The organism is Thalassospira sp. SM2505 (assembly GCF_054901115.1).
The window spans coordinates 288,181-403,523 of the sequence record NZ_CM142731.1 but is presented as its reverse complement, the minus strand read 5'-3'; the positions used below and the strand labels follow the sequence as shown (position 1 = coordinate 403,523).

General features: G+C 53.9%; 109 protein-coding genes and 1 pseudogene (2 of these 110 only partly in view). 59 read left to right on the top strand and 51 right to left on the bottom strand.

The genetic code is table 11. The features are described 5' to 3' along the window. Both ACTU44_RS01825 and ACTU44_RS01820 read left to right on the top strand, forming a co-directional pair. A protein-coding gene (locus ACTU44_RS01825; RefSeq protein WP_209220771.1) for an ATP-dependent nuclease crosses the window boundary here: on the top strand, positions 1-1,229 show its 3' portion. 760 nt of this gene lie to the left of the window's left edge; only the last 1,229 of its 1,989 coding nucleotides appear in the window; the start codon falls outside the window, past its left edge; it ends in the stop codon at positions 1,227-1,229. 69 nt (positions 1,230-1,298) lie between these two features. Next, a complete protein-coding gene (locus ACTU44_RS01820; protein WP_063086220.1) occupies positions 1,299-2,846 on the top strand; it encodes a hypothetical protein in 1,548 nt (515 codons plus the stop codon). Positions 2,847-2,932: 86 nt separating this feature from the next. Here ACTU44_RS01820 and ACTU44_RS01815 read toward each other — a convergent pair whose 3' ends face one another. After that, the gene (locus ACTU44_RS01815; RefSeq protein ID WP_083952713.1) at positions 2,933-4,159 is read right to left on the bottom strand and encodes a DUF2235 domain-containing protein; all 1,227 of its coding nucleotides are present in this window, start codon (positions 4,157-4,159) and stop codon (positions 2,933-2,935) included. Between the two features lie 165 nt (positions 4,160-4,324). Between ACTU44_RS01815 and ACTU44_RS01810 the strand changes: the two genes are divergently transcribed. From ACTU44_RS01810 to ACTU44_RS01795, 4 genes are all read left to right on the top strand, one after another. Continuing rightward, positions 4,325-5,737 (top strand): hypothetical protein, encoded by a 1,413-nt coding sequence (locus ACTU44_RS01810; protein WP_063086219.1) that lies wholly within the window; start codon positions 4,325-4,327, stop codon positions 5,735-5,737. Then, complete coding sequence (locus ACTU44_RS01805; RefSeq protein ID WP_063086218.1) at positions 5,727-6,530, top strand: hypothetical protein; 804 nt, start codon at positions 5,727-5,729, stop codon at positions 6,528-6,530. The genes ACTU44_RS01810 and ACTU44_RS01805 overlap by 11 nt, the downstream gene beginning before the upstream one ends. Continuing rightward, the gene (locus ACTU44_RS01800; protein WP_209220773.1) at positions 6,530-11,251 is read left to right on the top strand and encodes a coiled-coil domain-containing protein; all 4,722 of its coding nucleotides are present in this window, start codon (positions 6,530-6,532) and stop codon (positions 11,249-11,251) included. Before ACTU44_RS01805 ends, ACTU44_RS01800 begins: the two co-directional genes overlap by 1 nt. Before the next feature lie 119 nt (positions 11,252-11,370). Then, positions 11,371-12,369 carry a Wadjet anti-phage system protein JetD domain-containing protein gene (locus ACTU44_RS01795; RefSeq protein ID WP_063086213.1) on the top strand — a complete coding sequence of 333 codons (999 nt, stop codon included), beginning with the start codon at positions 11,371-11,373 and terminating at the stop codon, positions 12,367-12,369. Between the two features lie 25 nt (positions 12,370-12,394). Here the strand turns inward: ACTU44_RS01795 and ACTU44_RS01790 are convergent, their stop codons facing one another. Then, a complete protein-coding gene (locus tag ACTU44_RS01790; RefSeq protein ID WP_143588683.1) occupies positions 12,395-13,768 on the bottom strand; it encodes a ComEC/Rec2 family competence protein in 1,374 nt (457 codons plus the stop codon). Positions 13,769-14,083: 315 nt separating this feature from the next. On the opposite strand from ACTU44_RS01790, the gene ACTU44_RS01785 reads away from it, so the two are divergent. Both ACTU44_RS01785 and ACTU44_RS01780 read left to right on the top strand, forming a co-directional pair. Then, entirely contained in the window at positions 14,084-14,995 is a 912-nt protein-coding gene (locus tag ACTU44_RS01785; protein ID WP_063086209.1) for a tyrosine-type recombinase/integrase, read from the top strand. 92 nt (positions 14,996-15,087) lie between these two features. Next, positions 15,088-17,085 carry a hypothetical protein gene (locus ACTU44_RS01780; protein ID WP_143588684.1) on the top strand — a complete coding sequence of 666 codons (1,998 nt, stop codon included), beginning with the start codon at positions 15,088-15,090 and terminating at the stop codon, positions 17,083-17,085. Here ACTU44_RS01780 and ACTU44_RS01775 read toward each other — a convergent pair. From ACTU44_RS01775 to ACTU44_RS01760, 4 genes are read right to left on the bottom strand one after another with little or no spacing between them, the layout of a single operon-like run. Further along, positions 17,082-18,041, bottom strand: a complete 960-nt coding sequence (locus ACTU44_RS01775) for a TniQ family protein (protein WP_168173391.1) — start codon at positions 18,039-18,041, stop codon at positions 17,082-17,084. The genes ACTU44_RS01780 and ACTU44_RS01775 overlap by 4 nt on opposite strands. 6 nt (positions 18,042-18,047) lie before the next feature. Further along, a complete protein-coding gene (locus ACTU44_RS01770; protein ID WP_083952717.1) occupies positions 18,048-18,941 on the bottom strand; it encodes a TniB family NTP-binding protein in 894 nt (297 codons plus the stop codon). Further along, positions 18,938-20,638 carry a Mu transposase C-terminal domain-containing protein gene (locus tag ACTU44_RS01765; protein ID WP_083952718.1) on the bottom strand — a complete coding sequence of 567 codons (1,701 nt, stop codon included), beginning with the start codon at positions 20,636-20,638 and terminating at the stop codon, positions 18,938-18,940. Before ACTU44_RS01765 ends, ACTU44_RS01770 begins: the two co-directional genes overlap by 4 nt. Before the next feature lie 39 nt (positions 20,639-20,677). Further along, on the bottom strand, positions 20,678-21,472 hold the full coding sequence (locus ACTU44_RS01760) for a TnsA endonuclease N-terminal domain-containing protein (protein ID WP_168173392.1): 795 nt from the start codon (positions 21,470-21,472) through the stop codon (positions 20,678-20,680). Between the two features lie 33 nt (positions 21,473-21,505). Between ACTU44_RS01760 and ACTU44_RS01755 the strand changes: the two are divergent. After that, a pseudogene (locus tag ACTU44_RS01755) lies at positions 21,506-22,177 on the top strand (ATP-binding protein); the annotation flags it as partial. Between the two features lie 102 nt (positions 22,178-22,279). Here ACTU44_RS01755 and ACTU44_RS01750 read toward each other — a convergent pair. Then, positions 22,280-23,194 carry a LysR family transcriptional regulator gene (locus ACTU44_RS01750; protein WP_462096513.1) on the bottom strand — a complete coding sequence of 305 codons (915 nt, stop codon included), beginning with the start codon at positions 23,192-23,194 and terminating at the stop codon, positions 22,280-22,282. 112 nt (positions 23,195-23,306) lie between these two features. Here ACTU44_RS01750 and ACTU44_RS01745 point away from each other — a divergent pair, with 112 nt between their 5' ends. Together ACTU44_RS01745 and ACTU44_RS01740 are read left to right on the top strand one after the other, a co-directional pair. Beyond that, entirely contained in the window at positions 23,307-24,083 is a 777-nt protein-coding gene (locus ACTU44_RS01745; protein WP_462096512.1) for an SDR family NAD(P)-dependent oxidoreductase, read from the top strand. A 12-nt stretch (positions 24,084-24,095) separates the two neighbouring features. Next, positions 24,096-25,082: an aldo/keto reductase gene (locus tag ACTU44_RS01740; RefSeq protein ID WP_462096511.1), complete on the top strand. Its 987-nt coding sequence runs from the start codon at positions 24,096-24,098 to the stop codon at positions 25,080-25,082. A gap of 153 nt (positions 25,083-25,235) precedes the next feature. On the opposite strand, the gene ACTU44_RS01735 is transcribed toward ACTU44_RS01740, so the two are convergent. From ACTU44_RS01735 to ACTU44_RS01705, 7 genes are all read right to left on the bottom strand, one after another. Next, the gene (locus ACTU44_RS01735) at positions 25,236-25,988 is read right to left on the bottom strand and encodes an ATP-binding cassette domain-containing protein (RefSeq protein ID WP_114096354.1); all 753 of its coding nucleotides are present in this window, start codon (positions 25,986-25,988) and stop codon (positions 25,236-25,238) included. A 10-nt stretch (positions 25,989-25,998) separates the two neighbouring features. After that, complete coding sequence (locus ACTU44_RS01730; RefSeq protein ID WP_462096510.1) at positions 25,999-27,198, bottom strand: alanine racemase; 1,200 nt, start codon at positions 27,196-27,198, stop codon at positions 25,999-26,001. A 21-nt stretch (positions 27,199-27,219) separates the two neighbouring features. Beyond that, the gene (locus tag ACTU44_RS01725; protein ID WP_258548573.1) at positions 27,220-28,203 is read right to left on the bottom strand and encodes an ABC transporter permease; all 984 of its coding nucleotides are present in this window, start codon (positions 28,201-28,203) and stop codon (positions 27,220-27,222) included. Between the two features lie 68 nt (positions 28,204-28,271). After that, positions 28,272-29,342, bottom strand: a complete 1,071-nt coding sequence (locus tag ACTU44_RS01720; RefSeq protein ID WP_462096509.1) for a substrate-binding domain-containing protein — start codon at positions 29,340-29,342, stop codon at positions 28,272-28,274. Positions 29,343-29,423: 81 nt separating this feature from the next. Then, on the bottom strand, positions 29,424-30,485 hold the full coding sequence (locus ACTU44_RS01715) for a substrate-binding domain-containing protein (protein WP_462096508.1): 1,062 nt from the start codon (positions 30,483-30,485) through the stop codon (positions 29,424-29,426). Positions 30,486-30,573: 88 nt separating this feature from the next. Then, on the bottom strand, positions 30,574-31,848 hold the full coding sequence (locus tag ACTU44_RS01710) for a M20 family metallopeptidase (protein ID WP_462096507.1): 1,275 nt from the start codon (positions 31,846-31,848) through the stop codon (positions 30,574-30,576). Further along, positions 31,845-33,059, bottom strand: coding sequence for an ROK family transcriptional regulator (locus tag ACTU44_RS01705; RefSeq protein WP_114096349.1), 1,215 nt, complete (start codon positions 33,057-33,059; stop codon positions 31,845-31,847). The genes ACTU44_RS01710 and ACTU44_RS01705 overlap by 4 nt, the downstream gene beginning before the upstream one ends. Positions 33,060-33,318: 259 nt before the next feature. Between ACTU44_RS01705 and ACTU44_RS01700 the strand changes: the two genes are divergently transcribed. Next, positions 33,319-34,050 (top strand): ShlB/FhaC/HecB family hemolysin secretion/activation protein, encoded by a 732-nt coding sequence (locus tag ACTU44_RS01700; protein ID WP_462096506.1) that lies wholly within the window; start codon positions 33,319-33,321, stop codon positions 34,048-34,050. A gap of 6 nt (positions 34,051-34,056) precedes the next feature. Here ACTU44_RS01700 and ACTU44_RS01695 read toward each other — a convergent pair whose 3' ends face one another. From ACTU44_RS01695 to ACTU44_RS01680, 4 genes are all read right to left on the bottom strand, one after another. Then, complete coding sequence (locus ACTU44_RS01695) at positions 34,057-34,356, bottom strand: phosphoribosylpyrophosphate synthetase (RefSeq protein ID WP_114096855.1); 300 nt, start codon at positions 34,354-34,356, stop codon at positions 34,057-34,059. Between the two features lie 87 nt (positions 34,357-34,443). Next, entirely contained in the window at positions 34,444-34,737 is a 294-nt protein-coding gene (locus ACTU44_RS01690) for a phosphoribosylpyrophosphate synthetase (RefSeq protein WP_462096505.1), read from the bottom strand. 87 nt (positions 34,738-34,824) lie between these two features. Next, positions 34,825-35,316: a GNAT family N-acetyltransferase gene (locus tag ACTU44_RS01685; protein ID WP_462096504.1), complete on the bottom strand. Its 492-nt coding sequence runs from the start codon at positions 35,314-35,316 to the stop codon at positions 34,825-34,827. A 247-nt stretch (positions 35,317-35,563) separates the two neighbouring features. Continuing rightward, entirely contained in the window at positions 35,564-36,304 is a 741-nt protein-coding gene (locus ACTU44_RS01680) for an SDR family oxidoreductase (RefSeq protein ID WP_462096503.1), read from the bottom strand. 127 nt (positions 36,305-36,431) lie between these two features. Between ACTU44_RS01680 and ACTU44_RS01675 the strand changes: the two genes are divergently transcribed. Continuing rightward, entirely contained in the window at positions 36,432-37,331 is a 900-nt protein-coding gene (locus ACTU44_RS01675) for a LysR family transcriptional regulator (protein WP_462096502.1), read from the top strand. A gap of 9 nt (positions 37,332-37,340) precedes the next feature. Here ACTU44_RS01675 and ACTU44_RS01670 read toward each other — a convergent pair whose 3' ends face one another. Together ACTU44_RS01670 and ACTU44_RS01665 are read right to left on the bottom strand one after the other, a co-directional pair. Further along, positions 37,341-37,850 (bottom strand): SRPBCC domain-containing protein, encoded by a 510-nt coding sequence (locus tag ACTU44_RS01670; protein ID WP_462096501.1) that lies wholly within the window; start codon positions 37,848-37,850, stop codon positions 37,341-37,343. 123 nt (positions 37,851-37,973) lie between these two features. Further along, a complete protein-coding gene (locus ACTU44_RS01665; protein WP_462096500.1) occupies positions 37,974-38,921 on the bottom strand; it encodes a 2-hydroxyacid dehydrogenase in 948 nt (315 codons plus the stop codon). Positions 38,922-39,400: 479 nt separating this feature from the next. Here ACTU44_RS01665 and ACTU44_RS01660 point away from each other — a divergent pair, with 479 nt between their 5' ends. Then, positions 39,401-40,891, top strand: coding sequence for a methyl-accepting chemotaxis protein (locus ACTU44_RS01660; protein WP_114096854.1), 1,491 nt, complete (start codon positions 39,401-39,403; stop codon positions 40,889-40,891). A gap of 157 nt (positions 40,892-41,048) precedes the next feature. On the opposite strand, the gene ACTU44_RS01655 is transcribed toward ACTU44_RS01660, so the two are convergent. Further along, entirely contained in the window at positions 41,049-41,468 is a 420-nt protein-coding gene (locus ACTU44_RS01655) for a VOC family protein (RefSeq protein WP_462096499.1), read from the bottom strand. A 122-nt stretch (positions 41,469-41,590) separates the two neighbouring features. Between ACTU44_RS01655 and ACTU44_RS01650 the strand changes: the two genes are divergently transcribed. Next, positions 41,591-42,535, top strand: coding sequence for a LysR substrate-binding domain-containing protein (locus ACTU44_RS01650; protein ID WP_462096498.1), 945 nt, complete (start codon positions 41,591-41,593; stop codon positions 42,533-42,535). Between the two features lie 22 nt (positions 42,536-42,557). Here the strand turns inward: ACTU44_RS01650 and ACTU44_RS01645 are convergent, their stop codons facing one another. The 13 genes from ACTU44_RS01645 to ade form a co-directional block, all read right to left on the bottom strand. Next, positions 42,558-43,013, bottom strand: a complete 456-nt coding sequence (locus ACTU44_RS01645; RefSeq protein ID WP_462096497.1) for a DUF6314 family protein — start codon at positions 43,011-43,013, stop codon at positions 42,558-42,560. 10 nt (positions 43,014-43,023) lie between these two features. Continuing rightward, positions 43,024-43,941, bottom strand: coding sequence for a hypothetical protein (locus ACTU44_RS01640; protein WP_462096496.1), 918 nt, complete (start codon positions 43,939-43,941; stop codon positions 43,024-43,026). A 2-nt stretch (positions 43,942-43,943) separates the two neighbouring features. Further along, positions 43,944-44,504, bottom strand: a complete 561-nt coding sequence (locus ACTU44_RS01635; protein ID WP_462096495.1) for a DUF6932 family protein — start codon at positions 44,502-44,504, stop codon at positions 43,944-43,946. Positions 44,505-44,631: 127 nt separating this feature from the next. After that, positions 44,632-45,003, bottom strand: a complete 372-nt coding sequence (locus ACTU44_RS01630; RefSeq protein WP_462096494.1) for a histidine triad nucleotide-binding protein — start codon at positions 45,001-45,003, stop codon at positions 44,632-44,634. A 219-nt stretch (positions 45,004-45,222) separates the two neighbouring features. Further along, the gene (locus tag ACTU44_RS01625) at positions 45,223-45,549 is read right to left on the bottom strand and encodes a phosphoribosyl-ATP diphosphatase (protein ID WP_462096493.1); all 327 of its coding nucleotides are present in this window, start codon (positions 45,547-45,549) and stop codon (positions 45,223-45,225) included. A gap of 3 nt (positions 45,550-45,552) precedes the next feature. Next, positions 45,553-46,314 (bottom strand): imidazole glycerol phosphate synthase subunit HisF, encoded by a 762-nt coding sequence (gene hisF, locus ACTU44_RS01620; RefSeq protein WP_114096337.1) that lies wholly within the window; start codon positions 46,312-46,314, stop codon positions 45,553-45,555. A 23-nt stretch (positions 46,315-46,337) separates the two neighbouring features. After that, the gene (gene hisA / locus ACTU44_RS01615) at positions 46,338-47,066 is read right to left on the bottom strand and encodes a 1-(5-phosphoribosyl)-5-[(5-phosphoribosylamino)methylideneamino]imidazole-4-carboxamide isomerase (RefSeq protein ID WP_462096492.1); all 729 of its coding nucleotides are present in this window, start codon (positions 47,064-47,066) and stop codon (positions 46,338-46,340) included. Continuing rightward, positions 47,063-47,617: a GNAT family N-acetyltransferase gene (locus tag ACTU44_RS01610; protein WP_258548572.1), complete on the bottom strand. Its 555-nt coding sequence runs from the start codon at positions 47,615-47,617 to the stop codon at positions 47,063-47,065. The genes hisA and ACTU44_RS01610 overlap by 4 nt, the downstream gene beginning before the upstream one ends. Continuing rightward, a complete protein-coding gene (gene hisH / locus ACTU44_RS01605; RefSeq protein ID WP_462096491.1) occupies positions 47,614-48,264 on the bottom strand; it encodes an imidazole glycerol phosphate synthase subunit HisH in 651 nt (216 codons plus the stop codon). The genes ACTU44_RS01610 and hisH overlap by 4 nt, the downstream gene beginning before the upstream one ends. Continuing rightward, entirely contained in the window at positions 48,261-48,704 is a 444-nt protein-coding gene (locus ACTU44_RS01600; protein WP_336079646.1) for a DUF2628 domain-containing protein, read from the bottom strand. Before ACTU44_RS01600 ends, hisH begins: the two co-directional genes overlap by 4 nt. Before the next feature lie 79 nt (positions 48,705-48,783). After that, a complete protein-coding gene (gene hisB, locus ACTU44_RS01595) occupies positions 48,784-49,383 on the bottom strand; it encodes an imidazoleglycerol-phosphate dehydratase HisB (protein ID WP_462096490.1) in 600 nt (199 codons plus the stop codon). Between the two features lie 156 nt (positions 49,384-49,539). Further along, entirely contained in the window at positions 49,540-51,675 is a 2,136-nt protein-coding gene (locus tag ACTU44_RS01590; protein WP_462096489.1) for a cache domain-containing protein, read from the bottom strand. Between the two features lie 144 nt (positions 51,676-51,819). Next, complete coding sequence (gene ade, locus ACTU44_RS01585) at positions 51,820-53,550, bottom strand: adenine deaminase (RefSeq protein WP_462096488.1); 1,731 nt, start codon at positions 53,548-53,550, stop codon at positions 51,820-51,822. A gap of 218 nt (positions 53,551-53,768) precedes the next feature. On the opposite strand from ade, the gene hslV reads away from it, so the two are divergent. Together hslV and hslU are read left to right on the top strand one after the other, a co-directional pair. After that, positions 53,769-54,329 (top strand): ATP-dependent protease subunit HslV, encoded by a 561-nt coding sequence (gene hslV / locus ACTU44_RS01580; protein WP_114096329.1) that lies wholly within the window; start codon positions 53,769-53,771, stop codon positions 54,327-54,329. 60 nt (positions 54,330-54,389) lie between these two features. Next, positions 54,390-55,700, top strand: a complete 1,311-nt coding sequence (gene hslU, locus ACTU44_RS01575; RefSeq protein ID WP_462096487.1) for an ATP-dependent protease ATPase subunit HslU — start codon at positions 54,390-54,392, stop codon at positions 55,698-55,700. Between the two features lie 80 nt (positions 55,701-55,780). Here the strand turns inward: hslU and ACTU44_RS01570 are convergent, their stop codons facing one another. Beyond that, positions 55,781-57,190, bottom strand: a complete 1,410-nt coding sequence (locus ACTU44_RS01570; RefSeq protein ID WP_114096327.1) for an ATP-binding protein — start codon at positions 57,188-57,190, stop codon at positions 55,781-55,783. Positions 57,191-57,438: 248 nt separating this feature from the next. Beyond that, complete coding sequence (locus tag ACTU44_RS01565) at positions 57,439-58,020, bottom strand: malonic semialdehyde reductase (protein ID WP_462096486.1); 582 nt, start codon at positions 58,018-58,020, stop codon at positions 57,439-57,441. 241 nt (positions 58,021-58,261) lie between these two features. Here ACTU44_RS01565 and ACTU44_RS01560 point away from each other — a divergent pair, with 241 nt between their 5' ends. The 8 genes from ACTU44_RS01560 (at position 58,262) to ACTU44_RS01525 (ending at position 65,596) form a co-directional block, all read left to right on the top strand. Then, positions 58,262-59,533, top strand: coding sequence for a polysaccharide deacetylase family protein (locus tag ACTU44_RS01560; RefSeq protein ID WP_462096485.1), 1,272 nt, complete (start codon positions 58,262-58,264; stop codon positions 59,531-59,533). Between the two features lie 169 nt (positions 59,534-59,702). Continuing rightward, positions 59,703-60,920 (top strand): bifunctional phosphopantothenoylcysteine decarboxylase/phosphopantothenate--cysteine ligase CoaBC, encoded by a 1,218-nt coding sequence (coaBC, locus tag ACTU44_RS01555; protein WP_462096484.1) that lies wholly within the window; start codon positions 59,703-59,705, stop codon positions 60,918-60,920. A gap of 68 nt (positions 60,921-60,988) precedes the next feature. Continuing rightward, the gene (gene dut, locus ACTU44_RS01550) at positions 60,989-61,453 is read left to right on the top strand and encodes a dUTP diphosphatase (RefSeq protein ID WP_462096483.1); all 465 of its coding nucleotides are present in this window, start codon (positions 60,989-60,991) and stop codon (positions 61,451-61,453) included. A 117-nt stretch (positions 61,454-61,570) separates the two neighbouring features. Next, a complete protein-coding gene (locus ACTU44_RS01545) occupies positions 61,571-62,026 on the top strand; it encodes an RrF2 family transcriptional regulator (RefSeq protein WP_008888834.1) in 456 nt (151 codons plus the stop codon). 202 nt (positions 62,027-62,228) lie between these two features. Beyond that, positions 62,229-63,179 (top strand): cysteine synthase A, encoded by a 951-nt coding sequence (gene cysK, locus ACTU44_RS01540; protein WP_114096850.1) that lies wholly within the window; start codon positions 62,229-62,231, stop codon positions 63,177-63,179. 145 nt (positions 63,180-63,324) lie between these two features. Then, positions 63,325-64,329: a type 2 periplasmic-binding domain-containing protein gene (locus tag ACTU44_RS01535; RefSeq protein WP_336079638.1), complete on the top strand. Its 1,005-nt coding sequence runs from the start codon at positions 63,325-63,327 to the stop codon at positions 64,327-64,329. Positions 64,330-64,371: 42 nt separating this feature from the next. Next, complete coding sequence (locus tag ACTU44_RS01530) at positions 64,372-65,175, top strand: HesA/MoeB/ThiF family protein (RefSeq protein ID WP_462096482.1); 804 nt, start codon at positions 64,372-64,374, stop codon at positions 65,173-65,175. Continuing rightward, positions 65,165-65,596 carry a DsrE/DsrF/DrsH-like family protein gene (locus tag ACTU44_RS01525; protein ID WP_114096321.1) on the top strand — a complete coding sequence of 144 codons (432 nt, stop codon included), beginning with the start codon at positions 65,165-65,167 and terminating at the stop codon, positions 65,594-65,596. Before ACTU44_RS01530 ends, ACTU44_RS01525 begins: the two co-directional genes overlap by 11 nt. Positions 65,597-65,643: 47 nt before the next feature. Here the strand turns inward: ACTU44_RS01525 and ACTU44_RS01520 are convergent, their stop codons facing one another. Beyond that, positions 65,644-66,336: a LysE family translocator gene (locus ACTU44_RS01520; protein WP_462096481.1), complete on the bottom strand. Its 693-nt coding sequence runs from the start codon at positions 66,334-66,336 to the stop codon at positions 65,644-65,646. A 101-nt stretch (positions 66,337-66,437) separates the two neighbouring features. On the opposite strand from ACTU44_RS01520, the gene ACTU44_RS01515 reads away from it, so the two are divergent. Next, the gene (locus tag ACTU44_RS01515) at positions 66,438-67,355 is read left to right on the top strand and encodes a LysR substrate-binding domain-containing protein (protein ID WP_462096480.1); all 918 of its coding nucleotides are present in this window, start codon (positions 66,438-66,440) and stop codon (positions 67,353-67,355) included. Between the two features lie 32 nt (positions 67,356-67,387). Here ACTU44_RS01515 and ACTU44_RS01510 read toward each other — a convergent pair whose 3' ends face one another. Together ACTU44_RS01510 and ACTU44_RS01505 are read right to left on the bottom strand one after the other, a co-directional pair. Next, positions 67,388-68,428: a LacI family DNA-binding transcriptional regulator gene (locus tag ACTU44_RS01510; protein WP_114096318.1), complete on the bottom strand. Its 1,041-nt coding sequence runs from the start codon at positions 68,426-68,428 to the stop codon at positions 67,388-67,390. A gap of 50 nt (positions 68,429-68,478) precedes the next feature. Further along, on the bottom strand, positions 68,479-69,810 hold the full coding sequence (locus ACTU44_RS01505; protein WP_462096479.1) for a GH1 family beta-glucosidase: 1,332 nt from the start codon (positions 69,808-69,810) through the stop codon (positions 68,479-68,481). 228 nt (positions 69,811-70,038) lie between these two features. Between ACTU44_RS01505 and ACTU44_RS01500 the strand changes: the two genes are divergently transcribed. The 4 genes from ACTU44_RS01500 (at position 70,039) to ACTU44_RS01485 (ending at position 74,266) form a co-directional block, all read left to right on the top strand. Then, positions 70,039-71,283 (top strand): ABC transporter substrate-binding protein, encoded by a 1,245-nt coding sequence (locus ACTU44_RS01500; protein WP_336079633.1) that lies wholly within the window; start codon positions 70,039-70,041, stop codon positions 71,281-71,283. 84 nt (positions 71,284-71,367) lie between these two features. Next, entirely contained in the window at positions 71,368-72,324 is a 957-nt protein-coding gene (locus tag ACTU44_RS01495; protein ID WP_258548571.1) for a carbohydrate ABC transporter permease, read from the top strand. Positions 72,325-72,326: 2 nt separating this feature from the next. Further along, positions 72,327-73,181 (top strand): carbohydrate ABC transporter permease, encoded by an 855-nt coding sequence (locus ACTU44_RS01490; RefSeq protein ID WP_462096478.1) that lies wholly within the window; start codon positions 72,327-72,329, stop codon positions 73,179-73,181. A gap of 5 nt (positions 73,182-73,186) precedes the next feature. Further along, positions 73,187-74,266, top strand: a complete 1,080-nt coding sequence (locus ACTU44_RS01485) for an ABC transporter ATP-binding protein (RefSeq protein ID WP_336079630.1) — start codon at positions 73,187-73,189, stop codon at positions 74,264-74,266. A gap of 121 nt (positions 74,267-74,387) precedes the next feature. Here the strand turns inward: ACTU44_RS01485 and ddpX are convergent, their stop codons facing one another. After that, a complete protein-coding gene (gene ddpX, locus ACTU44_RS01480; RefSeq protein ID WP_462096477.1) occupies positions 74,388-74,948 on the bottom strand; it encodes a D-alanyl-D-alanine dipeptidase in 561 nt (186 codons plus the stop codon). A gap of 139 nt (positions 74,949-75,087) precedes the next feature. Here ddpX and tsaB point away from each other — a divergent pair, with 139 nt between their 5' ends. Next, the gene (gene tsaB / locus ACTU44_RS01475) at positions 75,088-75,768 is read left to right on the top strand and encodes a tRNA (adenosine(37)-N6)-threonylcarbamoyltransferase complex dimerization subunit type 1 TsaB (protein ID WP_258548570.1); all 681 of its coding nucleotides are present in this window, start codon (positions 75,088-75,090) and stop codon (positions 75,766-75,768) included. Between the two features lie 41 nt (positions 75,769-75,809). Beyond that, on the top strand, positions 75,810-76,295 hold the full coding sequence (locus tag ACTU44_RS01470) for a GNAT family N-acetyltransferase (RefSeq protein WP_258548569.1): 486 nt from the start codon (positions 75,810-75,812) through the stop codon (positions 76,293-76,295). A gap of 148 nt (positions 76,296-76,443) precedes the next feature. On the opposite strand, the gene ACTU44_RS01465 is transcribed toward ACTU44_RS01470, so the two are convergent. Beyond that, positions 76,444-76,689, bottom strand: a complete 246-nt coding sequence (locus ACTU44_RS01465) for a sulfurtransferase TusA family protein (RefSeq protein ID WP_114096310.1) — start codon at positions 76,687-76,689, stop codon at positions 76,444-76,446. 255 nt (positions 76,690-76,944) lie between these two features. Between ACTU44_RS01465 and ACTU44_RS01460 the strand changes: the two genes are divergently transcribed. The 23 genes from ACTU44_RS01460 (at position 76,945) to ACTU44_RS01350 (ending at position 101,154) form a co-directional block, all read left to right on the top strand. Next, the gene (locus ACTU44_RS01460; protein WP_114096309.1) at positions 76,945-77,367 is read left to right on the top strand and encodes a Fur family transcriptional regulator; all 423 of its coding nucleotides are present in this window, start codon (positions 76,945-76,947) and stop codon (positions 77,365-77,367) included. Positions 77,368-77,529: 162 nt separating this feature from the next. Continuing rightward, the gene (olsB, locus tag ACTU44_RS01455; RefSeq protein ID WP_114096848.1) at positions 77,530-78,324 is read left to right on the top strand and encodes a l-ornithine N(alpha)-acyltransferase; all 795 of its coding nucleotides are present in this window, start codon (positions 77,530-77,532) and stop codon (positions 78,322-78,324) included. Next, positions 78,321-79,226 carry a lysophospholipid acyltransferase family protein gene (locus ACTU44_RS01450; protein ID WP_462096476.1) on the top strand — a complete coding sequence of 302 codons (906 nt, stop codon included), beginning with the start codon at positions 78,321-78,323 and terminating at the stop codon, positions 79,224-79,226. The genes olsB and ACTU44_RS01450 overlap by 4 nt, the downstream gene beginning before the upstream one ends. Before the next feature lie 170 nt (positions 79,227-79,396). Continuing rightward, entirely contained in the window at positions 79,397-80,788 is a 1,392-nt protein-coding gene (gene miaB, locus ACTU44_RS01445; protein WP_462096475.1) for a tRNA (N6-isopentenyl adenosine(37)-C2)-methylthiotransferase MiaB, read from the top strand. Continuing rightward, entirely contained in the window at positions 80,785-81,900 is a 1,116-nt protein-coding gene (locus tag ACTU44_RS01440; protein ID WP_336079624.1) for a PhoH family protein, read from the top strand. The genes miaB and ACTU44_RS01440 overlap by 4 nt, the downstream gene beginning before the upstream one ends. Continuing rightward, the gene (gene ybeY / locus ACTU44_RS01435; protein WP_336079623.1) at positions 81,884-82,474 is read left to right on the top strand and encodes an rRNA maturation RNase YbeY; all 591 of its coding nucleotides are present in this window, start codon (positions 81,884-81,886) and stop codon (positions 82,472-82,474) included. The genes ACTU44_RS01440 and ybeY overlap by 17 nt, the downstream gene beginning before the upstream one ends. An 80-nt stretch (positions 82,475-82,554) precedes the next feature. Then, the gene (locus ACTU44_RS01430; RefSeq protein ID WP_114096846.1) at positions 82,555-83,496 is read left to right on the top strand and encodes a hemolysin family protein; all 942 of its coding nucleotides are present in this window, start codon (positions 82,555-82,557) and stop codon (positions 83,494-83,496) included. After that, a complete protein-coding gene (gene lnt, locus ACTU44_RS01425; RefSeq protein ID WP_462096474.1) occupies positions 83,489-85,066 on the top strand; it encodes an apolipoprotein N-acyltransferase in 1,578 nt (525 codons plus the stop codon). The genes ACTU44_RS01430 and lnt overlap by 8 nt, the downstream gene beginning before the upstream one ends. A gap of 109 nt (positions 85,067-85,175) precedes the next feature. After that, complete coding sequence (locus ACTU44_RS01420) at positions 85,176-85,646, top strand: helix-turn-helix domain-containing protein (protein ID WP_114096845.1); 471 nt, start codon at positions 85,176-85,178, stop codon at positions 85,644-85,646. Positions 85,647-85,953: 307 nt separating this feature from the next. Next, on the top strand, positions 85,954-87,126 hold the full coding sequence (gene metK / locus ACTU44_RS01415) for a methionine adenosyltransferase (protein WP_114096304.1): 1,173 nt from the start codon (positions 85,954-85,956) through the stop codon (positions 87,124-87,126). Positions 87,127-87,300: 174 nt separating this feature from the next. After that, positions 87,301-88,020: a tRNA (guanine(46)-N(7))-methyltransferase TrmB gene (gene trmB, locus ACTU44_RS01410; RefSeq protein ID WP_336079620.1), complete on the top strand. Its 720-nt coding sequence runs from the start codon at positions 87,301-87,303 to the stop codon at positions 88,018-88,020. 550 nt (positions 88,021-88,570) lie between these two features. Then, on the top strand, positions 88,571-89,071 hold the full coding sequence (rimP, locus tag ACTU44_RS01405; RefSeq protein ID WP_114096844.1) for a ribosome maturation factor RimP: 501 nt from the start codon (positions 88,571-88,573) through the stop codon (positions 89,069-89,071). A 9-nt stretch (positions 89,072-89,080) separates the two neighbouring features. Next, positions 89,081-90,649 carry a transcription termination factor NusA gene (nusA, locus tag ACTU44_RS01400; RefSeq protein ID WP_114096302.1) on the top strand — a complete coding sequence of 523 codons (1,569 nt, stop codon included), beginning with the start codon at positions 89,081-89,083 and terminating at the stop codon, positions 90,647-90,649. Between the two features lie 18 nt (positions 90,650-90,667). Then, complete coding sequence (locus tag ACTU44_RS01395) at positions 90,668-91,258, top strand: RNA-binding protein (RefSeq protein ID WP_114096301.1); 591 nt, start codon at positions 90,668-90,670, stop codon at positions 91,256-91,258. Positions 91,259-91,338: 80 nt separating this feature from the next. Continuing rightward, a complete protein-coding gene (infB, locus tag ACTU44_RS01390; RefSeq protein WP_462096473.1) occupies positions 91,339-94,005 on the top strand; it encodes a translation initiation factor IF-2 in 2,667 nt (888 codons plus the stop codon). A gap of 17 nt (positions 94,006-94,022) precedes the next feature. Beyond that, complete coding sequence (gene rbfA / locus ACTU44_RS01385) at positions 94,023-94,442, top strand: 30S ribosome-binding factor RbfA (protein ID WP_114096300.1); 420 nt, start codon at positions 94,023-94,025, stop codon at positions 94,440-94,442. Then, positions 94,442-95,368, top strand: coding sequence for a tRNA pseudouridine(55) synthase TruB (truB, locus tag ACTU44_RS01380; RefSeq protein ID WP_114096299.1), 927 nt, complete (start codon positions 94,442-94,444; stop codon positions 95,366-95,368). Before rbfA ends, truB begins: the two co-directional genes overlap by 1 nt. 17 nt (positions 95,369-95,385) lie before the next feature. Next, positions 95,386-95,655 carry a 30S ribosomal protein S15 gene (gene rpsO, locus ACTU44_RS01375; protein ID WP_101246771.1) on the top strand — a complete coding sequence of 90 codons (270 nt, stop codon included), beginning with the start codon at positions 95,386-95,388 and terminating at the stop codon, positions 95,653-95,655. A 209-nt stretch (positions 95,656-95,864) separates the two neighbouring features. Continuing rightward, positions 95,865-97,988, top strand: coding sequence for a polyribonucleotide nucleotidyltransferase (gene pnp, locus ACTU44_RS01370; protein ID WP_462096472.1), 2,124 nt, complete (start codon positions 95,865-95,867; stop codon positions 97,986-97,988). A 99-nt stretch (positions 97,989-98,087) separates the two neighbouring features. Then, positions 98,088-99,482 carry an NAD(P)H-dependent flavin oxidoreductase gene (locus ACTU44_RS01365; protein WP_114096842.1) on the top strand — a complete coding sequence of 465 codons (1,395 nt, stop codon included), beginning with the start codon at positions 98,088-98,090 and terminating at the stop codon, positions 99,480-99,482. Positions 99,483-99,667: 185 nt separating this feature from the next. Then, a complete protein-coding gene (irrA, locus tag ACTU44_RS01360) occupies positions 99,668-100,108 on the top strand; it encodes an iron response transcriptional regulator IrrA (RefSeq protein WP_114096297.1) in 441 nt (146 codons plus the stop codon). Between the two features lie 228 nt (positions 100,109-100,336). Further along, entirely contained in the window at positions 100,337-100,765 is a 429-nt protein-coding gene (locus tag ACTU44_RS01355) for a rubrerythrin family protein (RefSeq protein WP_114096296.1), read from the top strand. Between the two features lie 104 nt (positions 100,766-100,869). Beyond that, on the top strand, positions 100,870-101,154 hold the full coding sequence (locus ACTU44_RS01350) for a YciI family protein (protein WP_114096841.1): 285 nt from the start codon (positions 100,870-100,872) through the stop codon (positions 101,152-101,154). Positions 101,155-101,208: 54 nt separating this feature from the next. Here ACTU44_RS01350 and eutC read toward each other — a convergent pair whose 3' ends face one another. The 5 genes from eutC to ACTU44_RS01325 all read right to left on the bottom strand — a co-directional run bounded on the left by eutC (position 101,209) and on the right by ACTU44_RS01325 (position 106,551). Then, positions 101,209-101,982 (bottom strand): ethanolamine ammonia-lyase subunit EutC, encoded by a 774-nt coding sequence (eutC, locus tag ACTU44_RS01345; RefSeq protein WP_462096471.1) that lies wholly within the window; start codon positions 101,980-101,982, stop codon positions 101,209-101,211. Continuing rightward, a complete protein-coding gene (locus ACTU44_RS01340) occupies positions 101,982-103,373 on the bottom strand; it encodes an ethanolamine ammonia-lyase subunit EutB (RefSeq protein WP_462096470.1) in 1,392 nt (463 codons plus the stop codon). The genes eutC and ACTU44_RS01340 overlap by 1 nt, the downstream gene beginning before the upstream one ends. Before the next feature lie 168 nt (positions 103,374-103,541). Further along, complete coding sequence (locus ACTU44_RS01335) at positions 103,542-104,366, bottom strand: ABC transporter ATP-binding protein (protein ID WP_462096469.1); 825 nt, start codon at positions 104,364-104,366, stop codon at positions 103,542-103,544. Further along, complete coding sequence (locus ACTU44_RS01330; RefSeq protein WP_114096293.1) at positions 104,360-105,421, bottom strand: FecCD family ABC transporter permease; 1,062 nt, start codon at positions 105,419-105,421, stop codon at positions 104,360-104,362. The genes ACTU44_RS01335 and ACTU44_RS01330 overlap by 7 nt, the downstream gene beginning before the upstream one ends. Next, the gene (locus ACTU44_RS01325; RefSeq protein WP_114096292.1) at positions 105,421-106,551 is read right to left on the bottom strand and encodes an ABC transporter substrate-binding protein; all 1,131 of its coding nucleotides are present in this window, start codon (positions 106,549-106,551) and stop codon (positions 105,421-105,423) included. The genes ACTU44_RS01330 and ACTU44_RS01325 overlap by 1 nt, the downstream gene beginning before the upstream one ends. A 178-nt stretch (positions 106,552-106,729) precedes the next feature. Here ACTU44_RS01325 and ACTU44_RS01320 point away from each other — a divergent pair, with 178 nt between their 5' ends. Beyond that, positions 106,730-107,524 carry a class I SAM-dependent methyltransferase gene (locus tag ACTU44_RS01320; protein ID WP_336079607.1) on the top strand — a complete coding sequence of 265 codons (795 nt, stop codon included), beginning with the start codon at positions 106,730-106,732 and terminating at the stop codon, positions 107,522-107,524. A 34-nt stretch (positions 107,525-107,558) separates the two neighbouring features. On the opposite strand, the gene ACTU44_RS01315 is transcribed toward ACTU44_RS01320, so the two are convergent. Then, complete coding sequence (locus ACTU44_RS01315; protein ID WP_462096468.1) at positions 107,559-108,020, bottom strand: OsmC family protein; 462 nt, start codon at positions 108,018-108,020, stop codon at positions 107,559-107,561. Between the two features lie 16 nt (positions 108,021-108,036). Continuing rightward, positions 108,037-108,657 carry a GntR family transcriptional regulator gene (locus tag ACTU44_RS01310; protein WP_462096467.1) on the bottom strand — a complete coding sequence of 207 codons (621 nt, stop codon included), beginning with the start codon at positions 108,655-108,657 and terminating at the stop codon, positions 108,037-108,039. Between the two features lie 143 nt (positions 108,658-108,800). Here ACTU44_RS01310 and ACTU44_RS01305 point away from each other — a divergent pair, with 143 nt between their 5' ends. Beyond that, a complete protein-coding gene (locus ACTU44_RS01305; RefSeq protein ID WP_147251912.1) occupies positions 108,801-109,142 on the top strand; it encodes a hypothetical protein in 342 nt (113 codons plus the stop codon). 28 nt (positions 109,143-109,170) lie between these two features. Here the strand turns inward: ACTU44_RS01305 and ACTU44_RS01300 are convergent, their stop codons facing one another. After that, entirely contained in the window at positions 109,171-111,522 is a 2,352-nt protein-coding gene (locus ACTU44_RS01300; RefSeq protein ID WP_462096466.1) for an alpha/beta fold hydrolase, read from the bottom strand. Between the two features lie 300 nt (positions 111,523-111,822). Here ACTU44_RS01300 and ACTU44_RS01295 point away from each other — a divergent pair, with 300 nt between their 5' ends. Together ACTU44_RS01295 and ACTU44_RS01290 are read left to right on the top strand one after the other, a co-directional pair. Next, positions 111,823-113,154, top strand: a complete 1,332-nt coding sequence (locus tag ACTU44_RS01295) for an MFS transporter (protein ID WP_336079599.1) — start codon at positions 111,823-111,825, stop codon at positions 113,152-113,154. A gap of 62 nt (positions 113,155-113,216) precedes the next feature. Beyond that, positions 113,217-113,786, top strand: a complete 570-nt coding sequence (locus tag ACTU44_RS01290) for a CHAP domain-containing protein (RefSeq protein ID WP_336079597.1) — start codon at positions 113,217-113,219, stop codon at positions 113,784-113,786. 134 nt (positions 113,787-113,920) lie between these two features. On the opposite strand, the gene bioB is transcribed toward ACTU44_RS01290, so the two are convergent. Beyond that, complete coding sequence (gene bioB / locus ACTU44_RS01285; RefSeq protein WP_462096465.1) at positions 113,921-114,937, bottom strand: biotin synthase BioB; 1,017 nt, start codon at positions 114,935-114,937, stop codon at positions 113,921-113,923. A gap of 3 nt (positions 114,938-114,940) precedes the next feature. After that, positions 114,941-115,343: the 3' portion of a biotin transporter BioY gene (locus tag ACTU44_RS01280; protein WP_462096464.1), read on the bottom strand. It continues 179 nt past the right edge of the window; only the last 403 of its 582 coding nucleotides appear in the window; its start codon lies off the right edge, out of view; it ends in the stop codon at positions 114,941-114,943.

Below are 115,343 nucleotides of genomic sequence, written 5' to 3'. Positions count from 1 at the left end.
TCGGGGTAAAGCTGCAAGTGGAAATGCCACCACCAGATTTGAAAATTGAGACCTTACTTAAACAGGGATCAGGAATAAGGATCGAGGAGGCAAGTGGAAAGTCTCAGCTTACCCAGCAAGGCACGGGAGCGCGCCGAGCACTTTTTTGGTCGATGCTACAGGTCCATAACGAGATGGAGCGTGACAAGGAGCGTCGTACCGCTGTTGAGAAGGCTTTGATCAGCGAAGAAAAGAAGAAAACAAGAGATGAGGCCAAAATAGAACAGTTAGCTGCGACACTTGCTGCCTTAGACGGTACCGGAGATTTTCCTGCCGACGCGGAAGACCCTGCATTGCCCGGCTATATATTGCTCATGGACGAGCCGGAAAATGCGTTGCATCCGATGGCGGCCCGTTTGGCTCAAACGCATCTCTATGCACTCGCCAATCATCCAGATTGGCAAGTGCTTATCACAACGCACTCGCCTTATTTCATCAACCCGTTGGAAGATCACACGACGATCGCAAGATTGGAGCGGTCTGTCGACGGAAAATCGATCTCGCCGCTTATCTATGTAGCAGACCAGGTGTCGTTCTCCCCTGATGAGAAAGAAAACCTGAAGGCACTGCAATTGACGGATGTCAGTTTGGCTGAAGTTTTTTTTGGCAGTTATCCTATCCTGGTGGAGGGAGATACCGAACAGGCTGCGTTCCTTGGCTCTGTTCAGAATGAAGACTCCAATTTGAAGCGGAGTGCCAGCATCATTCGAGCACGAGGCAAAGCGATACTGATACCGCTCATGAAGATCTTGCATCATTTCAAGACAGACTTTGGGATTGTTCATGATGTTGATTGGCCTTTCTCCAAGTCTGGCGAGAGCCACAACCCCATGTGGACAATTAACAACTCTATTCGCGAAGCTGTTATCGCGTGTCGTCAAGACGGTATCAATGTTCGACATCGTTGGAGTATTCCCGACTTTGAACGGTTTCTTGGTGGAGAGGAGCTTGGCAAAGACAAACCCTATGAAGCCTACAAGGCTGTGACATCTGACAAAGCAGTTGGCGAAATGGTTCTTGACCGAATGATTGAGTTATACGTTGAAGGCTCACCGGATCCAGATGGTTACGATTCGCAGAAACCACATCTTGACCAGTTGCTCGAGCAGTTGTCGGAGTGGGCAGCGCAACATGGGGAAGATGGGAATGTGAGATTAACGGGGAGTCCCCAAGCTCAATCAGCAGGGTGACACGATCAACAACTCTTCTAGTTTCTTGCAAACAAAATTGGTGACGACACAAGCCTTAGAGGCAATCTGATGACCGAAAATGATACGGAGAAAATGGGGGGCTTCATTGCCCGCGAGCATCATAAGCTCCGCTTTACCGAACTTTGTGAGACCTTCTTTGCACGGCTCGTTTTGATGAAATGCCCAGACCCTAAACTTGAGCGAACAATAACTGTTCAGCTATCTCTCTGCGATTTCTTTCGAAAGGTCAGCAAAGAAGCGTTGGTGTCTAGTCTCGCAGCTGAAACGATTAGGCATACGCATAAAATGTCAGAACTTGTCGGTGATGCTCTGTCAGCTCTGACTGGAGTTGAAATGAGCCCCACAGGAGAAGAGAAAACCCTTCTTGAGCATTACCAAGATCATATCGCAACTCGACTCAAATGGCTGGAAACAGGTAGCGAGGTTGATGAGCTTGCTCCGTGTGTAGAGCGTGTTTCATGTGCGGAAGTTGATGGACTGCAAGTCTTTGACATAGCGGTCTGCCCGAAAGTTCTATGTGAAGAGGTTTCCAAACGTATCCCTTTTGCTTTGGAGCTTTCTTCAAAACTCCTCATGCTCCTTGCGACAGCCCAGAATCGACCCGGAGATTCTGGGCCGCGTATAGATTTCAGAAAGCAGGTGGAGCTTCTCGTAAATCAATTAGACGAACGGTTTGATACGACGGGAGAAACGGAATTCACCCTGCTGTCTAATAGAATTCCCTTTAGGTGGGCGATCCAAGTTTTTGACAACATGGATTTAACAATGCTTGGAATTGGCACTTCGGGGTTAGAGGATAAAATTCTTCTACCATTGTTCCTAGAAGTGAACGGTTATCTTGATCTGATTGACCTTGATTTGGAGAGTGATCCCCGCGAGCGAAACGATGTTGTTGTTCGCTATTTTGTTCGGCGGCCAGCAAAACAAAATATCTTTGGTGCTGTGGATGCGGGACTTAGTCCCCAAACGAGATCTTTGCTGAATGAAACTGAGCTCGTTCTGTATCATCGTTTACATCAGCACGTACGTCAGGGATTAGTGTTTGGTGGGAAAGCCGAACTTGAGCAGTCGTTTGGTGCAATATGCTCAGGGCTTCTTCGAAGAGCCTCGTTTTGTATCGAAGAACCGAGTCTCATGAGAGAGCTAGCCGAAGTTTGGCTGGAGCAGCATAAAGACGAAAAAACTCTTCAGATTGAAGACAAGTTTTTTCTACCATTTATCTATGAGCGCCTGCGGAGTGAATTTGGCGCACGCGTCGTCAAAAAGCCGGAACGCTTCGGTGGAGAGGCAGACATACTGTTTGATGATTCAATCCCCATTGAACTGAAAGTACGTCGCGGACGCAAAAAACCAATAGATTTGGCCGATATTGAGAAAGCTTTCCCTCCAGGTGGGCAAGCTGCATCTTATGCCGCCATCTCGCGTTTGGGATTCGTCTTGGTTCTTGATCTCCCTGAGGAGGATGCATCGGTGGTAAGTTTGGAGAACTGCGTGACCACTCTTGAACGTCGATATCCCGAAGACGCTATGTATCCAACGTGTATCGTAGTGATTGTGTTTCGGTGTGTTGCACGAAGCCCGAGTAAATCACGTTAAAGAAGCCAACTGCTTAAATTGCGCGATCTCAAGGGATGCTGCAGAATGGCCGCGAGGACTCATGGCACCGACAGTCTTGGGATTATTCACGGGCCTTCCGCCTTTTCAATAACGTATGAAGCAGGCCAATTTCTTGGGCGTTCCTTTTCATTGTCTTTGAAGCGCTCGATGGCGGATATATGTATGAGGCTATCTGGTGGAATATGGCGGGGCTCCCCCCTAGGAAAATAAAACCGTTTCCACCAGATTTTTCGTTCATGCCATTCTTGGCGATGTGCGTTCTTGGGCAGAAATTCCAGAAGTCTCCAGCCGGTCGTGAGGGATGTGTGTAAAAGGCCATCAGCCGATGGTTTGGTGTATTGGCGCGCATTGACCCTTGGGTGGCCAAGTACGATATGGTTGACCATTTGTGTGCGAATTCTCAGGCCCCTGTTTCGTGCTTGCGCTAGCATCCATCGTAACGGGAACTTGGACAGCGCACTTTCTTCTTCGACAAAGCCGCCGCCGATATCTGAATGACAACCGTTGAACCAGACCTCGCGCAGGTCTTGCTTTGTGTGATTAGTGGCCTGTGAATATCGGTTCGGTTGGAACTTCTGACTGTTCGCCCAGTTTTTCAGGCGGAACATCCGGCGGTATTCATGAATAGCCACGGCATGGCGAACCACCTTGACTGCCGGATTTATCGAGGCGAATGGTAGTTCTTCAAGGTGGAACTTTGGAAAGATGCTGAGCCATACCGGAACGATGACTGAGGACACCGTATCCCAAACGCCAAGAAACTCGATCGGAACCTGAGCATAGGGACGCACGATCTCGCGAAACTCATGGGCGGTAGCATAATTACTATCCTCTTTGGCATTTTTGTAGGCTTTAAGCGCATAGCCTGCAAAATTAGCCTGATGTTGGCGTAACAAACCTACAAGATAGATCATGCCAGCCAATACGCGAACCGTATATGCGCCTCTGCTAAAGCCAAACAGATATATTCGGTCGCCCTCACGGTAGTTTTCTACCAGAAAGCGGTATGCTGCCAATACGTCGCGATCCAGACCTTTCCCGGTCGCCATTTCAAAAGTGGCATGGGCCTTTTGCCGCCACTTTCCCCAACTGTCTGGCATTGCAACAGTGCCAATTCCCGGTTGGTAAAAGACCAGCTGCTGTTCACTCTTTTCTGCGATCCGATAGAGCTTAAGCACATTGGAAAGCTGCTTGCCAATTTCGTTGGTGGTGCCATCGCAACAGACAACAAGATTCCTGCCTGGGCCGACGCTGGAGCGCGACATGCGCGTTTTGGATGGGGTATCTGTCATGGCCTAACCTGACGCTGTGGCGATTTTTCTGAAACGTGGGAGCTCCGATAGGATCTCGAACAGTTTCAAGTTGTTCCTATGTGTTAATTATGAAAGTATATTCTATCTTTGGTTGCAACTATTTATACTTCGGAATTCACATAAAACTTGCACTGAGCTGTGAAGATGCCGCACGACCTCTCGCAGAATTCTGACCACGAGATTCCCGAAGACCTAGAGTGGTTGTTGGGCGCATTCCGGTTGGTAGACTTGCATGACTCAGCGCATGCTGTGGGAGTACCTGCGCAAGATGTCGTACTAGCACGCCCTGGCCGTGAGTTGCGCGGACTTTGGCTTGATGTCGCATTAGAGCTCTTTAACTATTTAACCGTTTCAGATTTTGAATCGCCAGGGGCATTTATTCCGATAGATCCCTTCATTGATCAAATCCAGCAGCGCCATCCTGAACTCGGCGTGACGGATGTGCAGTATGTCGTAAGGGTCTTGGCACGACCGACAGAGGTGCATTTCCTCTCGGGGCGAGAGGAAGAAATCAATCCAAAATCATTCGTTACCAAAGATACCGCACTGTTGGAGCGTTCGAGGTCTGGCGGGCTCGTGAGGCTCAGTGCGCGAGGGCATCAAACTGTTCAGATCGCTAAGTCCGCCAAAGAATGGATTTATACTGGAGATCTTAGTGATGGTGTCGTCAAAGCGTTGAGGTTGGGCGATTTTGGTAAAATGATCGCCCTTTGCGGCCAGATGGTCCGTAGTATTAATCGTGAAGCTGAACAGCTGGTTGCAGCAACCGAGCAACCGGGTTTTGGGCAACTGCGGCGTTACTATCTTGAGAACCGAGGTGCCTATCAGGAAACCATAGAAGGAGCACTCAAGACGCTTCTTGAGGTGCGCGAACACCTTGCCACGACATCCTGCGCAGAACGATTTCAACAATATACCGAAAAATATGGCGAGGGTGCTGTGCTGTGGGACCAGATCCGTCGTGCACCGCGTGAACTGGCGCAGTCACTCGAGGGGTTCTTGAAGCGCTTTCTTGAATGTATTGACAGAATGCAAGACCGCGGCGCGGTTATTGCACGCCACGTTGACTTTTCAAGGCTGGCACTACGTTTTGCGTATGACCCTTTAAGCGAAGCAGAAATGATGGGCATGGTTGATTTGCTGATGCCGCAATTGCCGCGGACGGTTGCACCTCATCCGGTGGATTTTAGAAACTTTATCATCAGCCGGACAACCAAGACTGAATCCAACCGAGTTCTCCTACCGCCCGCAGACGAAAATCTCTCACTTAAAGAACTCAAGTGTATCGATGCTTATGCCAAGCGCTTCGAACAGCGACTTGCAGAAGGACCTCTGCCGTTATCCGAGATTATTATGAATGGTTGGGTTGAAGAGAGCTCGATACGCTTAGTTGAGGAGTTGATATCAGATTTTAGTGCTCCACCCTTCTTTCAAATTGGACAAGTTCGTGTAGCGGTAGCGCTTCATGATCAAGTGAAGTTGTCGCTCGTCGATGGTGATTTCAGAGGTAACGATATCGTTCTTGTAAAGTGCGAAGAGGTGCCGAGTGATCGATGATAACCTCGGGCATTTGCTGACATTTATGTTGCGTCACAGAGAGGCGCGTCTTGGCTCAGGAACACGGAAAAGCCACCCGGGGGAGCTGGATGTTGCAAAGGCGTTAGACGATCTGGACATTCAGCAATGGGATGTTCTTGGAAAACTCGCTGAGGCATTTGGGTTTAAACTTGAAATTGTTGAAGGTGGTCCGGGACGCCCGGAAATCGGCGAGCGTACATTCCTGTTCTTGCGCAACCCGCAATCAGGAATGCCGGAGTTTGGTGGGAGCCATAGCGCGCTGGAGGCGATGAAGCGTCAAAAGAACGAAACCCAACAGACGGCGAGGACGTGGTGGATATTCATTTGGTCGCATCACATGGCCCTACTTTATGATGGAAGATCTCTAACTGAGGTTTCCCGCTTTACCGGGGCGGATTTTAGAAGAGAGCATCTGGTTGGATTGGTTATGTCAGGCATTGACACTTTGTCGAGAATTGACGTCGCCCCGGACAAACGGGCGATCTTTGCACAAATACTCCTTGAGGTGGATCCGCATCGAGAAGTTCAGATCAGGGTCGACTCATTTTTAATGACCATGACGGAAGCGGGATTGCTAGAGCAAGTTGGTGATGATGTTTTTCGGCAAACTCTCCTTGCGGCTAAAGAAGCCGCACATTCTGTCGAAATCGGTTTGGGTGACTTGTTTGAAATCCCGCTAGAAGACCCAGTTGAAGGAACCCTGAACCTTGCGACAGTGCAGGATCCAAATGCCAATATTGTGGGCCAATCGGATTCCGAGGAGTTTGATTGATGGCTTTGATTGGTGCGTTTGAGACGTCAAATTTCCTGAATATCAAAAAGGCCGGGAAGCCATGGAGGCCAAGGTTTCGCGCAACGCGTTTTCGATTTGGAGGATTTAACACAGCCGTCCAGATGACAAACGGGAAAGGCAAGACCTCTATCGTGTCAAGTGTGCTGGGTATTCTCTCTTTGGACGCTCGTCTATGCAAACGCATGAAGGAACGGATGGCACCGGAAAGTGCGGGTGTCTGGAGCCATGTTCGTGTTGAATTCATTGAGGTGGATATTCATCAGCCGGTCTATATGCATCGCGCATTTGGAGAGGATTTACCGGGAAAAAGAGTCACATTTGGCGCGTGCGGGTATGCCAACGGAGACGTCATATACTACTACTACCCCCGTGATTTGGATGCGGTACCGATTTCTCGCCTGTTAGACGATGGGGCAGAAGAGCTATATGCAAATTCTGAAGTCGAGGCTGCGATAAAAGCTATCCCTGGCAGTAAATGGAATGTGCGCCCAAGGAAGGATCGCATTGAGTGGCGATCCCTAGTTTACGCTTATATGCCCAAAAATGTTCTCGAGCGAAACGTCAATCATATTTTGCGTGGAGCTGGCGATCATTCCGAGCCGTTATTTAAAACGGAAAGAGTTAAGGGCAGGGACTTTGGCACCAGCTTCTTCTGGCAAAATATAGCGCCCGAGCTCATGGCGGGTCCGCGCATTCGAGAAATCATCAATGGGGCAGACGGGGATTGGAGCCAAGAAAGCCCATACTTCGAAGATAACGTCAGTGCCTCGGGTAGAAAGCTCAGCCGTACAAAGCGACAGCAGCGGTTGCGCGAGACGGAACTAAAGGAGCAAGAGGCAACGCTCAAAGACTTACAGCCTCTGGCTGATATGGGGGACGCTCTACAAAAAGCGGAAAGACAGCTGAATGAACGTATGTCTGTTGTGGCGCAAACTGTAGTCTTGCTACGTGATCTCGTTGACGAAAATCCGCTGCCAGGTTTGTTGCGTTCACCAACAACGACTATTGAGAATGAACTGGTGCGAGAGGTACTCGCCAATGTCGTCTGGGTACCAGCCCTTGAGGGCTCAAATACCGAAGGTGCACCCGCCCTATGGGGAGCATATCTGTTTAAAAAGTTCGCCACCGATCCCGAATTTAATTATAGACGATTCCTAGAAAATGTGCTTGGCGTGAATTATGGGAAGAAGGCGCGGCAAGTTATTGAAAGTACACTGTACATTGGGGTCGACTCGGGAAAACCTGTCAAACATAGTGGCGGTAAAGAGCCGACATGGTTGGTTTTAGGTGATCTGCTCAAAGTGATAGAGCGACATGATAGCTGGAGCATTTCAAAAGCCGCACTGATCGAGGCGATCAATCATGCGTTTGATATTCTTTCCAGCCAGATGGACTCCAACCCTCTACGCAAACACAGATCTGAAATGGAAGCAGATGCACATCATCTGTCGGAAAAATCAATTCTGCTCGCGCAAGAGTTGGCAGACACCCAGCAGCGTCTCGATCGCCGAAAACTCGAACATAAAGAATCTGAGGATTTACGCCGGTCTTACAATGACATGGTTGAGCGAGGATTCTCTGCTGAAGAACTGTCTGCGCCGATCCGGACTGAAGAGAAAATCCTGAACGAAAATGATCGCCTGGACGCTGAAGTCGAAGATAAGGTCGGCAGAAAAGCAGAACTGTCCAAGTCTTTTGAGGCATTCCATCAGTTTGGAAGAAAACACGAAAAAGGTCTCTCTTGGTCTCCAATTGAACATGCGGATCAGATTCAAAAGAACTGTGATGCGGAGGGGAAAAGACTGGAGCAGTGCAAGCGCGATCTCAGCGAAAGCGAACAGTTGCTTAAGTCGAGCGAGGACAAATTAAATGCCTATAGGAAGCAGATCGACCAGCTTCATACTGAGTTGAAGAGGCTTGAAACTTTTGCGTCAGAAGACAGCGAATACACAGCTCTGTTTGGCGACCTTGAGCCCAATGACTCGTTTGAAGATCAACTACTTGACGCTTCGTTCAAGAGTAACAAAGCACTAGATGACGCACGGCGAAACCATCATGACCTTTCTGGTCTTAAACAATCGAGTTCGCTCTTTGAGATAGAATGCCCAGAGGCAGAGCCAGATACCTGGTTGGAATGGGCCCGTAACCAACGTGGCCAGTTGATCGTCGATATCGGTCACGAACAGGAAACTCAGACCACTTTACATCTCCAACTCAGAAGCCTCGAACACGCATGTGTGTCCCCATCTGGCGACGTTTTACGTGCGTTCTCGCTTCTAACTGAGGATCAAAGCTACAAATCGGTGAGCGATGTGATCCTTGAATGTATCTCCAGTGACACGGAACGCAAAAAGCTCGCGAGCCAATTCGGGGCGTTCCTTGCTGTTCCCGTTTTCAAGAATCCTAAAGATGCATTGGCTATGCGCCAGGCATTGGATAGAGAAGATTTGCAGGTTCCTGTTTTTCTTGAGGAAGGCCTCAAAGACTTTCTGAACAGGGAAACAAACGGGATATCCTGGGAAGGCGGTGTCTCGTCAGGTTTGATGTTGGGAGAGTATAACGATGTGATCGCAGCGCTCGTTGAACCGGAAGCACTTGAGCGTCGGAAAAAGCAATTGCGTGCAGACATTAAGTCAAGTGAAGCAAGGCTTGAGCATACTAGAGAAGAGCTTGAGCGCATAGGTGAGCAAAGCTCATTATCTTTGTCAGCAGTTGCTTTATCAGGTTTTAAAAACGCCGGTGGTGATCAAGCGATGGCCTCACTTGAGAGTTCCATCGTCGGTTTGGAAGAGGCGTCCGCTCTGGCAAAGCAGCGGATCACAAGACGAGCATTTACACTTATCTCCAATCGACGGGAATTCCTCAAAGCGGGCGGAGCTGAAAACCTGACGATCTTGAAGAGAGATTACCTATCACTTACGAATCAGATTGAAGAGTTAGAAGCCCAGCGTGAGCACCTGGGTGAAACCGTCGAACACAGGTCTGTCCAAAAGACTGCCGCTGAAGAGAAACTGTTAGGATTCACCTCACAGTTGGCAATGATTGAAGTTCTGAAAGAATGGCAGCGTTTACTTGATCAAGGGGAATTTGAGTGGCTCAAGCATGCTGAGGCTGAAATTGCAGCGCAAAAGGCGATTCTAAAGGAAAACCGAGATCGGTTGCGTGGCATTAATTTCGAAAAAGCCCAGAAATATGTAGATTGTCAACAGGACATTGAAAACATCAAGGACGAGCTTGAGGCAACGCAGGCAAAACACGAAGAACTGAGTGGTGCAGTTTCTCAGGCAAAAGGAGATGTAAACCTCCTGCGGGCAAAGATTGAGCGCGCGCTAGTTTTGGAAGGGCGGCTCGATCAGCTGGTGTCCGCAATCTGCTACCGTTATGTGGACGCCTATGGCTTCGTGCAGAATTTCAAGGACAAAGAAGGTGCATCAGATGGGAGGCTGGCACAGGACCCCTTGTTCCAGAGGTTCGAATTCATAAGAAGATACCTTGTTGATAAAGATAGATATTTTATCGAAGAAGAGGGCTTTATTGAGCATGTCAGCATGATTTGCGACGAGCTTGGAACTAAACGAAGTGAGGCCGAGCGTTTGGCTAGAGACGCGTTAAAGGCCGTGGAATCGGCACGTAAGGCTTTCATGACGGAAAAGGAAAAGCTCTCCAACACTGGTGAAGCAGATGACGATATCAAAGGTCCTATTTTTAGACGTATCGCACGCGCCGAACCATCTGATGTAAGGACTCTGGTTGACGAGATAAAGGGGAAAATCGATGATCAAAGGGAGCTTCTCGAAGCAATCCAGCGGGACGTCAAAAAGAATAAAGACAGCTTGATGAAGGTGTGGAAAACGCTTCTTGATGACGGCGTAAATGTACATCTTGGATATCTCAAAGAAGTCCTCGCAAAAACGCCAGATGCAACGTTCAAGATCGAGATTGAAACCGCTGCTCCCGAGCTATGGGAGAGTATTCTTGAGCAGGTTCTTGAAGAGATTGAGATAACCGAAGAGCGGGAAGCTAATACCAAGAGCGAACCAACTTCCGCGGAATTGACACGTAACAGAGCTCAAGCACGTGATCGAATTGCAAAAATCATTTATCCGCGGCTGTTTCCAGAAGCAAAAATTGCGGTGCAACACAACTCGATTGGGGGAAGGCCCTTTCCTTTTGACCGGGAGGGTGTGAGTGAAGGTCAATATGCGGCGTTGGAATTGTTGTGGACTGTAAAGCTCGCTGAATTTGCCTTTAAGAGAGACGCGTTAGAAAAGGGCTCGGCGCTAGGGCTGTCACCGATTCTAAGAAGGAAAGCTGAAAATGCGGCGCAGGGCATTTTGATAATTGATGGTCTGTTCTCCAATTTGTCAGATGAAAGCTTAATTGATCTGTCTCTCGGAGGTAGTCTGGAACTCCAAAGTAACCTTCAGATTATCGGCTTTATTCACCCTCCTCACTACCGGAACAATTTCGACATTTTCCCTCGTTTTATCGTTGGTAAGCCGGCAGGTGGCATCGGCGAGGACGGTGAGCACGTATGGACGAATGTCGATATTGAGCTCGGAAACGGGGCCAAATTGAAAATCAGGCCAGGGGAAGTGGTGATGGCAAATATGCAGGGCCAACGAAGACAGAAAGACGCTACGCAAAACAGGAATCAGGTTATCGACGACCTTTTCGATGATCAATCGGCAACGCATTAAACTCAATTCTTTGGGGCTTTAGGGCTGATATGAGTATTCTGTTGCAAGATGGTGATCTCGATATTGTGCGTGCCGCACTGCGATCAGGCACAAGAACCGGAACTATAAGGAAGTCGAGATTGTGGGTACTTCTCGAAGAGAGGTTACCTGAGCGCTTTGATACACCAATGATCATAGAGTCATTGCGAGAGCTCCAAGCGTTGGGTGAGCTTCGGGGCGTGTTCAGCCATGGTATGAGGCCCCTGCGCAACGTCCAACTTGATCTCAAACGAGAAGACATCCCTGCCGAGTATGCCCGATGGCAAGAGGTTATTGCGAAGTACCAAGATAAACTGAATGTTCCACAAAAAGCGGCACTACAGCGTGTCTCATCCTCAGTGTTGGAACTGTCCGAAGCTGATCAAATATCAATACTCGAAGGCTTGATTGCAATTTTCAACGATAAAGGGGTAAGTCACCGAGATCCATATATCACTTCGGCGAAACACTTGCTTGGCTCGTCCAAGGCTTTGGACACACTGGGTGCGCCAGTGGCTGAGGCCTTTGGGGTTGCCAAAGACGCCGGATATAATCGGGTTCAATATGTCCTGACAGCAGGTCCAAGACTAGAAGATGCAGATGCTATCGTTTTCATAGAAAATATGGCCGCATTTACTGCCTTTTCTCAGTCTCCGTCTAAACGTTCGATCATTGGAATCTGTTCATTCGGGTACGGCATCTCGTTGGAAAATCTTGGCGAGAGATTGCTGATGGGTAAGGTCGTGTCTTGTCCTGTGGACAATACGCGCCAAGAGTTGTCCACCCTCATCAAAAGCGATAAGACCAAACTATTCTGGGGGGACTTGGATCGAGAAGCGCTCAGAATCTTTGAGAAGCTTAGATACAGGATTCCCGAGCTGAGATTGTCTGCTGCTTACGGCTATATGATCGAGGAATTTGAGCGCCGTGGTGGTCACCCCTATGGAGCGTTCTCAGGAAAAAGCGGCCAGCAGCGGACCGCATCAGATGCCTCAGATAAGCTCCGTTTGATTATGGACCTTGTTAGATCTCGCGCATTTGATCAAGAAGCCGTGTGTGATCCTTGGTTAGGGGACATTGTTGGTGACGTTTGGGAATGAGCCGACAGGTTTCCGAGAAAAGAATTTATCCTTCAACAAGATCTAGTTGGCAGTTGCCCCCGCATGGAGGAAACAGTCTTGTGTTTGGCACATAGCTATTATCAAATGTCAGTAGCAAATGCCCAAGTTGAGTGGGAGAGCGTTTACGCGCTTCAGCAGTCTCCAGCTTGTGATCCCAATCTTCATCTTTATGGCGGTCGATAGTGATTTGTCGCGGATGATAAAAAGTGTTTTGGGGACCATAAGAATAAACAATGCGATTAAAGCCGCAGTAGTCTGGGCCTGGAACTCGCCTAAATCGCATATCTGCACCGTGATGTGGTGCTACAAGTGCAGTAAAAGCTGTAATAGCTCTACTCAGACAATTGGGTATAACGTTGTATCTGGCATCGCCCGGGAGCAATATACGCCTATCCAGAATTTGATGAGTTGCGATCAAAGCTAGCCCAGAATGATTCCGTCCTCGCCCCTGGCATTTGATCAATTCTACAGAACCTACACGTATGCTTCCTATATTATTTGGATAAATCAGTAATTTTCCTTTGCTGTCTATGTTGGCGGCTAATGTGCGATGCACAGCTCCTAATGTTTGGCGTGGTACAATCCAAGTATGTTGAAGAATGCCTGAGTCTCTCTGAGCCGATGACCAGTGATCCCAATCCCAGTGAGATAGAATTACTGGCTGCTTAAGTGATTTGCAGAAGTGACGCAGTTTGGTCGGAAAGGTCGATTGGTTAGCCAGAGCTCCTCCTCCAAAGTCAAAGTACAATGTTGGAGCTGGGGAATACACGTTTCTAAGCAGTGCATTACAGTTACCCTGACCAACATCGTAGACCGCTACACCTTCAACCGAGTTGCACGAGGGATTGAGGGTCTTCTTTATATCACTCACCGTCGCATCTTTAATGTCATCGAGGTCAAAGCAGTCTCCGAGACTTTTTTCAAACTCAGCAGATACTCTTTGAGGTGACGCTATCACCCTTGAAACTGGAGGAGAGAACAGGCCAAAATATTGATCAACAGGGATGCCATCGTTCGCAAATTCTAGAAGATACCAGTTACCTCTCTCCTCTATTTCATCTGTTGGGGCATCTATTTCATGTCTCAGTGAATCTAGCTCATCTGTTGAGACATATTTTCCAAAGAGCAGGCTTCTTTTTCCCACAATGATCGATATGGGCGCTACCTTAAACCAGTTTATTGAAGCATCTTGGTGTTTTCGTTCAGAACGATATTTTTTCCAAGTACGGTTGAACCAGTCTGCGTCAACAGTATCAAAATATACATATGAGTCGGATTGTGAGCCTACCCCGTCGAGAGACTCAATTTTATCGAGTTTTGCGTAAACGGCTCTCGGTTTTTCAATAACCGGATCCCCTGAAAAAAAGTTGTTGAACACGGTTAGCCTCCCAACCTTGGATACGGTTGTTAATTTGATGCATCTAATTTAATTATGCAACTATTGGTGTATATTTTGTAACAGGATAATAGATCAATGAGGACATAAAGTCTGACGTCATTGGTCAGAGTTCATAAACAGATTATCGTTTCATTTTCCCATTGAAGTTTTGATTTTAGGTCAAAAATTATCAATTGTTCTTGGTTTGTTTTTTCTGTTACCGTCTTTTTCTAACGATTTGCTCTTAATACAGGATTCGGAACGATCGAATCAGGTAACTCCTTTCTCGAACTCGCCAACCGGGCGGGACGCATTATGGATCAGGCGCTGGCACCTTCAACGCGCACACGGTATCTCGCATCCTGGCGACGATACGAAGCCTGGTGTGCGGCCAAGGGCATTGAAAAGCCAAATTCCGACCCTAAGACGATTACGCTCTTTCTGACAGAGCGCTCAGCCAAAGTGGGACAAAGTGCTCTCGAACAAGATCTCGCGGCCATCCACTTTATGTGTGCGATGAACGGTCTGGAGTTTAAGGATCCTCGAAACTATTTGCGTCGTTTCATGCGAGGTATTCGCCGGGAGCGAGGTCATGATCCCAAACGCAAACGCATGATCGCTCCCGTGTTATTGGGGCAAATGCTGGATCATTTGCCAGAGAACGGTCCAAAGGCGTCCCGGGATAGGGCCGCTTTGCTGATCGGATTCTCTCTGGCATTAAGGCGCTCCGAGATTGTTGCAATCGGTTGGGATGACATTGTTTTTGAAGATGCTCACCTGATCGTACGTCTGAAGCCATCAAAGAACCACAGCGATGCCGTCTTCCAGTGGATACCCAAAGTGCCGTCGTCGCTTTGCGCCTTTAATGCGATGGAACACTGGTACCAGTTGAGTAACAGACCCATTGATGGTCCCTGTTTTCCTGCAATCCGCGATGGAAAAATTCAAAAAAGAGCGGTTTCTGACCGCTACATAAATCGTCTGGTAAAGCGATTGCTGTTGTTGTGTGACAAGGTTCCCCAAGAGTTCGGCGCACACTCACTACGAAGCGGAATAGCAACAACTGCGCATTGGGAGGGTCTCTCGGATGCGGATATCCGCAAGATTACCCGCCACAAAAGTACCGGTGGCCTTTTACCTTATCTGCAGCCCAAAGATGGCCTGTTGCATGAACAGATTTTTCGATCTTTCGATAATGAAGGAGGACGCGCAGGATCGAGAAAATAGTTTGTTAAGCGCACAATATATTCTGTCGTCTGGTGTTGCTTTCAGACACGGGACACCTGATGAATTTGGTAAAACACACATGTTGGGGGTCCATGTCTGATCGCATCCCGTCTATTGAAACACCGCAACTGCGTACTGCTCCTTTTAGAACCCCCCACATTCTTCTCGATGTCGTCGGTTTCACACATGATCCCATAGAATCTCCAAATCTTGGCTATCGTGCAGACCAGATTTGGGGTCTCGCCAAATTTGCGCCTTGTGAGGACGTTTTTCCGACATCGAAGAATAAATCGGGAATTGATGTTGTTACGTATCTGGCTGCTCGGGCGCAAACCGAGAGCTGGGTTTACCGCAAGTTTCCAGTGCGAGAATTCGGATTGATGAGAGAGGGGCGTGTTTGGAATAATCGCATTCACTCACCTATTCCTGATCTGGAAGTCTTCCATGCGACTCTTGATCCCAAGACTGCGCGGCTTGAGTGGCTCACCCATAGTATAGACCACTATCAGTGGATCAATATTCCAGACAATCTGGAGAAGTTTGGTCCATTAGAACTTCCCTCTCCCCGATTACTCGTTTCCGGTCGGCTAAAGGGGGCAGATCACCAAACACAATTCATTATGAGTTGTGCAGATTTTCTCTGGTATCTGACTGGATATTGTTCTGAGCTGTTAGTTGGCCTGATGAACGGGAAAACGCAGCCCGTTGTCGAACGGTTTTACCGTGAGCCATTTGAGCTTGAGCATGGGCATATTCGAATCTATCCAAAAAACTACAACGCTGGCGCCAAATTTGCGGCGGCGATTGAGTTGGCTAACATTTTATCAATGGGAAAGAATGCGGAAGCATTTTTGGGGCAATGTGGTTCGCTGATTTTGAAGGGGTTAAGCCCGTATCGTTGGCCAATTTGTCCACCAAGATTGATTTTGCCATTTAGCGATCCGTTTGAAATCAAGTTCGCGGGCTTCTCAGCAGGCCTTACATCTGACATTCGCCTACCTCTGGAATATGACATCACCGAAAGCTCCCATGCGATTAACGTTCTTCAAATTCAGAGAATTAGAGCGTTGCGCTTGGCATCTACGATTCAGGTCGTTGTTCCGGCAAAGCCTGAGAAAATGGCGTTTGAAACGGAAGATGGAGTATTTTCAGTCACGAGAGCCGGTGGGCAAGAGATCATCGGTGTAACGTCCGAGCCGGCTGATCTGGGGTTTGATGGGGAAACTCTGAATCTGGAAGCCAGTGACTTTGTTCCGCCAAACGCAGACATTCGCATTGAAAAGCACTTGGAAGAGCTGGAGCAAAACCAGATAGGTCCAAAATACCAGTTTGTTGAGGGTGATGTTGCAAGCGGGTCATTTGCGGAGCCCTTCTCGAGCGGGACTTTGCACTCAACACTGGAGTTTTCTCCAGATGTAGACATCGAAATAGCGCAGCAGTTACGCAAACGAAAAGCGACGGTCGCGCGTGACCTGTTCGGTTGTTCACCGAAAATCCCTTTACCTTTTCACCTCGTTGAATTGGTGGACGATGGTCAAAGTGAAGAGCTGCGGCCAGAGCCAGGTGGGGATCCGATCGATTACCCGTTACCTGATTTGGCAAGAGCTTTGGCAACTCTCCAGAGAAAAACCGGAAATCGAATCGCAACACTCGGAGATGATTGGATTCCTGTAGCTGACGGTAAATTTGCTGTAATTGAGTTTCCGAGTACACGCGAATGGCCGGGATGTATTCCACTCAGAAAGGCTGGCAACGGCCGAAATTTACTGGTGATGGTCTGTCGGGTGCCCAACCGCGGAAAATTTAGTTATTTGATGTTTATTGAGCGAAGATTGCGCAACGGCCTCTATGAAGGACGCCCAGCATTTGTCGCTCATCCAGTCACTTTGTTGAAGCTTCCTGTCCGTTTGATTAGGGATATTCTGTATTTCACGATGCGGGCGGACCACGAAGTAGACGGGATGAACGGTTGGCCTACCACGTTAGATTTGTTGAGTACCGTGAACTGCTACGCCAAAAGATTGGAACGTGACGATCCCAAGCCTGAAAACATGCCCCTGATCATTGAAGAACTTTTGCAGCTATCCTAGTTTGGAGAAAATGTCAGGTAACGTGTGGCGGTTTCGCTAAGTGCCGGATGCGGATTTTTTAAATCTTTAAGCAGGAACGAATGCCAGCAATCTGCACGCATCGCATATGCAATAAGCCGCCATGGCCAGTCTTGAAGTGCCCGGCCGACGATGGCCATGAGTTTGTGTCTATCTTCACAACTGAGGCTCTCCAGCCTTTGCGATTTTTGTTCCCCTTCAAAGCTAAATTCGGGGCCGCCTGACATTTCTCGTATGACTTCCCGTAACCTTGCGACACGAGGTGCTCGATGATGCAATATGCTCATGAGGTCATAAACGAGTTTGGCATACGATTGAGGGGATGGCATCGGTACATCCCAGAAAAGTGTTCCTGTACGAAAACCCTGTTCGAGCCTTTTCTGCAGTCTTTCTGCATGACTGTCTATTGGTAAAGCTTCAGCTTCCCGGCGATCAAACCCGCAAGAATGACAGGTATGCCAAGGACTGCGATGAAGACATACAGGCTCGCCGCACTGCCAACATCGATCATGCAGTCTTTGAGAATGGATTGTGCATTGAGTAATGAACACAAGCCGCCACGACAATCGGTAGTAACCCTCATCAGCCAAACATTGAGGGCAGAAGGCTTGGCCATATTTACGATGGGTTCTGTGATAAACTCCCAGAACTGTAATCATCTGCTGCACATTGTTCGGCTTCAGCATGGGAAACACGCGTCGTTCCAAAAGATGGATGGTTGTTTCGGCGGCCGCTGAAATTGGCGTGCCTGTCAGACGGGCAAGGTCGCAGACAATCTGTTTATCTGTTGGTCGGTCAGTATCCCGTGTAAAAAAATGCTGATGCTTTGACAGGAAATGGCAGAAGGTACCGACAGGTATGCCGTTTGCGTTCGCGACGCGGATCAGCCAGCTTGTGAAAGACTCATCGACTTGAGGCTTTGGGCGAACCGGTAACATGGTCATTTACCCGGCAATTTGTTCGGCTTCTGCTTTGCGGCGTGAAGGTGATGTATAGTCCGCAATTTCAAAATGATGTGGTTTGAGATGAGCGGAACTTTCATCAAGCGCAATGAAAGTCGCTTCTTTCACATACGAAACCATCTCTCCAACGGTCCGTTCTGAAATTGTTAGAATGGTCCTCGCCAGTTCAGATTTATGCAGGTTCGATGGCTCTGGAAGTGGCAAAGTAGATTCGAGAAAATAGAGAAACCTTCGATAATCCTTTCCGTCTTTCCATTCAGGAAGGTTATATGGCTTGAAGCGATTAGCCAGCTGATCATCGGTTTGGATGGTCCGGATGGCTTTCTTGGTGCCGGCACAGATAAAGGAAAGCCTAAGCTCATTGCTCAGAAAGCGCAGCATATTGAGGAACTGACGCTGCTGGGTAAATTTGCCCTCCGAGATGTTATGAAGTTCATCAATAATGATGAGGCGCGTACCGACGCCCTTAAGAACGTGCAGTACCTGGCTTTCGAGATTTGCTGTTGTATCGCTGGGTCGGTGAACAGCTCCAACTTTATCGAGGACCTGTTTGTAGAATCGTCGAAGTTCAGGCCCTGGTGGCATCGTGATAAAAATAACCGGGATTTGGTCAGCTTCTTCCTCTGGAATTGAGCGACGCGGATGACGGCTCAGAGCTTCCTCCAAAATCATGGTTTTCCCATTATTGGTTTCGCCGACCAGCATCATGGATGGCATGCGGTGCGTTGGCGGGTGCTTGATCATTGCTTCGATCTTTTCAAGCATTCGATTGCCAGTATCGTAAGGGAACCATTTAGGGGTGTTCAGCCAATGAATCTGTTCGTCCCGTGATGCCTCCAGATATTTTGCCGCTTCACTATGAAGGTGCTCAGTCATCGAATTTTGATCTCCGATTCAATCATTGAGGGATCGAATTCAAATTCCAGATCGTCATCGGATAGCGTCTCCCGAGGCTCGGTCGGAGCAGGCTTGGCCGCGTGCGTTTGCGACGCATGAGGATTCATGCGGCGCTTTTCGGTTCTACGCTGCTTTTTTGCCTTCTGAGTGGAAGCCACTGACTCTGCGATGCGGTTCTGCATAGCTTCATAACCGGCAAAAATACGCCCTTCATCGACCTGGTCTTTACCCTCTCGCCGCATCCTATCCTTGATATGTCTGAGCTCCCAAATGCTCATGGGAGGCTGGCTCGGGTCGCGATAGGGAAGCTCATAGTATGTCTTGTCTTCTGGGTGATAGAGATACAGCGTCGAAATATCTCTAGGGTCGCGTCGAAGTTCAAACTTCCGCTTGTCCCCATCAAACAATATCTGTCCCAGAATGTCAGAATAGTAGTTGATGCCGTCAACACGTACGCCATATCGCTGAACGGTGCGTGTCATGACAGGTAGAAAATCGATCAGGAATGTTTTTTGATTGCTGGGCAAACGTGGGCGCCGGACAATTGAACGGGGATCATTTTCACCAAAACCCTGTTCGAACTTTGCAGCGGGAGGCATGCCAATACCTTGGTGGAGCCTCTGATTGTAGACGTTAACAATAAACTCCAGAAGGTAACCTTCCAACTCCTTGAGGGTCATACAGGCTCGTCCCTGGGAGTCGTACTCGCCCCGATGATGACTGCTGGAGAAAGTCGTACCGGGAATATTATGGGATCTATGGTTCAGCGTTTTGATGAAACGCTCAATCACAGCACCAAATTGCGGTGCTCCTTTAGGACGATAGTCAAGGGAAATACCGTGTTGATCGCAGCCTCGTTTGAAGGCTGCGCTATGGAAATCTGAGCCGTTATCGACGAAAATTTTCTCCGGAAGTCCCTGCATTGACCAATTGCCCGAGATTTTATGTTCACGCAGCAGTTGCTCTTTGGGTAGGACAGCTTGTGTCAGACAGAGGGCGGTAGATAGTGAGCTTGGCGCTCCGAAAGAAAGATAAAAGCCCGTGCAGGCGCGGCTGTATGAATCGACGGCCGACGTGATCCAGGCTCTATCAATTCCTTCGCGTTCATTAGGGTCAACAAGAGTAATATCGGTCGGGGTGTGGTCGATTTGGGCTTGTTCGAGAGGACGAGTTGCCGTGGTTGCAGAACCCTTGTGTGGCTCAAAAAGATGTTTCGCTTTCTTTTTAGAATAGCGATGTTCTGTCGCTATGAAAGCCGGGACGTCTGCAATTCGACGATAAATGGTAGGTTTTGAAGGAGGTGAAAGTTTGGCTTTGAAACACTGCAACTCGACTTCTTCGACAACACGTGCCCGTATCGGACGCTCTTTTGTCAGATAAAGGTTTTTAATTACATCAGAGATAATTTTTTCGACGTCGGGATGGAGGCGTTGTTTGGTCTTGTTGCCTCTGTTAAGGCCAACCACAAGACTCGAAGTCTGATGATCCTTCCTGAAATTTTTTACCCAGCGGTAAAACGTCGGGACACTGCAATTCAATTTAGCAGCAAAATCTGCAGCCAGTTCTTTGGTCGGGCTGGCAATTTCAAGCCATCGTTCAATAACTTGCCGACGTTCGAGCGCGCTATCCCAACGCTCGTCGTCAATTTTGTCTGGCTGAGTGTTTTGGAATGTCAAATTCCTAGCCTACGCAAAAGAAACATAACGATATCGAAACTATAATAAATAGATCGATAAATCAGCATCTAATCTACTTTCATCATCGGCAAAAAGCTGATGTGTCGCAAGCATCTTGAGAACTTCTGTGTGAACTTGTTCCTCAGAAAAATTGTGAAGAGCATCTGTGATTTGCCGGATTGTCGCAACTTTGTGCTGCTGGACAAACAGGTCAATTGCAGATTCTACCGGAGTATCAGAATCCAGAAAGCGATAGGGCAGGAGCTCACGAGCACGTTCAAGTTCTGATGTTCGGATTTCTTTTTCGGTGAAGACGCTAAAGGACCAGCCTTTGAACTCGGTCCATTGTTTTGCGTGCTTGAATTTTTGCAAAAGGGTTGGCTGATTTTTACCATCAAGGTCGGAAGTGTATTTGATTTCCACCAGCATGGTGTGCAGGCCAGATTCCGGCCGCTCCAACTCATGACGATAACGCGTGATTAGAAAGTCGGGCGTGTAGGTTCGTTCTTTGCCCAGGTCATCCAGATATCTGATGGTGACCGGCTGAGCTTCGATTGAAAAAACACCCCTTCTTCCGGTCATCAAGATAGCAAAATCGCGTTCCAGTGACGATTCGAAGGGTATTTGTGGTTGGTCAGGGGCTACTTTTAGTAAACCCGTTATTGATCGGTCGGTTGGCCGAATTTCACGTGCGCCGCGTGTTTCAGCGGAGATGTCATCAAGGATTTCAAAAAGACTCTCAGCAAGGCTGTAATTTTTGCCGAGTCTCATATTTTGTGTTTCAGTCTCATATTTAGTGAGCCAATCCACCCATAAGCCTTTGTTTTTACTCATACCTGTAAGTCTCATATTTTATGTTTCTTTACAGGTGGTCACCGGGTAAAACCGGGCGAGATTTCACTGGCCCATAACGGGGTGTTGTTTCTTGATGAATTGCCGGAATTTCAGCGCAATGTGCTGGATGCCCTGCGCCAGCCGCTTGAAACCGGGCAGGTTTCCGTGGCGCGCGCCAATGCGCATGTGACCTATCCGGCACGGGTGCAACTGGTAGCAGCAATGAATCCGTGTCGTTGCGGCTATCTGGGCGATAATGATCTGGCCTGTACCCGGGCGCCCAGATGTGGCGAGGATTATCAGGCAAGGTTATCGGGGCCGCTTCTCGATCGCTTTGATATTCAGATCGAGGTCCCGGCGGTAAAGCCTGAAGAGCTTGATTTGCCAGCCAATGGTGAAAGCAGTGCGATCATTCGCGAAAGGGTGTTTCTGGCCCGGGAACTGCAAATGTTACGATATAAAAACGAAAACATATCGACCAATGCGCTGGCCGATGGCGAAGTCCTGCAAGAAGCCGCGGCTTTGGATGCTGACGGGCGCGGATTGCTTCAGGATGCGGCGCGTCAGATGAAGCTCTCGGCGCGCGGCTATCACCGTATTCTTCGGGTGGCCCGCACCATCGCCGATCTGGCCGGAAGTGCGGGTGTCAAACGCGGCCACATTGCCGAGGCGCTGAATTACCGGCAGACGGTTTATCGGCGCTAATCCATCATCGTTGGTGCTTTTTGCACCCTTATCGCAAGACGTTTGAAAGCGCTTGCCGCCTTGCCAAATCTTGGGTGCCGATCATTGCTGACCTGGGTGAGATCATATGCGCGACAGGCCGTTCTGTTTTCGGATGATATTGATCAGGCCGCGCAAGCCCGGATGATTGTTGTGGCGGCTGCTGTAATACATATGGAAGGGATCATCAGATGATGCATAGTCTTCCAGCACGATTTCAAGCCGCCCGCTGGCAAGTTCATCCGCAATCCGTGATTCCAGCAGATAGGCCAGGCCAAGCCCGGCCTTGGCGGCCGAAATCGTGGTCGCCGTGTCCTGAATGGTGATGTGGCCGGGCACGCGATAGCTTTTCTGATCCGGGCCGGTGCCAAGTTCCCAGGGAAAACGCGAATTGTCACCCAGAAGAAGTTGCAGGCATGTGTGATTGCGCAGATCTTCGGGGGTATCGGGTTTTCCGTGCCGTTCAAGGTAGTTTGGTGCGCCTGCCACCACCCAGCGCTGGGGGCCGCTGAGGGCGACGGCAACCATGTCTTCCGGGACCAGATGCCCATATCGGATGCCGGCATCATATCCTTCTGCGACAATATCAATCGGCCGGTTTTCAACAACAATGCCGAGGCTGACGTCGGGAAAGGTCTTGGCAAATTCAGGTAGTGCGGGGGCGATGAGAAGGTGTGCGGCATCGGAAAAGGCGTTGATGCGAACCTCGCCAAAGCTGGCGGCACCGGGTGCATCAAGCGTCTGGAGTGCTTCATCAAGCTTGTCAAAGCCCTCTGTAAGCTTGGTTGCAAGGTCCTGACCCAGTTCGGTTGCCACGATTGCGCGGGTGGTTCGATTGATCAGCTTTACGCCAAGGCGGCTTTCCAGACGGCGGATCGCGTGACTTGCGGCCGACGGTGAAAGCCCGAATTCAATCGCCGCAGCCTTGAAACTCTGGCGGCGGACAATCGCCAGAAACAGGCGTAGATCGGCAAACTCTGCGCGGTCGATTCCAGCCAAGTTGAACTCTATTCACTTTGTGGATGATTTCAATTCATGAGAAACCACACCACACCGGTCCGTGCAACAAGTAATCTGGCCAAAAGTCAGACAATTTAGCCGGAGGAATACGATGAGTGATATTCAGGCAATCAGGATTCCAGACCTGTTGTCGCGGCGTGTTTTGGTAACCGGGGGCTCAACCGGGATCGGGGCCGAGATTGTCCGGGGGTTTGCCGCACAGGGTGCCAGGGTTGCCCTTCATTATAATGAAAGCCGTGAAGCAGCACTTGCCCTTCAGGCAGAGTTTCCTGAACATGTCTTTCCTGTTCAGGGCGATATGAGTGTAACGGGTACACCGACGAAAGTTGTCAGGGAAGCCGCCCGGATGCTTGGCGGGCTGGATGGCCTGATCAATAATGCTGGCGGCATGCTCGGACGTGTGCCCACGACCGAGGTCGAACCCGAGCATCTTGACCGTGTCTTTGCCCTGAATGGCAAATCGGTCTGGGAAGCCACGGTGGCGGCGTATCCTTACCTCAAAGCGTCGGAAAACGGTTTTGTGGTCAATACGACATCAATTGCTGCGCGCAATGGCGGCGGCGGTGGTGCTGTGCTGTATGCGGCGGCAAAATCCTTTGTCAGCAGCCTGACACGCGGACAGGCAAAGGAATTTGTGGCAGACGGCATTCGCGTGAACGCTGTTTCGCCGGGCCTTATCCAGACGCCGTTTCATGACCGCTATACACCGCCTGATGTTCTTGCCGCGCAAAGCGCAACAGTACCGATGGGCCGCGTGGGCCGACCGGATGAATGTGTCGGGGCGTTCCTGTTTCTCGCCTCGAACGCCATGGCGGGCTACATCACGGGCCAGATCATCGAGGTCAATGGCGGCCAGTTAATGCCTTAGGAGCAACAATACATGAACTACAGAAAATTTGGTAAGACAGGGCGCACGGTCTCGGAAGTCGGTTTCGGTGCCTGGGCCATTGGTGGCGCCTGGGGCGATGTTTCAGAGGCTGACGCGCGTGCGGCCCTGCATGCCGCCCTTGATAACGGCACGACCTTCATTGATACCGCCGACGTTTATGGTGATGGCCGGTCGGAAAAAATCATCGCCGATGTCATGAAAGAACGCGGTGGCGAACGTCCGTTCATCGCAACCAAGGCCGGACGTCGCCTCGATCCGCATGTGTCCGAGGGCTACAACAAGCAGAACCTGACAGCGTTTGTTGAACGCAGCCTTAAGAACCTTGCGACGGATTGTCTTGATCTTGTGCAGCTTCATTGCCCGCCGACAGAGGTTTTCTATCGCCCGGATGTGTTCGAGGTGATGGAGGAAATGGTCACCGCCGGGAAAATCCGCAATTACGGTGTTTCGGTCGAAAAGGTCGAAGAAGGTCTCAAAGCCATCGAATATCCCGGCGTCGCGTCGGTTCAGATCATTTACAACATCTTCCGCCAACGCCCGTCCGGACTTTTCTTCCGCGAGGCAAAAGCAAAGAATGTCGGGGTCATCGTTCGTGTGCCGCTGGCATCGGGCCTATTAACGGGCAAGATGACAAAGGAAACCGCCTTTGCCGCTGATGACCACCGGGCGTTTAACCGCAACGGCGAGGCGTTTGACAAAGGCGAAACATTTGCCGGTGTGCCGTTTGATGTCGCGCTCGAGGCTATTGAGGAAATCCGCCGACTGGTTCCGGACAATATCACCATGGCGCAGTTCGCCCTGCGCTGGATTCTGATGGAAGAGTCGGTTGGTGTTGTGATCCCGGGGGCAAAGAATGCAGCCCAGGCAGCAGCGAATGCGGCGGCAAGTGATGTTGCGCCACTGTCGCCAGAAGTGATCGGCGAACTCCGCAAAATCTATGAGCAGCGCATCGCCCCGCACGTCCATCATTTGTGGTGATCAAACGTTTCCATCGGCTGTGAAGCGCCATGACACAGATAAAGGGGTACCAAGCCGTTGGTATCCCTTTTTTGCGTTTTCGGACGGCAAAAGCGGGGCCGTGTCGTTGAGTGATCGACAGATGGTTTATTGCCGGTAGTTCAATAACGGTTTTTAAGCGGCATCCTGCTGTTGCAGGCCGGTAATCATGCCGATGATTTCGTTTTTATCTGTCTTGGCGGTTTCGCGAATGCCGATCTGCTGGCCGCGACGCAGTACACAGATGCGATCGGCCAGGCGGAAGACCTGATCAAGGCTGTGGCTGATGATCAGAACACCGATATTGCGGGCCTTGAGAGATTCCACGATTTCCTCGACCTTGGCGGTTTCGGCAACCCCAAGGGCGGCGGTCGGTTCATCCAGCAGGATGACCTTTTTGGCCCAGCGGGTCGCACGAGCAATCGCCACCCCCTGACGCTGCCCGCCCGAAAGATCGCGGATGGTCGCATGCGGGCTTGGAATACGAACATCAAGTTCGTCGACCAGCTTCTGGGTTTCGGCAATCATGGTCTTGCGATCAAGAAGGCCAAAGCGATTGGTGATTTCACGCCCCAGGAACATGTTCATGTAAACACTTTGCTGATCGGCAAGGGCAAGGTCCTGATAGACCACCTCGATCCCGTGGGATCGGGCGATTTCGGCACTGGCCATCGAGACGGTTTCATCCTCGATCGTGATCGTGCCGGAACTCGGCGCATACACGCCCGATATGATCTTGATCAGGGTCGATTTTCCTGCGCCATTGTCCCCGACAAGGGCGACGATCTCGCCGGGATGGATATCAAGCGAGAAATTCTCGATGGCCGTTACGGCACCGAAATGCTTTTGAATGTCTTTAAGGCTCAGGACCGGTTTTTGGCTGTTCATCCCTAATCTCCTATACCGGCCAGGCGGCTGTTTCGCCAAAGCTGTTTTCAATGGTTTCAACAACCGGATTACCGGTCGAAATGCCCGATACACCCACCACATAGGCGCGTGTGACAAAGGCCTGCCCGCGGAACCCGAACACGGCGGTATCGCCCGGTTTCGGGGCCTTTGGCCCGGTGGCATCAATCATCGCGTAATAATCGATCATGGAGGGTGGCGGGACTTCAACGGACCGAAGTGCGGTGCTTGCGGTGGTCGGTTCATCGGAAACGATGGCCTGCACGTCATAATCGGGGAAGATCGGATCAATATAGAACCCGCCGCCAAAGCAATATGCCTTGCCACCCGAAAGATGCGAGACCTCGGTCAGATAAAGAACCGCTGGCAGTTCGGGCAAATCTTCAACCACATGCAGGGCGGTGGTGCCATGAATGCCGTTGCCCGGTTCGCACTGGGTCGCGCCTGCTTCGGCAAGACCAGCCAGAAGCACCGATGACGTGGTGCCCGGTGCATTAATTTCGATATCAGAACGACCACGTTTTGCCAGTAGGTCGGCTGCCTTGGCAAGCGTACCCAGATTTTGGGTCGGCAGGACCTTGCGGCTGTCATGATCAAATAGCAAGGCGGGGAATGTGGTGATACCGGCAAAGCGCCCGCCATCGAGATCATCAAGGAAATCAGCAACTTCTGCGATATCATCAGCAGCAAAGCCGCCTTCATGGCCGCGATAGAATGTATCCCCCTCGGCATGGATGCGGGCCAGAAGATCCTGAACATAACCGGCCTTTTTGGCCGCCGATGCGGCTTCTTTGGCCTTGATATCGTTAAAGACGGTCCAGTAATCCGGGCGTAACCGTTCGGCTGCGGCGTCGGCTTCGAACTTTGCTACCTGTTGCAAATGGCCAAGATGGCCAACCCGCAATCCGGCATTATGGGTTGCACGCGCACACGCCATGTCGACCGCGACAGACCGGTCAATACCGCCACGCATGACCGCATGCGAGAACGAACTGGCGCGTCCGACCTGCTTGGTCATGGCAAAGATTTTAAGGCCGTGCTTGTCGGCTTCGGTCTTAAGGGTGCGGGCATTGGCCTCGACCGCATCAAGATCAAGGATATAGGCATTTGCCGGAACCTTGCCGTCGCGGTGAAGGGCCATGGCGGCTTCGATGAATTTCGGGTTGCGGCGACGCAATACATCAAGAAACATTTTTTGCTCCTGCGTTCTGGATTACCGCGCTTTTTCGCGCAACGAGACAGCAACCGCCGCCAGAATGATAAGACCCCGGACGATCATCTGATCGGAAACGGAAAGCCCCATCAGGATCAGCCCGTTATTAAGCATCCCCATCATCAGTGATCCGATCAGCGCGCCAATAATCGTGCCCTTGCCACCATGAAGCAGGGTGCCGCCGACAATGACAGCAGCAATCACTGTCATCAGATCAGATTCCCCAAGGGTATATTTGGCGGCCTGCAAGCGCCCGGCATACAGCAGTCCGGCAAGACCGGCGAGCGCACCCGAAAGGGTCAGGACATAAAGGCGAATGCGCGCGACCTTGATGCCTGAAACGCTGGCTGCGCGCGGATTGTCGCCGGTTGCCAATACATGCGCGCCAAAACGGGTTTCACGGTAAATGAAATGTCCGATGGCAACCGCCATCACCGTCCACCAGATCAGGGACGGAATGCCAAGGAAGCTGCCCGAGCCAAAGAAACCGGCGAAATCAAGATCCATAACCGGGATCGAGCGCAAATTGGTCATGGATCGCGCAATCCCGGCAAACAGCCCCATGGTCGCAAGGGTCACCAGAAACGATGGCAAACGGACAAAGGCAACGACTGCACCATTGACCGCGCCTGCGACAATACCGGTCGCCATGCCGGCAAGAATACCGGCTGTCATGCCATATTCATTCATCACGACGGCGGCTGCCAGCGCAGACATGGCAACGATGGAGCCAAAGGAAAGGTCGATCTCGCCAGCCGAAAGCACAAAAACCAGACCAATGGCAAGGATGGTCGCCGGTGCGGTTTGCAACACAATGTTCGAAAGGTTTCTGACCGACAGGAACCCGTTATCACCAAGAGTTACGGCAAAGAACAGGAAGATCGCCAGAAAGCCGAAATAGACGACATACTGCTGCAAGTTAAGACCAAGTGCGACGCGGATAGCAGCGGGTTTCTGTGCAGAGCCAGATTGGGGACTGGACACGGAAGTTTCCCTCCTAGGATGTATTCAGGGAATGCAGGCACACCAGTCGGGTACGCCTGCATGCGCGCTTATTTCAGGCTGTCGGCAATGGTTGCCGGGGCCTCTTTGGACAGAGATTGTTTCCATCCATCAAGAATGTTGTCTTTGGTGACTGCAAGCGAGTCCACAACAAGAAACGGTGGTGCAGATTTGCCATTGGCGGCATTTGCCGCCGCCGCACGGGCAGCTGTTACACCAATGTTATAGGCCTCATCGGCAACAATGGCGGCAAAGTTCCCACCGGAAATCATATCAAGTGCCGCCGGTTCATTGAGATCAAGGGTCACGATCTTGGTGTCCTTGTTGCCCATCGAACGAAGCACGGCCAGGGCCCCGAGTGCCGGTTCGGCCCAGGTGACATAAATGCCATCAAGATCGGGGTTCTGGATCAGCATGCCATGGGCGATTTCTTCGCCAAGGGCGGGATCGGCAATTCCGGCTTCGGCAGTGATTGAAATGTCTGGATAGTCTTTTTCAATCGTGGTCTTGAAGGCATTGTCACGCTGGTTGGTGACGTAGAAATCGGCATCGTGGAAGATATAACCAACCTTGCCTTTGCCACCGAGTGCAGTCGCCATTGCATCGGCTGCCTTCTTGCCCATCTGGAACAGGTCATCGGATACGATTGTCACGTAGTCCTTGCCGTGGACATAGCCGGTCGGTGCGTTATCGACAAAGGCCAGCGTTACACCGGCATCGCGTGCCGGGTTATAGACCGCAGCAGCACTTGTCGGGTCGACCGGCAAGGACAGGATGATGGACGGGTTTTTGGCCATCACGGTTTCAACATCGGCGCGCTGACGGGCGGTATCAAAACCGGCATCGGTTTGTGCAATGATTTCAATACCAAGGCGCTTGAATTCATCCTGTGCGCCACGATTGACAGCATCGGTATATTCGCTCATTTCATGCCAGACGAGGGCCGCGGTAAGATTGCTGCCCTTGATGGCATCAATTTCCGCATCATCCAGCTGAATGCTTGCAGCCGGGGTAGGCTGTTCGCCGTTCGGGCCGACGGTTTGGGCAGATAACGGACTGGTGACGGCAATCGAAACCAGGATCGAGGCAAGCCAGGGCGAAAAGGTTTTGAGGGATCGCATGTCCGAACTCTCCGAAAAAACGTGGTTTGACGAGGGGCCGCCCGCCCGGGGCAGACGACCCGCTGCAAAGTCTGTTTCGCCCTAGTTCAGGGTCTTGATCACGGATTCCGGTGCTTCGCGGTTAAGCGATTCTTTCCAGCCTTCAAGCACATTGACCTTTTCGACTGTCAGTGCCGGGGCCACGATAAAGGCCGGGGTTTCTTCACCCAGAAGCGCCTTAAGGCCGGTTGCCGCCATTGCGCGGCCGAGTTCATAGGCCTTGTCGGCAACAATCGCGGTGACATTGCCATCGCGTACCATGTCAAGCGCGACCGGCTCGGACAGATCAAGCGTCACGATTTTGGTGTGTTTGTTGCCACTCGCACGAAGGGCGGCCAGAACGCCATCTGCCGGTTCGGCCCAGGTGACATAGATGCCGTCAAGGTCCGGGTGCTGAAGCAGCATGGCAGATGCCAGTTCCTCGGCGCGGGCCGGGTCGGTAATGCCCTGTTCTGCAACGATTTCAATGCCCGGATAATCTTTTTCGATTGTCGTTTTAAAGGCATTGTCACGCTGGTTGGTGACGTAATAGGTGGCATCGTGGAAGATCCAGCCAACCTTACCCTTTTCACCGATATCCCTGGCAAGGGCATCTGCGGCCTGTTTGCCCATCTCGAACAGGTCATCGGTGACGATGGCGGCATAGTCGCTGCCATGTTCGTACCCGGATGGCAGGTTCGACAGGAAGACCAGCTTGGTATTATTGGCAACTGCCTCGCGGAAGGCTGCGGCCGAGGTCACCGGATCAAGCGGCAGGGCAAGGATCACGTCGGGTTCGGCGGTAAGGGCGGTTTCAATGTCACTGCGCTGACGGGCGGCATCAAATCCGGCATCGGTGGTCACGGCGATTGAAACGCCTGCCTTGGCGAATTCATCGGTGGCACCAGCCGAAACCGCATTGATGAAATCAGACGAGGTATGCCACAGCAAAGCGGCCTTGAGGCCCTTTTCCTTCAGGCTGGCAAACTCGGCGTCCGACAGGGTGATTTCGGCACTTGGCGTTGCGGTTTCGCCGTTCGGACCAACGGTCTGGGCATGGGCGAGTGCGCTTGTCATCATGATACCGGCGATCAGACCGGTTTTAAGCAATCCCTTGATCAGCATGAGCCATTCCTCTGATAGATAATGTGTTTTTTGTCTTGTTTGGTCTTGTTTTTGGTCGGTTCTGGTGGTGGTAAGCTGTCGCCTGGTCTCAGTCTGCGACTCCGCAATAACGGGCCATAAAGCAGGCAAAGGCGACGATGCCTGCAAAATATTCTTCGATATCAACGCGTTCTTCGAATGTGTGGCAGTTGCGGATATCACCGGGCGCGCAATAGACCGCCGGTGTGCCCAGCTCGTTGACAAAGAACGGGGTTTCCGACCAGAACGGCGCGCCTTCAATGGTGCCCCGTCCTGCCATCGCACCAGCGACAGCCTCGGACAAAGCGCGCACTTCGGGCAAAGTCGGGTCGATTTCGGCGGCTGATCCTCCAAGCGGATGATCACGACCAGCCGGATAGCTGATCGAAACTGCAATATCGGGATCAACGATGGCGCTGCGAATGACGTCTTCCATTTCGCGGGCCGCATCATCCAGGCTTTCGCCCGGCAACAGTTTGCGGATCAGCGACAAAGAACATTCTTCCGGAACCGCAATGAAACCGCCGCCGGTCAGTCCGGTGATCAGAAGGAAGCCCTCGCCGATCAGGTCGTGATGCCCGCGCGATTTCAGGTCATCCGAATGCGACCACAGTGCGGACATGACGGAATGTGCGGCTTTCAGTGCATCCTTGCCCAGTTCCGGCACCCCGAAATAGGCCGATTTCCCGGTGATTTTGATATCGGCGATGTAAAAGCCGATCTGGGCCGGATAGACCGCAAGACGGGTTGGTTCGACATAGACTGTAAAGTCCGGCTTGGCGATCTCGCCTGCCTTGATGCGGTTGGTGTAATCCTTGACCCCGGCCGAGATGCCCGATCCGGGCTGACCGCTTTCTTCATCGCCGATATAGGCAAAGGCAAGATCGCCTTTAAGCCGGATACCCGCTGCATCCAGAAGGCTGAGTGCTGCAAGTGATGCGCAAATCCCGGCCTTGAGATCACCGGATCCCCGGCCCCAGACTTCACCGTCGATCAATGGCGCACCAAACGGATCTTCTCGTTCTGTGCCCTGCCAATGTTCGCGCCAGCCATCGACATGGACCGTATCGGTATGACCGATAAACAGAAGTCGTTTCGATGTGTTATCGGAATGACTGGTGGTCCCTTTGCGCTCTCCCCAGATATTGGGGCGACCGGGTTCAAATTCGGCGGTTGCGATGGCTTCAATACCGCGCTTTTCCATCTGGCTGGCAAGATAGGCGACGAAGTTGGCTTCGTTTCCTGTAATGCTTTCAGCCCCGATGGCCCCCCGGAACAGGTCAAGCGCATCATCGCGATCAAGCAATTTGGCCAGTCTGGTGTGCAGGTCGGATGTCTGGGTCATTTCCCGGCTCCTTGCAGCGATACCGAGCTGGCCGGGGGCAGGGAAATACGCCCGTCCGGGGCATCAGCCCCGAAAAAGGTATTATGAAGATGGCCAAGCCCGATGGCCGCAGCCCCGATGATGGCGGCGCGCTGATGCAGGTTGCTGGGCACGATTTCGACCGGTTGGGGCATGATCTGGATCAGGAATTTTTGGGTGCGCGCAATCAGTTCCGGACGATCACCGATGGAACCACCAAGAATGATCTTTTCCGGATTGGCGATGGCGGCAATCGCACCCACCCCAAAGGCAAGATAGCGGGCCGTTTCATCAAGAACCTGACTGGCGGCTACTTCGCCGCCATTGGCGGCATCAAAGATTTCGGGCACTTTGACGTCACGCCCGGTCAATGCCTTGTAACGCTGGACCATTCCGACCGAGGCCACAACACGTTCATAAGCCCCGGCCCGAATGGACTCGCTATCAAACGGGTCTGCACCGAATGGCAGGAAACCAAGTTCGCCAGCCGCATTCCGGGCGCCCCGCACCAGTTCGCCATTCACCATCAGGCCGCTGCCGATCCCGGTGCCCAATGCAATAAAGGCCAGATTATCAATGCCCTGGCCTTCGCCGAGCCAGTTTTCACCCAGAACAGCCAGATTGACGTCATTTTCAAGCATGACGTCAAAGCCGAACGCCTCCTCAAACGCGGCAAAGACATTCATGTCTTCAAAACCGGCAATATTTGGCGCCAGCAGAACCCGACCGGTTTTCGGGTCCGGGGCACCGGGCACGCCGATAACTGCAAGGCGGATGCGGTCGCGGTCGATCTTCTGGTTGCGGGCCGCTTGCCAGCACAGTTCGGCAATCTGGTTGACCAGATCCTGACCGCCACGGGGATCGGTGGGAGCGACTTCCTCGGCAAAGACCTGACAGGCCAGATCGGCAATGGCGACGCGAACCTTGGTGCCGCCAAGATCAACTGCGGCAATGAAGGCAGCGTCAGGGATCAGTTCATAGGTAACAGCAGTACGACCGATATGGCCGCCGGTGCGCCCGGTTTCCTGTACCCAGCCGGCTTCTTCAAGCTGACGGACAATTTCGGAAATCGTCTGTTTTGACAGACCGGTTTGTTTGGCAATGGATGCACGCGAAATCGGACCATTCTGGACGATGGTCTCCATGACTGCACGCTGGGAAAACTTCCGGGAAATGCGCAAAGTTTCGCTCACCGGCCTCTCCTGATGATCTGATTTTTATTTGGTTTATTTAATTCGTTCGGTTACCGAACTATCTATATCAGAAGAAGGGATGTCAAGCATGATATGCGCGGAAATCACATATCCATGATGTGCAGGTTGAATTTTATCCCTGGAAAGATTCTGTATAGTGCATTGAAAAATATGAAGATTAATCGTCAGCCCGATCAGGCGGAGATGTGATTCTCCGCTTGAGACGGTCGGAGCCTATACCGAACAGCTGAATTTCAGTGTGCCGTTCAAATCAAGTGATAACACCCTGCTCTATTCCACCACGCCGGTTACAGACAATGTGACCCATGTCGTTCAGGCCGAGGCCGGCTATTCCGGAAATTATACGATGGATGGCACAACGTTCGGATTTGGCGGCACCATCGTTGCCAGCCCCGGTGGCCTGACATCGCGAAATGAGGATCAGTATTTCAATACCAGTCGTTCGGGGGCAAAGGCCAATTACCTTATCGGCCGGGGGGCCTTTTCCTTTGCCACGCCCTTGCCCAATGATTTCCGCCTGCATGGATCGGTCAATGCACAATTGGCATCCGGTAATCTTCTGGGAAGCGAACAGCTCATGATGACTGGTTCATCTGCGGTGCGCGGCTATCAGGATGGCAAAATTTATCGCGATGAGGCAATTGTTGGCCGGTTTGAGTTGCATGCTCCGTCCTTCGGGCTTGTCGATTTGCTGCCCGGACTGTCGCAAAACCTGGCCGATATTGATCTTCCGGCTCAGGACAGCCTGACATTTCTGACATTTGCTGATCTGGGGGCTGGCCGGAACAAGTTTCCGATTGCTGGCGAGGATTCCGCCGTCACTGTTGCATCAGCCGGACTGGGTCTGCGTTATTTCCTCGGACCGTTAATCTCGGTCTCGGCGGATTATGGCTGGGAGCTTGCCGATAACGCAGACGTCATTACCGACCGTTCCAGCCGACTTCATTTGCAAGTGACAATTGGCTATTAGCCCTGTCTAGCTGTTCGCCCGGTTTCGGCGCAGCTGATCGATGATGCGGGCCTTGTGCGGGTCGGTATGGAATGAATCCGCGACGATCATGATCCCTTTGGTGCCGTCTTTGGCCTCGATCATGAAAAGTGTCGCATCATCGCCCGGATCGGTACCGTGATCGGTGCTGTTGGAATGGACAAGTCGCAGTTCGTCGGCGGCATAAAGATGACCGGTGCCGTCGCTGCGCACGCCATCGCGTTCGCACATGAAATGATGGGTAAAGCCGTGTTCTTTGGCATTTGCCTGAAGATCGGCAAGGGTCATGGGAACCTCCGTGATCGAAATTTCCTGATACAGGTAAAACGTCACAGCTGTCAGGAATGTTCCGACACATGGCAGGTGCGCGACAGATCAGGACGGACGACGGCGCAAATGATCGACCAGATCGGCCTTGTCGGGATCGGTATGGAAACTGTCAGGGACAATCAGCATGCCGCGTGTGCCGTCGGCGGCCTCGATCATATAAAGGGTGGCGTCATCGCCGGGATCGGTGCCGTTATCGACCGCACGGCTGTCAATGATCGTCAGGTCATCGGCATGGTATTTTGCCTGTTTGCCATCACAGAACACATGATTGTCACGGGCACTGAACAGATGGATGAAACCGCGTTCACGGGCCATATCCTGCAATTCGATCAAATTCATGATGGTGCTCCGATCCGTGCTTGAAGGGACTGGTACAGTCTAGCAGAAATTGACCGCAATGTTATTGCGCAAGCGCAAAGCCGTAGATTACGGCATCTGGCCAAGCGCCATTTTCATGCCTTCGTGGCTGGCGACAAAGCCAAGCCGTTCATAAAACCGGTGGGCATCCTTGCGGGTTTTATCGGTGGTAAACTGGATCAGTACCGCGCCAAGTGATTTCGAAATCGAAATGGATTCTGTTATCAGTTTTTCACCGATCTTCTGACCGCGCACCTTGCTTGAGACCCGAACCCCTTCGATCTGGGCGCGCAATTGTCCGCGCCGCGACAATCCGGCAATCAGGGTCAACTGCAGACAGCCGACAATATCGTCGCCCAGAATGGCCAGAAGATATTTGTTGGGCAAAGCGTCGGTCGATTGGGACTCCATCGCATCAAAGGCCTGATAATAGGCATCGGGCAATGGATCGGCTAATTCCTCGCGGGTTTTGCCTTTTTCATCATCGGCCAAAAGCGCAACGATGGCAGGCAAATCTTCGCGGGTGGCATAGCGAAACGTGACGTTGGTGCTGTCTGACATGGGGTCCCTTTCATTGGTGGCCGGGCATCATGGCCGAAAGGAAGCTTTTGCGGCAAGGGTGATTGAACCGGCAAAAGTTATCACATCGCGTGGGGGCCCATCGCCAAACGGCAATGACGCCGCCCGATACAAAGGATCAGGCGACGTCTTTTGCCAGTCTTTCAGGAATTTGGGCCAACGCAGATACGGGGTTGGGGGGGCTATCTGCGCAGTTTATTGATCCCTGATTGCGGCATTCGGGTGAAAATCACGCCAGTCCGCCATTGGCACGGATGGTCTGACCATCAACCCAGCCGGAATCGCGCCCGGCCAGGAAGGAAACGACACCGGCGATGTCGTCCGGTTGCCCAAGCCGCTCAAGCGGCGGCATCTTGGCAAACTGGGCGATCTGTTCATCGCTTTTGCCATTGAGGAACAGCTCGGTCGCAACCGGACCCGGGGCAACGGCATTGACCGTGATATGACGACCGCGCAATTCCTTGGCATAGACTGCGGTCATGGCTTCGACTGCGGCCTTGGTGGCGTTATAGACTGCATAGCCCGGTAATTTCAGATGCAGGGCGGTGGTCGAAAAATTGATCACCCGGCCATGATCGCGCAGATGTTTGGCCCCTTCGCGCAGCATATTGAAGGTGCCGCGCACATTGATATCCATCATCGCGTCATAGGTGGCGTCATCCATGTCGGCAATCGGCTGGGTGGTCATGACACCGGCATTATTGACGATGACATCCACCCCGCCAAATTCGGTGATGGTCTTGTCAAACAGGGCGGTGACCGCATCGGGGCGGGCAATATCGGCCCCGATTGCGATGGCCTTATGCCCGTCGGCTTTCAGGCTTTGGGCCAGTTCCTCGGCCGGGGTGGCAGAGTTGGCATAATTGATAACCACGGCAAAACCATCAGCGGCAAGACGTTTGGCAAGGGCAACGCCGATCCCGCGCGCGGCTCCGGTGATGATGGCGGTTCTGTTTTGATTGGCAGACATGAAAAGTCTCCTTGGATGGGGTGACAACCTCAAATGTGATGAGCGCACTATGCCCCGGATGACTTTTCGGATAATTGCCCTATATTCGAATTGACTGTTCGAATTTCATCAACAATTGGAATCTGTGATGGACCGGTTCGAAGACATGCGCAATTTCGTCCGGGTGGTCGAGCGCCAAAGCTTTACCAAGGCCGCGGGCGATCTTTTGATCCCGCGCGCCACCATGACCAATTCGATCCAGCGCCTTGAAGACCGGCTGGGCACGCGGTTGCTTGAACGCACGACACGCACGGTAAAGCCCACCCATGATGGTGAGGCCTATTATCATCGCTGTGTGCGGATTCTGGCCGATCTTGAAGATGCCGATACCAGCTTTACCAATCCCGATCCCAAGGGATTGCTTCGGGTCAATCTTCAGGGGACTTTAGCCAGAACCTTTATCATCCCCGCCATTTCCGAATTCAAGGAGCGCTATCCATGCATCAATCTTGTGATTGCCGATGGCGACCGGTTTGTCGATCTGGTCCATGAAGGGTTTGATTGCGTGCTGCGCAGTGGCGATCTGGCCAGTTCATCCATGATCGGGCGGCGTTTGACGCTTTTGCGCGAAGTGACAGTCGCAAGCCCCGATTACCTTGCCCGGATTGGCATCCCCGAAACCCTTGATGATCTTGAGGCGCAAGGCCATCAGATGGTTTGCTTTCTTTCGGGGGCAGATGACAAGCCGATCCCGCTTGATTTCGTGGTGGATGGCAAGGTGCGTGAAATCACCCTGCCGCCCAGCATTTCGGTGACCGGTGCCGACACCTATGCCGCCTGTGCGGCGGCGGGGCTTGGCCTTGTTCAGGTGCCGCGCTATCGCGTTGCCGATGATCTTCGGGCCGGTCGGCTTGTGGAAGTCCTGCCCGATTATCCGCCCGAACCGATGCCGGTTTCCGTGCTATATCCGCAAAACCGGCAGCTTTCTGCGCGAGTGCGGGTTTTTGTCGACTGGATCTGCGATCTGTTTGCCAGAACCGAATTCTGACATTCAGGGTTAAGCTGTTTGGCCAGACGGGGTAGAAAGGGATTTGATCCGGTTTCGCAATGAAACCAGATGGGCCTGCCAATACTGGGTCATCATCGGTTTGAAGCGGTTGTCGTTCAGACCGTTGCGCGCCGGATGGGCGGCAGACAGCTTTTCCAGACCCAGATGCTCAAGCGTGATGCGGGTTTGATCGCCTGCCGGGGCAAAGCGGATATCGACAATGGTGGCGGGTTCATCATCGGTGGCAGCTGGCCAGCGCCAGTCAAATGTCAGCCGTTTGCCCGGTTCGAACCTGGTGACTTTCCCGGCCTCGATGACGAAATCCGGTCGGCGCTTGTCGGCTTCCTGAATGACATAGGTCCCGTCCTTTTGCGCAAACTGCATGATACCCGGCCGGATACCGATCAGCCGGTTGCGCGGGCCCTGCTTCCACCAGTGATCAATATCGGTGATGAAGGTCTCAAAGGCGGTCTCGGGATCGCATTCAACACGAAGGGCAACAAAGGTCTTGGCCGACATTTAAAATCCTGTCTGAACGGGGCTGGCAGGCAATGTCTGTTCTTTTCAGAAAAGGCGTTGCCCGACAAGTGAAACCGCGCAGGACGGGATATGGCCCGTCATTTCAGGGCGGGTAAAGCCGGTTTAATAACCGGTTTTGCGATTGACCAGCCCGCGCGGGGTTTCGCCGCGGTTGATGCGATCAATATTTTCGGCAATCTGATCAACTGCTTCCTCGATCCGGGTTTCGGCCGCGATATGGGGCGTGATGCGGATTTTCGGGTGATCCCAGAACGGATGGCTTTCCGGCAGCGGCTCGGTCACCGCAACATCAAGGAACGCACCGCGTAGATGCCCGGTATCAAGGGCGCGCAGCAGATCGGCCTCGTTGATCATGGCCCCGCGTGCGGCATTGATGATCGCCGCCCCCTTGGGCAGGAACGACAGGGTCGAACTTTCCAGCACATTTTCGGTTTCCGGCGTGCGGGGCAGCAGACAAATCAGGATATCGGACTGGCCCAGAAATTCGGCCAGCGTTTCCTTGCCGGCAAAGGTGGTAATGCCCTCGATTGCCTTCATCGACCGGCTCCAGCCTGAAACGGTAAAGCCAAGATTTGAAAGCGCTGTGGCGACTGCCGCCCCCAGCGCCCCCAGCCCCATGACCCCGACCCGGCATTTGGAAATGCGTGCTACCGGATGTTGGGTCCAGTCTGCTTTGGCCTGCTGCGCGTTATAGACATCGAAATCGCGCATGAAATGCAGGGCGGCATAAAGATGATATTGCACCATCTGATCGGCCATTCCGGCATCTTCAAGCCGGATTACCGGCAGATCAACCGGCAAACTTGGCGAAGAAACAACATGATCCACCCCGGCCCCCAACGAGAAGATGGCCTTAAGACCCGTCAGGGTTTTGATCAGGCCCTGTGGCTGTTTCCAGAACAGGGCATAGTCAATCATTTTGGGATCGTAATTATCATCACCGGTGACAATTGCAGCACCCGGTAGCCGCGCCGTCATGGCCTTTTTCCACGCCGCATCTTCGCCGGCGGCGGAAATAAGGATATTGGGGGCGCTGTTGGCGGCTGACATGGGGGACTCCTGATATTCGGGTTGTCGGTTTTGTTATGGATGGCGCATCTGTTGCAGAACTTAGAACGCGCAAGAGCGCAAAGCGTTCCCTTGCAAATTCTGGCGCGTCTATTGATGGCAGCTAATTGACTGTCTGGTCAATCACTTGGCTACCTGTTCTGACCAGCTCTCGGTCAGATAGCTCAAGAACACTTGGAAATCTTCTGAATAGGATTGCTGCAATCAGTGGCATCCAAAGCGTTAAACTTGGATGCATTTTCAACATAAAGTCAAAAAATAGAGAATGTCGGAACCCTTCAACATGCGTTCTGCTTGGTGAGAAACCCTAAAGATTCTCGATATCAGTTTTCGATTTCACGGGCTTGAATAGGGCGAATCCTACCCATACCTAAGAATAGGTGGTTGTATTGGATGGTCTGCACTCGACCAAAGATCTCCTGTTTTGGTTGTCACTCATTGTTAAGGGGGAGGGAAATTCCTTGGCTTTCAACTTTTTTAAGAATGGCGTCAATGCGCTTCAAGGACAGCAGATATATGAAGCTCTGGGTCGGTCCATGGCTATTATCGAGTTCTCTCTTGATGGTACAATCCTAACAGCCAACCCCAATTTTCTGGCTACAATGGGGTACGAATTGAACGAGATTACCGGCAAGCACCATTCGATATTTGTCTCATCCGAATACGCCAAAAGTCCCGCCTACAAGGAATTTTGGAAAAAGCTTTCAAGCGGTGAATTTGAGCGTGATGTGTTTCAGCGTATTCGCAAAGACGGCGAAACAGTCTGGCTTGAAGCAACCTACAACCCGATCCTCAATGCGGCCGGCAAGCCGGTTAAAGTCGTCAAGTTTGCCACGGACATTACAGCTCGACGCAAAGAGCGCGCTGCATTGGAGGGTATGCTCAATGCAATTGATCGCTCCCAGGCAGCTATCGAATTTGATCTCAATGGCAAGATTCTCAAAGCCAATAAGAACTTTCTCAGCACCATGGGATATGAAGAGAAAGAAATAATCGGAAAACACCACAGCATGTTTGTTGAACCGGGATATGAGGGTTCATCCGAGTATAAAGATTTCTGGAACAAATTGAGAAAGGGCGAGGTTCAGGCAGCCCAGTTCAAACGTATTGGTAAGAATGGCAAGGAAGTCTGGCTGGAGGCCGCCTACAATCCGATTTTCGATCAAAATGGTGCCCCGGAAAGGGTTGTTAAACTTGCTACGGATATCACCGAACAGGTACAGCTTCTGATCGATCTCAAAGCAATGATCGATACCAATTTTGGCGAGATTGACGAGAATATTATCAATCTCGACACGGCGGCAGCAAGCGGTGCATCGGCAGCAGCGCAAAGCTCCAATTCCGTGCAAACCGTTGCCGCCAGTGCAGAGGAACTGTCAGCCTCAATCGCCGAAATTTCTCGCAGCATGGCACAGAGCCGGGATGAGACTGAGCGCGCGTTTTCCCAAACCGTAAATGCTAACCAATCGACGCAAAAAATGGCGGATGTGGTCTCTGCAATGACCGGCATCGTTGAGGTCATTCAGGGCATTGCCGGACAGATCAATCTGCTTGCGCTCAACGCCACTATTGAATCCGCCCGGGCCGGCGAAGCCGGAAAGGGATTTGCAGTGGTCGCCAACGAGGTCAAGAACCTTGCCAATCAGGCGGCAAAAGCTACCGACCAGATATCGGCCGAAATCAACGGCGTACAGGAAATCTCGAACGAAGTTGTGCAGTCGCTTGAAACCATTCGCGGCTCAATTGAAACCGCACGCGACAGTGTGACAAGCATATCTGCATCTGTCGAAGAGCAGAGTGCCGTGACCGAAAGTGTGTCGGAAAACATGCAGACAATGGCCGTATCGGTTGAAGAACTTGCTCAAAGACTGTCCGAGATTCAGACGATTTCCGGCACGGTTGGAGGTTCTGTCACAAAAACCCGTGAAGCTGCTGAAGTTCTGGCGCGGTAAGTTTTGTTCAATCGAACCGATAAGCCTGATCTCTAAGGAATTCAACTTGCTTCGACAGGGTCGATACCCCGAACAGCTGGCGTTCGGGGTATCGACTGTCTTTCCCTGATGTCTGACAGGTATGTATGTTACCCGCGATTTGATCGGATTCTCTGGCCTAATGGGCGAAAATCATTGCCGGGTCGCGGAATGTCTTGAATTCAAGACCATTGCCCGCCGGGTCTTCGATAAAGAAGGTCCCCTGTTCACCCGGTTCGCCCTTAAAGCGGATTTTCGGCTCCAGAAGGAACGGCACTTTGGCGGCTTTCAGGCGGTCGGCCAGATCATGCCAGGTATCCCAGTCCAGAACCGCCCCAAAATGCGGGATCGGCACCGCATCGCCATCGACGGTGCCTGCGCCCTTGTTCTGACCGGCTTCCGGGCGGACATGGGCCGAGAGTTGATGACCAAAGAAATCAAAATCAATCCAGGCCTCGGTCGAGCGCCCTTCGGCACAGCCAAGGATATCGATGTAAAAGGCGCGGGTATCGACGATTGATTTGATCGGGAAGGCCAGATGGAACGGGGGCAGCGACATGGATATCTCCAGGGGTTAGGGCCTATATAATCTAATGCTTGGTTGTTAGAGTCATTTTAAATCAGCATAATACTGCGATCAAAATCAGAAGTTCTGCGTATATCATCAGGAAATCTATTGTTATGGCGCTGCGCCCGACCACCCCGCCGCTCAATGCATTGCGCGCCTTTGAGGCCGCTGCACGCTTGGGCAGCTTTGCCCGTGCCGCGGAGGAGCTTTCGGTGACCCCGGGCGCAATCAGCCAGCAGGTCGCCAATCTGGAAGCAAGCCTTGGCATGGTGCTGTTTGATCGCAATGGCCCGAAACTGAGCTTGCGCGAAGCCGGACGCGCCTATTTGCCCAGTCTGCGCCGCGCTTTGGACGAGATCGAGGCTGCCACCCTTGACCTTGTCACCCATGGGGCGGGCGAACGGCGGCTGGTGATCGGGGCATTGCATACGCTGGCCAGCAGCTGGTTGATCCCAAGATTAAAACGGTTTCAAAACGAACATCCTGATATCCGTCCGGTGATCGAAACCCTGGCGCTTAATTTCGCCACCCCGGAACGCAGTCCCGATCTTGCAACGCGCCAGATGGATGTCGGGCTTTATTTTGGTGATGGGACCTGGCCGGGTGTCCGGGCTGATAAACTTTTTGATGAAATTCAGGTGGTTGTTGCCAAGCCCGGCACCGTGACAGCGGATCAACGAGCGGATTTGAGTACCCTGATTGCTGGCCAAACCCGCCTGATTCACACCACCCGGCCCAAGGCCTGGCACGATTGGGGGCAAGCCAATAGCGTTGCCATATCCGGTACGCCCGGACCGGGATTCGAGCATTTCTTCATGCTGGTCGAGGCCGCCAAGGCCGGTATGGGCATCGCCCTTTTGCCGCGTGTCCTGATCGAGGGCCCGCTTGCCGATGGATCGCTTGAGGTGGTCTGTGAAGCCACCTTGCAAAATCCCGGCGCCTATTACCTGATTGCCCCGCAAAACCGGATCGACGCACCCGAAGTCAGGGCGTTTCGCGACTGGTTATTGCGCGAAGTTGCGGATCATCCCTCGGCCAAATCTGGAATAACTAATTGATTTATTGGGGTTTTCTGGCGGTTCAATCGCCTTGCTTGCGGCGATAGATGCTATGCAGCAGATGGTCTTTCTTTGGGCCGGTGATTTTTATTTTTGTTTCGAAATGATCATCATTCTGCCAGATCATGCAGTGATGATAGAAATCCTCGCCGCACGGATGAATGTCACGCGCACAAAGCCCGTCGGTCGAGTCCTCGCCAAATTGCAGCATCACATAGCGATTGCCGAAACTGAGCGGATCGCGAAACAGAAGCTCAATCGCCGCCGGGTCCTTGTGCAGCACGAAATCATATTCCCGATAGCCATCAAACCGCTTGCCATCCGGACGCGTCAGAAACCCTTCCTCGCGATAGCGCAGAACATTGGGTTGGGCTGGATCGGCGGCTTGAAACGTAACATCGCCGGTAAACTGCCCGGCCTGGCCCAGATCACGCGCAAGCGTCCAAAATCCGGGAAGTTCATTAAATATTGAGTTCATCAGAGGAATTTCAATCGTGCTCTTTGAGGTTATCGATTGAACTTAGCACGTATGATGGACGGCTCTGGCCAACCTGTATAACGTCAAGGCTCACGGTAACGGGTTTATGAAGCCAATCTCTATTAAGTACGTCTGGATCCTCGATTTCTGATCCTACTTTCCCCTTAATAACAATATTTTGATCTATAACATTAAACTCGAAAGTCCGACCGCGAGGTAGAACTCCTTGTAGTTCTCCCCGATAATTCTCAGTGCTTTCGTGAATGTTATCTTCTTTAATTTTACTCAGTGATGTTTCCAACTGTTCGATGTTGCGAAATCGAAATGTTTTGCCCTTGAACTGCAGGCCACACCAAGCGCCGTTCTCAATCATATACTCCAAGAACGAAGCGGCCTTCTGAATAGCGCGTGGATGTATCTCCGAGATAATTTCGGCCAGCTGATCATCGTTATCAGCTACGGAGGTTTCGAACAGGGAAAGCAACTTCTCTAGTGCTTCTTCGGCATCACCGGAATCTGAAAACAACGTTGGCTCAAGCTTAGGGACTTGCAGTTCAAAACCGAATGAGCCGATGGCTGTGCCTGTAATCATTAGTTGGTTTTGAATTTTGTCAGGAATTGGACCCATGTACCGCAGCTTGTTGTGCATTCCCGCAATTACAGCAGCGTATGCTTCAGTGAATGCAGCAGTAGCTTTAGATCCAAATTCGGCAGCAATCCCTTTGCTACCGGTAACAGGCGCTCCACGAAATGTTAGTTTAGACTTTTCCGGTACGAGTTGGTCAACTTCGCTCGCAAGTTTCTTTTGAGCAGCTGCAAGTCGCTGCTCAAGGCTGTAACGCTCAAGAACATTTTCTTCTGGGATACTCGAGATGATAGATTTAAGTTCATCTATCTCTTGAATCCAAGAGGATTTACTTAGCTTCATTGCTACACCTCCCTACTCGTTAGCTCATCAAGAAAAGCTTTGTCGTCTTCTTCAGTGTTGAGGCCGACCCTGAGAAAACCTTTCCATTGCTGGCTCCTAGTATGGGACCACATACTGTACCAGTACGAAACTTGGCGAATACTCGACTCTTTCATTTTATCTGAGAGAACCACCACATACGCATCAACAAGGTAGTTTTTCTTGGTGAAGTCGGACCAGAACAATTCTTTGTATTTGTCGAGGAGCGAACGTTGCGTTTCACCGGCAGGCAACTCGAAAAAGGTTACCACATCAATGTCGTTAGGTGAACGGTCTTGCAATGATTCGACATCTTCCATGAAACTTCCGTCGAGCCACTGAAAGCCTTGCTTGATCCCAATTCTGTACAAAGCAATACGATAGTTGATCAAGCCCTCAAGAATTCTTTTTCTTTCTTGAGAGGTGCAGAATCGATCAATTAGTTGGTCTACTCCGACGTTGTAGGGAGAACGGTCGGTTCCAGTCGCGTCCTCGCCCGGACGTATCGGTGGGATTAAGCCCGATAAATTCCAATCTGGGATCAACGTTCACCCTCTCAAGACATAAAACAACAGACCTAAGCAGATTTACATCTTTGAGTAGAAATCAAAACATATGATTTATCAAGAGTCGTAACGGGACCAACTTAGCGCAAACTGGATATTAAGAGATTCAGTCTTTTGGCAGCATCAGCGGCAATTTGGTTCCGCCCAAGATATGCACATGCAGGTGCGGCACATCCTGGCGGCCGTGGTCGCGGGTATTGGCGATCAGGCGATAGCCGTCTTCCACAACGCCAGCGGCCTCCGAGATTTTGCCGATTGCGCGGGTATAGGCGATGATTTCGGCGTCTGAGGCATTCAGCGCAAAGTCGTCATAGGACGTATAGGCACCCTTGGGGATCACCAGAATATGGGTCGGGGCCTGGGGTGCTATGTCATTGAAGGCCAGAACATGGTCATCTTCATAGACCTTGGTGCACGGGATATCGCCGCGCAGGATTTTGGCAAAGATGTTTTCCGGATCGTATGGTTTGACGGCCATCTTGGGGCTCCTGATCGATGTATTCTGATTATGGGTGCCATATTGGACAGGCTTGGCGTCAGGTGCAATTTCGATTTTGACAAAGCAGGAGCATTTTCCAAATTTTGTCATTCCGGGCGGAAAAATGCACAGATCCGCAATCCTTGATGCCAAAAAGCGAGATGCCCGCTTTCGCGGGCATGACGGGGATTGGAAAAAGGTCCGGGAAGGCCAGACTGATTAGTCGCCCTTGCGCGCTGCTTTTTCGGCAAGTCCGGAAATACCCTGACGCTCGGCCAAGATCTGCCAGACATCTTCGGGCTTCACCCCCTGATCGGCCCAAAGAACCGTCAAATGGTAAAGAAGGTCTGCACTTTCCGATGCGACCTTGTCCGGGGTTTCGGCAAGGGCCGCAATCACGGTTTCAACACCTTCTTCGCCGACTTTCTGGGCGATTTTGGCTGTGCCTTTGGCAAACAGCTTGGCGGTATAGCTGGTGTCCGGATCGGCCCCCTTGCGGGCGGCGACAGTGGCATAAAGCGCATCAAGGATGTGTTGATCAGCCATAACTTACTCCTCGCGCACCGGAATGCCAGCGGCCTTCATGTGGTCTTTGACCTCGCGGATGCGATAGGTGCCAAAATGGAAGATCGAGGCGGCCAGAACGGCTGATGCATGGCCCTCGGTCACGCCTTCGACCATGTGGTCCAGCGTGCCAACACCACCCGATGCAATCACCGGCACATGAACGGAATCGGCAATCGTGCGGGTCAGCGGAATGTTAAAGCCCGACTGGGTGCCATCGCGATCCATCGAGGTGACAAGAAGCTCGCCCGCGCCATATTCGGTCATTTGTTTTGCAAACGAAACGGCATCAATACCCGTGGCTTCACGCCCGCCATGGGTAAAGATTTCGAACTTGTCCGGGCCGGTCGATTTGGCATCAATCGATACCACAATGCATTGCGAACCGAATTTGCGGGCCGCTTCGCGCACGAAATCGGGGTTTTTGACCGCGGCTGTATTGATGGAAACCTTGTCCGCCCCGGCCAGCAGAAGCTTGCGGATATCTTCAAGGCTACGCACGCCACCACCGACGGTGACGGGCATAAAGCAGGCCTCGGCCGTGCGGGCCACCACATCAAAGATGGTGTCGCGGTTATCAGATGATGCGGTGATATCCAAAAAGCACAGCTCGTCAGCGCCTTCGGCATCATAGATGCGGGCCTGTTCGACCGGATCACCGGCATCAATCAGATCAACGAAATTGACCCCTTTGACGACGCGGCCGTCCTTGACGTCAAGACAGGGAATGACACGGGTTTTCAACATGGTCGGTTTCCTGTTTGGCTCGGTTACGCAAGGGCTGCGATGGCTTGGGCAAGGTCGATGCGCCCGTCATAAAGCGCACGGCCCGAAATCGCGCCGTCAATGCCAGCACTCGTATGCTTTTTCACCGCGATCAGATCATCAAGTGACGATACTCCGCCCGATACAATTACCGGGGTCGAAATTTCGGAGGCCAGTGCGACCGTGCTTTCGATATTGGGGCCGCCCATTGCGCCATCGCGGTCGATATCGGTAAAGATGATGGCGGCCACACCGCAATCCTCGAACTTTTTGGCCAGCTCAAGGGCGGTGACTTCGGACGTTTCCGCCCAGCCTTCAACCGCGACATAGCCATCACGGGCATCAATGCCCACGGCAACCCGGCCCGGCCATTTCGCACAGGCTTCCTTGACGAAATCGGGATTGCGAAGGGCGACGGTGCCAAGGATGACGCGCGTGATGCCTTTATCCAGCCAGTAATCAACGGTTTCCATGGTGCGGATGCCGCCACCCAGCTGGGTCTGTGCCTTGCCATTAACGGCGGCCAGGATCGAATCAACTGCCGCGCCATTGACCGGCTCACCGGCAAAGGCCCCGTTCAGATCAACAATATGGACCCAGTGACAGCCAGCCGCGACGAACTCACCGGCCTGTGCGCCGGGGTCATCGTTAAATACGGTTGCCTTGTCCATGTCGCCGCGCAACAGGCGCACACATGCACCGTCTTTCAGATCAATTGCGGGATAAAGATTCACTGTTCAGGGTCCTGTAATTTCTTGGTGTAGTAGTAACCTTCGACCATCTTGCCGTCGATCATCGCGTAATAGGGATTGATGCCCCAACGGACATAACCAAGCCCGTTATAAAGCGCGATGGCGGCCTTCTGGGTTTCGCGAAGGTCCAGTTTCAATACGCTATAGCCCGCTTCACGGGCGAAATATTCAATCGAACGCACAATCGCCTTGCCATTGCCGCGCCCGCGCGCCCACGGGGCAACGAAATGGCCGGAAATCTGGGCGGAATGACGTTGCGCTTCAAGGTTGGCCGGGGTTTCAATCAGCTGGGCCGCGCCGGAAATCACGCCATCCACGCGCGATACAAAAAGATGCCGTCCGGGCATCAGCAAAACACCGCGCCAGTATTTTTCCATATCCGGGCGATCTGGCGGCGTGAGCCAGCCAAAGCCGCCCCCTTCGACAATTGCCTGGGTACAGGCATCGACAATGTCGGAAAGCTCGCCTGCCGAAAGTTCGGTCACGCGTTCGGCAACAACACCGGGCTGAATGGTATCAGATGGTGCGATCATGGCTTCCATCCCAGGAAGTTACCAATGATGGTAAGCCCCGTTTTCTGGCTTTTTTCCGGGTGGAACTGGGTGCCGATCATATTGTCACGTCCGATCATCGCCGTCAGGTCGCCGCCATAGGATACCGATGCCAGACGTTCGGCCGGATTGGCGACATGCATGTGATAGCTATGCACGAAATAGGCATGATCCCCGTCCGAAATACCCTTCAGGACCGGGTGGGCCTTGCCCGCCGGATCAAGCACCAGCTCGTTCCAGCCCATATGCGGGATTTTAAGGGTCGGGTCGCTGGGTTCAATCGCCACAACCTCGCCCGCAATCCAGTCAAGGCCAGCGGTGTCTTCAAACTCACGGCCAACCGATGACATCAACTGCATGCCGACACAGATGCCAAAGAACGGTTTGCCGCCCTTGATCACCTGTTCGGTCAAAACATCAACCATGCCCGTGACGGCATCAAGGCCCGCCCGGCAATCGGCATAGGCACCGACGCCCGGCAGGACGATATGGCTGGCGTTGCGGACCTTTTCCGGGTCATCGGTGACAATGATCTCGTCAGAAAAGCCGGTTTCGCGGGCGGCACGCTCGAACGCCTTGGCAGCAGAGCGCAGATTGCCTGAACCGTAATCAATAATCGCAACACTCATGGGTAGGATGGGCTCCCGGTTGAGGGGGTGGAAACAGCAGTCTGCGCGATATGCGGGACGCGCGGACGTGATGTGTTCAAACGTTCAAAACAGCGATGCTCGGCATCGCTTTCGTTCTTTCCGGCAACAATATCGGTCATTTTCCAGCCCTGCGCGGCAAGCTTGCGCCGACGCAGATCATTGGCAATCAGGCCAAAGCCGATCCCGGTCACAAGGGCCAGGGCAAAATCCATTTCCGGCCCGCCATCAAAGAACATGACGGCAAAGCTGCACAGAAACGACACCGCAACCAGACCAAGGAAGCCCAGCCACAGCCGGTGATACAACGCCCAAAGACCCGACAGCAGAAAGGCCCAGAAATTGAACCCTTCGCGGATCAGGATGGCATTTTCCATCGGGTCGGCATCGCCGGGATGGGTATGGACTGTGTAAACCTTCATCGAAAACCGATTTTCTGGTCCCGGCAGTGCAGGACACTGCCGGTATTGTTCGATCTTGAACCGATCAGATCACATCAGATCAAAGCGACCCGCCAAGAACACCCTTGGTCGACGGAATGGCATCGGATTTGCGCGGATCGATTTCGATCGCATCGCGCAAGGACCGTGCAAGCGCCTTGAAGGCACTTTCGATGATATGGTGATTGTTCTCGCCATACAGGTTCTCGACATGCAGCGTAATGCCGGCTGCCTGGGCAAAGCCCTGGAACCATTCGCGGAACAATTCGGTATCCATATCACCCAGCTTGTCGCGGGTGAAATTGACGTTCCAGATCAGATAGGGGCGGCTTGAAATATCAAGTGCCACACGGGTCAGGGCCTCGTCCATCGGAAGCAGGCAGCTGCCATAACGTGTGATGCCCTTTTTATCGCCCAGTGCCTGTGCAAAGGCCTGACCGATTGCGATGCCGCTATCTTCGGTGGTGTGATGGAAATCAATATGCAGGTCGCCCTTGGCCCGGACTTTAAGGTCCATCAGGCTGTGACGCGAAAGCTGTTCGAGCATGTGATCAAGGAAACCGACCCCGGTCTCGACATCATAGACGCCGGTCCCGTCAAGGTTCAGTTCAACCATGATCTGGGTTTCGTTTGTATTACGCTCAACGCGGGCCTTGCGCATGCAAAGCTCCTTTCCTGCAGGTATTGATGCATATGATGGGACGTATGTAGCAACAAACCCACGGAAAAGCCAGTTTAAGTGGCTAAGTAATGGCCGCAAAATCCCGAATTGGTTGCCGGTTTGATCCTCAATCGGTGATGGGGAACCTGATCGGGCTTATTTGCTTGATAGATGATTGATGCCATCCCAGTCTTTTGGCGGCGGATTGGTCATGAAAGCCCGGCAGCGCGCGATATAGATTTCAACCAGTTTCGGGGTTGTGGCATCGGCAATGTGGGCGCTGAAAGCAGCATGGGCTTCGGCCCATCTGTGATCGAGGTAAAGCGCCATACAGGCATCCCATGCCGCGATCTCGATCTGCTGTTCGGCAATGTTGCAAAGCCTGTTGCTGGTATCGGATTTGTCCCCGATCAGCTCGTAAATCGCAAGTGGCGATGACGTGCCAACGGGCATCACAAGATCCACATAGCGCAACAGGAAATTATCAGATGCGCGGCGGGCAATGGCGTCACTGGCCAGAATGCGTGTGCCATACATCTTGTTCAGTCCCTCGATCCGCGATGCCAGATTAACCGCCCCGCCAAGGGCGGTATATTGCAGCCGATGTTCCGATCCCACATTGCCGACAACCACCCGATCCGTATGCAGGCCAAAGCGGGTATAAAGCGGGAACAGCTTAGACTCCTGCGAGATGGAATTAAGCTGCCGCCCGGCCAACCGACAGGCAAGAGCCGCCCGGCAGGCATGATCAACATGGTCGGGATCATCCGACGGTGCATTCCAGAACGCCATGATGGCATCACCGATATATTTATCGATGGTTCCATTGCCGTTGGCCGTGATCTGGTGCTCCATGGCGGCGAAATAGTTCGACAGTTCCCGGGCAAGCTCGGTCGGGGAATAGTTTTCGGTCTTGGCGGTAAAGCCTTCGATATCGGTGAACATGATCGAAAGATCACGGGCCTCGCCGCCGATTTCGACCGGATTGCCGTTGGAAACTATGGATTTGACCAGATCGGTCGGCACATAGGCCCCAAAACTTTTGAGGCTGACCTTCATATTGGCAATCGCCGATGACAGTGCGCTGACCTCATAGATATGAGATGTCATCCTGAAATCGCCGCCAAGATCGAACCGGCCGATTTTTTCGGCCTCGGCGGCCACGATATTGAGCTGGCGGCTCATCATCCGGGAGATAATCGCAATCAGGATGATGGTGAAAATAAAGATCGCCCCGGAAATTTTCAGCACATATTTGGTGGTTGCCTTGATCGCGCCGATAAATTCGTCTTCGGGAACGATAAGGCCCAGAACCGGCGCCATGCCGAAGAGTCCCGGCACGATTGCCGCCGAGGCAAGGTATTTTTTCCCATCTTTTTCGTCGACAAACTCAAAGAAGGCTTCGGGCTTCTGGCTCCATTTCAAGATGGCGTTGGTGACAATCGGGTCACTGGCTTTCTGGTTGCCGACCGTGAAAAAGGATGAATTTCCGTCGATGCCCTGCGGACCGGCATAGGCGATGACCCGATTTTGAAAACCAAGCAGAAACACCCGGCCTTCTGCGCCGATGCGGATATTGCTAAGAATTTCAGTGACCTTTTCCAAAGTCAGGTCCGCGCCGACAACACCCATCAGACTGCCGTCAGGGTTAAGCACGCGCTTGGCAAAGGTCACACCGGGTTTGCCGGTGCTGTTAAAGGTGTAGAACGGGCTGATAAAGACATCATCATTACCCTGTGCCCCCTTATACCAGGCCCGGTTGCGCGGATCATAGGTGACAGCGCTTTGTTCCTGGCCCGTGACCTTTCCCCAGCTTGACTGATACAGAAAAGTATCAAGCATGCCGCCCGAATAGTCATAATCAACCGACCGATAGACAATCTTGCTTTTATCGGGAATGACACTGTCATGCGGACCAAAGGTTTTCAGGCCTTCGGGGATTTGAACAACCTGAAAAAACCGTCCATCATTCTGAAACCCGAAAAACAGACCATAAATCTGGGAATGGCCATTGATCTGGCTGGCCATGATTTCACCACCGCGCGGTTGGGAAATGGCATCCGGGAACGCACTGACCAGATCGGCGGTGGTGGCAACGATTTTCCTGACCGGTGTGATGACATTGACCAGACTTTCGACCGTGATTTTTCGCGCGGTCTCCATCTGATTATGGGCTGTCTGAAGTGCAAGGGTGCGGTTGCTTTCATACAGAAATGCAACGGTTATTCCCAACATCAGGACCGCAATGGTTGTGAAGGCTGCGGTAACACCGATCTGAAGCCTGATTTTCACCTGATATTCTGCCCTTGTTATGCGACCTGACCAAGGCCGCCTATGTCATGCAGCTATATCAACAGATTAGATCACATCGGGCCAAAAACAATATCAGGTTGATCACGTGGCATAAAAATATATCAAGGGTTGTTTTGACGCATTCTAAACAAAGTCGAATTTATCAACGTCAAACAGGCCACGATCCGTCATTTTAAGATGCGGAATGACCGGAAGGGCAAGGAAGGCAACCTGAAGGAATGGTTCGGGCAAGACACATCCAAGATCCTTGGCGGCCTTGCGCAACGTGATCAGGTCCTTTTCGACCACTTCGAACGGCTCCGTGCTCATCAGTCCGGCGACGGGCAATGGCAGTTCGGCGGTAACCTTGCCTTCGTTGGCAACCGCAAAGCCACCGCCCATTTCAATCAGGCGATTAACCGCTGCGGCCATATCGGCATCACTGGCCCCGACCACGGTGATGTTGTGGCTGTCATGGCCGACAGAGGATGCAATAGCGCCGCGTTTCAGGCCAAAGCCCCGCACAAAGCTGCGCCCGATATTGCCATTGATGCCGTGGCGTTCGACGACGGCCACCTTGATCACGTCATTGGCCAGATCGGGCTCAAGCCCGTTATCGCCGATCTCAAGCGTTGCCTCGTCACGGAAGGTCAGGATAAGACCCGGCTTGACCTTGATCACCGGTGTCTGGTTCTGACCGGGCTTGGGATCGCAGGCAAAGGCTGCGGCTGTCACGGGCGTTGCCTTCATCGAGGTCAGGCCGACCGGTGCGATGGGTGTGCGGGTTGCAAACAGATCATCGGTCACAAGGCGACCCCCGGCGATGACGTCGCTGACATCGCAGGTTTCAAGGTCATCAAGAATGGCAATATCGGCCCGCCAGCCCGGTCCGATCAAACCGCGATCGCGCAGGCCAAAAATGCGGGCAGCCGAATGCGAAGCCGCCCGATAGGCATGATGGATCGGGCAATTGCGCGCCTTAAGATGACCGATCAGGCGGCGCACAAGGCTATCAAGATGGCCTTCCTCGCCGATATCAAGCGGATTGCGATCATCGGTACACAGCGCCACAAAGCTTGAACTGTTTTCATCAAGAATCTCAGCCAGGGCTTCAAGATCTTTGGAAACCGATCCTTCGCGGATCAGGATCGCCATGCCCTTGGCCAGTTTTTCGCGGGCTTCATCGGCGGATGTGGCTTCATGGTCGGTGCGAATGCCAGCGGCCATATAGCCATTAAGATCGCGGCCGCGCACCAGCGGCGCGTGGCCATCAATATGACCATCCTGAAAGGCTTCAAGCTTGGCCATGATGCCCGGATCAAGGTTCAAAACGCCGGGATAGTTCATCATTTCGGCAAGACCCACGACCTTCTCATGGGATCGGAACGGCAAAAGATCTTCGATCTCAAGACGCGCACCAGCGGTTTCAAACGCCGTTGCCGGTACGCAGGATGACAGATTGACCCGCACATCCATGATGGTCTGTTCGGCGCAATCAAGGAAATAGCGGATCCCTTCCGCACCAAGCACATTGGCGATTTCATGGGGGTCACACAGAACCGTCGTCACACCATGCGGCAAGACGCAGCGATCAAATTCAAGCGGGGTGACAAGCGAACTTTCAATATGAAGGTGCGTGTCGATAAAGCCCGGAACCGCAAATTTGCCGGTGCAATCAATTTCGGTTTCACCAGCATAGCTGTCATGGGTGCCGACAATCCGGTCACCGACAATGGCGATATCGGTTTGGGTGACCTTGCCGGTGATCACATCAAGAAGCCCGATATTGCGCAGGACCAGATCGGCCTTGACCCTGCCCTGACCGGCAAGGATGCATTTGCCAAGATGGGTTTGCGAAAGATCGGTGCTGCTCATGGTTTCGGGTCCTGTTTTCTTGAAATTCTTTTCTGATGGTCAAGGGTAAAGCATGTCGTGGCTGTGTGCTTTGAATTTTTTATGCCTGTGGGCGTTGAAACTGTGTTTGGGTCACAGCAAAGGTGATCTTGGGGGCAATGGGTGGCTTCTGCCCTTGACCGGGGCGTCTGCCGTGCTAACTCTTGGGCGAAGCAATCGACGAGATTCAAGGATAATTCATGAGCGAACAACAAAGCTGGCATGGCACGACAATTCTGTCGGTGCGCAAGGGCAATGAAGTCGTGGTGGCCGGTGATGGTCAGGTCTCTCTTGGCCCGACCGTGATCAAGGGCAATGCCCGCAAGGTGCGCCGCATTGGTCAGAAAGGTGAAATCATGGTTGGTTTTGCCGGGGCGACCGCGGATGCCTTTACCCTGCTTGAACGGCTTGAAGCAAAACTTGATCGTCATCCGGGCCAGACCATGCGTGCCTGTGTCGAACTTGCCAAGGATTGGCGCACTGATCGTTACCTGCGCAAGCTTGAAGCCATGATGGCGGTAGCCGACAAGGATGTTTCGCTGGTTCTGACCGGTCAGGGTGACGTTCTTGAACCCGAAGACGGCATTATTGCCATCGGTTCGGGCGGGAATTATGCGCTTTCGGCGGCTCGTGCCCTGATTGATATGGACATGAGTGCTGAGGAAATCGCCCGCAAGGCAATGGCAATTGCCGGCGAGATTTGCGTCTATACCAACGGCAATGTCCTGCTTGAAAAGATTGAAATCGAGGATGCGAAGTAAGGCGCTGGAGCAATCCGGGCCCTGTCACGGCATTCGTCGCAATAAGATACGGAATAAATCATGACCCAACATTTCAGCCCGCGCGAGATTGTCTCCGAACTTGATCGACATATTATCGGTCAGAAGGATGCCAAGCGTGCAGTGGCCATTGCCCTGCGTAACCGGTGGCGCCGTCAGCAGCTTGACGACACCATGCGCAATGAAGTTCTGCCCAAAAACATCCTGATGATCGGTCCGACCGGTGTCGGTAAAACCGAAATTGCACGCCGTCTGGCAAAGCTTGCCGATGCGCCCTTTATCAAGATCGAGGCGACCAAGTTTACCGAGGTTGGCTATGTCGGGCGTGATGTTGAACAGATCGTGCGTGATCTGGTCGAAGTTTCCATCGATCTGACCCGCGAAAGCATGCGCAAGAAAGTCCGGGCCAAGGCCGAAATGCAGGCCGAGGAACGCATTCTGGACGGGCTGGTCGGCGAAAATGCATCGCCTGATACTCGCCAGAAATTCCGCAAGATGCTGCGCGAAGGCGAACTTCAGCAAAAAGAAATCGAAATCCACGTTCAGGAAAGCAGCTCGGCCTCGATGCCGACCATCGATATTCCGGGCATGCCCGGTGCCCAGATGGGGATGCTGAACCTCAACGATATGTTCGGCAAGGCGTTTGGCGGCAATACCAAGCCCAAACGCATGACCGTCGAAGAAGCCTTTGACCGCCTGATCGACGAGGAAGGCGACAAGCTTTTGGATATGGACAAGGTCATTGCCGAGGCGATTGAAAATGTCGAACAGAACGGCATCGTCTTCCTTGATGAAATCGACAAGATCACCGCGCGTTCCGAACGCGGTGGCGATGTTTCGCGCGAAGGTGTGCAGCGTGACCTGCTGCCGCTGATCGAAGGCACGAATGTTTCGACCAAGCATGGCACGGTCAAGACCGACCATATCCTGTTCATCTGTTCGGGGGCATTCCATCTGGCAAAGCCGTCGGATCTTCTGCCGGAATTGCAGGGCCGTTTGCCGATCCGGGTTGAGCTCAAGGCACTGACCGAAGGCGACTTCCGTCGCATCCTGATGGAGCCCGAAGCATCGCTGATCAAGCAATATGTTGCCCTGATGAAGACCGAGGAAGTCACACTCGATTTCACCGATGATGCGATTGATGAAATTGCCCGTATCTCGGCCAATGTGAATGAATCGGTCGAAAATATCGGCGCACGCCGCCTGCATACGGTTCTGGAAAAGCTGCTCGATGATATCAGCTTTACCGCGACCGACCGGGCGGGCGAAACCTTCAAGGTCGATGCCAGTTATGTCCGCGAACAGGTCGAAGACCTGTCCAAGGATACCGACCTTTCGAAGTTTATTTTGTAATCGAAACGTTCGATTGATCCAGATACGCAAAAGGCCAGCACGATGTTGCTGGCCTTTTTGTTTGGTCCTGTTGACCGGGATCAGGCGGAATGCAGTTTCCGGACATTGTCGCCGGTTTTGGCCGGCAGATAGACCGTAAAGACCGAACCGACACCCTGTTCGCTTTCGATCTGCATGGTGCCGCGATGGCGCTGGACAAGGTGTTTGACGATGGCCAGACCAAGGCCCGTACCGCCAACTGCGCGTGATCGCGCCGTATCGACCCGGTAAAACCGTTCGGTCAGGCGTGGCAGATGTTCGCGCGCAATGCCGTCTGAATGATCGCGGATGGCAACGGCCATGATGCGGTCATGACGGAAGCGCGCCAATGCACCGGGCGGGTTTTTGACAAGGCTGATCGTGACTTCGACATCGGTATTGGAATGGCCATATTTGATGGCGTTTTCCACCAGATTGACAAAGACCTGGGTCAGTTCCTTTTCCTCGCCGATCATCTCGGTATTTTCGAGTTCCTGGGTCACGCGGATATTCATGCCCTTGGTCTGTGCCTTCATGGCAAGGCTTTCGGCAACCTTGCTGATGACTTTGCCCACATCGCAATCGCTTGATGGCGGGGTATGTTCATTCAGCTCGATCCGGGCAAGGGAAAGCAAATCTTCGATCAGATGTTGCATCCGCTGGGCCTGATCGCGCATGACCGGCAGGAACTGGTTGAGCGCGTCGGGGTCATCCTTGGCCGGGCCTTCAAGTGTTTCGATAAAGCCCAGAAGAACCGAAAGCGGCGTGCGCAGCTCATGCCCGGCGTCGGTCGCGAAATCGGCACGCATCTGTTCAAGTTTGCGAAGCTCGGTCAGGTCCGAGAAACTGAGCACAAAGTTGCGATCCCCGGTCGCCGCAGGCAGGCGCGCTGTCAGCACGTCATAATGACGATGCGCGTCACTGGCCAAAACAAATTCCGCATGTTTCATGATTTCGCGTTCATTGGCGACGTCATCAAATGAATCAAGCAGGATCGGATCGCGAATAAAACGCGTCAGGTCGCGACCGGTCTCAAGATTGTGAAACAATCCCTTCGCCGCCTGGTTAAAGCCGGTCACCACCCGATGCCGGTTGACCATCACCACCGGGTTTGGCAGGTGATCAAGGATTTCGGCGTCCGTACTGGTTTGCGCTTCAAGAAGGGCAATACGATCACGGAAGGCCCCGGCAATCTGGGTATAAAGTGATGACAGCTCGGACGCGGCGGCAAATGTAATATGTTGTGGCGGGGTGCCCTTGAACCGGTCACGCAGATCGGTGGCATAGCGTGCAACCCGGCGCAGATCGCCGAAATATATGCGCAACATCGCCGTAATCCCGATCCAGGATAGCGTTGCCGAGACAATCGCCGTGCCCCAGCCAAGCAGCTCCATCGCCGCAAGGACGACAAAGACAACGCCAGCCGGAAAGGCAATGGCCAAAGCTGTAAGGATCAATTGGCGAAAGCCCAATTAACGCTCCTGTTTACGGGGTGAATCTGGTTCTATACGCGCGTACATAAAAGTGGACCTAAAATGGTTATGGGCCAGTAAAGATCAAATAAAAGTTTGATGACAGTTTTCAAGTTGTTCGACGGATTGAAAAAAAACGTCGAAACGTCGTTTGCATGTGCTCTATCAGAAAATCAGAAGGCTTGAATATGAAAAAGGCCTCCGGTGACGGAGACCCTTGTCTAATCCTGTCTGAAAATGTGTCGGTCTCAGAGGATTTCGGCCCCTTCATCAAAACCGAGCCGCGGACTGCGCGCATGAAGCTTTTCACGATTGCCATACCCGATATTGAGCAGGAAGTTGCTTTTGACCGGGGTGCCGGCAAAAAACTCGGTATCCACCTTGGCCTGATCAAATCCTGACATCGGACCACAATCCAGACCAAGCCCGCGCAGTGCCATGATGAAATAGCCAGCCTGCAGGGAACTGTTGCGAAATGCGGTGGCCTTGATCACCTCATCCTTGCCGGCAAACCATGACCGCGCATCGGTGTGGGGGTAAAGGGCGGGCAGCTTTTCGTAAAATTCCATGTCCTGGGCGATGATGGCGGTAACCGGTGCGGTCATGGTCTGATTGACATTGCCCTCGGCCAGGCAGGGTTTCAGCCGTTCCTTGGCTGCTTCGGACTTGACGAAGGTGACGCGCATCGGTTCGCAATTGCCGCTGGTCGGGCCCAGCACCGTCAAATCCCAGGCCTGTCTGAGCAAATCCGTATCGACATCGCGATCCTGCCAATAGCTGAATGTGCGGGCGTTGCGGAACAAAAGACCAAAAGCATCAGAACTAAGCATGGGACCTCTTGGGGTTGGAGTTATCAGTCTGTGTTAAAGGTAACCCCGGTCGTCCAATTCGCAACCATCTATATGAAATATGGAAAAACAAACGGTTCGCTGGTATTTTTGCTTTTGCAAAACGATCCCGGCAAACGGGACGATGCCCCCGGATAATGACAAAAACAGCAAAGCCGGGGTACAGGACCGATCCGCACACAAGGTCCTGTCTGGAGTGGTTGGTAGAAAACTGGAAACAGATATGAATTTTAAGGCCAAAGGCCAAAGGTCGTTATCGGCAGCTGGTCTGATACAGTCCGGCACCATGCTGCGCAGCGCGGTGTTCGGCATGTCATTTGCCGTCGGGTTAACATTCGGCATCGAACCGGGCAATGCCCAGTCAGTCGAAACCGGGACCGGCACGTCCTCAGACATGCAAACAGAGGCACCGGTAGCCAGTTCGGCGGCAACACCCGCCGGGGATGAGGGCAATGTGGCCGCACCGGACGCCCCGGTGGCCGAGGCAGAACCGGCAACCGAACCGCAGATGGCGACAGCACAGCAAGATGCGTCCGAACCGGCTGTTGCGGCCCCCGGTGGTGATGCAAGTTCGGCAGTGGTCTTTATGTATCACCGCTTTGGCGAGGGTGAATATCCCTCTACCAATATTCGCCCGGAACAGTTCAAGGAACATGTCGCTGAGCTGACCAATGGCAATTACACCGTGATGGGGTTGCCACAGATTGTCGAGGCGCTTGAAAATGGCAAGGGCCTTCCGGATCGCACGGTCGGGATCACGGTTGATGATGCATATCGCTCGGTTTACGAAACCGCGTGGCCGATCTTTCGGGCCAACAACATGCCCTTTACGGTGTTTGTTTCAACCGAACAGCTCGATGACGGTTTTGCCAATTACATGACCTGGGACATGGTTCGTGAAATGGTCAAGGCCGGTGTCACCATTGGCGGTCATAGCCAGCACCATTCGCATTTGCCCGATCTTGATATCGAAGCCGTCAAGGCCGAGCTTGCCCATGCGGCCGAACGCTTTAAGGCCGAGCTTGGGTTTGTGCCCGATATCTTTGCCTATCCCTATGGCGAGGCGGATGCCGATGTCATCAATGCTGTCAAGGAAGCCGGATACAAGGCCGCCTTTGGTCAGCAAAGCGGTGCGATGAGCACGGAATCCGACTTTATGTATCTGCCGCGTTTTGCATTAAACGAGCATTATGGCGCAATGGACCGTTTCAAGCTGGCGGCAAATTCATTGCCGCTGCGTGTTAGCGACATTACGCCGGGTGATTATACCCTGACGCGCAATCCGCCGGCATTCGGTTTTACGCTTACGGATCCGACGCCCGATATTGCCTGCTATCCGTCAGATGGTCAGGCAACCATGACCCGACTGGGCGATGAACGCGTTGAAATTCGTCTCGACGGGCCGGTGGCATCGGGGCGCTGGCGGATTAACTGCACCGCGATGGGGCCCGAGTCCCGTTGGCGGTGGTTCGGGATGTTATATACCGTGCCATGATGGGGACCGGATTTGGTCCGTCATAAACCTGTTGAAAGCAGGGTGAAAAATCAGCGCCGCGACCCTTTGGGGGACGCGGCGTTTCCATTTCGGTTTTGGGCGCTTGCGTCCCATAATGAGACAATGTAGGTTAACCACACTTTTAAACCGTAATTAATTGGTAATCACAGTGGCGGCAGGCAAAAATATCCTTCTGATCATCTCGGGCGGCATTGCGGCCTATAAGGTTCTTGAGGTGATCCGTCGGCTCAGAGACCGCGAAATCAATATTCGCGCCATCCTGACCAAGGGCGGGGAACAGTTCGTTACACCGCTTTCTGTCGCAGCCCTTACCGAAAACAAAGTCTATCAGGATCTGTTTTCCCTGACCGATGAAGCCGAGATGGGGCATATCCGTCTGTCGCGTGAGGCTGACCTTGTGCTGGTCGCTCCGGCAAGTGCCGATATTCTGGCAAAAATGGCAACCGGTCAGGCCGGTGATCTGGCAACAACCGCCCTTCTTGCCACCAACAAACCGGTGATGATTGCACCGGCCATGAATGTCGAGATGTGGAACCATCCGGCAACACAGGCCAATATCGCAACGCTTGAAAGCCGTGGCGTGATCCGGGTTGGGCCGTCTGCGGGTGATCTGGCTTGTGGTGAAACCGGTTCGGGCCGTCTGGCAGAACCGGCCGAGATCATCGCAAATGTGCTTGATTTCCTTGATGGTCAGTCCGCGCCCAAGCCGCTTGCCGGGAAAAAGGCCGTTGTCACCAGCGGGCCGACCCATGAGCCGATTGATCCGGTGCGCTATATCGCCAACCGGTCGTCTGGCAAGCAGGGCCATGCGATTGCGCAGGCGCTTTGCAATGCCGGTGCGGATGTGACGCTGGTGACCGGTCCGGTATCCCTGCCCGATCCGGCCGGGGTAAAAGTTGTGCGCATTGAAACCGCGCGCGAGATGCTGGCTGCGGTCAAAAACGCCCTTCCGGCTGACATCGCCATTTGTGCCGCAGCGGTTGCCGACTGGCGCACGGCCGACGAAGCCGGACAGAAGCTTAAAAAGGATGGATCGGGCGTTATTCCGGACCTCAGGCTTTCGGAAAATCCCGATATTCTGGCAACCATCAGCAAGGCCGGTGCGTCGCGCCCGGGGCTTGTGATCGGATTTGCCGCAGAAACCGAAAAGGTCACCGAACATGCGCGTGCCAAACGGGCACGCAAGGGCTGTGACTGGATCCTTGCCAATGATGTGGCCCCGGAAACCGGGACCTTTGGCGGGGATCAGAACGAGATTTTCCTGATTTCAGGTGATGATGCCAGGACCGATGAACATTGGTCGCGCCAAAGCAAAACCGGCATTGCCGAGGCCCTGTGCGCACGGATCATCAGACATTTTTCCTGACACGACCCTGATAGTGCAGGTTGCAACGCACATCCCGGTTCAGACCGGGCCATAAACAAGGATGGAATATGTCGGCTCTTAGCGTTGATTTGAAACAGCTGCCCCACGGGGCGGATTTGCCGTTGCCCGAATATGCAACCGCCCAGTCCGCAGCCGTCGACTTGCAGGCCGCAATCGCGGGCAAGCTGGTTCTGGCACCGGGAAAACGGGCGCTGGTCGAAACCGGTATTGCAATTGCCCTGCCCGCCGGGTTCGAGGCGCAGGTACGTCCGCGTTCGGGGCTTGCTGCCAAGAACGGGGTCACGGTTCTGAACAGTCCGGGTACGATTGATGCCGATTATCGCGGCGAGATCAAAGTCATCCTGATCAATCATGGCGACGAAGCCTTTGAAATCGAACGTGGCATGCGCATTGCCCAGCTTGTGGTCGCCCCGGTGACACAGGTGGCATGGCGGGTTGTGGATGATCTTGATGAAACTGCGCGCGGCGCGGGCGGTTTCGGATCGACCGGGACGGCAAGTCCGGTCAAATGAATTGTACCTGTCGGGCCGATTGGCGGTTTGGCAGGGGTTTGATGGTTGCTCTGACGAAACCAGGTTTGCATGTCATCTGGGGGGATGGCCGGACCACAAGGGGAGTAAGATGAAACGATGCTAAAGCTTTCAAAAAAGATGCTGTTTGCGATCGAGGCGGTCGTGGATATTGCCTATAACGCGGCGGGTGAGCCGGTCCAAAGTCGAGATATCACCGCGCGTCAGGGCATTCCGAAACGTTACCTTGAACAGACCCTTCAGCAGCTGGTGCGTGCCGATATTCTGGTGGGTGTGCGTGGACCGCGCGGCGGTTATCGACTGGCGCGTGAACGCCGCCGCATCACACTTGCCGATATTGTTTCGGTCATCCGGTCGATGGAAACATCCGATGATCCGATCGAGGATCCGGCAGGATCGCCGCTGGGCAAGGAAGTTGTGCGTCCGCTTTGGCGTGAATTGCAGGACGAAATGATGAAGCAGCTTGAAAAAATCACGGTCGAGGACCTGTGCAACCGTGCCCGTGATGCGGGTCTGCGCAGCGGGATCGAAGAGTCCCCTGATTTCATCATTTAGTCTTCTGGGCTGGCAGCGGAGTGGTGTATTCTTATTCAACAGGATTCCGCTGCAATTTTCGATAAACTACAGGCATCAGGAATGCCGTCTGCCAGCAGATTTGTAAAAATTTCTTCTATCCATTTGACCTTGTGGGATAGCGATATAAATACAAATGCATCGTGTGCTTGATGGCAAAAATACAGAAACGTGCGAGGAAAACATGACTGAGTTTCGCGGCAAGATTTACGACAGCATCATTGACACCATTGGCGCAACGCCGCTGGTGCGCCTTTCACGTCTGGCTGAAGCCGAAGGTGTGAAAGCCGACCTGATCGGCAAGCTTGAATTCTTCAACCCGCTGGCCTCGGTCAAGGACCGTATCGGTCTGGCGATGATCGAGAATGCCGAGAAAACCGGCAAGCTTAAACCGGGCGCAACCCTGGTCGAGCCGACCTCGGGCAATACCGGCATTGCGCTGGCATTCGTTGCAGCGGCCAAGGGGTACAAACTGATCCTGACCATGCCCGAAAGCATGTCGCTTGAACGTCGCAAGATGCTGATGCTTCTGGGTGCGCAGATTGACCTGACCCCGGCAGCCAAGGGCATGAAGGGTGCGGTTGCCCGTGCTGAGGAACTGGTGGCCGAGATTGATGGCGCTATCATGCTCCAGCAGTTTGACAACCCGGCAAACCCGGAAGTTCATCGCAACACCACGGCCGAGGAAATCCTTAAGGATACCGCCGGCAAGGTCGATATCTTTGTTGCCGGTGTTGGCACGGGCGGCACGCTGACCGGTGTTGGTGAAGTGTTGAAAAAACATAACCCGAACATTCAGATTGTGGCGGTTGAACCCGAAGACAGCCCGGTCATTTCCGGTGGCGCACCCGGCCCGCACAAGATTCAGGGCATTGGTGCCGGTTTCATTCCGGGCAACCTCAATACCGATGTGATTGATACGGTCATGACCATTGGCAACGAGACCGCCTTTGCCACCGCACGCAAACTGGCTGCGGTTGAAGGCCTTCCGACCGGTATTTCGTCAGGTGCAGCGGTGGCTGCGGGTATTGAACTTGGTCAGAAGCCGGAAAATGCCGGTAAACGCATCGTGGTCATCATCCCGAGCTTTGCTGAACGTTACCTGTCGACTGCCTTGTTCGAAGGTCTGCAATAAGTTCTTTGCCAGACGACCAAATATAACAAATTCAAAGGTCCGGCGTATCGCGCCGGGCCTTTTTTGCTGTGTGGCCTTTGCCCGCTACTGGATGTTGGATGCCATCGTCCCAATCTGAAGGATAGGGCAGAAACGGGACATGTGCATGACGTCAAATGATCGAAAAATCAGGCATTTCAGAGCATCCGGATGGATCGGGATGCTGTGTCTGGTTGTGGCTGTTTTTTGTTTCGATATCAAAACAGTAAGGGCTGATCACGGCGAGCACAGCCTTCGGATCGTTGTTGCCGATGATGTTCTGGTCGATTATGAGAAATTCCGGGACGGTCGCGATCCGCTTGCCATCACATCCTTTGACGGTCCGCACAGCCGCCGTGATGTCGTTGAGGTCGTTCTGATCCAGCAGGCCCTGAAAAAGGGCGGCTGGCGCGGCGCCATCAATCTGATTGCCGGCGGAAATTATGCGCGCATGATGCAGATGATCGCAGATGGCGAAGCAGACCTTACCGGTTCTTCGACATGGTTGCGCGACATTGAACATAAAGGGGACAGGATTTCCCCATCCGGGGCCGTGATTCCCAATGGCCGGTTTGAAGCCGGGTTCTATATGCGGGCAGACAGCCCCAATCGATCGAAAATTCGCAGTTTACGAAGCCTCCAGCGACTGCGCGGGGTGTCAAACCGGACCTGGAAACCCGACTGGCAGGCCTTGGGCAAGCTGGGTCTTGTTGATTTACTGCATGTGCCAAACTGGGAATTGATGGTGCAATTTGTCGCCGAGGGCCGGGCAGATTTCCTGTTGGCACCGTTCCAGCCAGGCCCGAAAATGGAGCTTGTGGTCAATGATGTGCATTTACTGCCAATCGAAGGCTACAAGATTGCCCTTGATGGCAGCCGTCATTACGCCGTAACGCGGGTTACGCCCTATAGCCACGATCTGATTGTTGCAATCGATCAGGGATTGCTGGAACTGCAAAAGATCGGCCGGATTGATCAGGCCTATCGCCAGTCCGGTTTTTTCCATCCGGCAGTGAAAAACTGGACAATGATTGGCTCAGACGGGTTCGGGCAATCGGGGAATTCGATGGAAAATCAAATCTTTTCCTTGAGAGATGTGACGGGCAGGCTATATCCAGAAGCTAGGTTCTGACCCTAGTTCCCTTGATCCGTCCTGACAGGATAGTTTGACCGCGTGACCGATTTCGATTTCAGCGAAAATGAAGTGCAGCGCTATGCCCGCCACATCGTTCTTAAGGATGTGGGCGGTACTGGCCAGATGAAGCTCAAGCGTGGGCGGGTTCTGATCGTCGGGGCCGGTGGCCTTGGATCGCCGCTTGCGATGTATCTGGCCGCGGCCGGTGTTGGCACAATCGGCATTGTTGATGCAGATACGGTCGAGCTTTCCAATCTTCAGCGCCAGATCGCGCATGGCATGAAGGATATTGGCAGCCCCAAGGTTGATAGTGCGAAATCAACCATGCTTGATATGAACCCGGAAATCACGGTTCACGCCCACAATACCCGCCTTGATGCGTCCAATGTCATGGAACTGATTGCCGGTTATGACGTCATTGCTGACGGGTCGGATAATTTCGAGACGCGCTTTTTGCTTAATGACGCCTGTTATCTGGGGGGAAAGACGCTGGTATCGGGCGCGGCTCTTCGTTTTGACGGACAGGTATCGACGTTTAAGGCCCATCTGGGCGCGCCACATCCGTGCTATCGCTGCATTTATCATGCACCGCCGCCCGAAGATGCCATTCCATCCTGTGCCCAAGGCGGCGTTCTGGGATCGGTTGTCGGCATGATTGGCGGTATTCAGGCGACCGAGGTGCTTAAGGAGCTGATGGGGATCGGCGATGGCCTTTCCGGGCAGCTTCTGATCATTGATGCCCTGTCAGCATCGTTTCGCAAGATCCGGGTGCCGCGTGATCCCGGCTGCCCGACCTGTTCAGAAAACGCCACAATCAAGGACCTTTCAATCCATGAGCACTGAGACGGAAAGCCCGAAAAAACTCTCGCTGGTGGTGTTTTCCGGCAGCTTTGAAAAAGTTCATTACGCACTCGTAATGGCATCGGCGGCTTTGGCGACCGGGCGTGACGTTACCCTGTTCTTTACCATGGATGCCAGCCGTGCACTGTTTGCGCCCTCCGGATGGCGGCATTTGCGCACCGAGGCCGAAGGGGCGACCGCGACCTCGATTGACCTGAGCTATTCGACCCGCGGGATCGGCAGTTTCGAAGAATTGCTGTCAGCCTGTGCGTCGTTGGGGGCGAAATTCATGGTTTGCGAGATGGGGTTGCGTGCGCTGGGTCTGGAAAACGAAGCCACCCGCGATGAGCTTTCCATTGAAACCGGTGGTGTCGTAACCTTCCTTAATGACGCCAAGCAGAACGGCGAGATGCTGTTTATCTGATCGGGCGACACGGGAATCCGTTCCTGATACCCTGCAGAAAGACCGGCCTAGCTTGCCATAAGCTTGATGCCAAGCCCTGCAAGGCACAAGCCGACTGCCCGTTCGATCCATGTCTTGATCGCCGCCATGCGGGCCTGCACAGCAGGGAGTGTCAGGGCTATCGCGACCAGTGCAAACCAGATCATGTGGCAGGCGGCGATATAAAAGCCATATCCGATTTCCTGCAGTATCGGGGTGTTTGGCGAAATCACCTGACTGAACAGCGATACGATAAACAGCATGGTCTTGGGGTTCAGCGCGTTGCAGGCAAATCCGGTCCAGAAAGCATGGCGATCCGCGTTGTTCCGGTTTTGATCCGGCTTCGGTGCATTTGACATTGTGGTTACCCGGACATTCACATTTTTCAGATGCCTGCGGCGACCAAAAATTACGCGAATATCTGGCCACAGGGCCGACATTCCAAGCCAGATCAGATAGCCTGCACCCAGATATCGCAGACTGTTCAAAACCCAGACATTGCTGGCAAAAACAACACCCAGTCCGATCAGGGTATAGGTCAGATGTACCGAAACACCGCTACCGATCCCGATGGCACACAGAACCCCGGCCCGCCTGCCCCGCGCAAGTGCGATGCGTGTGACCATGGCAAAGTCCGGGCCCGGACTGATGACCGCAAGAAGGGTGATGATGCCAACGGCGATGATTTCCATCGACAGGAACTGATTTGATAATTCGGGCATGGATGTGATCCTGACTAAGCTGAAAAACCGTTTGATCTGTGAGTAGATTGAGTATCAAACTGGATCAATCGTCAGAAAATCGAAAAATACCGGGAAATATTGTGAGTAATATTCACAAAAAACGCAGCCTGCCTCCTTTGGCGGCCTTGCCAGCCTTTGAGGCCGCAGCACGCCATCAAAGTTTTTCACGCGCGGCCGAGGAATTGCACCTGACCCACGGCGCCATCAGCCGGGCGGTGGCCCAGATTGAAGAACGCATGGGGGTTGATCTGTTTGTCCGTCGCAATCGCCGGGTCTGGCTGACCGCGGCGGGCGAAAGGCTGTTAAAGGCGACGGGAAGTGCGCTGGACGGGCTTGATCAGGCGGTTGAGGATATCCACCGCCATGCCGGAACCTCACCGATCCTGACGGTATCGTGCGAGCCAAGCCTGGCCATGCGCTGGCTGATGTCGCGGCTCGGGGCATTCCGTCAGGCTAATCCCGATCTTAATATCGATTTGCGTCTTGCTGGTGGCCCGGTAGATTTGCTGTCTGATGGTTGTGATCTTGCCATTCGCAGGGCCGATTACGGGATTTCGGAAGACTATATCACCACGCATTTATGGGCCGAATATGCCGGACCGGTGTGTGATCCTGATTGCTGGGAAAATATTCTCGATCGGGATTTATCCAATGCGCGCTGGCTTCACAGTCGCACCCGGCCTGATGCATGGGATGACTGGAAGCGTGCCAGTCATCTGAATGTATCGCCAGCCAGCGAGCAATATTTCGATCACTTCTTTTTTGCCCTGCAGGCGGCGGTGAACCGTCTTGGTACGGCGATTGGCCCCTTGCCGCTGGTCTATGATGATCTGGCGACCGGGCGGCTGATTGCCCCGCATGGTATGGAGCCGACCGGTTTTGACTATGTGCTGATCACGCTCGATTCACCCAAGCGCGACCCGCGCATTACGGTATTTTTTGACTGGCTAACGGGCGAAGCCGGGGATATGGGCGATGGCAGGTTGCCGGACCAATAGGGCGGATTTGGGTGCGGATATAACCGACTGGCTCAGAAATCCTCGCCTTCGCGGAATGCGGCAAGATCATCAATCCGGCGATAGGGCAGCAAGGTTTGGAGCTGTTCGGGGTTCGCCCCGCTCATCAATTCATGCAGATGTCGGGCAAGGACTTCACCGACATGTCGTTGCGGCTGATAGTAATAGGCCAGTTTTTGCTTTGACAGCATACGAAACGGCATGCCGCCAAAACCGACAACCCCGATGCCATCACGGATGGTATCCATGCCAAGTTCCATCAGGGCTTCAAGCGCCCCGATCATGGTCATCTGGCTGGCGCAGACAATGGCGGTGGCGTCGCGTTGATGGCCAAACAATTTTGTTGTGGCTTCGCGTGCGGCCCGCACCGACACATCCGATGGCATCCAGATCAGGCTATCGGGATCAAACCCGGCATCAACCATGGCCCGGCGGGCCCCGCGTTTGCGATAGCCAAAAAAGGTCAGGTCTTCAGGCGGGTCGATCATGCCGATCTTGCGGTGGCCATCCTCGATCAGGCGCGTGATCGCGTCGTAGGCGGCCTGTTCATCATCATGATCGACAAAGGCGTGCGGTGTCAGAAGTTCGGTGCGGCCAAAGCTGACAAACGGAAAATCATGCTGAAGGCAGTATTTGGCACGTTTGTCCTGAAGCGTGGTGCGTGAAAACACCACGGCATCTGCCATGCGTTGTGTATGGACCTTGCGCACCGGTTCAAGGGGATCCTCCCCGCTGGTTTGTGCCAGAACCACCAAAGAATAATGATCGGCCTCAAGCCCCTGTGCCAGGCTTTCGACCTGTGCCAAGAAGCCCGGGTCGCCGTAATCGCCGACTTCGGGTGAGTAAAGGATAGAACAGACCTGCATGGTTTTGCCGGTACGCAGCATGACGCCCCTGGCATCGGGGCGATAGCCGATTTCCTCTGCGGCTGCCTTGACCTTGGCAACGGTGTCGGATTTGACTTCCGGTCCGTCTTTTAGCGCGCGCGACACTGTCGTAACCGACAGGCCAAGGCGGTCGGCAATCGTGCGCAGGTTAGGGCGAGAAGCAGGCATGACAGGTCCGTTCTTATGTTCTTTCGGACAATCTAAGCGTCCGGCGCATCCTATGGCAATGCGTTCTGTGTAATCACATTGCGCATAAATTCATAGGACGCCTTTGGGGTGCGTTTGAGAGTCTCATAATCCACATGAACAAGTCCGAACCGCTTGTCATAGCCATAAGCCCATTCGAAATTGTCCAGCAAGGACCATGGCATATAGCCTTGAACATTCGCACCTTCGGAAACTGCGCGCAAAAGGGCATCAAGATATTCGGTGTAATAGGCAATGCGATCCTGATCGTCGACATGACCGTTATGGCCGGGGACATCGGTAAAGGCACCACCATTTTCAGTCACGAAAACCGGCGGATTACCGTAATTCTCCTGCAGGATTTTCATGGTGCGATAGAAGCAGTCTCCGTCAATTGCCCAGCCCATTTCGGTGCGCCGGAAATATTTTGGCGGTTCGACGTGCTGGAACGGCCATGCCTTGCCTTCGGCAGCCTGGATATAGCTCGGGAAATACTGGTTAAGGCCCTGAAAATCGACATCGGTTCTGATGGCTTCCAGATCGCCCGGCCGGATATGTGGTGCCATCCGGTCGAGAATCAGTTCCGGATAACGCCCGTAATAGACCGGATCAAGAAAGGCACCATTCCATTTGGCTTCGAAAAGCTCGATCAGATGGGCATCCTGTTCGCGACGATGCGGCAGGGTATAACCCTTGTGCATCGGCAAGACGAATCCGACCGGCGCATCGGGATAATGATGTTTGATGATGCGGGTGGCGCGCGCATGACAGAGATTAAGATGATGGGTCACGCGCATTGCGGCACGCGGATCGGTGATGCCCGGTGCATGCCGGCCTTCTTCGTGGCCAACCCAGGCGACAACATTGGGTTCGTTGAATGTGACCCATGATTTGATGCGGTCGCCCAGACGTGTCACCAGCAATTCGGTATAATCACCAAACCAGTCGACAATGTCGCGATTGGTCCAGCCACCGCGATCCTGTAACGCTTGCGGCAGATCCCAGTGATACAGGCACAGCCAGGGATCAATGTCACGTTCAAGCATGCCGTCAACCAGACGGCTGTAAAAATCGATGCCGGTTTCATTGACCTTGCCCGTGCCTTCGGGCAGGACGCGCGGCCACATGACCGAAAACCGGTAATGTCGTGCTCCCAGCCCCTTGATCAGGTCAAGGTCCTCGGCCCAGCGATGGTAATGGTCGCAGGCAACACGACCATTGTCGCCATTGGCGACCCGGCCCGGAGTGGCGCAATATGTGTCCCAGATGCTGTCGCCGCGTCCGTCGTCATCAGCACCGCCTTCGATCTGATAGCTTGAGGTGGAGACACCCCAGCGAAACCCGTCGGGGAATGATTTTGTCATGGTTGTTTCCTTACCCTCAGCGGATGTTCTTGTTGAATGCATCCAAAATCGTAACGTTTCGAAAATTCAGGCAAAAAAATATATTCGCCGTTCTCTTATCCTAATATCATTGGGTTTTGTGGATTGACAAGGGTGAATAAAGTGCTTATCAAAAAAATCGTAACGTTACGATTTTCCGTTTAAGAAGAGATCGGGCGTGAACGTATCCAATAGGGAGGAACATCCGTTATGACGAAATTTTCCAAAGTCGCAGCCATTGCGGCATTTCTGAGCGCAGGTGTCTCTGCCGGTGCGCTTCACGCCCAGACAGCAGAAGTTCTGCATTGGTGGACATCGGGCAGCGAGCAGGCCGCTCTTGCCGAAGTGCGCAAGGTGTTTGAGGCAAGTGGTGGCAAATGGGTTGATACCCCGATTGCCGGAGGCGGCAATGCCCGTGCTGCTGCAGTGAACAGGATGCTGGGTGGCGATCCGGCGGCTGTTTTTCAGTTCTCCATCGGTCAGCAACTGCGTGAGCTGGCTGATCAGGGGCTGCTTGCCAATGTCGACAAGATCGCAAACGAAGAACATTGGGACGACAAGTTACCGCCACTGATTGTCAAGGCGGCGAAATATGATGGTGAATATATCGCGGCCCCGATCAACATCCATGGCGAGAACTGGATGTTCTATAACAAGGCCGCACTTGAAAAAGCTGGCGTGGATGTTCCCAAAAGCTGGGATGACTTCGTGGTGGCTGCGCAAAAACTGAAAGATGCCGGCATTATCCCGATCGGGCTGGGTGGTCAGCCCTGGCAGGAACGCATCATGTTCAACAGCGTTCTTCTGGGCGTTGCCGGGCGCGAATTTTATGCTGATCTTTACAGCACGCTTGATGATGACCTCCTTGATTCCGATACCATGCGCAAGGTGTTTGAAACCTTTGCAGCTCTTAAACCCTTTGTTGATGAAGGCAGTCCCGGCCGTAACTGGAACGAGGCCACCAGCATGGTGATCAAGGGGGATGCAGCCTTCCAGTTCATGGGGGACTGGGCCAAGGGTGAAATCATTGCCGCCGGGATTGAACCGGGTACGACAGTCGGATGTTCCTTCGCCCCGGCAATTGATACGGCCTATATCATGACGGTCGATGCCTTTGCCTTCTCGGCAATGGACGGGGAAGAAGCCACACCGGCCCAGGCAAAGATGGCCCATGTGATGCTTGAGCCTGATGTGCAGATCGCCTTTAACAAGAAAAAGGGATCTATTCCGGCCCGTCTTGATGTGCCTGCGGACAGTTTCGATAGCTGTGCCCAGACCGCGATCAAGACCCTGCAGGACAAGAAAACCCACCTTGTCAGTACCGGTCTTTTCGGGGTGCCAAGTGCGGTTTCGGGTGCAATTGATGACAGCATCTCGAATTTCTGGAACAGTACGGATATGAGCCCGCAAGAGGGTCAGGCGAAGTTCCATCAAGCGATCTCCAACGCCAAGTAAGGCGAAAACTCCAGAGACTTTGCAGGGATGCGCCGCTGCAAACCGCAATATGCGGGGCAGCGGCGCCTTTACAAAGAAGCGAGAATGTCTATGGCCGATCCGGCACAAGGTGTGTTGCAGCGTTCTGTCGCACAGGAAGAAACGCAAAAAGAAGGCAGGCGGCGCTGGCGTCCGCAATGGACAGCAAGAATGGCGCTGATCCCTGCCATGATGATCACCATTTTCTGTTTCTACGGGTTCATCATCTGGACATTCGTGATTTCGCTGACGCGGTCACGTTTGCTGCCTGTCTACAAATTCACCGGCTTCGATCAATATGCCCGTCTGTTTGCCAATGAACGGTGGTGGACGGCGATGCAGAATCTTGCGATTCACGGCTTCCTGTTTATCGGTGGCTGTATCGTTTTTGGCTATTTACTGGCCATTCTGGTCGATCGGGGTGTGAAGGCCGAAGGACTGTTTCGCACTGTTTTCATGTTGCCGCTTTCGATGTCATTCATTGTGACCGGCGTGATCTGGCAATGGGTGATGAATCCCGGTCTTGGTCTTCAGGAAGCGGTGCGGGCGCTTGGCTGGGCCGGGTTTGAATTCAACTGGATCGTGCGGCCCGACCGGTCAATCTACACGCTTGCCATTGCGGGTATCTGGCAACAGGTCGGGTTATGCATGGCGCTGTTTCTTGCGGGCCTTCGCAATATTGATCCCAATATCTGGAAGGCCTCGCGTGTGGATGGCATTCCGGTCTGGCGGGTCTATTTGCATATCATCACACCGATGTTGCGCACGGTGTTCTTCACGGTCTTCATTCTGATGAGCGCGATTGTCATGAAGGCTTTTGATCTGGTCGTTGCCCTGACGGGGGGCGGTCCGGGCTTTTCATCTGACCTTCCTGCCCGTTTTGTGGTTGATCACATTCTAAACCGTCAGGAACTTGGACTTGGTGCAGCGGGGGCGTTTGTCCTGCTTTGTACCGTGATCGCCGTAATCGCACCCTATATCTATTTCGAGCTGCAAAAAGAGCGCAGCGGGCGGGGGCACTGATCATGCGATATAATCGGCTTGCCCTTTACGGATTGCTCTGTGTGGCGGCAATCATGATCCTGTCCCCGGTTTTCATCATGATTTCGACATCGCTGAAATCCATGGATGAAATCCGCAATGGCAGCATCTTTACCCTGCCCGTCGATCCCGGATTTGCGGCATGGAGCAAGGCGTGGTTTGGCGATTGTGCCAAGACGCTCGGTAAGGGCTGTGGCGGTCTTTCGTCATCCTTCATGACGTCGGTCAAAATCGTTATCCCGGCCCTCATCCTGTCGGTCGGGCTTGGGGCGATCACCGGCTATGCCCTGGCTGCCTGGAAGATGAAGGGCGCGAATGTGATGTTCGCGGCCCTTCTGGTCGGCATGTTCATTCCGCCGCAGGTAACCCTTTATCCCCTGATCATCATGATCCGTGAATTGGGGATATTTGGCACCATTCCCGGACTGATCCTTGTGCATGTGATCTGGGGTGTTGCCTTTACCACCATGATGTTTCGCAACTTTTTCAAGACGGTTCCGCAGGATTTGCTTAAAGCCGCCCGCATTGACGGTGCCGGGTTCTGGCGGTTGTTCTGGCATGTGATGTTGCCAATATCGTTGCCGATCCTTGGTGTCGCGATGATTTTGCAATTTACCTATATCTGGAACGATTTCCTTCTGGGTCTGACCTTTGGGGGACGTGCGGGACAGCCGATGACGGTTGCACTGAACAATCTTGTCGGATCGCAATTCGGCGAGAAGGAATACAATGTTGATATGGCTGCGACCATGCTGACGGCCTTGCCGACACTTGCGGTTTATCTGCTGTCGGGGCGGTTGTTTGTGCGCGGGATTGCCGCGGGCGCAGTGAAAGGATAACGGGAATGAACGGCGTTGAACTTCGTAATGTTACCAAGGCCTATGCCGGGCTGACGGTGATGGAAGATATCAATCTTGAAATTGCCGATGGCGATTTTCTGGTGCTGCTTGGCCCGTCAGGATGTGGCAAATCGACCCTTCTGAACATGATTGCCGGGCTGGAGCCGACAACCGATGGTTCTATCCATATCAATGGACGCGACGTCACAAGTCTTGAACCGGACGAGCGCGACATTGCGATGGTGTTTCAGTCCTATGCGCTGTATCCGACCATGTCTGTGCGCCGGAATATCGGTTTTGGTCTGAAAATGCGGGGCATGCCCAGGGATGAGATCGACAAACGCGTCGCCGAGGTCGGCGATCTTTTGCAGATCACGCCGCTTCTGGATCGCAAGCCTTCTCAGCTTTCGGGCGGGCAGCAACAGCGTGTGGCGATTGGCCGGGCCTTGGTACGCGAACCGTCTGTGTTCCTGTTTGATGAACCGCTTTCCAACCTTGATGCCAAATTGCGTGCCGATATGCGCATCGAGCTCAAGCGCCTGCATGAACGGCTTGGCCGGACGATTGTGTATGTGACGCACGACCAGATCGAAGCCATGACGCTTGCCACCAAGGTCGTGGTTCTCGACAAGGGCAGCATTCAACAGGTCGACACACCGGAAAATGTGTATCGCAGACCCGCAAACCGGTTTGTTGCAAGCTTTGTCGGCGCCCCGACGATGAACTTTCTTGATGGCAAGCTTTCGCAAAATGGTGACGACATTGTCTTTGACAGCGGTGCGGGATGTTTGCCGCTGGTCAATGTCCCGGCCGAGGCCCGTGATCTGATCGGGCGTCCGATGACGCTGGGCGCGCGCCCCGAACATATGCTGTTTGATGAAACCGGCATCTCTTCGCGCGTTTTATTGGCTGAGCCGACCGGGCCGGATCAATATGTCCGCCTCGCGGTTGCCGGGTCGGAACTGACTGCGCGCAGTGGCCCCGAACAGATTTTCAGATCGGGGAGTGATACCAGAATCCTGATTGATGGGGCGCGAATGACATTGTTTGATTCGCAAAGCGGTCAGGCGCTTTTGACGGCGTGACATGCTGAAATGAAGCGGAACCGGCCCGGGTGGGAATGAAACCAAGACTGTTTTCGTTCTGCATCAGATAAAGCAGCACGCAGCGGCGGGGCATGATTGCTCCGCCGTTTTGCGATGGCGGTTAACGTTGCATCATCGGTTCGGCAAGGGCGCTGTCAGAAAAAAGCGGATATTTGCTGGATGCCTTGGGCAGCTGATAATGCCACCATTCATGGTCGTAATATTCGAACCCGGCACTGACCATGATGCCCAACAACAGCAAGCGGTTGGCTTCAGCCTGTCTGGAGATCAGTTCGGATCCGTGATAGGACCGGCTATGCATTTCGTCAAACCCTGCCCCCATATCCAGTTCCTTGCCGTTTTGATCAATCAGGGTTAGATCAATGGCCACACCACGACCATGTGGCGATCCGAAATCCGGATTGGCGACGAAATCGGGGTTGGGCGAATGGTTCCAAAGGGCGCGTTGGGCTTCCTGGGGCCGGAATGCATCAAGAATGCGCAGCTTGACCCCCTGACGCTTTGCCATGGCCGCGGCCTTTTTCAGGCATGCAGCCGCATCCGCATGAAGATAGCAGGCAGGTCGTGTATAGATTGGTGCCCCGGTGAAATTCCGATCCGTGGCATAGACGATATCAATTTCGACATCATATTCAGAAGGCGTAATTTCGACCAGCGCCATCGCCGGAGGCTCCCTGTTCTTGTCGTTCACCGATTACATAAAGAAGATGCTGACTGGACAGCCGCGCTCATCAGATAGCGCAGATCATAATGCATCGCAAACATCGTCGCGAAGTCCGGAGACATCCGGCCCAACGATTTTGGCCATTGATACCGCCTCAACGTCGCTTTCGACGGCGGTTCTGGTCAATGGTGTGGTCAAGGGCGAGCTTTATGAGGATATGGAACGCGGTCAGGCCGAACATCTGATGGGCTTTATTGCTCGCACGCTCGAAACCGCCAAAGTCACAATGGCCGATCTTGACGGCATTGCGGTTACGGTCGGACCGGGTGCCTTTACCGGAATGCGCATCGGTCTTGCAACTGCGCGCGCCTTGGGTCTTGCCCGCAAAATTCCGGTTGTCGGGGTGAGTTCACTCGAAGCTGTTGCCTATGGTGTGTCGGAACGCGATCAGCAGGGCCGCAATATCCTTGTTGCCCTTGATAGCAAGCGAAACGAAATTTTCGCCCAGGCCTTTGATGGCAAAAAACGCCCGCTTAGTACGGCTGAATGTGTTGCCCCGCGTCAGGCTCTGATGATGGCACCACCTGGTGATACCTTGCTTGCCGGGGATGCGACCCCGCGTCTTCTGACGGCTGCGGCCCATGCGCCAGATGCGTTTTATGACTGTACGGCACCCGGACTGCCGCGCGCGGGAAATGTGGCACGGATTGCGGCTGAACGTTGGGAAAGTGGTGAAAACCTTGCGCCGGTACCGATGTACCTGCGTGCGCCGGATGCAAGACGTATCGAAGATCAGGGGCCGCGTAAAAAGGAATGAACCCGCATCCCTCAAAGAGTGTGGCCAGCACAATTGAATTGGTGCCTCTGACCGCCGCCTTTGCGTCCGTCGCGGAGCAATTGCATGCGCAGGGATTTGAGGATTGCTGGGATGCCGATGCCATCATCCGGTTGCTTGATGTGCCAGGGGCATTCGGAATTTTGGCCTATGCGCCCGGTAACGAGGCGGAAAACCGTGATGATATGCCCCTGGGCTTTGTTCTGATCCAGACAATGCTTGATGAGGCCGAAATCAATACCATCGTCGTTGCCAGGGAAGCCCGCCAATGCGGTGTTGCGCGCAAGTTACTGGCAGGGGTTGTGGATCGCCTTGGGGATAATGGTGTTGGTCGGCTGTTGCTTGAAGTGGCAGAGGATAATGCGCCGGCCATTGCCCTTTATCGACAATGCGGTTTTACCGACATCGGTCGACGCAAGCGATATTACCGGCGAAAGTCGGGCCGCGAGGTCGACGCGCTGGTGATGGAGCGGGGTCTTGGATCTTGTGTTCTGGGTTGGGGCGACTGACGTCAGAACATCAAACCGGCAAAGTTTATTTTGTCGTCATGGCCTTGCGCAAGTTGGACGCATTTTAATCTGTTATATCCACATAAAGGGTGTGGTTTTACACATCAACCTGTTGTACTGTAAGCCTGCATTGGAACTGGCGGTTTACCTACGCCTTGCGGATGGTTAACCGGAAAGTGCCCGGTGTATCGGCAATTTCGACCAATTCGATGACTTCGTCGCCCATCTCGGTGACCGAGCGCGGAACGTTTTTCAACGGTTCCCCGGCACCCAGAGTGACCTCAAGTACCTGACCGGGTGTCATGGTTTCAAGTTTGAGGCGGGTCCGGACAAATGTCATCGGGCAGACATCAGACGTGATGTCTATTTTATGGTCGGGATTTTTGATGGCCATTCCGGTCTCCTGACTTGGTGCGCACTTGTGAAGTAGCGCTCTTGTATGCAGGTGGCAAGGGGCATAGGAAAGAGCCGGTTTCAAGCGATTAGCAGATGCTTTGGCATTTCCGATTGCGAATTGACGAATTTATCGCGAATTGAACCTTGCGATATGTGGCGGATTTTTCAATATTTAGCCACAGAGATTAGAGAGCCTAGGGGTTAAGTCCTGGCTGGGGACAGGCGGAACCGGAAACGGAAACGAGACAAGACAATGCTTGCAGAATCAACCATCGAGCAGAAATGCGTCGACGCGGGCCTTAAAATGACAGGACAACGCCGGGTTATCGCCCGCGTGCTGTCAGAGTCCGAAGATCACCCTGATGTGGAGCTGGTCTATCGCCGGGCAACCGACATCGATCCCAAGATTTCAATCGCAACCGTGTATCGCACGGTGCGCCTTTTCGAAGAAGCCGACATTCTTGAAAAGCATGACTTCGGTGACGGACGTGCGCGTTACGAAGAACTCACCGAAGAGCATCACGATCACCTGATCGACATGCGTTCGGGCGATGTCATCGAGTTTTCCAACGAGAAAATCGAAAAGCTTCAGGAAGAGATTGCCAAGGAACTTGGTTACAAGCTGGTCGGTCATCGTCTTGAACTTTATGGCGTTCCTTTGAAAGACGAAAAATAAGTCCGGTTTTCAACCGCACTGTTGATTGACGAAAATCAGAGCCACTTGCGCATTTGTGCAAGTGGCTTTCATAATTTTGTTACGCGTTCTTCACAAACCCTTCACTCGCCCTTCACGCAAATCGCGCGCAAAATCCGGGCAGATGAACAAAAGGGTGTTGTCATGCGCGACGAAAGACAGCTTCAACGGCTTGAGGTCCGCCTTGCGGAAACCGAGGATGAAATCCTCGCCAGCCAGAAACTTCGCTATAAGGTCTTTTATGAAGAGCGCGGCGCAAAGCCGACCGCCGAAATGGCCGCCGAAAAACGCGACTTCGACCATTACGATCCGCTGTGCGACCATCTTCTGGTGCTTGACCATAATCGCGGTGCCGGTGCGGATGCGGTGGTGGGGACCTATCGCCTGCTGCGTCAGTCGGTTGCCAACGAACATGGTGGTTTCTACAGCGCGGACGAATACCATATCGAAAGCATGCTTGCTGCGGTAAAGGAAACCGGCGAGATCATGGAACTTGGTCGTTCCTGTGTCGAGGCGGATTACCGCACCATGCCGACCCTGCAACTGCTTTGGCAGGGGATCGCGGCCTATGTGTTCAAATACGATATCAAGCTGATGTTTGGCTGTGCATCCTTCCATGGCACCGATCCGGATGCCTTCAAGGATGTTCTGACCTATCTGCATCACAATCATCTGGCACCCGAAGACATGCGCCCGCGCGCCATCGAGGAACGCTATGAACCGATGGCGCGTGCCGAAATTGACGGCATCGACCAGCGCCAGGCATTGCGTGACCTGCCACCGCTGATCAAGGGCTATCTGCGACTGGGTGGTTTTGTCGGCGATGGTGCGGTGGTTGATCATCAGTTCAATACCACGGACATCTGCATTGTGTTACCGACTGAAAAGGTAACTGATCGCTATTACAAGCATTACGAACGGACCGCGAGGGTATCGTGAACTGCTATGTGTGCGCCGCTATCCGGCTGATGGCCTATATGCTTCTGACACTTGTACTGTTGCCGGTACAGATGGTGGCGATCACATGCCGTTTGCGTCTGGCAGATGAATTGCCGCGTTTTTATCACGCGCTGTGCCTGCGTATCCTTCATATCGAGGTGCGGGTATCGGGTGTTGATCTGATGGATGGGCCCGGTGTGATTGTTGCCAATCACGCATCCTATCTTGATATCCCGGTTCTGGGCGCGCTGACGCGTGGCAGTTTCATTGCCAAGACCGAAGTGGCGAGCTGGCCGGTATTTGGTGTCCTTGCCAAATTGTCGCGTACCACCTTTGTTGAACGCCGCGCGGTGCGTTCGCGTGAACAGAACCAGCAGCTTGGTGACCGTTTGCAAAATGGCGACAAGCTGATCCTGTTCCCCGAGGGAACCAGCAATGATGGCAACCGGGTTCTGCCATTCAAATCGACTTTGTTTGCATCGGCCGAACGGGCGATGCCCGACGGGTCGCCCGTAAAATTCCAGCCGGTCTCGATTGCAGCCACCCGGCTTGATGGTGCGCCGATTGGTCGTGACTTGCGGGCATTCTATTCCTGGTACGGGGATATGGACTTGGCCCCGCATTTGTGGCAGTTTCTCGCGCTCGGCAAGGTGACGGTTGAAATTGTTGTCCATGCGCCTGTGACGCTGGCGGATGCAGCAGGATCGCGTAAGGAACTTGCCCGGATTTGCGAAGCCCGCGTTGCCGAAGGACATCAGGCAGCTTTGCGTGGTTTGCATCAGGGTGTTCCGGTCCAGCTGATCGACAGCGGTTTGTCCGGAGAACTGATCGGATGTTCGCCTTTGGCGATCATTTCAGAAGATTTTCGACTGTTTGGTCCTGATCGACAGTTCGGCTCCTGATCATTTTGCCGTATAATGCACCGGTTGATGTGAAATTGGGTTTCACCTGACCGGAAATTCAGATAACGAGATGTCCGAAAGTTCCGGCCTTGCGACTATGCGGAACTCAAGCGCGGTGTGACTTATTCACACCGCTTTTCGGCGTTTTGAGAGAGCGAAACGGATCTTACGTGACTGAACCGAAGAAACTTTTTGTAAAAACCTATGGCTGCCAGATGAATGTCTATGACAGCCAGCGCATGCAGGACGTCTTGGCGCCGCTGGGATACCAGTCGGTCGACAGCGCCGAGGGCGCAGATATGGTAATCCTCAATACCTGTCACATTCGCGAAAAAGCGGCCGAAAAGGTGTTTTCCGACCTCGGGCGCGTACGCAAGCACAAGGAAGCCAAAGAGGCCAATGGCGGTGACAAAATGATCGTCGCCGTCGCCGGCTGTGTGGCACAGGCCGAAGGGGCCGAACTGATGCGGCGCGAACCGATGGTCGATATGGTGTTCGGCCCGCAGACCTATCACCGACTGCCGGAAATGGTTGCGCGCGCCAACCGTGCGATTGGCCGCAATCGCATCATCGATACCGATTTCCCGGCCGAGGAAAAATTCGATCATCTGCCCGCACAGGTTTCAAACCAGGGCTATTCGGCGTTTCTGGCCATTCAGGAAGGTTGCGACAAATTCTGCACTTTCTGTGTCGTGCCCTATACGCGCGGGGCGGAATATTCGCGTCCGGCGATGGATGTTATCGGCGAAGCCAGACAGCTTGTCGCGCATGGCACGCGGGAACTGACCCTTTTGGGGCAGAATGTGAATGCCTATCACGGTGAAGCCCCCAATGGCGGGGAATGGTCGCTGGGTCGTTTGCTCCGCGAACTGGCCGAGATCGACGGGCTTGATCGCATTCGTTATACGACTTCGCATCCGCGCGACGTGGATGATGATCTGATTGCCGCACACCGTGATCTGAAAAAACTGATGCCGTTCCTGCATCTGCCGGTTCAGGCCGGATCGGACCGTGTTTTGCAGGCGATGAACCGCAAGCATGACAATGCCGATTATCGCGATATTGCAAAGCGTCTTAAGGATGCTTGCCCGGATCTGGCCTTGTCATCGGACTTTATCGTTGGCTTCCCCGGTGAATCCGACAAGGATTTCGAAGACACTATGGATATCGTGCGCGATATCACCTTCATTCAGGCTTTCAGCTTTAAATACAGTCCGCGTCCGGGTACCCCGGCCTCGGCGATGGAGCTGCAGGTGCCTGAAAAAGTCAAAACCGAACGGATCATGCGTCTTCAGGCGCTTCTGGCCGAGCAACAGCTTGAATTTAACCGCAACTCTGTCGGCAGGGAGATGGATGTCCTGCTGGAGCGCCGCGGTAAATATGAAGGGCAGCTGGTTGGCAAAAGCCCCTATATGCAGCCGGTTCATGTTTCCGGACTGCCGGAAACCGCATTGGGTCAGATCGTAAGGTTGAAAATCACGGAAGCGCTGCCTAATTCCCTTGGCGGCGAACTGGTCGATGCCACCAATAACGGCCAGAAATCGGAAAGGAACGTTGCGTGAGCGGCACCCCGACTAAGAACAAACCGACAAACAAACCAGCGGCCAAAGTAAAACACGCCCCCAAGGATTCCGATCAGATCGAGTTTCAGGACAACGCCCTGGCCCAGCTTCTATACGGGCCACAGGCGGAAAACCTGACGCGTCTGTCCGAGCGCACCGGCGTTCAGGTATCAAGTCGCGGTCTTGTTGTCATGCTGACCGGTGAACCGGCCAAGGTTGCACAGGCCAAAAAGGTTCTGTCGCAGCTTTATGCGCGCTTGCGCGACAAGGAAATCGATCAAATCGATGTCGAAACAGTGGACGGGGCCATTCGTCTGTCCGAACCGGATGACACCGATCCGTGGAACGGCCAGACCAAGGATATGTTTGGCGGGTCGCGCCTGACCATTCAGACCAAAAAGCGCCGGATTTCGCCGCGCTCCAAACGTCAGAAGGATTATGTCGAGGCGATCCTTGATAACGAACTGATCTTTGGCATTGGTCCGGCCGGTACGGGCAAGACCTATATTGCGGTCGCCATGGCAGTACAGGCCTTTATCCTGGGTCAGGTGGATCGTATCATCCTGTCGCGCCCGGCTGTTGAAGCTGGCGAGCGGCTTGGCTTTTTGCCTGGTGATCTCAAAGACAAGGTCGATCCGTATTTGCGCCCGCTTTATGATGCGCTCCATGACACGCTTCCGGGTGATGTCGTGATCAAACGCATGGAAAGTGGCGAGATCGAAGTGGCTCCGCTTGCCTTCATGCGTGGGCGTACGCTTTCACATGCCTTTGTCATTCTGGACGAAGCCCAGAACACCACTCCGATGCAGATGAAAATGTTCCTGACCCGTTTGGGCGAAGGATCGCGCATGGTGGTGACCGGCGATTTGACCCAGATCGATTTGCCCGATGGCACCAAATCGGGTCTGCGTGATGCGCTTGAAACCATTGGTGATGTCAAGGGCGTGGCGACGATCAAGTTTGATCAGCGCGACGTTGTGCGCCACCATCTGGTGACCAAGATCGTTCAGGCCTATGACGCGGCCGATGCGTTGCGTGATCGCCTGAAAAAGGGTTATCGCGGCGAAAAGGATACCGCGAACAAGGATGCGGACAATGACGGCACCGCTTGATCTGGATCTTGAGGTCGAGGCCGGAGACTGGCAGCAGGACGAAATCGCGGCGATTGAAGCTGCGATTGTTGCGGCCCTTGACGGTGCGCTTGCTGACGGCGCGCTTTGGGATGACGACGGCGTTCCGACTGATGGTACAGAGGATGAAGGCGACGGTGCGTCGCTTTTATCGGTTGCCCCGGTGATCGAGATTGGTGTGCGTTTGTCTGATGATGCATCGGTTCGCATCCTTAATCGCGATTATCGCGACAAGGACAACCCAACCAATGTTCTGTCCTTTGCGGCCCTTGAAAGTGCCGATGATGCCGATGCCTTCATGATGGCTCCGGACATGCCGCTGATGCTTGGCGATATTGTGATTGCGCGTGAAACCTGCGCGCGCGAGGCTGTCGAACAGGACAAATCACTGAAAAATCATCTTGTTCATCTTGCCGTTCATGGCACGCTGCATCTTGTCGGCTACGATCATATGGTTGATGATGAAGCCGAAGAGATGGAAGAACTTGAACGCCAAATTCTTGCTGGCCTCGGGATTGATGATCCCTATGAGCCGATTGAAGACGCGCCGGTTTAGCCGAAAGGCTTGTTTGAATTAAAGGATGTCGAAACCGACCCATGAACGACATAAGTCAACGCGACGACGACCACGACAGTATGCGCCCTCGCACAGGCGAGGAAGCAATTCAGGAGTCAGAAACCGGCTCCTTATGGGATAATGTGGCCTCGGCCCTAGGGTTCAAGCGCGGAAAGTCGCGCAATGGCGAGGCCTCGCTTTCCGATACGCTCGAAGAACTTGCCGAGCGGACCGAAGAAGACGACGAACCGGTTTCGCTGCACGAACGTTCGCTTTTTGAGAACATCATTGCGCTACGCGACATGACGGCAGAAGACGTTATGATCCCGCGTGCCGACATCGTGGCGGTGCCCAAAACCATCGAGCTTGAAGCTCTGGTCGAGGTCATGGTCAAAAAGGCGCATTCGCGGTTGCCGGTTTATGGCGATACGCTTGATGACATTGCCGGCATGGTTCACATCAAGGATGTTCTGGGCTGTGTGGCCGCAGATCGCGAATTCAGTCTTCAGGCCCTGTTGCGGCGCGTTCTGTTTGTATCGCCTGCGATCCGGGTTCTTGATCTGTTGTCGGAAATGCGGTTGTCGCGCACGCATATGGCGCTGGTGGTCGACGAGTTTGGCGGTATTGACGGTCTGATCACGATCGAGGATCTGGTCGAGGAAATCGTTGGCGAGATTGATGACGAACATGACATCGACCAGACGCCGAAACTGATCCGGCTTTCGGATGGCTGCTATATTGCCGATGCCCGTTTTGAGGTCGAGGACCTTGAAGAAAAACTGTCCTTTAGCTTGCTTGATGAAGATGAGGACGAGGATATCGACACCCTTGGCGGTCTTGTCTTCTCGCTTGCAGGACGGGTTCCGGCACGCGGCGAGCTGATTGAACATCCCAGCGGCATTCAGTTCGAAGTTCTTGATGCTGATCCACGCCGCATTCGCAGATTGCGCATCCATATGGTGCGCCGGGATGCGCCGACGCCATCAGAAGAAACCAAAAATCAGGAAAAGACGGATGATTAAAACGATGGCGACACGTCTGGCGGGGCTGTCAGGCTGGCGCAGGCGTTTTGTCTGGTTGTTCTCCGGGGCGGTTGCGGTTTTGGCGCTGCCGCCTTTCTTTTTAATCCCCGTTTTGCCGGTTGCCTTTGCGATTTTGCTCTGGAGCCTTGAGGGAGTCCGTTGCAACAAGGGCGCACTTTCGGCGGGCTGGTGGTTCGGAATCGGGCATTTTGCCGCCGGTTTCTATTGGGTCAGTCATGCCTTTCTGGTGCAGCCGGAAATCTATGGCTGGATGATCCCCTTTGCGCTTTTGGGATTGGGCGGAGGGTTGGCAATTTTCCCGATGCTTGCCGTCTGGGCGACATGGCGCCTGACCGATGGCCTGATCCGGCGCGCGGTGTTGCTTGCCGTCTTCTGGTCGGTGGCGGAATATGCGCGCGGGCATATTCTGACCGGGTTTCCTTGGAACCTTCTGGGCCATATCTGGGCCGTTGATGCGGCTCCGATGCAATTTGCGTCCGTCGTCGGGGTCTATGGTCTGTCCTTTGTAACCGCCTTGTTTGCAACGCTTCCTGCCGCTGTCATTGGGGCAAAGCCCGGCAAGCTTGCTGCTCTTGGTGGTGTCTTGATCGCAGTGCTTTTGTGGGGTGGCGGTGCTGTTCGTTTGTCGCTTGCCGGGCCAGATCGCTCTGATATGCCGCTTTCAGAACTGCCTGCCGATGTTCCGGTGGTGCAGATCGTTCAACCCAATATTCCCCAACGCGACAAATGGCGTCCTGAATTGCAGCGCCAGCATTTCACCAGACTGGTGGAAATGTCGCAGCGTCCTGCGGGCATGAGCCCGACGCAAAAACGTATTGTGATCTGGCCTGAAACAGCAGCGACATTCTTTGTCGAGACCCAGACCATCGCACGCCAGCAAATGGCCGAGACCCTGGGGCCGAACGACATCCTGATTACCGGGGCGCCAAGGACCTATCCGCGCGACACCGACGAATACAAGGTCTGGAATTCCGTTCAGGTGATTGATGCCAGCAGCACTATCATTGCAAGCTTTGACAAATTTCATCTGGTGCCATTCGGGGAATATGTTCCGTTCCGCTCGATCCTGCCATTTCCGAAACTGACAGCCGGGCGGACGGATTTCTCGGCCGGGCCGGGGCCGCAGACATTGTCGGTGGCCGGAATGCCAAGTTTCTCGCCGCTGATTTGCTATGAAGTCATCTTCCCCGGAGCGGTTACCGATCCGGAAAATCGGCCTGAATGGCTGTTAAATGTCACCAATGATGGTTGGTTTGGCGATAGTGCGGGTCCATATCAGCATATGGCGGCGGCGCGTTTTCGGGCTGTGGAGGAAGGGCTTCCTTTGGTGCGGGCCGCCTATACGGGAGTATCTGTTTTCTTCGATGCCTACGGACGTAAACTGGCCTCCCTCCCCTTAAGTGCAAGTAATATCTTGGTTCACCCCCTTTTGAGTGATAAAAACCATACTACAGTATATTATTTGTGGCGCGATATTCTATTTTACGGTATTGTTACCTTCTTCGCCGTTCTCGTTATGGGATATACTCGACGATCAAAATCCCTTTAGGCGGCTGTTAAAAGCACCGAACCGTCCAGAGATTGTCCCATCTAAATAAGGACGGGTAGGTCGGAGTGAGAGAAGGAACAACCTTATGTCGCCCAAGGATGAAAGCGCGATGGTGAAAAACACCCGTGGTCGTGGCCGTGGCCGGACCGCAAGTGGCAAACCAAATCCTGTAGATATTCACGTTGGCGCGCGCGTTCGCCTGCGCCGGACCCTGCTTGGCATGAGCCAGGAAAAGCTGGGTGAGGCCATCGGCCTGACATTCCAGCAAGTCCAGAAATATGAACGCGGTGCAAACCGTGTCGGTGCATCGCGCCTTTATGACTTGTCCCGTGTGCTGGAAGTCCCGGTATCGTTCTTCTTTGATGATATGCCCGAAGAAGTATCGTCGAAATCGGTCCATGAACGCCGCGAGATGTCCGAAAGCCCGGATCCGTTTGACAATGATCCGATGAACCGCCGCGAGACCCTTGAACTGGTGCGCGCCTATTACCGGATTACTGACCCCAACCAGCGCAAGAAAATCTTTGAGCTGGTCAAATCCATGGGGGCTTTGCAGGTTGGCGACGCTGATCAGAAATAATCGCCCGCCTTCATACTGTTAATATCAGGCGCATCTCGCAAGATAACGGGATGCGCCTTTGCTTTTGGCGCAAGAGAATGCCGGTGCTATGCAATTTGCCGGTTACTCTTTTGCGTCAATGATGCTTGACCTGCAAAAAGTGATCAGGCAAAAGCGTCATGCAGCTGTAAAACAGCACCGAATATGTGGACGGATTTGGACCGCTTGCCACCACACAAAAAAAGGCTAAGTGGGCGCTATCGATACCGATCCGGTGTTGAGAGCCCTCCGGTCCAGTTTTGGAAACCCATTACCGGAGAAGGTCTTAATGTCTCTTTCCGAATATCTTTTTACCAGTGAATCCGTCTCGGAAGGTCATCCGGACAAAGTCTGTGACCGCATTTCCGATTCCATCGTTGATGCATTCCTTGCCGCTGACGAGGATTCGCGCGTTGCCGTCGAAACCCTTGCAACCACCAACCTGGTGGTTCTGGCAGGTGAGGTTCGCGGCCCTGAAAGCGTGACCAAAGAGGTCATGATCGAAAAAGCGCGCGAAGCCATCCGTGCCATCGGTTACGAGCAGGAAGGCTTCCACTGGAAGACCGCAGAAATCCAATGCCACGTGCATGAGCAGTCTGCTGATATCGCTCAGGGTGTTGATTCCGCAGGCGAGAAAGACCTTGGCGCAGGTGACCAGGGCATCATGTTCGGTTACGCATGTAACGAAACCGACGAATTGATGCCGGCACCGATCCAGCTCTCGCACCGTATTCTGCGTGCCATGGCCGAAGATCGTCATTCCGGCAAAGCACCGCAGTTCGGTCCGGATGCCAAAAGCCAGGTGACCCTTCGCTATGTCGATGGCAAACCGGTTGGTGCAACCTCGGTTGTGGTTTCGACCCAGCATGCCGATGGTCTGTCGCAGGCTGACGTCCGTGCGCTGGTTCTGCCCTATATCGAAGCTGCCCTGCCGTCTGGCTGGATGCCGTCTGATGAAGAAATCTACATCAACCCGACCGGCCGCTTTGTGATTGGTGGTCCGGATGGGGACGCCGGCCTGACCGGCCGCAAGATTATTGTTGATACCTATGGTGGTGCTGCACCGCATGGTGGCGGCGCATTCTCTGGTAAAGACCCGACCAAGGTTGACCGTTCGGCTGCCTATGCTGCGCGTTACCTTGCGAAAAACGTGGTTGCTGCCGGTCTTGCAGAACGTTGCACCATTCAGCTGGCTTACGCGATTGGTGTTTCCAAGCCGCTGGCGCTTTATGTCAACAACCACAATACCGGTAATGTTGACGAGCTGAAGCTTGGCAATACCCTGCGTCAGCTGATGGATCTCAGCCCGCGCGGTATTCGCGAGCATCTTTCGCTTTGCCGTCCGATTTACACCCCGTCTTCTGCTTATGGTCACTTTGGCCGTCAGCCGACTGCAGATGGTGGCTTCTCCTGGGAGCGCACCGATCTGGTCGGGGAACTGAAATCGGCATTCGGCGCCTGATCCACAGGCACCAGCATTGCAAAAGTGCGATTTGCCAAATTCGCACGACGTGATATGAGGCGGGCGGCCCGGAATATTCCGGTCGCCCGTTTTGATTTGTGATCCGGCCCGTTTGGCCCAATGATCACATTGACCGAGTTTTGTCCCGACCCTGATTGATCAACTGATACGACCATGCGCAACAAAGAACGTCCGATTCCGACCCCTGATCGTCCGAACTTCTATGGCCGCCGTGGAAGCCGCCCGTTAAAGGATTCCCGCAAGGCGCTGGTCGATACCCTGTTGCCAAAGATCGGCATCCGTTATCCCGAACAGGACGGTGTTGATCCCAAAAGCTATTTTGACAGCACACCTGATCAGTTATGGCTTGAGATCGGCTTTGGCGGGGGCGAACATCTTGCCGGTCAGGCACAGGCCAATCCGGATGTCGGTATCATCGGGGCTGAACCGTTCATGGATGGTGTTGGCAGCCTGTTGCGCCACATTGACGAACGCAACCTGACCAATGTGCGCGTGGTTGCGGATGATTCGCGCCCGTTGCTCTATAAGCTTGTTGATGCCTGCTTTGACCGTGCGTTTCTTCTGTTTCCGGACCCCTGGCCCAAGAAACGCCATGCCGAACGACGCTTCATCGGCCCCAGGAACCTCGCCCTGCTTGCCCGCCTTCTCAAAGATGGTGCCGAGTTCCGGGTTGCCAGTGATGATATGCAGTATATCTCTTGGACCTTGCAGCATATGCACAACCACCCGGACTTTGAATGGCTGGCCGAAGGGCCCGATGACTGGCGCACGCCGCCCCATGACTGGGTCAAAACCCGTTATGAACAAAAGGCGCTGCGTCAGGGTAAGAAGTGTAACTATCTTCGCTTCCGCCGTAAGCCGCGCGCTGCCTGATTGTGCCAGCTTTTCCCGCGGATTGTGTTGAACCGGGGAGTCGGCGGTAATAGAGTCAGAAAGTCCCCTGTCTGTCACACGCAAGCCCTTCTCGGGGCAGCTGTGCGACCATGACATGGCTGGGTCACTGACGAAGTCCGGCCCTTTACTGTTTCATGAAGATTGGCTGTGATGGCCGGGTTTCGGGCGTGGCATGGCTCGATTTGAACGGTATCCTTCGGCCTGACTGCAATTCGTGCCGATAATCCAATAGTTTGCCCGATGTGATCAGGTTTACATCCTGAAGCGGTCCGGCACGAAAACCATCAGGATTTGTCCGGCTATGGATCGGTGATGTGCTTGGCTGGCTGTGTCGCGCTGAATCCTTGGGTTGAATGGCGTGGGGGCCCTGTATCCTCACTTGATTTCTGCGCAAACCGGCTGTATAAAGCGGCCAAGCTTTTTGTAAATTCTGACAAAGAGTGGGCCTCGCGCCCGCTCTTTTGTGCTTTTTGGGGTATGGCATCGCTATATGGCTGAGCTGATTGGACAACAGTTAAAAGATCCGTTGATGGCGAAAATCACGGCAATTATCGAGCCGTCGATTAATGCGCTCGGATTTGAACTGGTCCGTGTTTCCATGACGGGACAGGACCACAATATCCTGCAAATCATGGCAGATCGCCCGGACGCGAAAGGCAGCATCAATGTTGAAGATTGCGCCCAGATCAGCCGTACGGTTTCTGCTCTTATGGATGTCGAAGATCCGATTTCGGGTGCCTATCACCTTGAAGTCAGTTCTCCGGGGATCGACCGCCCGCTAACCCGTGCTCCGCATTTCGAAGTGTGGAAAGGGTTCGAGGCAAAGGTCGAACTGGTGATGGCCATCAATGGTCGTCGCCGTTTCAGCGGTCTGCTGGATGGAATTGAAGATAATGCGGTTGCCATGATTGTCGATGGTGAACGTGTCTTGTTGCCGTTGGCTGATATCGCAAAGGCGAAATTGGTTCTGACGGATGAATTGATCGCGCATGTCACCGGCGAACGCCGCGCTGACGACAACGCAGAATAGAGGTTGGATATGGAAGCAACTTCGGGAATGCCGCGGCCGGAACTTTTGCAGGTCGCTGATGCCGTTGCCCGTGAAAAGGGCATTGATCGTGACGAGGTTCTTGGTGCAATGGAGCAGGCCATCCAGAAGGCCGGCCGTTCCAGATATGGCCATGAACACGATATTCGTGCCCATATCGACCGCAAAACCGGCGAAATCAAACTCGCACGTTTCATCGAGGTAACCGATGATATCGAGAACGATTTTACCCAGATGTCACTCGAACAGGCGCGTATTCGCGACGAAAATATCAATCTGGGTGAATTCCTGATTGATCCGCTGCCGCCGATTGACTTTGGCCGTATCGCTGCCCAGACCGCAAAACAGGTTATCGTTCAGAAAGTTCGCGACGCAGAACGCGAACGTCAGTTCGAAGAATATAAAGACCGCACCGATGAGGTTATCAACGGTGTCGTCAAGCGTGTCGAGTTTGGCAACGTCCTTGTTGATATCGGTCGCGCCGAGGCAATCCTGCGCCGCGAAGAACTGATCCCGCGTGAAACCGTCCGTCAGGGCGATCGCGTACGTGCACTGATCCTTGATGTGCGCCGCGAACAGCGTGGTCCGCAGATTTTCCTGTCGCGTACCCATCCGACCTTCATGGCAAAACTGTTTGCCCAGGAAGTTCCGGAAATCTATGACGGCATCATCGAAATCAAATCGGTTGCCCGTGATCCGGGTTCGCGCGCCAAGATTTCGGTTCTGTCTTCTGACAGCTCGATCGATCCGGTCGGTGCCTGTGTCGGTATGCGCGGTTCGCGTGTTCAGGCCGTGGTTGCCGAGCTGCAGGGCGAAAAAATCGACATCATCCAGTGGTCGGAAGACCCGGCAACCTTCGTTGTGAACGCCTTGGCTCCGGCCGAAGTCACCAAGGTTGTTCTTGATGAAGAAACCAACCGTATCGAAGTCGTCGTTCCGGACGATCAGCTGAGCCTCGCAATTGGCCGTCGTGGTCAGAACGTGCGTCTGGCATCCCAGCTGACCGGTTGGGATATCGACATTCTGACCGAGGAAGACGAAAGCGAACGTCGTCAGGAAGAAGCGCGCAAGCGTGCGGAAATGTTCATCAAGGCACTTGATGTTGATGAAGTTATCGCCCATCTCCTGGTCGCCGAAGGCTTTACCTCGATCGAGGAAGTCGGTTACGTGCCGCTGGCCGAACTGGCAGAGATCGAAGGTTTCGAAGAAGAAATTGCCGAAGAGCTGCGCAACCGTGCACGGACCTTCCTTTCTGAAGAAGCCGAGCGTCTGCAGAAGCGTCGTGAAGAGCTCAAGGTTGCCGATGATCTGGTCGAATTCAATGGCCTGTCGCTGGCAGTTGTTGTTCGCCTTGGCGAAAACGACGTCAAAACCCTTGAAGACTTCGCTGATCTGGCCAGTGACGAGCTGATCGAATATATCGGCGATGCCGACAACATGACCATGGATCAGGCAAACGACCTGATCATGGAAGCCCGTCGCAAGCTTGGCTGGTTCGAAGGTCTTGAAGACGAGACTGACGAAACTTCCGAAGACGCGGTCGAAGGCGAAGAGGCTTAAGGCCGATCGGAGGACACCATGTCGCATCGTAAAGGCGGCAAGGTAGCCGAGGTTCCGGAACGCCGGTGCATTGTCACCGGCGAAGTCCGGGACAAGGAAGATCTTCTCAGGGTTGTGATCGGGCCGGATGGTTCGGTTGTTCCCGACCTTGAGGAACGGCTACCGGGACGGGGATTATGGTTGTGCCCGTCGCGGGATGTGGTAAATACCGCCTGTGCAAAAAACGCTTTTGCCCGGGCGGCACGGCAAAAAGTCGTGGTCGACGCCGCGCTTGCAGACCGGATCGAGCAGCTGCTGACGCAGAAATGCCTTGATCTGCTGTCGCTTGCGCGCCGCGCCGGTCAGGCTGTCGCCGGATTTGAAAAGGCCCGCGCCCAGATTGCTGAGGGAGCGGCTCTGATATTGGCAGCACGCGATGGTGCTGCGGACGGAAAATCCAAGATCGAGGCCAAGGCCCGGGATCTGCCGATTTATTCCGTTCTGGATGCTGCTGAAATCGGCGCGGCTTTTGGCCGTGAAAAAGCAGTACATGTGGCTGTTGCACCAGGTGGTCTGGCCAAACGGCTGGGTCGCTCGCTGAAGCGGCTAGAAGGATTTCGCGCAGTCTGACATCAGATATGCGCCGGACGGACAGGACAGGATCGGCATTGGAAGTCGATCCCGCAGGAAATGAGGAAGTTGGACGGATTATGAGTGATCGCGATCAGGAGAAGAAACCGCTGAGCCTCAACAGATCGAAGCTTGAATTGAGCAAGACGGTCGAGGCAGGGCAGGTTCGTCAAAACTTCTCGCATGGACGGTCCAAATCTGTGACCGTCGAAGTGCGTAAGAAGCGTACATTCGAAAAGAACGAATCCGGCCGCTTCCGTGAAGTGAAAAAGGATATCGTTGCAGAGCAGGCCCCGGCTGAAACCCCGGCACCGGAAGCCAAAAAGGAACCGGTAGAAGAGCCGAAATCGCGCCCGGTTGTCGAAGATCATGGCAACCTGACCGATAGCGAACGTGCTGCCCGTATGGCTGCTTTGAAGGCCGCTGAAGAGCGCCGCAAGCAGGAAGAAGCTGACGCCGAAATCCGTGCGCGCGAAGAAGCTGCCCGCAAGGCCGCAGAGGAAGAAGCCCGCAAGGCCGAGGAAGCAAAAGCTGCCGAAGCTGCGCCGGTCGAGGAAGATCAGTCAAAGGACAAGGTCGAAGTTTCTGTCGAAGACGTTGAAAAGCAGCTTGCTGCATCGACGGCAAAAGGCAAAACCTCCAAGCCGAAACCGACTGCGACTCCGAAAGCCAAGGAAGAAGAAGTGATCATGGGTGAGCCGGCAGAGCCGCTGGTTCCCGAGGAACGTCGTCGTTCTGCGCCTGCAACTGCGAAGCCGAAAAGCCGCAAGGAGCAGGACGAGGAAGATGCCCGCAAGGCAGCCCGCAAGCGCGCCGAAGAAGAAGCAAAAGGTGCTGCACGTGCCAAGACCGACGATGGTCGCCGCCGTGGCAAGCTGTCGATCGCCAATGCGATGACCGGTGATGAAGGTGGCCGTCGTCGTTCCATGGCATCGATCAAGCGCCAGCAGGCCAAAGCCAAGGCCCGTGCAATGGGCCCGCAGAAGCCGAAAGAGAAAATCGTACGTGACGTTATCATTCCGGACGTTATTACCGTTCAGGAGCTGGCCAACCGTATGGCTGAACGCGCTGCAGACGTGATCAAGACCCTGATGAGCATGGGCGTTATGGCGACCATCAACCAGAGCCTTGATCCCGATACCGCACAGCTTGTGGTCGAGGAATTCGGCCATAACGTCAAACGTGTTTCGGATGCCGACGTTGAAGAGGCACTGGTTGTTGCAGATGACAGCGAAGAGCAGCTGCTGGGTCGTCCGCCGGTCGTGACCGTTATGGGCCACGTTGACCATGGTAAAACCTCGTTGCTGGATGCCCTTCGGGCAACCGATGTTGCCGGTGGCGAAGCTGGCGGCATTACTCAGCATATCGGTGCCTATCAGGTCACCATGGCAACCGGTTCGAAGATCACCTTCATCGATACCCCGGGCCACGCAGCATTTACCGAAATGCGTTCGCGCGGTGCCAAGGTAACCGATATCGTGGTTCTGGTTGTTGCTGCTGATGACTCGGTTATGCCGCAGACCATCGAAGCGATCAGCCACGCAAAGGCTGCTGGCGTTCCGATGATTGTTGCGATCAACAAGGTCGACAAACCGGGTGCCAACCCGTCGAAAGTTAAAACCGAACTGCTTCAGCACGAAGTCGTGGTCGAGGAAATGGGCGGCGACGTCCAGGCTGTCGAGGTTTCGGCCAAGCAGCGCACCGGTCTGACCGAACTTGAAGAAGCCATTCTTCTGCAGGCCGAGGTTCTTGACCTCAAAGCCAACCCGAACCGCGTTGCGGATGGTGTGGTTGTTGAAGCCCGTATGGAAAAAGGTCGTGGTCCGGTTGCAACCGTTCTGGTTCAGCGCGGGACGCTGCGTACGGGTGACATCTTTGTCACCGGTGCCGAGTGGGGTCGTGTCCGTGCCCTGGTTGACGATCACGGTACCCGTGTTTCCGACGCCATTCCGGGTATGCCGGTCGAGGTTACCGGTCTGAACGGTGTTCCGTCTGCAGGTGATGACTTCGTGGTTGTTGAAAACGAAGCCAAGGCCCGTGAAGTTGCCGACTTCCGTCAGCGCCGCATCCGTGAAACCCAGGCTGCTGCGATGAAGAAATCCGCACTCGAGAACATGTTCTCGCAGAGCGGTGAGGTCAAAGAACTTCCGATCGTCATCAAGGGTGACGTGCAGGGTTCTGTCGAAGCCCTTATCGGGACGCTGCAGAAACTTGGTAACGAAGAAGTTTCGGTTCGCGTTCTGCATAGCGGCGTTGGTGGTATCAACGAATCTGACGTGACGCTGGCGCGTGCATCCAATGCACTGATCATCGGCTTTAACGTGCGTGCGAACCAGCAGGCCCGTGAACAGGCCCGTCGCGACAACGTTGATATTCGTTACTATTCGATCATCTATGATGTTGCTGATGACATCAAAAAGATGCTGTCGGGCATGCTGTCTCCGGAAGTTCGCGAGAAATTCCTGGGTTACGCACAAATCCGCGACATCTTCACCATTTCTGGCAACAAGATCGCCGGTTGTATGGTCACCGAGGGTATCGTCAAACGCGGTGCGGGTGTCCGCCTGCTGCGCGACGATGTCGTTATCCATTCTGGCGAATTGTCGACGCTCCGTCGCTTCAAGGACGAAGTCAAAGAAGTCCGTGAGGGCTATGAATGTGGCATGTCCTTCGCCAAGTATAACGATCTGCAGGTTGGCGATGTGATCGAGTGCTTCGAAAACGAGGAAATCGCCGTCGAACTGTAAGACGGTGAGGAACTGAAATGGCGAAGCAACCAGCCAAGGCACCAAGTCAGCGACAGCTCCGAGTGGCGGAAGAAATCCGCCAGGCGCTGTCGCAGGCGTTGGAGCGTGGAGATATTTACGATCCGGATCTGACACGTCGCCCGGTAACCATTACCGGCGTCAATCTTTCACCGGATATGCGCAATGCTATGGTATCCTTTACCCCGCTTGGCGGCGGTGAGGCCGAAACGTCGCTTAAGGCGTTGACGCGTCAGAAAGGACACCTGCGCAACCATGTGGCCCATACGGTCCACATGAAATTTGTGCCTGCATTGCGTTTTGTCGAAGACAAAAGTTTTGATGTCGCCGACCATATTGGCGCCCTGCTGCGCGACCCGCATGTCGCGCAGGATCTGGTGGATGACCGGTCTGGTGACCAGGAAGATGAGGACGACTGATGGCGCGTCGCCGTCGCGGTATAAGCATTAATGGCTGGCTGGCGGTCGACAAGCCCCTTGAGATCACCTCGTCAACGGTGGTCAACCAGGTGCGTCGTCTGCTTGATGCCAATAAGGCCGGACATGGCGGGACGCTTGACCCGCTGGCATCCGGCGTACTGCCAATTGCCTTTGGCGAAGCAACCAAAACGGTTGCCTATGTCATGGATGGCAGCAAAAGTTATCGTGTGACGCTGAAATTCGGCGAGGCACGCAGCACGGACGATGCCGAAGGCGAGGTTATTGAAACCTCTGACCATCGTCCGACTGAAGACGAAATCAAGGCCGTGCTGGGCGAGTTTATTGGCGAAATCCAGCAAGTGCCGCCAAAGTTTTCGGCGATCAAGGTCAATGGCAAACGTGCCTATGATCTTGCGCGCCGCGATGAAGATGTGGTGTTGAAGCCGCGTCCGATTCTGATCAAGGATCTTCGACTGGTCGAGATGCCGGATCGCGATCACGCTGTGTTCGATGTTGTGTCGGGCAAGGGTGCCTATATGCGATCTTTGGCGCGCGATATTGCGCTGCGCCTTGGTACTGTCGGCTATATCGCCGCGCTTCGCCGGACATCGGCGGGGCCGTTTTCGGAGGAAAACGCCATCCCGTTGCAGGAATTGCTCGAGATGGACCCCGAAGAGGTGATGAAGAAAATGCTTCCGGTTGAGACCGCGCTGGACGACATCCCGGCGCTGGCCTTGACCGAAGTCGAGGCGCAACGCCTTTCTTCCGGGCAGCCTGTCGGGCTGTTGCCGGTGGCAAAGCGCAATGCTCTCGAAAACCCCGTCGTGCAGGACGAAATCGTCTGTGCCATGCTCCATGACCGCGCAGTAGCGTTGGCGGAGATCAATGGTGGCGAAATCCGGCCTGTACGTGTTTTTAATCTCTAAAGGCGAAAGGATGCCTGATGTCGATTACTGCTGAACGCAAAGCTGAGCTGATCAAAGAATACGCTCAGAAAGACGGTGACACCGGTTCCCCCGAAGTCCAGGTTGCAATCCTGAGCGAGCGGATCAAGAACCTCACCGAGCACATGAAAGAACATAACCACGACTTCCATAGCCGTCGTGGTCTTCTCATGATGGTTGGTCAGCGTCGCCGCCTGCTGAAGTATCTGCAGCGCAAAGACCAGTCGCGTTACGAGAGCGTTATCGAACGCCTCGGTATTCGCCGCTGATTTCAAACTGCGGCGGAGGGAGACCTCCGCCGTCGTTTTTTATTGTTCCGGTGGATCGGGACACGAGAAGCAGGGTCGGATGGGCCGACCCGATTGCTTGCGCCGGACCCATTAATTATGAAGCTGTTATGAAAGCCTCATAATTAATGTGTTCGGAACTCGTGTAGTATTCCGGGTCCGCCAGAGGTTTGTAAGAGGAAGAGAAAATAATGTTTAATGTCGTCCGTAAGGAAATGCAGTGGGGCAATGCCAAACTGGTTCTCGAAACCGGTAAGATTGCTCGTCAGGCCGATGGTGCCGTCAAGGTAACCTATGGTGAAACCGTCGTTCTTTGTACCGCTGTTGGCGCCAAGCAGCCGCGCCCGGATGTCGACTTTTTCCCGCTGACCGTCAACTATCAGGAAAAAGCATTTGCCGCTGGCAAAATCCCGGGTGGTTTCTTCAAACGTGAAGGCCGTCCGTCGGAAAAAGAAACCCTTGTTTCGCGTCTGATCGACCGTCCGATCCGTCCGCTGTTCCACCCGCAATACCGTAACGACACCCAGATCGTTTGTACTGTCCTGTCGCATGACATGGAAAATGATCCGGACATCGTTTCGATGATTGGTACCTCGGCGGCCCTGACCATTTCCGGTCTGCCGTTCCTCGGTCCGATCGGTGCAGCACGCGTCGGTTACAAGGATGGTGAATACCTTCTGAACCCGTCGAGCGAAGCCATCAAGGAAGGCGATCTTGACCTTGTTGTTGCCGGTACCCGTGACGGCGTGATGATGGTTGAGTCCGAAGCATCCGAACTGTCCGAAGAAATCATGCTCGGCGCTGTCAAATTCGGTCACGAACAGTTCCAGGGCGTTCTCGACCTGATCATTGATCTGGCCGAAGAAGCAGCCAAAGAACCGCGTGACGTTGCAGAGCTTCCGGAAGGTTACGACGCACTGGTCGAAAAAATTGCCGGTCTTGGCACCGAAGGCCTGACCGCGGCTTATGCCAATGTTGTCAAACAGGAACGTTCGGCTGCTGTTTCGGCGGCCAAAGCTGCCATCGTCGAGAAACTTGGTGATGAAGTTCCTGATGAACTCAAAGGCAAGGTTTCCTCGATCATCAAGGATCTGGAAAAAGACATCGTTCGCGGTGCGATCCTGAAAACCGGCAAGCGTATCGATGGCCGTACCGGCGCAGACGTTCGCCCGATCCTTGGCGAAGTTTCGGTTCTGCCGCGCTCGCATGGTTCGTCGCTGTTCACCCGTGGTGAAACCCAGGCACTGGCTGTTGTTACCCTTGGTACCGGTCAGGACGAGCAGATCGTTGACGCGCTTGACGGTGAATACCGTGAAAGCTTCATGCTGCATTACAACTTCCCGCCCTACTCGGTTGGTGAAGCTGGTCGTATGGGTTCGCCGGGCCGTCGTGAAATCGGTCACGGTAAACTGGCATGGCGCGCCCTGCATCCGCTGATGCCGGGTAAGGACGCCTTCCCTTACACCACCCGTATCGTTTCCGAAGTTACCGAATCCAACGGTTCTTCTTCGATGGCAACCGTTTGCGCAAGCTCGCTTGCGATGATGGATGCCGGTGTTCCGCTGGCACGTCCGGTTGCAGGTATTGCAATGGGCCTGATCAAGGAAGAAGACGACTTCGCAGTTCTGTCCGACATCATGGGTGATGAAGATCACCTTGGCGACATGGACTTCAAGGTTGCCGGTACCGAAAACGGTATTACCTCGCTTCAGATGGATATCAAGATCACCTCGGTAACCCCGGAGATCATGCAGATCGCTCTGAAACAGGCACGTGACGGTCGTCTGCACATCCTTGGCGAAATGGCCAAGGCTCTGCCGGAAGCACGTGGTGAAGTATCGGGCAACGCGCCGACCATCACCCAGTTCTCGATCCCGAAAGACAAAATCCGTGACGTCATCGGTTCGGGCGGTAAGGTCATTCGCGAAATCTGCGAAGAAACCGGCGCCAAGGTCGATATTGAAGATGATGGTTCGATCACTGTCGCACATACCGACGGTGCAAAAGGCAAGCAGGCTGTGGATTGGATCAAATCCATCGTTGCGGAACCTGAATTGAATCATATCTATGATGGTAAGGTTGTTAAGGCCGTTGATTTCGGTGCGTTCGTTAATTTCTTCGGCGCACGCGACGGTCTTGTTCACATCTCCGAGCTGGCCCCAGAGCGTGTCAAACAGGTTTCGGACATCGTGAAAGAAGGCGACCAGGTTAAAGTCAAGGTCATCGGTTTCGATGACCGTGGCAAAATCAAACTGTCGATGAAACGCGTCGATCAGGAAACCGGTGCCGACCTCGAAGCAGGCGAAGCCGAATAAGCAAAACGGTATGCCGGACGACGACAATAACAATACGTCGTCCGGCACTCTGTGCGATGCAGAGGCATCGCAGGCAAATGCCGAATGGGAGAGACGAATTTGAAAGCCCTTAAACCGCTCGTCATGTCGGGTAAAGAAGTCTTGCCAGTTATTGAAGGTGGCAAAGGCATTGCTGTATCGACGGGTAAAAGTTCCGGCGCATGGGCTGCTGCCGGCGGTATCGGGACTTTTTCCGCTGTGAATGCCGACTCGTATGACGAGAACGGCAATCTGGTCCCGGTCGAATATGCAGGAAAAACCCGCGGTGATCGCCATCAGGAACTGATTGCGTATGGTATCCGCGGCGGTATTGCGCAGGCCCAGATCGCACATGAAATGCGCAACGGCGAAGGCCGTCTGCACATGAACGTGCTGTGGGAAATGGGGGGTGCTGAACCCATCCTTCATGGTGTTCTTGAAGGTGCCAAAGGCCTGATTCACGGGGTAACCTGTGGGGCTGGCATGCCTTACAAGATTTCCCAGATCGCCGCGCAATATGGTGTTCACTACTATCCGATCGTGTCATCGGCACGGGCGTTCCGTGCCTTGTGGCTGCGTGCCTATAAAAAGATTCCGGAATGGCTTGGTGGCGTGGTCTATGAAGATCCATGGCGCGCTGGTGGCCATAACGGTCTTTCGAATTCCGAAGACCCGCTGGTGCCCGAAGATCCGTTCCCGCGTGTTGCGGCCCTGCGTGAATTCATGAATTCCGTTGGCCTTAATGATGTTCCGATCATCATGGCCGGTGGTGTCTGGTTCCTGCGTGATTTCGAAGACTGGATCGACAATCCGGAAGTTGCCCCGGTGGCCTTCCAGTTCGGTACCCGTCCGCTTCTGACCCAGGAAAGCGAGATTTCGGCCGAATGGAAACAGCGCCTGACCGGTCTTCAGAACGGTGACGTGTCGCTGCATAAATTCAGCCCGACCGGTTTCTATAGCTCGGCTGTGCGCAACGACTTCCTTGAAGACCTGCATCAGCGTTCTGATCGTCAGGTACGGTATTCCCGTACGGCCGAAGCAGACCTGCATGTCGGTATTCCGCTGGGACGTCGTGGTCGCCCGATCTATGTCCGTGAAGACGATGCCGACAAGGTACGTGCATGGCTTGAAGCCGGCTATACCGAAGGCATGCCGACCCCGGACGAGACCATGGTGTTTGTCACGCCAGACAGCGCATTGACGATCAAGAAAGACCAGATCGATTGCATGGGTTGTCTGTCACAGTGCCAGTTCTCCAACTGGGAACAGCATGAAGGTACGACCGGCAAGCGTGCCGATCCGCGTTCCTTCTGCATCCAGAAGACGCTTCAGAACATTGCCCATGGTGCATCGGTCGAAAATGAACTGATGTTTGCAGGCCACAATGCCTACAAATTCGGTGAAGATCCGTTCTATGCCAATGGCAATATTCCGACCGTCAAGGAGCTGGTTGATCGCATCATGACCGGCGATTGATCAGTCAAATCGCATACTTATTCGAAAAGGGCCGGTTTTCCGGCCCTTTTTATTTGGGGCAGTCTGGTTTCTACATCTTATTGTAGTTGATCAAAATCAAAGAATCGTGCGCCCGGGTTCTCTAGTCTGATCATGGAACTTAACGGAACCGCAATGCCGGTTTTACCAATGATAGGGGCAAAGACATGAGAACCACTTCGCGTCCATATACCGACGCCTTGAACCGGCTCAAAGATGCCAATCTGCGACCAACCCGTCAGCGACTGGCGCTTGCGCGTCTGCTGTTTGAAAACGGACATCGGCATGTAACGGCCGAACAGCTTCATTCCGAAGCCATGAGCAATAGCATCAAGGTATCACTGGCAACGGTTTACAATACCCTGCATCAGTTCACCGATGCCGGTTTGCTCAACGAGATCGTGATTGATCCGGGCCGGTCCTATTTCGATACCAACACCTCACCGCATTACCATTTCTATTGCGAGGAAGACGGGCTTCTGTCCGACATTCCCGCAGACTCGGTACAGATCAACAGCATTCCGAGCATGCCAAACGGTACCGAACTGGCATCGGTTGATCTGGTCTTCCGTCTGCGCCGCAATTGCACGGAACAGGATGCGGCCTAAGCCGTCAGGCGTTTGAATTTGATCTGTGACCACATCGTCTGTTGTGGTGCGTAACAGACAGATGAAATCCGCGATTGACCCGGTGCAATTGCCCCTGTGACGGTTGACGATCCGGAATTTCAGGACACATAAGAAGGCGGCGGGATGAAATGTCCCGCCGCCTTATTTTTACGTCTTTCGCGTGGTTATGTGACAACCGATCGCGAACAATAACAAAGGACAGCGCACATGGCGCTCAAGGGTACACGGACCGAGAAAAACCTGCGTGCAGCCTTCGCCGCAGAAGCCCAGACCAACCGTCGCTATCTCTATTTTGCCCAACAGGCCGATATTGAAGGTCAGACCGAGGCAGCCGAACTTTTCAGAACCGCCGCCGAGGCCGAAACAGGTCATGCATTTGGCCATCTGGAATTTCTGGAATCCAGCGGTGATCCTCTGACCGGAAAGCCGCTTGGCACCACCCGGCTTAATCTGGAAGCAGCCCTTGCCCAGGAAAAGGACGAGGCAGAGACAAGCTATCCGGAAATGGCCCGCATCGCGCGCGAGGAAGGCCTTGAAGATGTCGCTGCATGGTTTGAAAGTGTTGCCCGCGGCGAAGCCGCCCATGCCGAGCGTATCGAACGCCTTTTGAACCGGCTTTCAGGCCATCAGGACTGATCACACAGCGATGGCCACATCGCCAAAATGTGATTTGCGGTTTGTTGCGAAACTACCGACTTTCCGAATGAACCCGATATCTGAACCGCTTGCAGGAAGATCTGATGTTTATCGTATCGCTCAGCTACAAGGTGCCACTCGAACAGGTTGATGCCCATATTGACGGGCATATTGCATGGCTGAAATCAGCCTATGCCAAGGGGATGTTTCTGGCATCCGGGCGCAAGGTGCCGCGCGATGGTGGTGTGATTCTGGCACGTGGCGACAGGGCAGCCCTTGAAGAAGAACTGACCCGCGATCCGTTTCATCAACATGATCTGGCCGATTACACCATCACTGAATTTGATCCGGTCATGGTTGCCGATGGGCTTGAGGCGCTTCGGGCCTGATGCCATTGGAAATGAAATAGAAAAGGGGGCATCGACCCCCTTTTTGGGGGCGAATCAGCCTTCAATCAGCGCCGGACTGGATGAGTTATCCTTCAAGGCGACGCCTGAAAGACCGAGTTTCCGGGACTCGCTCATCAGATAGGCAATCTTGTCGGCCGCCTTCTCCGGGGCCAGCCCGGCCGGGCGGATGTTAGAGACACAGTTGCGATCCGCATTGGATCGACCGGGTTTTGGGGCCCATGTCAGATAGGCCCCAAGGGAGTCTGCACTCGACAATCCGGGGCGCTCGCCAATCAGCATCACGGTCAGTCTGGCACCAAGGGCGGTTCCGATTTCATCGCCCAGTCCGACACGCGACTGGGTTGCCAGCGTGATCGGCGCAATAGACCAGCTATCACCCAACCGTTTAAGGATCAGCGACAGCGTATTGGCGCCGTGATCATGGGTCGCCCGTGCCGACAGGCCATCGGCCAGAATGAAGGCGACGTCATAGCGCGCCTTGTGCGTGGTCAGCGTTTCGCGTGAAGCATCGTCAAGCAAACGACCCAGATCGGGGCGTTGCAAATAGGTTGCCCGGTCCGGTGCCGCGGAATGGACATCAAGTATCGTCTGATCAAGGGATGCAAGCTGGGCGCGCACACCACTGGCATCAAATGCCATATGCACCGAATCACGGGCGCGTGCATGGGCCATCTGGAATTCAAGCAACCTTTCGGTCGGCAAACCATCCCCGACCCGGCCAAGACCGATACGGGCATCGGTATGGATACGCAATGCATTCCATGGATCAAGGCCGCTCGGGATTTTCTTGTCAGAAAGCTTGCTCATCACGCGGCCCCCGACCATGCCAGAAGGTTCTGGGCGGCTTGCCCGTCAAGCTGTGGACGGGTGCGGCCATTCTGATCAAGGATATCCATCTTGCGCAGCCATGCGGCAAATTCCGGGGCGGGTTCCAGCCCAAGTACCGACCGCAGATACATCGCATCATGGAAGCTCGTACTTTGATAATTAAGCATGATGTCATCCGCACCGGGCACCCCGATGACAAAGTTGCATCCGGCAACGCCCAGCAGGGTCAGGAGGTTATCCATATCGTCCTGATCGGCTTCGGCATGGTTGGTATAGCAGACATCACAGCCCATCGGCACGCCAAGCAGCTTGCCACAGAAATGGTCTTCAAGCCCGGCGCGGGTGATCTGTTTGCCATCAAACAGATATTCCGGCCCGATAAAGCCGACCACCGTATTGACCAGAAGCGGGGAATATTTGCGGGCAACCGCATAGGCACGGGTTTCAACCGTTTGCTGATCAAGTCCTTCGTGGGCATCGGCCGACAATGCTGCACCCTGCCCGGTTTCGAAATACATGACATTATTGCCAACCGTGCCACGTTTAAGACCCTTGGCGGCATCTTCGGCCTCGGCCAGCATGGCCTGCGTGATACCGAAACTTTCATTGGCCTTCTGGGTTCCGGCGATGGATTGAAACACCAGATCAACCGGGGCATTGCGCGCCATTACGTCAATCGCGGTCGTGACATGGGCCAGCACACAGGACTGGGTCGGGATATCGATCCGTTCGCGAACCTCGTCGATCAGTTTTAAAAGATCGATCATCGCTTCGGGGCTGTCAGTTGCGGGATTGATGCCAATCACCGCATCGCCGCTGCCATGCATCAAACCATCAAGGATGGATGCCGCGACCCCGGCCGGATCATCGGTCGGATGGTTGGGTTGCAGGCGCACGGCCAGATGGCCGGGCAGGCCGATGGTATTGCGAAAGGCAGTGACTACGTGACATTTCCTGGCCACGGCAATCAGGTCCTGATTGCGCATCAGTTTGGAGACCGCTGCGACCATTTCGGGCGTCAGGCCGGGGGCAAGGTTGCGAAGAACCTCGGGCGTGGCGTCATCGCCCAGCAACCAGTTGCGAAATTCCCCGACGGTCAGTGACGATACCGGCGCAAAGGCATCGGCGTCATGACTGTCAATGATCATGCGCGTGACATCGTCATCCTCATAAGGAACCAGTGCCTCATTCAGAAAGCGTTTAAGCGGCACATCAGCCAGCGCAAAGCGTGCCGCAACCCGTTCTTCGTCCGATCCTGCCGCAAGTCCTGCAAGCACGTCGCCGGACCGCAGCGGGCTTGCCTTAGCCAGCAGGGTCTTAAGATCGGGAAAGGTAAAATGTTCGAAACTGAATGGCGCGCCGGTCTGCAAGTTCTGCCTCCTGAAGCATCGATCACGTCACATGATATTTTTGTTTGTATTATCATATGGTTACCCGGCAGGATCGGAAACCCTGCCGGGCGGTGATCATCATGCTTCTATGGAAACAGAAAATTCCCCAAATGCAAAGTTTTTAATCAGAAAGAAAATCGCGCCCGCCTATTGGGCAGCGCGCGCAGATTCTGATTGGGGATTGCGCAGGATTGCGGTGTTGTGACGGCTGTCGGTCTCGTCACTTGGGCCGCGCAAGACGATATGGCGATGGCCCAGAGAGTTCAGTTCGACATGGCCATCTACCTGATAGACATCGCGTAACAGATCGCGATCAATCACATCGGCACAGGAGCCATAGGCGACCATTCTGCCATCGCGAATGGCCATGGCCTGATCGCAATATTGCAAGGCGTGGTTGAGGTCATGGATCGCGATCAGGACGATGATGTTCTGGCCCTTGGCAACATCGCGCATGAAAGACAGGACTTCCATCTGACGATGCAGGTCAAGGGCCGAGGTCGGCTCGTCCATCAGAAGGATTTTCGGATCGCGCACCAGTGTCTGGGCAATGGCAACCAGCTGGCGCTGCCCGCCACTCAGTTCGCCCAGATTGCGCCCGGCCAGATTGGCAATGCGCAAGGCGGCCAGAATGTCGTCAATCCGGCTGAGTTCTTCGGCACGCACGCGCAGGCTTGAACCCTGCTTGGCGGCCAGAATGATCGACTCGTAAACCGACAAGACCGCGGTTGATCCGGTATCCTGTGGCATATAGCAAATCGTGTTGCGATCCTTGGTAGCACTGCCAAGATCAACCGTGCCATCGCCCTTTGCCAGTCCGGCAATGCGTTTGAACAGGCTTGATTTGCCGGCCGCATTCGGCCCGATCACGGCCGTCACGGTACCGGGCTGAATGACCGGTGTTGTGATCCCTGAAACCACCTGCACCTTGCCATAGCGGGTACCGATATCATCAAGACGAAGCGTTACCATGATTTCCTCCGACTTGCGAAAATCAGCGAGAAGAAGAAGGGCACGCCAACAAGGGCAGTAATCACCCCGATCGGAAGAATTGCACCCGGTATCAGAAGTTTGGACAGAACCGATGTCGCCGAAAGGATCAAGGCTCCGCACAGCACCGATGCCGGCAGGAAGAAGCGTTGATCTTCACCAACCAGCATGCGGGCGATATGGGGGCCGACCAGCCCGATAAAGCCGATGGTGCCGACAAAGGATACCGGGATTGCTGCCAGCATGCTGACAATCAGCATGGTCCGTAAACGAAGCCCCTGCACATTGACGCCAAAACTTTCGGCCTTGGCGTCCCCAAGACGCAGGGCGGTCAATGCCCATGCCTGCCGCACAAACAGTGGCAATGCAATCACAACGGCACATGCGGTGACCGCAACCTTGGTCCAGGTGGCCTTGACCAGACTGCCCATGGTCCAGAACACCACAGCGGCCAGTGCCTGCTCGCTGGCAAGATATTGCAAAAGTGCCAGAAGCGCGTTGAAGGTAAAGACCAGCGCAATACCAAGCAAAACGATGGTTTCGACTGTCACCCCGCGCAGGCGGCTGAAGAAATGAATGATCAGTGCCGTTCCCATTGCCATGACAAAGGCATTGATCGGAATGATGAAATCAACAAAGGCTGGCAAAAGCGCAACACCGAGAACCAGCGCCAAAGCGGCACCAAACCCGGCGGCAGCAGAAATACCAAGCGTAAAGGGGCTGGCAAGCGGGTTGGCAAGGATGGTCTGCATCTGTGCGCCTGCGGTCGACAGGGCAGCACCGACCGTCAGGGCCATAAGCGCAATCGGCATGCGGATTTCCCAGATGACCACGCGCATCTGGTCGGTGGCCGACCAGGGATCAATCAGGGTGGCGATCACATCGCTTAGCGGATAGTTCGCAGGTCCGGTTGCCAGATCAATGGCAAATGACAATACCAGGGCCCCGCTCATTGCAAGCAGGATTAAAAAACGCTGCAAGGAGCGCGCTTTATAATGCGCGCTCCCGGCTTCGATACTGACGTGAGTGGTCGACATTAGTTTGTGACGCTATCGCTTGCAGAAATGAAGTAACCCGGCTGGTAGTCGAGCGGCAGGAACCGTGTATGCAGTTCCTTGAAGGTTGCTTCCGGGTCGATGTCGGTAAACAGGTCCGGATGGAACCATTTGGCCATCTGTTCGATGACAACAAACTGGTACGGGCTGTTATAGAACTGGTGCCAGACAGCATGGACCTGACCGTTTTGAACGGCCTTGATACCGGTAAATGCCGGACGTTCCATCAGGCCTATCAGCTTGCGGCGGGCTTCAACCATGTCTGCATCCGGACCAAGGCCAACCCAGGCACCACCGGGGACATAGGCTTCCCAGCTAGCACCGGTACCAACGAACTGATCGGGGTTGGATGCCACAACCTGCTCGGGGTTGATGGTGCCAAAGGTGCCCGGAATGATCGCCGCGGCAATGTTTACGCCACCGGCCATCTCGACCATCGTGCCAAAGTTTTCGTTGCCGAATGACATGCAGCATTCTTCGGAGTAACCGGCTGCACGTTCGATAAAGACTTGCGGCTTTGCCGGGTTTGCCTTGGCCAGACGATCAGTGATGCGTTTGATGCTGTCGGAACGGAACTTGATGAACTCGGCAGCGCGATCTTCCTTGCCGGTCAGCTGACCAAGGATTTTCATGCTGGTTTCGGTGTTTTTCATCGGCGCTTCGCGGAAGTCGATATAGACCAGCGGAATGCCAACGGCAGCAAGCTTGTCATCATAGCCGCCATCTTCGGTAGCACCCTTGGCTTCAAGGTTCATGATGACAACATCAGGCTTGAGCGAAATCGCCTGTTCGACGTCAAAGGTACCGTCCTTGATGCCACCAAAGGTGGGGATATCATCAATGCGCGGATATTTCGCAGCATAGATGTCATAGGTCTGCGGATCGGCTTTTTTAAGATCATCTCTCCAGCCGACGACACGTTCGAACGGATCTTCGCTATCAAGCGTTGCCAGACCATAAATCAGGCGACCTTCGCCCAGAATGACACGTTCAACCGGCAGATTGATGGAGACTTCCCGCCCGGTAACATCTGTTACCTTGATGGAATCAGCAGCCTGTGCTGTACCCGCGACCAGCATTGTCAGAGCTGCAAGTGCACCCGAAAATTTCATTCCCGTTCCCTTATTTTAGGATTGCCTGACGACGGATTTATCAGTTATTGAGAATGCAAATCAATATGTTTCGCAATGAAAATGCAATTCATTATCTTTTTTAGGGGGAAATACCCCGTCGAAAACAGGTAAGGAGCGCCGTTTTCTGCCGCGTAACGACAGAGAGAGCATCAAGATCATGAATCAGGCCAGCAACTACAACTTGCGGGAAGAGATCAGGGAATACTGGTCGATGCGCGCCGCCACGTTCGACGAACAGCCCGGGCACGAGATTTTTTCCGAGACAGAACGCAATGCCTGGCATGCCCTGCTTGAACGACATTTCGGCAAGGGCGAAGGTCGTCAGGCCCTTGATCTGGCCAGCGGGACCGGTGTGATCAGTCATCTGATGCATGATCTTGGCTTTGCGGTCACCGGCATGGACTGGTCAGAGGCGATGCTTGAAAAGGCACGTGCGAAATCAAAGCTGCGCGGATCAGATATCCGGTTCCTGCTCGGCGATGCCGAACACACCCTTGAAGATGATGACAGCTATGATGTGATCATTACCCGTCATCTGGTCTGGACGCTGGTTGATCCGGCGGCGGCCTTTGCCGAATGGTTCCGGGTTCTCAAACCGGGCGGAAAGCTTTTGGTGGTGGATGGCGATTTTGTCTCGCCGACCTGGGCAACCAAATTCAACAAGGTGATGGCGGGCTTCCTGGAATCCATCGGGTTGCGCAAACCCGTCGAAGCGGTTGCCCATATGCAGACCCACCGCGATATCCTGGCGCGTGTCCATTTTTCCGAAGGCGCCCGTGCCGATGAAGTTTCATCAATGCTGGCACAGGCCGGATTTGATCCGATCCGGATTGATTTCGACCTTCGACAAATTCACAGCGCCCAGAAGAAACATATCAGCTTTGCCAAGGGGTTGGAGCGCGGTGCCCAGCATCGTTATGCCATCTGCGCGCAAAAGCCGCTTGCCAACTGAGCGGCTTTTGCCCGGTTGCGATTTATGGTGCGGTTTATCGCACCGGCTCGGTCACGACTTCGGTCCTGACCGAGTTGGCAAGAAAGCAGGCATCATGGGCACGGTGATGAAGATCGTTCTCAAGGGCGATGTCGGGTGTCTGCCCGCCATAGGTGACTTCGGGGCGAAGTGTGACTTTGGTGATCATGGTCTTGCCATCGACCGTTTCCATCACCCCCATGGCCGCATCAGCATAATGATCAATCACCAGCCCGGCATCGGATGCGAAATGCAGGAAGAACAGCATGTGGCAGCTTGAAAGGCTGGCGACAAAGGCTTCTTCCGGGTCGACATTTTCAGCAAGCGAATAGGGCAGCGGCACAACATGCGGTGACGATGATGCCGGAACTTCGACTCCGCCATCAAACTGCCAGACATGGCCACGGCAATAGCGCCGGTCGGTAAATTTTTCGGATTTCTGGCGGTGCCAGACAACCTTCGCGCCAAAGCTGCTCATGCGGGGCTCCTGCTTGTCAGGGTTGATCAATCGGGATCAGGGTTGCTGCGGTTATCCCGATATGGGTGGCAAGGATGTCGCAAGCGGTGGTGACGTCATGTGCCGCCAACGCATCAAGAATCCGGTTATGTTCGTCATAAAATGCACTGCGCGGGCGTGACCCTGCCGGTTGCAGCGCATAGGCGCGTTTTGCCTCGCCGCGCATGTCAGCAATCATTGCAAGCAGCCGTTCATTGCCGCAGGCCCCATACAGCGTGCGGTGAAAATCCCGATCGAGTTCGGCAAGGATTTCCGGGTCTTCTTCTTCAAACAGGTCTTCATTCAGGCGCCGCGCCTTGCGAAGCGCACTGGCCGAAAGGTTCGGGGCAGAAAGCGTCAGTGCGGTGGTCTCAAGGGCGATGCGAATCTGGCAGAGCTCGCGAACGTCTTCTGTGCGAAGTCCCGTGACGGCAAGGCTTCTGTCCGGGCGTTTTTCAAGCAGGCCCGATGTGCGTAACCGTTCAAGGGCATGGCGCACGGGCTGGCGGCTAACGCCAAAACGTGATGCCAGTTCTTCCTGTTTAAGCACTGTTCCCGGTGTCAGCAGGCCCGATTGAATTTCGCGTTCAAGTGTTTGGGTGATAATGTTTGTATCCATGGATCCAAACTATGAGAATGCCAAAACAACGTCAAGCTTGTTGCAAGGCAATTTGGGTATTAATCTATAGGTTGAATTTGGCCGGGTTTCGGGTCTTTTTTGGTATGTATGGCCGGGATGTGGCCCGAAAATGGGGGGTAATAATGCGCCCAAAACCAATCAGTTTTCAGGCAGTCACCCGTCAGGATCGACACCATGTGATGGATATTGTCGAGCAGGCGATCAGCAAGGCGCATGGCTGGATTGAAGACAGTCAGCTTTATTCCAACAAGATGGCAACCATCCGCTTTGTAATGGATGGTCGGCAATGCGATGCCTTTTGCGACTTCCTTCGTTCCAGCGACATAGAGGTCGATTGTGTCGGTGGTGCGCAATCCATGAAGGCAGATCCCGTGTTTCTGGCCGAGATCCCGGCGACGATCCAGTTGACCTTTATCCACGATCAACCCGATCTGCGTCAGGTGATCCCGGCGGTTCCCGGTTAGGGGCGTTAGCCGTACCCGAAGTAACAGGCTACTGAGCAGGAATGGCGCTGGCCTCGATCATCTCGGCGGCACAATGATCACTGATGAAATCGATGATCCGGTCATGGGTGCCGTCGATATCCTCGTTCACAATCCCATGGCGTTCGGATTTGATCATCTGAATATCGATTTCCGGGGCATTGGTTGCAATCCGGCGGATCATGGTCGCACTGGCCGGATCAACCACCTGATCGCCATCGCCCTGAAGGATCAATGTCGGGCAATCAATATCAGGCAGGCGTTTTTGCATCTCGGCAACGGCCTGACGCAATTGATGCAGACCACCAATCGGAATGTTGCGGTAATTGATGTCGGGATGTTCGGATTCATTTGGCCGGAAACTTAGCATTTCCTGTGCCGATGGCATCCATCCCATCAGCTTGTTGGCGCCATACAGCAGCGGCACAAACATCAGATTGCGGTTGCGGAATTTAAGGGGTGTCCCTGCCAGAACCAGCCCGGCCAGCTTTTCGGGATGATCCGCAGCATGGATAGCCGATAGCGCCCCGCCGGTCGAAAAGCCGACGATGATCACCTGATCGCAGAAAGGTGCAAGGATTTCATAACCGCGCCGAACCGATTCCAGCCAGTCGGTCCATTTGCGCTTTTGCAATTCATGCGGCGATGTTCCATGTCCGGCAAGCCGGACCCCCATTACCGCATAGCCAAGTGCGGAAAGCTTTTCGCCAAGCGTGTTGAGTTCCGCAGGCGAGGCCAGAAAACCATGCACCAGCAATACACCACAGGCAAACCGGGTCTGTCCGTTGGGCAACAAAAGATAGGGTCGGCTATCGGCCGTGGCTGTTTCCTGTTGATTGATGGCGTCGTATTTCGGGCCCTTGTATTTTGCGCGGTTCCAGGACCACGCACGAATTTCATCGTCAAACCGGCGATGGGCGATATCGACGGGGCTTAAGTGATCGACCTCTATCCGGGCCCGTTCAAGCGCCTGCCAGGCTGCATGGATCGGAGCCATTTCATTGGCATAGACCATGATCGGGTTATCCATGCGGATCTGGTCAAAATTGGCGTCCTCCTGCAATTTTGGCAGGAAGCAATATTTCTGATCCTTGCGTTCGATCAGGCCAAGCTGAACCGCGCTATCAATGAAGAACCGGATTTGCGGGCAATTGAGTTCAAAAATACCGATATAGTCGGCCGGGTTCTTCATGCCGCGATGCAGGTGAACGTCTTCGGCCTGCTGGATATTCTTGATGGCCAGATAAAGGGTGCGATCAAAATGTCTGATATCGACTTCGGTCACACCATCAGCCAGCCACATCATGATCAGTCGCGACGCCAGATGACTGACATTGATCGTCAGATTGGAATACATCACCGCCATGCAATGATTGCGCAGCGGTTTGATATGCCGGGTGATGGCGTATTGGGTGACCCGGTCTGTTATTTTCTCAAGTGTGCTGGCAGGCCGGAAAAGATCATCAATTGATCGGGCCCGTTCCACGCGTTTGGCCAGCATGCGCCGGTCCAGCCAGTTAAATTGCAGGCGCGGATCGACCGGATCGCCAAGGCGGATGTCCATATCGGTCTTCTTGAACATCAGGTTGCCTTCAATGATCAGTTCTTCGGCCATTTTCGGGCTGAGCCCGCCGGTAAACATGTCAGCCGCCCAGGCCAGAAGATTCTGATCAACGCGCAGCGGATGGAACGTGATATTGGCGGGAAACATCAGGGTTGGCTTGGCAAGGGTGGTGCGAAGATCGTCCTCTTCACGTTCAAGAATCCCGGCCCAGCGGGAAAGTTCATCGCGATGGCCCTTTTCGATCAGGGTCGAAAGCCCGATTTTGAAACCGTCAATACACAGACCCAACAGGGCCGCACCGGTATGATGGGCGCGCCTGGTATCGGCAGTGCGCGAATAAACGCTGTAATCAGGGCGCTTGGGGTGCGGGCGTTCCGCAGCAAGAACACGGCGATCCTTGACCATGCCGCCTTCGGGAAACACGACGACCTTGCCGCCGCGCAGGATTTCCTCGGCCAGAAAGGGCAGCAGTCTTTCATAGTCGTTGGGTACGCCGCCAAGGGCGCGCAGATAGCGCGAGAATGTGTTGTCCTGGGCAAAAAACTCGCCCGATGCGATGGACCGGCAATAGACGCCGGTTTCAAGCGCGATCAGGAATTGCGGGATAAAGGTTTCAAACCGGGCGAAATGGTTGAACATGAAAATATCGCCCTGATCCAGATGATCGCGCGGCCCGTGCATTTTGATGCTGATGTCGATATTGGCGCGAAGTGCGGTCATGGCGCGAATGGTCCATTCGCACGTTTTGGCATTGATCGCGAACTTTTCACGTTCGATATCGCGAAATTCAGTCGTCATGTGATGCGATACCCGGTTTGGCCTAGGACCATGTTTTCAAGGACGTTTTATCGGTTCTGTGCCGATGGTTTTGTTATTTTGATATGTGTCTTATCGCGGGTTTTGGGAAGGCCTGATACAGCTAATTTGCGAAGAATTAATGCCAAACAGCTTAGTCTTTCCTATAATCACATTGCTGCATGACCACCATTTTGCAGTTCTGTTCATCCAGTTCCGGCCATCCTGACGATCTTGCCGGTTGTCTGTTTGCCCCGACAGACAGATGGATCGATTTCCGCCCCACATCATCCCGGAGCCCCCGTGCCAAAAGCTGCCCCTGATCCGGAAACATCTGACGTGCTGCAAGACCTGCCACAAGATCCGCCACAAGATTTGGGCGGGTCAAAGGCCGCATCACAATCGATTTTTTCCGACCGCAATTTTTTGCTGTTTCTGGTTGGGCAATGCATCTCGACCCAAGGGTTGTGGATTCAGAAAATTGCCATGTCCTGGCTGGCCTGGTCGCTGACCGGATCGGCATTCTGGACGGGGCTGATCGCGGCATTGAATTTCGCCCCGGCCTTTTTCCTGGGGCCGATTTTCGGGGTGATGGCGGACCGGGTTGATTTGCGCCGCACGGCGATGATCCTCAATCTTGGGCAGGCGGGAATTTCATTCTTTCTGATGGGTTTGTCCCATGCCGGGATGATGACCCTGCCATGGATGGTGATTCTGGCGGCATCCATGGGGATATTGGGCAGTGCGATGACGCCGGTGCGTTTGTCATTGGTGCCGGTTATTGTTCGCCGGGAATTCATGAGCCGTGCGGTTGCCTATGCGGCAATGAATTTCAATATCTCGCGGCTTGTCGGTCCGGCGATTGGCGGGGTTGTGATCGCAACATGGGGGACGGGCGTTGCCTTTATGCTGAATGCCATCAGCTATCTTCCGATGGTGTTTGTCCTGTCGGTTGTGACCATTCATCTTGAACGGGCACCCGATGCCAAAAGCAGGCGAATCTGGGCAGCCCTTGTCGATGGGGCGCGTTATGCCATTTCCCATCCGATGATCCGGTCTGTCTTGGCGTTGTCCTGTTTTGTATCGCTGGTCGGAACGGGAATGATCGAACTGATGCCGGTTTTTGCCGAGGCGGTCTATGAACGCGGGGTTACCGGGCTTGGCATGATGGCATCTGCGGGCGGGATCGGGGCGGTGGCATCGACCTTTATGCTGTCGCGGGTGAAATCAAATGCTGCTGATTTTCAACGTATTACCATTGTCGGTGCCTTTGCTGCGGCGATGGGCATGTTCGGTCTTGGCTTTTCGCCATGGTATGAGCTTGCCGTGGGATTGGTGGCACTGACCGGTTTTGGTCTGACGGCTGTCGGGGTCGGATCGCAAACCGCCTTGCAGTTGACGGTGGATAACAAATTGCGGGGCCGGGTCATGAGCTTCTGGAGTGCGACCAGTTTTGGTGGTATGGCCCTGGGAGGGACCATGCTTGGTGCGATATCCGAAGCAGGAAACATTCAATATACGGCGCGCGGTTCAGGGGTGTTGATCCTGTGTGCGGCATCTGTCGGGCTTTGGCGATTGTACCGGATCGGTGCACTTGGTCGCAGGAGTTCGGATATTTCCGATGCAGTGCGGTAAAGGATTATTAAGGCATGGCCCCCTATGGTGAGCCAATGTGAGTCATTTGGGGAAAATTTCAGATGCGTTTTCTGGGAATTGTCGGACTGTGTTTGGTGCTTTCTGCGTGTTTTAGCACGGGCAATTCCGCAACCCAGACGACCGGCCCAATGCCAAGTGATACGGTCACCACACTTGCCAGTGTCAATGTGCCGAGCTCGCGTCTTAATCCCTTTGCGCCGACCGACAAGTTCCTGCAATGCGTGCCCTATGCCCGTGAAGTATCGGGGATCGAGATTTATGGCGATGCCTGGACCTGGTGGGCGCAGGCCGGAAAACAGAATTTCCAGCGCGGCAACCGCCCGCAGGTCGGTTCCGTTCTTGCACTTCGCAAGACATCCCGTCTGAAACTTGGTCATGTTGCCGTGGTTTCGGCCATCCTTGATAGCCGAAAGATTCTGGTCAATCACGCCAATTGGGGCAGTGATTCGCGCACGCGCGGCAAGGTCCATTACCGTCAGCCGGTGGTCGATGTTTCAGCGAAAAACGACTGGTCGGAAGTCCGCATGATGAATACCCAGGGTACGTTTGGCAGCGTTTACCCGGCACATGGTTTCATCTATCAGCCGCAGGAAACTGCACAGGCCAACTAGGCCGTTCTGGTTGCGTGTTCCCCTTTTCCATATTGCTTCAAATAAAATGGCGAAGCTCCCATGGAAGGAGAGCTCCGCCAGTTGAACCCATGCGGGCGGCACGGGTTCGGGGGTTGAACTTTGTGCCTGAATGGTCAGGCGGCAATCGGCCCAAGGGCTGCGAACAAGGCGCTGTCGCTGTTTTCTTCGGGGTTTGGCGTGGTCAGAAGCTTTTCGCCATAAAACACCGAATTGGCCCCGGCCATCAGACACATGATCTGGGCTTCGCGATTAAGATCGGTGCGTCCGGCCGACAGGCGCACGGTTGATTTCGGCATCGTGATGCGCGCGGTTGCCACCATGCGAACCAGCTCAAGTGGATCAATCGGATCACGCCCGGCAAGCGGAGTGCCTTCGACCGGCACCAGCGCATTGATCGGCACACTTTCGGGGTGGGGATCAAAACCCGCCAATACCTGAAGCATTGATGCCCGATCACGGATGCTTTCACCCATGCCGATGATCCCGCCACAGCACAGATCAATCCCGTGTGACCGGACGGAAGCCAGCGTATCAAGCCGGTCCTGATAGGTTCGGGTGGTGATGATCTGGCCGTAGAATTCCGGACTGGTATCAAGGTTGTGGTTATAGGCTTTAAGCCCCGCATCCTTGAGCTGTCTGGCGTGACGGGGTTCAAGCATGCCAAGGGTGACGCAGGCCTCCATGCCAAGGTCATCAACCCCGCGCACCATTTCAAGAACCGCGTCAAAGGCTGCCCCGTCACGTACACGACGCCATGCAGCCCCCATGCAAAACCGGTCTGCCCCGGCATCTTTGGCGCGTTTGGCCAGTTCAATCACTGATGCCGGGTCAAGAAGCTGTTGCTTCCCCAGCTTGACCTCTCGGTGGTGGGCGGATTGCGGGCAATAGGCGCAATCTTCGGGACAGCCGCCGGTCTTGATCGATAGCAGGCTGGCCTTTTGAACACGGGACGGATCGTGATGGGCGCGGTGAACGGCACTTGCCCGCCCGACAAGATCAAGAAGGGGGCTTCGATAAATCGCCTCGATCTCCTCGATGTTCCAGTCATGGCGCAGGGTGCCGTCAGCAGGCGGGTTCGCATTGCGCGCACGGGGCTGGGGCGAAGTCGTGTTTAAGTGTGCACCCGTCATCGGTCAGGCCGCCTTGTTCAGGCTTTTAAGGTGGCGGATGGCGGCAAAGCCAACGGCAACCAGCGCAATCTTGAGGATGTCGCCAAGGATGAAGGGGGTAAAGCCAAGGGCAACGACCTTTTCCGACGGCACAAAGGCCGAAAGCCCCGCCAGTCCAAAAAGATAGACCGGCACCATACCGATCATCATCACAGCAAACTGACCGGCTGCGCTGCGCCCACGTGCCAAGGCCCCGACCAGACCGGCCGCTACCAGATATCCGGCGAGATAACCGCCCGTCGGACCCATCATATAGGCGATGCCGATGCCGCGTTCCGGTGTTCCGGCAAAGACCGGCAGGCCCGCAGCCCCGGCGGCAAGATAGGCCAGCAGGGTGGCCAGGGCCATGCGCGGACCGGTCGCAACG

Excerpts from the sequence above, each read along its gene's own strand:
- ACTU44_RS01820 (WP_063086220.1), top strand. The coding sequence starts at position 1,299 with ATGACCGAAAATGATACGGAGAAAATGGGGGGCTTCATTGCCCGCGAG.
- ACTU44_RS01815 (WP_083952713.1), bottom strand. The coding sequence starts at position 4,159 with ATGACAGATACCCCATCCAAAACGCGCATGTCGCGCTCCAGCGTCGGC.
- ACTU44_RS01810 (WP_063086219.1), top strand. The coding sequence starts at position 4,325 with ATGCCGCACGACCTCTCGCAGAATTCTGACCACGAGATTCCCGAAGAC.
- ACTU44_RS01800 (WP_209220773.1), top strand. The coding sequence starts at position 6,530 with ATGGCTTTGATTGGTGCGTTTGAGACGTCAAATTTCCTGAATATCAAA.
- ACTU44_RS01785 (WP_063086209.1), top strand. The coding sequence starts at position 14,084 with ATGGATCAGGCGCTGGCACCTTCAACGCGCACACGGTATCTCGCATCC.
- ACTU44_RS01780 (WP_143588684.1), top strand. The coding sequence starts at position 15,088 with ATGTCTGATCGCATCCCGTCTATTGAAACACCGCAACTGCGTACTGCT.
- ACTU44_RS01775 (WP_168173391.1), bottom strand. The coding sequence starts at position 18,041 with ATGTTACCGGTTCGCCCAAAGCCTCAAGTCGATGAGTCTTTCACAAGC.
- ACTU44_RS01770 (WP_083952717.1), bottom strand. The coding sequence starts at position 18,941 with ATGACTGAGCACCTTCATAGTGAAGCGGCAAAATATCTGGAGGCATCA.
- ACTU44_RS01760 (WP_168173392.1), bottom strand. The coding sequence starts at position 21,472 with ATGAGTAAAAACAAAGGCTTATGGGTGGATTGGCTCACTAAATATGAG.
- ACTU44_RS01745 (WP_462096512.1), top strand. The coding sequence starts at position 23,307 with ATGAGTGATATTCAGGCAATCAGGATTCCAGACCTGTTGTCGCGGCGT.
- ACTU44_RS01740 (WP_462096511.1), top strand. The coding sequence starts at position 24,096 with ATGAACTACAGAAAATTTGGTAAGACAGGGCGCACGGTCTCGGAAGTC.
- ACTU44_RS01735 (WP_114096354.1), bottom strand. The coding sequence starts at position 25,988 with ATGAACAGCCAAAAACCGGTCCTGAGCCTTAAAGACATTCAAAAGCAT.
- ACTU44_RS01730 (WP_462096510.1), bottom strand. The coding sequence starts at position 27,198 with ATGTTTCTTGATGTATTGCGTCGCCGCAACCCGAAATTCATCGAAGCC.
- ACTU44_RS01720 (WP_462096509.1), bottom strand. The coding sequence starts at position 29,342 with ATGCGATCCCTCAAAACCTTTTCGCCCTGGCTTGCCTCGATCCTGGTT.
- ACTU44_RS01715 (WP_462096508.1), bottom strand. The coding sequence starts at position 30,485 with ATGCTGATCAAGGGATTGCTTAAAACCGGTCTGATCGCCGGTATCATG.
- ACTU44_RS01710 (WP_462096507.1), bottom strand. The coding sequence starts at position 31,848 with ATGACCCAGACATCCGACCTGCACACCAGACTGGCCAAATTGCTTGAT.
- ACTU44_RS01695 (WP_114096855.1), bottom strand. The coding sequence starts at position 34,356 with ATGACCCTTGCCGATCTTCAGGCAAATGCCAAAGAACACGGCTTTACC.
- ACTU44_RS01690 (WP_462096505.1), bottom strand. The coding sequence starts at position 34,737 with ATGAATTTGATCGAATTGCAGGATATGGCCCGTGAACGCGGTTTCATC.
- ACTU44_RS01685 (WP_462096504.1), bottom strand. The coding sequence starts at position 35,316 with ATGTCAGACAGCACCAACGTCACGTTTCGCTATGCCACCCGCGAAGAT.
- ACTU44_RS01680 (WP_462096503.1), bottom strand. The coding sequence starts at position 36,304 with ATGTCTGCCAATCAAAACAGAACCGCCATCATCACCGGAGCCGCGCGC.
- ACTU44_RS01675 (WP_462096502.1), top strand. The coding sequence starts at position 36,432 with ATGGACCGGTTCGAAGACATGCGCAATTTCGTCCGGGTGGTCGAGCGC.
- ACTU44_RS01670 (WP_462096501.1), bottom strand. The coding sequence starts at position 37,850 with ATGTCGGCCAAGACCTTTGTTGCCCTTCGTGTTGAATGCGATCCCGAG.
- ACTU44_RS01665 (WP_462096500.1), bottom strand. The coding sequence starts at position 38,921 with ATGTCAGCCGCCAACAGCGCCCCCAATATCCTTATTTCCGCCGCCGGC.
- ACTU44_RS01655 (WP_462096499.1), bottom strand. The coding sequence starts at position 41,468 with ATGTCGCTGCCCCCGTTCCATCTGGCCTTCCCGATCAAATCAATCGTC.
- ACTU44_RS01650 (WP_462096498.1), top strand. The coding sequence starts at position 41,591 with ATGGCGCTGCGCCCGACCACCCCGCCGCTCAATGCATTGCGCGCCTTT.
- ACTU44_RS01645 (WP_462096497.1), bottom strand. The coding sequence starts at position 43,013 with ATGAACTCAATATTTAATGAACTTCCCGGATTTTGGACGCTTGCGCGT.
- ACTU44_RS01640 (WP_462096496.1), bottom strand. The coding sequence starts at position 43,941 with ATGAAGCTAAGTAAATCCTCTTGGATTCAAGAGATAGATGAACTTAAA.
- ACTU44_RS01630 (WP_462096494.1), bottom strand. The coding sequence starts at position 45,003 with ATGGCCGTCAAACCATACGATCCGGAAAACATCTTTGCCAAAATCCTG.
- ACTU44_RS01625 (WP_462096493.1), bottom strand. The coding sequence starts at position 45,549 with ATGGCTGATCAACACATCCTTGATGCGCTTTATGCCACTGTCGCCGCC.
- hisF (WP_114096337.1), bottom strand. The coding sequence starts at position 46,314 with ATGTTGAAAACCCGTGTCATTCCCTGTCTTGACGTCAAGGACGGCCGC.
- ACTU44_RS01610 (WP_258548572.1), bottom strand. The coding sequence starts at position 47,617 with ATGATCGCACCATCTGATACCATTCAGCCCGGTGTTGTTGCCGAACGC.
- hisH (WP_462096491.1), bottom strand. The coding sequence starts at position 48,264 with ATGAGTGTTGCGATTATTGATTACGGTTCAGGCAATCTGCGCTCTGCT.
- ACTU44_RS01600 (WP_336079646.1), bottom strand. The coding sequence starts at position 48,704 with ATGAAGGTTTACACAGTCCATACCCATCCCGGCGATGCCGACCCGATG.
- hisB (WP_462096490.1), bottom strand. The coding sequence starts at position 49,383 with ATGCGCAAGGCCCGCGTTGAGCGTAATACAAACGAAACCCAGATCATG.
- ade (WP_462096488.1), bottom strand. The coding sequence starts at position 53,550 with ATGAGCAGCACCGATCTTTCGCAAACCCATCTTGGCAAATGCATCCTT.
- hslV (WP_114096329.1), top strand. The coding sequence starts at position 53,769 with ATGAGCGAACAACAAAGCTGGCATGGCACGACAATTCTGTCGGTGCGC.
- hslU (WP_462096487.1), top strand. The coding sequence starts at position 54,390 with ATGACCCAACATTTCAGCCCGCGCGAGATTGTCTCCGAACTTGATCGA.
- ACTU44_RS01565 (WP_462096486.1), bottom strand. The coding sequence starts at position 58,020 with ATGCTTAGTTCTGATGCTTTTGGTCTTTTGTTCCGCAACGCCCGCACA.
- ACTU44_RS01560 (WP_462096485.1), top strand. The coding sequence starts at position 58,262 with ATGAATTTTAAGGCCAAAGGCCAAAGGTCGTTATCGGCAGCTGGTCTG.
- dut (WP_462096483.1), top strand. The coding sequence starts at position 60,989 with ATGTCGGCTCTTAGCGTTGATTTGAAACAGCTGCCCCACGGGGCGGAT.
- ACTU44_RS01545 (WP_008888834.1), top strand. The coding sequence starts at position 61,571 with ATGCTAAAGCTTTCAAAAAAGATGCTGTTTGCGATCGAGGCGGTCGTG.
- cysK (WP_114096850.1), top strand. The coding sequence starts at position 62,229 with ATGACTGAGTTTCGCGGCAAGATTTACGACAGCATCATTGACACCATT.
- ACTU44_RS01535 (WP_336079638.1), top strand. The coding sequence starts at position 63,325 with ATGACGTCAAATGATCGAAAAATCAGGCATTTCAGAGCATCCGGATGG.
- ACTU44_RS01525 (WP_114096321.1), top strand. The coding sequence starts at position 65,165 with ATGAGCACTGAGACGGAAAGCCCGAAAAAACTCTCGCTGGTGGTGTTT.
- ACTU44_RS01520 (WP_462096481.1), bottom strand. The coding sequence starts at position 66,336 with ATGCCCGAATTATCAAATCAGTTCCTGTCGATGGAAATCATCGCCGTT.
- ACTU44_RS01510 (WP_114096318.1), bottom strand. The coding sequence starts at position 68,428 with ATGCCTGCTTCTCGCCCTAACCTGCGCACGATTGCCGACCGCCTTGGC.
- ACTU44_RS01505 (WP_462096479.1), bottom strand. The coding sequence starts at position 69,810 with ATGACAAAATCATTCCCCGACGGGTTTCGCTGGGGTGTCTCCACCTCA.
- ACTU44_RS01500 (WP_336079633.1), top strand. The coding sequence starts at position 70,039 with ATGACGAAATTTTCCAAAGTCGCAGCCATTGCGGCATTTCTGAGCGCA.
- ACTU44_RS01495 (WP_258548571.1), top strand. The coding sequence starts at position 71,368 with ATGTCTATGGCCGATCCGGCACAAGGTGTGTTGCAGCGTTCTGTCGCA.
- ACTU44_RS01490 (WP_462096478.1), top strand. The coding sequence starts at position 72,327 with ATGCGATATAATCGGCTTGCCCTTTACGGATTGCTCTGTGTGGCGGCA.
- ACTU44_RS01485 (WP_336079630.1), top strand. The coding sequence starts at position 73,187 with ATGAACGGCGTTGAACTTCGTAATGTTACCAAGGCCTATGCCGGGCTG.
- ddpX (WP_462096477.1), bottom strand. The coding sequence starts at position 74,948 with ATGGCGCTGGTCGAAATTACGCCTTCTGAATATGATGTCGAAATTGAT.
- ACTU44_RS01465 (WP_114096310.1), bottom strand. The coding sequence starts at position 76,689 with ATGGCCATCAAAAATCCCGACCATAAAATAGACATCACGTCTGATGTC.
- ACTU44_RS01460 (WP_114096309.1), top strand. The coding sequence starts at position 76,945 with ATGCTTGCAGAATCAACCATCGAGCAGAAATGCGTCGACGCGGGCCTT.
- olsB (WP_114096848.1), top strand. The coding sequence starts at position 77,530 with ATGCGCGACGAAAGACAGCTTCAACGGCTTGAGGTCCGCCTTGCGGAA.
- ybeY (WP_336079623.1), top strand. The coding sequence starts at position 81,884 with ATGACGGCACCGCTTGATCTGGATCTTGAGGTCGAGGCCGGAGACTGG.
- ACTU44_RS01430 (WP_114096846.1), top strand. The coding sequence starts at position 82,555 with ATGCGCCCTCGCACAGGCGAGGAAGCAATTCAGGAGTCAGAAACCGGC.
- lnt (WP_462096474.1), top strand. The coding sequence starts at position 83,489 with ATGATTAAAACGATGGCGACACGTCTGGCGGGGCTGTCAGGCTGGCGC.
- ACTU44_RS01420 (WP_114096845.1), top strand. The coding sequence starts at position 85,176 with ATGGTGAAAAACACCCGTGGTCGTGGCCGTGGCCGGACCGCAAGTGGC.
- metK (WP_114096304.1), top strand. The coding sequence starts at position 85,954 with ATGTCTCTTTCCGAATATCTTTTTACCAGTGAATCCGTCTCGGAAGGT.
- trmB (WP_336079620.1), top strand. The coding sequence starts at position 87,301 with ATGCGCAACAAAGAACGTCCGATTCCGACCCCTGATCGTCCGAACTTC.
- rimP (WP_114096844.1), top strand. The coding sequence starts at position 88,571 with ATGGCGAAAATCACGGCAATTATCGAGCCGTCGATTAATGCGCTCGGA.
- nusA (WP_114096302.1), top strand. The coding sequence starts at position 89,081 with ATGGAAGCAACTTCGGGAATGCCGCGGCCGGAACTTTTGCAGGTCGCT.
- ACTU44_RS01395 (WP_114096301.1), top strand. The coding sequence starts at position 90,668 with ATGTCGCATCGTAAAGGCGGCAAGGTAGCCGAGGTTCCGGAACGCCGG.
- infB (WP_462096473.1), top strand. The coding sequence starts at position 91,339 with ATGAGTGATCGCGATCAGGAGAAGAAACCGCTGAGCCTCAACAGATCG.
- rbfA (WP_114096300.1), top strand. The coding sequence starts at position 94,023 with ATGGCGAAGCAACCAGCCAAGGCACCAAGTCAGCGACAGCTCCGAGTG.
- truB (WP_114096299.1), top strand. The coding sequence starts at position 94,442 with ATGGCGCGTCGCCGTCGCGGTATAAGCATTAATGGCTGGCTGGCGGTC.
- rpsO (WP_101246771.1), top strand. The coding sequence starts at position 95,386 with ATGTCGATTACTGCTGAACGCAAAGCTGAGCTGATCAAAGAATACGCT.
- pnp (WP_462096472.1), top strand. The coding sequence starts at position 95,865 with ATGTTTAATGTCGTCCGTAAGGAAATGCAGTGGGGCAATGCCAAACTG.
- irrA (WP_114096297.1), top strand. The coding sequence starts at position 99,668 with ATGAGAACCACTTCGCGTCCATATACCGACGCCTTGAACCGGCTCAAA.
- ACTU44_RS01355 (WP_114096296.1), top strand. The coding sequence starts at position 100,337 with ATGGCGCTCAAGGGTACACGGACCGAGAAAAACCTGCGTGCAGCCTTC.
- ACTU44_RS01350 (WP_114096841.1), top strand. The coding sequence starts at position 100,870 with ATGTTTATCGTATCGCTCAGCTACAAGGTGCCACTCGAACAGGTTGAT.
- eutC (WP_462096471.1), bottom strand. The coding sequence starts at position 101,982 with ATGAGCAAGCTTTCTGACAAGAAAATCCCGAGCGGCCTTGATCCATGG.
- ACTU44_RS01335 (WP_462096469.1), bottom strand. The coding sequence starts at position 104,366 with ATGGTAACGCTTCGTCTTGATGATATCGGTACCCGCTATGGCAAGGTG.
- ACTU44_RS01330 (WP_114096293.1), bottom strand. The coding sequence starts at position 105,421 with ATGTCGACCACTCACGTCAGTATCGAAGCCGGGAGCGCGCATTATAAA.
- ACTU44_RS01325 (WP_114096292.1), bottom strand. The coding sequence starts at position 106,551 with ATGAAATTTTCGGGTGCACTTGCAGCTCTGACAATGCTGGTCGCGGGT.
- ACTU44_RS01320 (WP_336079607.1), top strand. The coding sequence starts at position 106,730 with ATGAATCAGGCCAGCAACTACAACTTGCGGGAAGAGATCAGGGAATAC.
- ACTU44_RS01315 (WP_462096468.1), bottom strand. The coding sequence starts at position 108,020 with ATGAGCAGCTTTGGCGCGAAGGTTGTCTGGCACCGCCAGAAATCCGAA.
- ACTU44_RS01310 (WP_462096467.1), bottom strand. The coding sequence starts at position 108,657 with ATGGATACAAACATTATCACCCAAACACTTGAACGCGAAATTCAATCG.
- ACTU44_RS01305 (WP_147251912.1), top strand. The coding sequence starts at position 108,801 with ATGCGCCCAAAACCAATCAGTTTTCAGGCAGTCACCCGTCAGGATCGA.
- ACTU44_RS01300 (WP_462096466.1), bottom strand. The coding sequence starts at position 111,522 with ATGACGACTGAATTTCGCGATATCGAACGTGAAAAGTTCGCGATCAAT.
- ACTU44_RS01290 (WP_336079597.1), top strand. The coding sequence starts at position 113,217 with ATGCGTTTTCTGGGAATTGTCGGACTGTGTTTGGTGCTTTCTGCGTGT.
- bioB (WP_462096465.1), bottom strand. The coding sequence starts at position 114,937 with ATGACGGGTGCACACTTAAACACGACTTCGCCCCAGCCCCGTGCGCGC.